The sequence below is a fragment of the Peribacillus sp. GL_122 genome, assembly GCF_057835005.1.
The window spans coordinates 3,809,705-3,925,047 of record NZ_CM174415.1 but is presented as its reverse complement, the minus strand read 5'-3'; the positions used below and the strand labels follow the sequence as shown (position 1 = coordinate 3,925,047).

General features: G+C 41.3%; 122 protein-coding genes, 2 riboswitches and 1 other annotated feature (1 of these 125 cut by a window edge). Of the genes, 100 read left to right on the top strand and 22 right to left on the bottom strand.

Features of this window, described 5'->3' with window-relative positions; translation table 11 throughout:
* The 6 genes from dnaK to deoC all read left to right on the top strand — a co-directional run.
* Window positions 1-1,076: the 3' portion of a molecular chaperone DnaK gene (dnaK, locus tag AC3ISB_RS18990; protein WP_098369764.1), read on the top strand. It extends 757 nt beyond the left edge of the window; the window shows 1,076 of its 1,833 coding nt (coding positions 758-1,833); its start codon lies beyond the left edge, outside the window; the stop codon is at window positions 1,074-1,076.
* Between the two features lie 306 nt (window positions 1,077-1,382).
* On the top strand, window positions 1,383-2,498 hold the full coding sequence (gene dnaJ / locus AC3ISB_RS18985) for a molecular chaperone DnaJ (RefSeq protein ID WP_339200319.1): 1,116 nt from the start codon (window positions 1,383-1,385) through the stop codon (window positions 2,496-2,498).
* A gap of 36 nt (window positions 2,499-2,534) precedes the next feature.
* The gene (prmA, locus tag AC3ISB_RS18980; RefSeq protein ID WP_489273826.1) at window positions 2,535-3,476 is read left to right on the top strand and encodes a 50S ribosomal protein L11 methyltransferase; all 942 of its coding nucleotides are present in this window, start codon (window positions 2,535-2,537) and stop codon (window positions 3,474-3,476) included.
* Between the two features lie 138 nt (window positions 3,477-3,614).
* Entirely contained in the window at window positions 3,615-4,367 is a 753-nt protein-coding gene (locus AC3ISB_RS18975; RefSeq protein ID WP_098369767.1) for a 16S rRNA (uracil(1498)-N(3))-methyltransferase, read from the top strand.
* Between the two features lie 6 nt (window positions 4,368-4,373).
* On the top strand, window positions 4,374-5,711 hold the full coding sequence (gene mtaB, locus AC3ISB_RS18970) for a tRNA (N(6)-L-threonylcarbamoyladenosine(37)-C(2))-methylthiotransferase MtaB (RefSeq protein WP_098369768.1): 1,338 nt from the start codon (window positions 4,374-4,376) through the stop codon (window positions 5,709-5,711).
* Window positions 5,712-5,869: 158 nt separating this feature from the next.
* On the top strand, window positions 5,870-6,541 hold the full coding sequence (gene deoC, locus AC3ISB_RS18965) for a deoxyribose-phosphate aldolase (RefSeq protein WP_063233000.1): 672 nt from the start codon (window positions 5,870-5,872) through the stop codon (window positions 6,539-6,541).
* A gap of 613 nt (window positions 6,542-7,154) precedes the next feature.
* On the opposite strand, the gene AC3ISB_RS18960 is transcribed toward deoC, so the two are convergent.
* Entirely contained in the window at window positions 7,155-8,087 is a 933-nt protein-coding gene (locus AC3ISB_RS18960) for a Na/Pi symporter (RefSeq protein ID WP_489273825.1), read from the bottom strand.
* Window positions 8,088-8,323: 236 nt separating this feature from the next.
* Between AC3ISB_RS18960 and rpsU the strand changes: the two genes are divergently transcribed.
* From rpsU to AC3ISB_RS18830, 26 genes are all read left to right on the top strand, one after another.
* Window positions 8,324-8,497, top strand: a complete 174-nt coding sequence (gene rpsU, locus AC3ISB_RS18955; protein WP_028391853.1) for a 30S ribosomal protein S21 — start codon at window positions 8,324-8,326, stop codon at window positions 8,495-8,497.
* A 14-nt stretch (window positions 8,498-8,511) separates the two neighbouring features.
* Window positions 8,512-8,955 (top strand): GatB/YqeY domain-containing protein, encoded by a 444-nt coding sequence (locus AC3ISB_RS18950; protein ID WP_144526679.1) that lies wholly within the window; start codon window positions 8,512-8,514, stop codon window positions 8,953-8,955.
* 305 nt (window positions 8,956-9,260) lie between these two features.
* The gene (locus AC3ISB_RS18945; RefSeq protein ID WP_452450826.1) at window positions 9,261-10,580 is read left to right on the top strand and encodes an NfeD family protein; all 1,320 of its coding nucleotides are present in this window, start codon (window positions 9,261-9,263) and stop codon (window positions 10,578-10,580) included.
* A gap of 50 nt (window positions 10,581-10,630) precedes the next feature.
* The gene (gene floA, locus AC3ISB_RS18940; RefSeq protein ID WP_375781440.1) at window positions 10,631-11,623 is read left to right on the top strand and encodes a flotillin-like protein FloA; all 993 of its coding nucleotides are present in this window, start codon (window positions 10,631-10,633) and stop codon (window positions 11,621-11,623) included.
* 22 nt (window positions 11,624-11,645) lie between these two features.
* Window positions 11,646-12,155, top strand: a complete 510-nt coding sequence (locus AC3ISB_RS18935) for a hypothetical protein (protein WP_480338630.1) — start codon at window positions 11,646-11,648, stop codon at window positions 12,153-12,155.
* A gap of 128 nt (window positions 12,156-12,283) precedes the next feature.
* Window positions 12,284-12,568: a sporulation protein YqfC gene (gene yqfC, locus AC3ISB_RS18930; RefSeq protein WP_098369773.1), complete on the top strand. Its 285-nt coding sequence runs from the start codon at window positions 12,284-12,286 to the stop codon at window positions 12,566-12,568.
* A gap of 15 nt (window positions 12,569-12,583) precedes the next feature.
* Window positions 12,584-13,771 carry a sporulation protein YqfD gene (gene yqfD / locus AC3ISB_RS18925; RefSeq protein ID WP_098369774.1) on the top strand — a complete coding sequence of 396 codons (1,188 nt, stop codon included), beginning with the start codon at window positions 12,584-12,586 and terminating at the stop codon, window positions 13,769-13,771.
* Window positions 13,772-13,774: 3 nt separating this feature from the next.
* A complete protein-coding gene (locus AC3ISB_RS18920) occupies window positions 13,775-14,737 on the top strand; it encodes a PhoH family protein (protein WP_098369775.1) in 963 nt (320 codons plus the stop codon).
* 179 nt (window positions 14,738-14,916) lie between these two features.
* Window positions 14,917-17,091, top strand: coding sequence for an HD family phosphohydrolase (locus AC3ISB_RS18915; protein WP_141994197.1), 2,175 nt, complete (start codon window positions 14,917-14,919; stop codon window positions 17,089-17,091).
* Entirely contained in the window at window positions 17,088-17,564 is a 477-nt protein-coding gene (ybeY, locus tag AC3ISB_RS18910; protein WP_076365237.1) for an rRNA maturation RNase YbeY, read from the top strand. The genes AC3ISB_RS18915 and ybeY overlap by 4 nt, the downstream gene beginning before the upstream one ends.
* Window positions 17,542-17,919, top strand: a complete 378-nt coding sequence (locus AC3ISB_RS18905) for a diacylglycerol kinase family protein (protein WP_063233011.1) — start codon at window positions 17,542-17,544, stop codon at window positions 17,917-17,919. The genes ybeY and AC3ISB_RS18905 overlap by 23 nt, the downstream gene beginning before the upstream one ends.
* A gap of 39 nt (window positions 17,920-17,958) precedes the next feature.
* Entirely contained in the window at window positions 17,959-18,357 is a 399-nt protein-coding gene (locus tag AC3ISB_RS18900) for a cytidine deaminase (RefSeq protein WP_076365241.1), read from the top strand.
* Window positions 18,350-19,279 carry a GTPase Era gene (era, locus tag AC3ISB_RS18895; RefSeq protein WP_034308493.1) on the top strand — a complete coding sequence of 310 codons (930 nt, stop codon included), beginning with the start codon at window positions 18,350-18,352 and terminating at the stop codon, window positions 19,277-19,279. Before AC3ISB_RS18900 ends, era begins: the two co-directional genes overlap by 8 nt.
* 99 nt (window positions 19,280-19,378) lie before the next feature.
* Window positions 19,379-19,522, top strand: a complete 144-nt coding sequence (locus AC3ISB_RS18890; protein WP_098369777.1) for a YqzL family protein — start codon at window positions 19,379-19,381, stop codon at window positions 19,520-19,522.
* Between the two features lie 33 nt (window positions 19,523-19,555).
* Window positions 19,556-20,308 (top strand): DNA repair protein RecO, encoded by a 753-nt coding sequence (gene recO / locus AC3ISB_RS18885; protein ID WP_098369778.1) that lies wholly within the window; start codon window positions 19,556-19,558, stop codon window positions 20,306-20,308.
* A 58-nt stretch (window positions 20,309-20,366) separates the two neighbouring features.
* Window positions 20,367-20,543 (top strand) — a binding site (T-box leader).
* Between the two features lie 99 nt (window positions 20,544-20,642).
* Window positions 20,643-21,539, top strand: a complete 897-nt coding sequence (glyQ, locus tag AC3ISB_RS18880) for a glycine--tRNA ligase subunit alpha (protein ID WP_034308488.1) — start codon at window positions 20,643-20,645, stop codon at window positions 21,537-21,539.
* Window positions 21,526-23,595, top strand: coding sequence for a glycine--tRNA ligase subunit beta (gene glyS / locus AC3ISB_RS18875; RefSeq protein WP_141994198.1), 2,070 nt, complete (start codon window positions 21,526-21,528; stop codon window positions 23,593-23,595). The genes glyQ and glyS overlap by 14 nt, the downstream gene beginning before the upstream one ends.
* Window positions 23,596-23,757: 162 nt before the next feature.
* Window positions 23,758-24,396, top strand: coding sequence for a transcriptional regulator CcpN (gene ccpN / locus AC3ISB_RS18870; protein ID WP_034308483.1), 639 nt, complete (start codon window positions 23,758-23,760; stop codon window positions 24,394-24,396).
* 16 nt (window positions 24,397-24,412) lie between these two features.
* Window positions 24,413-25,234, top strand: coding sequence for a pyruvate, water dikinase regulatory protein (locus AC3ISB_RS18865; RefSeq protein ID WP_370662553.1), 822 nt, complete (start codon window positions 24,413-24,415; stop codon window positions 25,232-25,234).
* 513 nt (window positions 25,235-25,747) lie between these two features.
* Window positions 25,748-26,203: a YaiI/YqxD family protein gene (locus AC3ISB_RS18860; protein WP_076366289.1), complete on the top strand. Its 456-nt coding sequence runs from the start codon at window positions 25,748-25,750 to the stop codon at window positions 26,201-26,203.
* 51 nt (window positions 26,204-26,254) lie between these two features.
* Entirely contained in the window at window positions 26,255-28,060 is a 1,806-nt protein-coding gene (gene dnaG, locus AC3ISB_RS18855; protein ID WP_098370092.1) for a DNA primase, read from the top strand.
* A gap of 35 nt (window positions 28,061-28,095) precedes the next feature.
* Complete coding sequence (rpoD, locus tag AC3ISB_RS18850) at window positions 28,096-29,229, top strand: RNA polymerase sigma factor RpoD (RefSeq protein ID WP_034308477.1); 1,134 nt, start codon at window positions 28,096-28,098, stop codon at window positions 29,227-29,229.
* A 208-nt stretch (window positions 29,230-29,437) separates the two neighbouring features.
* Entirely contained in the window at window positions 29,438-29,968 is a 531-nt protein-coding gene (locus AC3ISB_RS18845; RefSeq protein WP_339200304.1) for a hypothetical protein, read from the top strand.
* 221 nt (window positions 29,969-30,189) lie between these two features.
* Window positions 30,190-30,558, top strand: coding sequence for a cytochrome c550 (gene cccA / locus AC3ISB_RS18840; RefSeq protein ID WP_141994479.1), 369 nt, complete (start codon window positions 30,190-30,192; stop codon window positions 30,556-30,558).
* 213 nt (window positions 30,559-30,771) lie between these two features.
* A complete protein-coding gene (locus AC3ISB_RS18835; RefSeq protein ID WP_230302618.1) occupies window positions 30,772-31,479 on the top strand; it encodes a tRNA (adenine(22)-N(1))-methyltransferase in 708 nt (235 codons plus the stop codon).
* On the top strand, window positions 31,476-32,594 hold the full coding sequence (locus AC3ISB_RS18830) for a Nif3-like dinuclear metal center hexameric protein (RefSeq protein WP_489273824.1): 1,119 nt from the start codon (window positions 31,476-31,478) through the stop codon (window positions 32,592-32,594). The genes AC3ISB_RS18835 and AC3ISB_RS18830 overlap by 4 nt, the downstream gene beginning before the upstream one ends.
* Window positions 32,595-32,641: 47 nt before the next feature.
* On the opposite strand, the gene AC3ISB_RS18825 is transcribed toward AC3ISB_RS18830, so the two are convergent.
* Both AC3ISB_RS18825 and vrrA read right to left on the bottom strand, forming a co-directional pair.
* Entirely contained in the window at window positions 32,642-33,586 is a 945-nt protein-coding gene (locus tag AC3ISB_RS18825) for a 4-hydroxy-3-methylbut-2-enyl diphosphate reductase (RefSeq protein ID WP_489273823.1), read from the bottom strand.
* Window positions 33,587-33,712: 126 nt separating this feature from the next.
* Window positions 33,713-34,399, bottom strand: coding sequence for a VrrA/YqfQ family protein (vrrA, locus tag AC3ISB_RS18820; protein WP_098369784.1), 687 nt, complete (start codon window positions 34,397-34,399; stop codon window positions 33,713-33,715).
* Window positions 34,400-34,920: 521 nt separating this feature from the next.
* On the opposite strand from vrrA, the gene AC3ISB_RS18815 reads away from it, so the two are divergent.
* Together AC3ISB_RS18815 and AC3ISB_RS18810 are read left to right on the top strand one after the other, a co-directional pair.
* Window positions 34,921-36,234: a DEAD/DEAH box helicase gene (locus AC3ISB_RS18815; protein WP_489273822.1), complete on the top strand. Its 1,314-nt coding sequence runs from the start codon at window positions 34,921-34,923 to the stop codon at window positions 36,232-36,234.
* A 12-nt stretch (window positions 36,235-36,246) separates the two neighbouring features.
* A complete protein-coding gene (locus AC3ISB_RS18810) occupies window positions 36,247-37,143 on the top strand; it encodes a deoxyribonuclease IV (RefSeq protein ID WP_098369786.1) in 897 nt (298 codons plus the stop codon).
* Window positions 37,144-37,251: 108 nt separating this feature from the next.
* Here AC3ISB_RS18810 and AC3ISB_RS18805 read toward each other — a convergent pair whose 3' ends face one another.
* Window positions 37,252-37,512 carry a DUF2624 family protein gene (locus AC3ISB_RS18805; protein WP_098369787.1) on the bottom strand — a complete coding sequence of 87 codons (261 nt, stop codon included), beginning with the start codon at window positions 37,510-37,512 and terminating at the stop codon, window positions 37,252-37,254.
* Between the two features lie 215 nt (window positions 37,513-37,727).
* Between AC3ISB_RS18805 and AC3ISB_RS18800 the strand changes: the two genes are divergently transcribed.
* From AC3ISB_RS18800 to AC3ISB_RS18790, 3 genes are read left to right on the top strand one after another with little or no spacing between them, the layout of a single operon-like run.
* Window positions 37,728-38,492, top strand: coding sequence for a metal ABC transporter ATP-binding protein (locus AC3ISB_RS18800; protein WP_489273821.1), 765 nt, complete (start codon window positions 37,728-37,730; stop codon window positions 38,490-38,492).
* Between the two features lie 21 nt (window positions 38,493-38,513).
* On the top strand, window positions 38,514-39,347 hold the full coding sequence (locus tag AC3ISB_RS18795; RefSeq protein WP_283897425.1) for a metal ABC transporter permease: 834 nt from the start codon (window positions 38,514-38,516) through the stop codon (window positions 39,345-39,347).
* Window positions 39,348-39,362: 15 nt separating this feature from the next.
* On the top strand, window positions 39,363-39,788 hold the full coding sequence (locus AC3ISB_RS18790; protein ID WP_141994476.1) for a Fur family transcriptional regulator: 426 nt from the start codon (window positions 39,363-39,365) through the stop codon (window positions 39,786-39,788).
* Window positions 39,789-39,824: 36 nt separating this feature from the next.
* Here AC3ISB_RS18790 and AC3ISB_RS18785 read toward each other — a convergent pair whose 3' ends face one another.
* A complete protein-coding gene (locus AC3ISB_RS18785) occupies window positions 39,825-40,409 on the bottom strand; it encodes a 5' nucleotidase, NT5C type (RefSeq protein WP_141994475.1) in 585 nt (194 codons plus the stop codon).
* A gap of 167 nt (window positions 40,410-40,576) precedes the next feature.
* Between AC3ISB_RS18785 and AC3ISB_RS18780 the strand changes: the two genes are divergently transcribed.
* On the top strand, window positions 40,577-41,047 hold the full coding sequence (locus tag AC3ISB_RS18780) for a DUF4190 domain-containing protein (protein WP_286178800.1): 471 nt from the start codon (window positions 40,577-40,579) through the stop codon (window positions 41,045-41,047).
* 89 nt (window positions 41,048-41,136) lie between these two features.
* Here AC3ISB_RS18780 and ispG read toward each other — a convergent pair whose 3' ends face one another.
* From ispG to AC3ISB_RS18760, 4 genes are all read right to left on the bottom strand, one after another.
* Window positions 41,137-42,249: a flavodoxin-dependent (E)-4-hydroxy-3-methylbut-2-enyl-diphosphate synthase gene (gene ispG, locus AC3ISB_RS18775; protein WP_185150796.1), complete on the bottom strand. Its 1,113-nt coding sequence runs from the start codon at window positions 42,247-42,249 to the stop codon at window positions 41,137-41,139.
* Window positions 42,250-42,461: 212 nt separating this feature from the next.
* Window positions 42,462-42,794 carry a hypothetical protein gene (locus AC3ISB_RS18770; RefSeq protein WP_489273820.1) on the bottom strand — a complete coding sequence of 111 codons (333 nt, stop codon included), beginning with the start codon at window positions 42,792-42,794 and terminating at the stop codon, window positions 42,462-42,464.
* Between the two features lie 112 nt (window positions 42,795-42,906).
* Complete coding sequence (locus AC3ISB_RS18765; protein WP_260397970.1) at window positions 42,907-43,041, bottom strand: anti-repressor SinI family protein; 135 nt, start codon at window positions 43,039-43,041, stop codon at window positions 42,907-42,909.
* 399 nt (window positions 43,042-43,440) lie between these two features.
* Window positions 43,441-44,208 (bottom strand): DUF1189 domain-containing protein, encoded by a 768-nt coding sequence (locus AC3ISB_RS18760; RefSeq protein ID WP_489273819.1) that lies wholly within the window; start codon window positions 44,206-44,208, stop codon window positions 43,441-43,443.
* Between the two features lie 162 nt (window positions 44,209-44,370).
* On the opposite strand from AC3ISB_RS18760, the gene AC3ISB_RS18755 reads away from it, so the two are divergent.
* Together AC3ISB_RS18755 and sodA are read left to right on the top strand one after the other, a co-directional pair.
* Window positions 44,371-44,856: a DUF456 domain-containing protein gene (locus tag AC3ISB_RS18755; protein ID WP_098369794.1), complete on the top strand. Its 486-nt coding sequence runs from the start codon at window positions 44,371-44,373 to the stop codon at window positions 44,854-44,856.
* A 143-nt stretch (window positions 44,857-44,999) separates the two neighbouring features.
* Complete coding sequence (gene sodA / locus AC3ISB_RS18750) at window positions 45,000-45,608, top strand: superoxide dismutase SodA (protein WP_489273818.1); 609 nt, start codon at window positions 45,000-45,002, stop codon at window positions 45,606-45,608.
* Window positions 45,609-45,671: 63 nt separating this feature from the next.
* Here the strand turns inward: sodA and AC3ISB_RS18745 are convergent, their stop codons facing one another.
* The gene (locus tag AC3ISB_RS18745) at window positions 45,672-45,794 is read right to left on the bottom strand and encodes a hypothetical protein (protein ID WP_480338636.1); all 123 of its coding nucleotides are present in this window, start codon (window positions 45,792-45,794) and stop codon (window positions 45,672-45,674) included.
* A gap of 1,486 nt (window positions 45,795-47,280) precedes the next feature.
* On the opposite strand from AC3ISB_RS18745, the gene AC3ISB_RS18740 reads away from it, so the two are divergent.
* The 7 genes from AC3ISB_RS18740 to phoU all read left to right on the top strand — a co-directional run bounded on the left by AC3ISB_RS18740 (window position 47,281) and on the right by phoU (window position 55,593).
* Window positions 47,281-48,501 (top strand): MFS transporter, encoded by a 1,221-nt coding sequence (locus tag AC3ISB_RS18740; protein WP_141993819.1) that lies wholly within the window; start codon window positions 47,281-47,283, stop codon window positions 48,499-48,501.
* A 193-nt stretch (window positions 48,502-48,694) separates the two neighbouring features.
* Window positions 48,695-50,869, top strand: a complete 2,175-nt coding sequence (locus tag AC3ISB_RS18735) for a peptidoglycan D,D-transpeptidase FtsI family protein (protein WP_489273817.1) — start codon at window positions 48,695-48,697, stop codon at window positions 50,867-50,869.
* A 334-nt stretch (window positions 50,870-51,203) separates the two neighbouring features.
* Window positions 51,204-52,169 (top strand): PstS family phosphate ABC transporter substrate-binding protein, encoded by a 966-nt coding sequence (locus AC3ISB_RS18730; protein WP_098369797.1) that lies wholly within the window; start codon window positions 51,204-51,206, stop codon window positions 52,167-52,169.
* An 84-nt stretch (window positions 52,170-52,253) separates the two neighbouring features.
* Entirely contained in the window at window positions 52,254-53,195 is a 942-nt protein-coding gene (gene pstC / locus AC3ISB_RS18725; RefSeq protein ID WP_098369798.1) for a phosphate ABC transporter permease subunit PstC, read from the top strand.
* Window positions 53,196-53,198: 3 nt separating this feature from the next.
* Complete coding sequence (gene pstA, locus AC3ISB_RS18720; protein ID WP_144549844.1) at window positions 53,199-54,077, top strand: phosphate ABC transporter permease PstA; 879 nt, start codon at window positions 53,199-53,201, stop codon at window positions 54,075-54,077.
* A 22-nt stretch (window positions 54,078-54,099) separates the two neighbouring features.
* Window positions 54,100-54,921: a phosphate ABC transporter ATP-binding protein PstB gene (gene pstB / locus AC3ISB_RS18715; protein ID WP_141993875.1), complete on the top strand. Its 822-nt coding sequence runs from the start codon at window positions 54,100-54,102 to the stop codon at window positions 54,919-54,921.
* 18 nt (window positions 54,922-54,939) lie between these two features.
* Window positions 54,940-55,593: a phosphate signaling complex protein PhoU gene (gene phoU, locus AC3ISB_RS18710; RefSeq protein ID WP_480338638.1), complete on the top strand. Its 654-nt coding sequence runs from the start codon at window positions 54,940-54,942 to the stop codon at window positions 55,591-55,593.
* A 68-nt stretch (window positions 55,594-55,661) separates the two neighbouring features.
* Here phoU and AC3ISB_RS18705 read toward each other — a convergent pair whose 3' ends face one another.
* Both AC3ISB_RS18705 and AC3ISB_RS18700 read right to left on the bottom strand, forming a co-directional pair.
* On the bottom strand, window positions 55,662-56,060 hold the full coding sequence (locus tag AC3ISB_RS18705) for a hypothetical protein (RefSeq protein ID WP_489273816.1): 399 nt from the start codon (window positions 56,058-56,060) through the stop codon (window positions 55,662-55,664).
* A gap of 2 nt (window positions 56,061-56,062) precedes the next feature.
* Window positions 56,063-56,443 carry a hypothetical protein gene (locus tag AC3ISB_RS18700; RefSeq protein WP_480338640.1) on the bottom strand — a complete coding sequence of 127 codons (381 nt, stop codon included), beginning with the start codon at window positions 56,441-56,443 and terminating at the stop codon, window positions 56,063-56,065.
* Window positions 56,444-56,859: 416 nt separating this feature from the next.
* Between AC3ISB_RS18700 and AC3ISB_RS18695 the strand changes: the two genes are divergently transcribed.
* From AC3ISB_RS18695 to AC3ISB_RS18675, 5 genes are all read left to right on the top strand, one after another.
* On the top strand, window positions 56,860-57,468 hold the full coding sequence (locus AC3ISB_RS18695; protein WP_142323937.1) for a hypothetical protein: 609 nt from the start codon (window positions 56,860-56,862) through the stop codon (window positions 57,466-57,468).
* A gap of 117 nt (window positions 57,469-57,585) precedes the next feature.
* A complete protein-coding gene (gene rpmG, locus AC3ISB_RS18690; RefSeq protein WP_028391797.1) occupies window positions 57,586-57,735 on the top strand; it encodes a 50S ribosomal protein L33 in 150 nt (49 codons plus the stop codon).
* 177 nt (window positions 57,736-57,912) lie between these two features.
* Window positions 57,913-58,485 carry a 5-formyltetrahydrofolate cyclo-ligase gene (locus AC3ISB_RS18685; RefSeq protein ID WP_489273815.1) on the top strand — a complete coding sequence of 191 codons (573 nt, stop codon included), beginning with the start codon at window positions 57,913-57,915 and terminating at the stop codon, window positions 58,483-58,485.
* A 76-nt stretch (window positions 58,486-58,561) separates the two neighbouring features.
* Window positions 58,562-58,750 (top strand): hypothetical protein, encoded by a 189-nt coding sequence (locus tag AC3ISB_RS18680; RefSeq protein ID WP_098369806.1) that lies wholly within the window; start codon window positions 58,562-58,564, stop codon window positions 58,748-58,750.
* 177 nt (window positions 58,751-58,927) lie between these two features.
* Entirely contained in the window at window positions 58,928-60,466 is a 1,539-nt protein-coding gene (locus tag AC3ISB_RS18675; protein ID WP_480338642.1) for a rhomboid family intramembrane serine protease, read from the top strand.
* On the opposite strand, the gene AC3ISB_RS18670 is transcribed toward AC3ISB_RS18675, so the two are convergent.
* Window positions 60,461-61,318, bottom strand: a complete 858-nt coding sequence (locus AC3ISB_RS18670) for a hypothetical protein (RefSeq protein WP_141993827.1) — start codon at window positions 61,316-61,318, stop codon at window positions 60,461-60,463. The two genes, AC3ISB_RS18675 and AC3ISB_RS18670, sit on opposite strands and share 6 nt — an antisense overlap.
* A gap of 191 nt (window positions 61,319-61,509) precedes the next feature.
* Here AC3ISB_RS18670 and AC3ISB_RS18665 point away from each other — a divergent pair, with 191 nt between their 5' ends.
* The 5 genes from AC3ISB_RS18665 (at window position 61,510) to AC3ISB_RS18645 (ending at window position 67,394) form a co-directional block, all read left to right on the top strand.
* Entirely contained in the window at window positions 61,510-61,719 is a 210-nt protein-coding gene (locus AC3ISB_RS18665; RefSeq protein WP_076365307.1) for a YqgQ family protein, read from the top strand.
* A gap of 14 nt (window positions 61,720-61,733) precedes the next feature.
* The gene (locus AC3ISB_RS18660; RefSeq protein ID WP_480338643.1) at window positions 61,734-62,705 is read left to right on the top strand and encodes an ROK family glucokinase; all 972 of its coding nucleotides are present in this window, start codon (window positions 61,734-61,736) and stop codon (window positions 62,703-62,705) included.
* 181 nt (window positions 62,706-62,886) lie between these two features.
* Window positions 62,887-64,740 carry an LTA synthase family protein gene (locus AC3ISB_RS18655; protein WP_489273814.1) on the top strand — a complete coding sequence of 618 codons (1,854 nt, stop codon included), beginning with the start codon at window positions 62,887-62,889 and terminating at the stop codon, window positions 64,738-64,740.
* Window positions 64,741-64,882: 142 nt separating this feature from the next.
* The gene (locus tag AC3ISB_RS18650) at window positions 64,883-66,049 is read left to right on the top strand and encodes a M14 family metallopeptidase (protein WP_141993831.1); all 1,167 of its coding nucleotides are present in this window, start codon (window positions 64,883-64,885) and stop codon (window positions 66,047-66,049) included.
* 172 nt (window positions 66,050-66,221) lie between these two features.
* Complete coding sequence (locus AC3ISB_RS18645) at window positions 66,222-67,394, top strand: YqgU-like beta propeller domain-containing protein (protein ID WP_141993832.1); 1,173 nt, start codon at window positions 66,222-66,224, stop codon at window positions 67,392-67,394.
* 41 nt (window positions 67,395-67,435) lie between these two features.
* Here the strand turns inward: AC3ISB_RS18645 and AC3ISB_RS18640 are convergent, their stop codons facing one another.
* Complete coding sequence (locus AC3ISB_RS18640; protein WP_034308396.1) at window positions 67,436-67,609, bottom strand: DUF2759 domain-containing protein; 174 nt, start codon at window positions 67,607-67,609, stop codon at window positions 67,436-67,438.
* A gap of 233 nt (window positions 67,610-67,842) precedes the next feature.
* Here AC3ISB_RS18640 and AC3ISB_RS18635 point away from each other — a divergent pair, with 233 nt between their 5' ends.
* Together AC3ISB_RS18635 and AC3ISB_RS18630 are read left to right on the top strand one after the other, a co-directional pair.
* On the top strand, window positions 67,843-68,469 hold the full coding sequence (locus tag AC3ISB_RS18635) for an MBL fold metallo-hydrolase (protein ID WP_098369813.1): 627 nt from the start codon (window positions 67,843-67,845) through the stop codon (window positions 68,467-68,469).
* A 397-nt stretch (window positions 68,470-68,866) separates the two neighbouring features.
* Window positions 68,867-69,967: a class I SAM-dependent methyltransferase gene (locus AC3ISB_RS18630; RefSeq protein ID WP_489273813.1), complete on the top strand. Its 1,101-nt coding sequence runs from the start codon at window positions 68,867-68,869 to the stop codon at window positions 69,965-69,967.
* 52 nt (window positions 69,968-70,019) lie between these two features.
* Here AC3ISB_RS18630 and AC3ISB_RS18625 read toward each other — a convergent pair whose 3' ends face one another.
* Both AC3ISB_RS18625 and AC3ISB_RS18620 read right to left on the bottom strand, forming a co-directional pair.
* On the bottom strand, window positions 70,020-70,262 hold the full coding sequence (locus tag AC3ISB_RS18625; RefSeq protein ID WP_076365317.1) for a DUF2626 domain-containing protein: 243 nt from the start codon (window positions 70,260-70,262) through the stop codon (window positions 70,020-70,022).
* Window positions 70,263-70,347: 85 nt separating this feature from the next.
* The gene (locus AC3ISB_RS18620) at window positions 70,348-71,049 is read right to left on the bottom strand and encodes a helix-turn-helix transcriptional regulator (protein ID WP_480338647.1); all 702 of its coding nucleotides are present in this window, start codon (window positions 71,047-71,049) and stop codon (window positions 70,348-70,350) included.
* A 212-nt stretch (window positions 71,050-71,261) separates the two neighbouring features.
* Between AC3ISB_RS18620 and AC3ISB_RS18615 the strand changes: the two genes are divergently transcribed.
* From AC3ISB_RS18615 to AC3ISB_RS18575, 9 genes are all read left to right on the top strand, one after another.
* Complete coding sequence (locus AC3ISB_RS18615) at window positions 71,262-71,642, top strand: Spx/MgsR family RNA polymerase-binding regulatory protein (protein ID WP_098369816.1); 381 nt, start codon at window positions 71,262-71,264, stop codon at window positions 71,640-71,642.
* Between the two features lie 104 nt (window positions 71,643-71,746).
* Window positions 71,747-72,823 (top strand): competence type IV pilus ATPase ComGA, encoded by a 1,077-nt coding sequence (comGA, locus tag AC3ISB_RS18610; protein ID WP_098370095.1) that lies wholly within the window; start codon window positions 71,747-71,749, stop codon window positions 72,821-72,823.
* The gene (comGB, locus tag AC3ISB_RS18605) at window positions 72,807-73,841 is read left to right on the top strand and encodes a competence type IV pilus assembly protein ComGB (protein ID WP_181762270.1); all 1,035 of its coding nucleotides are present in this window, start codon (window positions 72,807-72,809) and stop codon (window positions 73,839-73,841) included. Before comGA ends, comGB begins: the two co-directional genes overlap by 17 nt.
* 77 nt (window positions 73,842-73,918) lie before the next feature.
* Complete coding sequence (gene comGC / locus AC3ISB_RS18600) at window positions 73,919-74,230, top strand: competence type IV pilus major pilin ComGC (protein WP_063233178.1); 312 nt, start codon at window positions 73,919-73,921, stop codon at window positions 74,228-74,230.
* Between the two features lie 7 nt (window positions 74,231-74,237).
* Window positions 74,238-74,681: a competence type IV pilus minor pilin ComGD gene (gene comGD, locus AC3ISB_RS18595; protein WP_489273812.1), complete on the top strand. Its 444-nt coding sequence runs from the start codon at window positions 74,238-74,240 to the stop codon at window positions 74,679-74,681.
* Window positions 74,668-75,006: a hypothetical protein gene (locus AC3ISB_RS18590; protein WP_489273811.1), complete on the top strand. Its 339-nt coding sequence runs from the start codon at window positions 74,668-74,670 to the stop codon at window positions 75,004-75,006. Before comGD ends, AC3ISB_RS18590 begins: the two co-directional genes overlap by 14 nt.
* The gene (gene comGF, locus AC3ISB_RS18585; RefSeq protein WP_098369820.1) at window positions 74,954-75,433 is read left to right on the top strand and encodes a competence type IV pilus minor pilin ComGF; all 480 of its coding nucleotides are present in this window, start codon (window positions 74,954-74,956) and stop codon (window positions 75,431-75,433) included. The genes AC3ISB_RS18590 and comGF overlap by 53 nt, the downstream gene beginning before the upstream one ends.
* On the top strand, window positions 75,426-75,812 hold the full coding sequence (gene comGG / locus AC3ISB_RS18580) for a competence type IV pilus minor pilin ComGG (protein ID WP_179890981.1): 387 nt from the start codon (window positions 75,426-75,428) through the stop codon (window positions 75,810-75,812). The genes comGF and comGG overlap by 8 nt, the downstream gene beginning before the upstream one ends.
* Window positions 75,813-75,929: 117 nt before the next feature.
* Window positions 75,930-76,115, top strand: coding sequence for a YqzE family protein (locus AC3ISB_RS18575; protein WP_063233067.1), 186 nt, complete (start codon window positions 75,930-75,932; stop codon window positions 76,113-76,115).
* 46 nt (window positions 76,116-76,161) lie between these two features.
* On the opposite strand, the gene AC3ISB_RS18570 is transcribed toward AC3ISB_RS18575, so the two are convergent.
* Window positions 76,162-76,962, bottom strand: coding sequence for a YqhG family protein (locus tag AC3ISB_RS18570; protein WP_141993838.1), 801 nt, complete (start codon window positions 76,960-76,962; stop codon window positions 76,162-76,164).
* A complete protein-coding gene (locus tag AC3ISB_RS18565; RefSeq protein ID WP_144526705.1) occupies window positions 76,940-78,628 on the bottom strand; it encodes a DEAD/DEAH box helicase in 1,689 nt (562 codons plus the stop codon). The genes AC3ISB_RS18570 and AC3ISB_RS18565 overlap by 23 nt, the downstream gene beginning before the upstream one ends.
* Before the next feature lie 375 nt (window positions 78,629-79,003).
* Window positions 79,004-79,091, top strand: a riboswitch (glycine riboswitch).
* Window positions 79,092-79,094: 3 nt separating this feature from the next.
* Window positions 79,095-79,178, top strand: a riboswitch (glycine riboswitch).
* A 138-nt stretch (window positions 79,179-79,316) separates the two neighbouring features.
* On the opposite strand from AC3ISB_RS18565, the gene gcvT reads away from it, so the two are divergent.
* The 3 genes from gcvT to gcvPB are packed head-to-tail and all read left to right on the top strand — an operon-like array spanning window position 79,317 to window position 83,237.
* Complete coding sequence (gene gcvT / locus AC3ISB_RS18560) at window positions 79,317-80,423, top strand: glycine cleavage system aminomethyltransferase GcvT (protein WP_098370096.1); 1,107 nt, start codon at window positions 79,317-79,319, stop codon at window positions 80,421-80,423.
* A 17-nt stretch (window positions 80,424-80,440) separates the two neighbouring features.
* On the top strand, window positions 80,441-81,787 hold the full coding sequence (gene gcvPA / locus AC3ISB_RS18555) for an aminomethyl-transferring glycine dehydrogenase subunit GcvPA (RefSeq protein WP_489273810.1): 1,347 nt from the start codon (window positions 80,441-80,443) through the stop codon (window positions 81,785-81,787).
* Window positions 81,780-83,237 (top strand): aminomethyl-transferring glycine dehydrogenase subunit GcvPB, encoded by a 1,458-nt coding sequence (gcvPB, locus tag AC3ISB_RS18550; RefSeq protein ID WP_098369825.1) that lies wholly within the window; start codon window positions 81,780-81,782, stop codon window positions 83,235-83,237. The genes gcvPA and gcvPB overlap by 8 nt, the downstream gene beginning before the upstream one ends.
* 161 nt (window positions 83,238-83,398) lie before the next feature.
* On the opposite strand, the gene AC3ISB_RS18545 is transcribed toward gcvPB, so the two are convergent.
* Window positions 83,399-83,782, bottom strand: coding sequence for a rhodanese-like domain-containing protein (locus tag AC3ISB_RS18545; RefSeq protein ID WP_076365383.1), 384 nt, complete (start codon window positions 83,780-83,782; stop codon window positions 83,399-83,401).
* Between the two features lie 203 nt (window positions 83,783-83,985).
* Between AC3ISB_RS18545 and AC3ISB_RS18540 the strand changes: the two genes are divergently transcribed.
* Both AC3ISB_RS18540 and AC3ISB_RS18535 read left to right on the top strand, forming a co-directional pair.
* Entirely contained in the window at window positions 83,986-84,822 is an 837-nt protein-coding gene (locus tag AC3ISB_RS18540; protein WP_098369826.1) for a lipoate--protein ligase family protein, read from the top strand.
* A gap of 392 nt (window positions 84,823-85,214) precedes the next feature.
* Window positions 85,215-87,785 (top strand): vitamin B12-dependent ribonucleotide reductase, encoded by a 2,571-nt coding sequence (locus AC3ISB_RS18535; RefSeq protein ID WP_489273809.1) that lies wholly within the window; start codon window positions 85,215-85,217, stop codon window positions 87,783-87,785.
* A 142-nt stretch (window positions 87,786-87,927) separates the two neighbouring features.
* Here AC3ISB_RS18535 and AC3ISB_RS18530 read toward each other — a convergent pair whose 3' ends face one another.
* Entirely contained in the window at window positions 87,928-88,113 is a 186-nt protein-coding gene (locus tag AC3ISB_RS18530) for a hypothetical protein (RefSeq protein WP_098369828.1), read from the bottom strand.
* Between the two features lie 137 nt (window positions 88,114-88,250).
* Between AC3ISB_RS18530 and splB the strand changes: the two genes are divergently transcribed.
* Both splB and AC3ISB_RS18520 read left to right on the top strand, forming a co-directional pair.
* On the top strand, window positions 88,251-89,276 hold the full coding sequence (gene splB, locus AC3ISB_RS18525; protein ID WP_141993844.1) for a spore photoproduct lyase: 1,026 nt from the start codon (window positions 88,251-88,253) through the stop codon (window positions 89,274-89,276).
* An 85-nt stretch (window positions 89,277-89,361) separates the two neighbouring features.
* Window positions 89,362-90,243: a patatin-like phospholipase family protein gene (locus AC3ISB_RS18520; RefSeq protein ID WP_098369830.1), complete on the top strand. Its 882-nt coding sequence runs from the start codon at window positions 89,362-89,364 to the stop codon at window positions 90,241-90,243.
* A 23-nt stretch (window positions 90,244-90,266) separates the two neighbouring features.
* Here AC3ISB_RS18520 and AC3ISB_RS18515 read toward each other — a convergent pair whose 3' ends face one another.
* Window positions 90,267-90,641, bottom strand: coding sequence for an SA1362 family protein (locus tag AC3ISB_RS18515; protein ID WP_081395494.1), 375 nt, complete (start codon window positions 90,639-90,641; stop codon window positions 90,267-90,269).
* Window positions 90,642-90,779: 138 nt separating this feature from the next.
* Window positions 90,780-91,733: a DUF1385 domain-containing protein gene (locus AC3ISB_RS18510; RefSeq protein WP_098369831.1), complete on the bottom strand. Its 954-nt coding sequence runs from the start codon at window positions 91,731-91,733 to the stop codon at window positions 90,780-90,782.
* 334 nt (window positions 91,734-92,067) lie between these two features.
* Between AC3ISB_RS18510 and AC3ISB_RS18505 the strand changes: the two genes are divergently transcribed.
* The 25 genes from AC3ISB_RS18505 (at window position 92,068) to spoIVB (ending at window position 115,031) form a co-directional block, all read left to right on the top strand.
* Window positions 92,068-92,580, top strand: coding sequence for a YqhR family membrane protein (locus tag AC3ISB_RS18505; RefSeq protein ID WP_480338651.1), 513 nt, complete (start codon window positions 92,068-92,070; stop codon window positions 92,578-92,580).
* A gap of 94 nt (window positions 92,581-92,674) precedes the next feature.
* Complete coding sequence (gene aroQ / locus AC3ISB_RS18500) at window positions 92,675-93,121, top strand: type II 3-dehydroquinate dehydratase (protein WP_480338652.1); 447 nt, start codon at window positions 92,675-92,677, stop codon at window positions 93,119-93,121.
* Window positions 93,122-94,183, top strand: coding sequence for a M24 family metallopeptidase (locus AC3ISB_RS18495; RefSeq protein ID WP_098369833.1), 1,062 nt, complete (start codon window positions 93,122-93,124; stop codon window positions 94,181-94,183).
* A gap of 26 nt (window positions 94,184-94,209) precedes the next feature.
* Window positions 94,210-94,767, top strand: a complete 558-nt coding sequence (gene efp / locus AC3ISB_RS18490; protein WP_034308328.1) for an elongation factor P — start codon at window positions 94,210-94,212, stop codon at window positions 94,765-94,767.
* A 768-nt stretch (window positions 94,768-95,535) separates the two neighbouring features.
* Window positions 95,536-96,468, top strand: a complete 933-nt coding sequence (gene spoIIIAA, locus AC3ISB_RS18485; RefSeq protein WP_141993849.1) for a stage III sporulation protein AA — start codon at window positions 95,536-95,538, stop codon at window positions 96,466-96,468.
* Window positions 96,461-96,976 (top strand): stage III sporulation protein SpoIIIAB, encoded by a 516-nt coding sequence (gene spoIIIAB / locus AC3ISB_RS18480; protein ID WP_098369835.1) that lies wholly within the window; start codon window positions 96,461-96,463, stop codon window positions 96,974-96,976. The genes spoIIIAA and spoIIIAB overlap by 8 nt, the downstream gene beginning before the upstream one ends.
* A gap of 21 nt (window positions 96,977-96,997) precedes the next feature.
* Entirely contained in the window at window positions 96,998-97,201 is a 204-nt protein-coding gene (gene spoIIIAC, locus AC3ISB_RS18475) for a stage III sporulation protein AC (protein WP_034308319.1), read from the top strand.
* 14 nt (window positions 97,202-97,215) lie between these two features.
* Window positions 97,216-97,605 (top strand): stage III sporulation protein AD, encoded by a 390-nt coding sequence (gene spoIIIAD, locus AC3ISB_RS18470; protein WP_094246647.1) that lies wholly within the window; start codon window positions 97,216-97,218, stop codon window positions 97,603-97,605.
* A gap of 33 nt (window positions 97,606-97,638) precedes the next feature.
* A complete protein-coding gene (gene spoIIIAE, locus AC3ISB_RS18465) occupies window positions 97,639-98,847 on the top strand; it encodes a stage III sporulation protein AE (protein ID WP_098369836.1) in 1,209 nt (402 codons plus the stop codon).
* A gap of 16 nt (window positions 98,848-98,863) precedes the next feature.
* On the top strand, window positions 98,864-99,472 hold the full coding sequence (spoIIIAF, locus tag AC3ISB_RS18460; RefSeq protein ID WP_098369837.1) for a stage III sporulation protein AF: 609 nt from the start codon (window positions 98,864-98,866) through the stop codon (window positions 99,470-99,472).
* Between the two features lie 7 nt (window positions 99,473-99,479).
* A complete protein-coding gene (gene spoIIIAG, locus AC3ISB_RS18455) occupies window positions 99,480-100,151 on the top strand; it encodes a stage III sporulation protein AG (protein ID WP_063233088.1) in 672 nt (223 codons plus the stop codon).
* A 14-nt stretch (window positions 100,152-100,165) separates the two neighbouring features.
* Complete coding sequence (locus AC3ISB_RS18450; protein WP_098369838.1) at window positions 100,166-100,753, top strand: SpoIIIAH-like family protein; 588 nt, start codon at window positions 100,166-100,168, stop codon at window positions 100,751-100,753.
* A 621-nt stretch (window positions 100,754-101,374) separates the two neighbouring features.
* Window positions 101,375-101,866: an acetyl-CoA carboxylase biotin carboxyl carrier protein gene (accB, locus tag AC3ISB_RS18445; RefSeq protein WP_430096941.1), complete on the top strand. Its 492-nt coding sequence runs from the start codon at window positions 101,375-101,377 to the stop codon at window positions 101,864-101,866.
* A 14-nt stretch (window positions 101,867-101,880) separates the two neighbouring features.
* A complete protein-coding gene (gene accC / locus AC3ISB_RS18440) occupies window positions 101,881-103,233 on the top strand; it encodes an acetyl-CoA carboxylase biotin carboxylase subunit (protein ID WP_141993851.1) in 1,353 nt (450 codons plus the stop codon).
* A gap of 37 nt (window positions 103,234-103,270) precedes the next feature.
* Window positions 103,271-103,675, top strand: a complete 405-nt coding sequence (locus tag AC3ISB_RS18435; protein ID WP_222620245.1) for an Asp23/Gls24 family envelope stress response protein — start codon at window positions 103,271-103,273, stop codon at window positions 103,673-103,675.
* 449 nt (window positions 103,676-104,124) lie between these two features.
* On the top strand, window positions 104,125-104,517 hold the full coding sequence (nusB, locus tag AC3ISB_RS18430; protein ID WP_098369841.1) for a transcription antitermination factor NusB: 393 nt from the start codon (window positions 104,125-104,127) through the stop codon (window positions 104,515-104,517).
* 69 nt (window positions 104,518-104,586) lie between these two features.
* A complete protein-coding gene (folD, locus tag AC3ISB_RS18425) occupies window positions 104,587-105,462 on the top strand; it encodes a bifunctional methylenetetrahydrofolate dehydrogenase/methenyltetrahydrofolate cyclohydrolase FolD (protein WP_141993852.1) in 876 nt (291 codons plus the stop codon).
* Window positions 105,463-105,610: 148 nt separating this feature from the next.
* Window positions 105,611-106,963, top strand: a complete 1,353-nt coding sequence (gene xseA, locus AC3ISB_RS18420) for an exodeoxyribonuclease VII large subunit (RefSeq protein WP_480338654.1) — start codon at window positions 105,611-105,613, stop codon at window positions 106,961-106,963.
* A complete protein-coding gene (locus AC3ISB_RS18415) occupies window positions 106,960-107,193 on the top strand; it encodes an exodeoxyribonuclease VII small subunit (RefSeq protein WP_034308286.1) in 234 nt (77 codons plus the stop codon). The genes xseA and AC3ISB_RS18415 overlap by 4 nt, the downstream gene beginning before the upstream one ends.
* A 1-nt stretch (window position 107,194) precedes the next feature.
* The gene (locus AC3ISB_RS18410; protein ID WP_489273808.1) at window positions 107,195-108,088 is read left to right on the top strand and encodes a polyprenyl synthetase family protein; all 894 of its coding nucleotides are present in this window, start codon (window positions 107,195-107,197) and stop codon (window positions 108,086-108,088) included.
* A gap of 249 nt (window positions 108,089-108,337) precedes the next feature.
* On the top strand, window positions 108,338-110,230 hold the full coding sequence (dxs, locus tag AC3ISB_RS18405; protein ID WP_098369845.1) for a 1-deoxy-D-xylulose-5-phosphate synthase: 1,893 nt from the start codon (window positions 108,338-108,340) through the stop codon (window positions 110,228-110,230).
* A gap of 4 nt (window positions 110,231-110,234) precedes the next feature.
* Window positions 110,235-111,062: a TlyA family RNA methyltransferase gene (locus AC3ISB_RS18400; protein ID WP_141993854.1), complete on the top strand. Its 828-nt coding sequence runs from the start codon at window positions 110,235-110,237 to the stop codon at window positions 111,060-111,062.
* Window positions 111,063-111,389: 327 nt separating this feature from the next.
* Entirely contained in the window at window positions 111,390-111,839 is a 450-nt protein-coding gene (ahrC, locus tag AC3ISB_RS18395; RefSeq protein ID WP_034308279.1) for a transcriptional regulator AhrC/ArgR, read from the top strand.
* Between the two features lie 22 nt (window positions 111,840-111,861).
* A complete protein-coding gene (gene recN / locus AC3ISB_RS18390; RefSeq protein WP_098369847.1) occupies window positions 111,862-113,577 on the top strand; it encodes a DNA repair protein RecN in 1,716 nt (571 codons plus the stop codon).
* Window positions 113,578-113,738: 161 nt separating this feature from the next.
* The gene (gene spoIVB, locus AC3ISB_RS18385; RefSeq protein WP_076365437.1) at window positions 113,739-115,031 is read left to right on the top strand and encodes a SpoIVB peptidase; all 1,293 of its coding nucleotides are present in this window, start codon (window positions 113,739-113,741) and stop codon (window positions 115,029-115,031) included.
* The last annotated feature ends 312 nt before the right edge of the window (window positions 115,032-115,343 follow it).

Below are 115,343 nucleotides of genomic sequence, written 5' to 3'. Positions count from 1 at the left end.
TACCGTTCATCACTGCAGGAGAAGCTGGCCCGCTTCACTTAGATGTAACGATGACTAGAGCTAAATTCGATGAGCTTTCTACAGGACTTGTAGAACGTACTATGGGACCAACTCGTCAAGCGTTGAAAGATGCTGGTCTTTCAGCATCTGAAATCGACAAAGTAATCCTTGTTGGTGGATCTACACGTATTCCCGCGGTTGTTGAAGCGATCAAAAAGGAAATCGGTCAAGAACCAAGCAAAGGTGTAAACCCTGATGAAGTAGTGGCTATGGGTGCTGCAATTCAAGGTGGCGTATTGACAGGGGATGTTAAAGACGTTGTCCTTCTTGATGTAACACCACTTTCACTTGGAATTGAAACGATGGGCGGAGTATTCACGAAACTAATTGACCGTAATACTACGATTCCGACAAGTAAATCACAAGTATTCTCGACAGCAGCTGATAATCAAACGGCAGTTGATATCCATGTCCTTCAAGGTGAGCGTCCAATGTCAGCGGATAACAAAACTCTTGGTCGTTTCCAATTGAGTGACATTCCACCGGCACCGCGTGGAGTTCCACAAGTTGAAGTGACATTCGATATCGATAAAAACGGTATCGTGAACGTACGTGCGAAAGATCTTGGTACGAACAAAGAACAAGCGATCACCATCAAATCATCTTCAGGACTTTCTGATGAAGAGATCGAACGCATGGTACGTGAAGCGGAAGAAAATGCCGATAGCGATAAACAACGTAAAGAAGAAGTCGAACTTCGTAACGAAGCTGATCAATTAGTTTTCCAAACGGAAAAAACGCTTAAAGATCTAGAAGGTAAAGTGGATGAAGCGGAAGTAACAAAAGCGAATGAAGCGAAGGATGAACTGAAAGCTGCAATCGAGAAAAATGAGCTTGAAGAAATCCGCGTGAAAAAAGATGCGCTTAACGAAATCGTTCAAGCTTTGACTATGAAGCTTTATGAAGAAGCGGCAAAAGCTCAGCAAGCTGGCGAAGCTGGTGCTGGCGAGTCAGCTAAAGACGATAATGTGGTTGATGCTGAATACACGGAAGTTAACGAAGAAGAGAAAAAATAAATAGTGGCCCAATCGGGACACTGATATATTGGGCAGTATTTCTGCCTGCCATTGTAAAAAAGTCAAAGTCAGGTTATCTTGACTTTGGCTTTTTTTACAGTGAATGGAATCATTGTCGGAAAGTGTTACAATCACAATCACTGGTGGGGAATCGTTGGATTTTAAAGGGAAATGTGTGCAAATTGGCGCTGGCAATACCATTTGCAAAAATGTGTTAAAGCCGTTTGTACTTTTCTAGTTGATTATTATCTTCGTTCAGTGATAATATTACCTTTATGTGAATCGAATCGGGAGTGGATTTTAGATATGAGTAAACGCGATTATTATGAGGTGTTAGGCCTTTCGAAGAGTGCTTCGAAGGATGAAATCAAAAAAGCGTATCGAAAGCTCTCCAAACAATATCACCCTGATATTAATAAAGCGGACGATGCTGCGGATAAATTCAAGGAAATCAAGGAAGCTTACGAAGTATTGAGTGACGAACAGAAAAAGGCCCATTATGACCAATTCGGACACACAGATCCAAATCAAGGCTTTGGCGGTCAGGACTTTGGCGGTTTCGGCGGTTTTGAAGATATTTTCAGTAGCTTTTTTGGTGGCGGCGGACGCAGGAGAGATCCTAATGCACCGCGTCAAGGGGCGGATTTACAGTATACGATGACGCTATCTTTTGAAGAGGCTGCATTCGGAAAAGATACTGAGATCGAAATTCCGCGTGAAGAGAATTGTGATACTTGTAAAGGATCCGGTGCCAAACCAGGTACAAAAGTGGAAAACTGTTCACATTGCCATGGAACCGGTCAATTGAATGTTGAACAAAACACAGCGTTCGGAAGGATTGTGAACCGGAGAGCATGTCACCATTGTCAAGGAACAGGAAAAATCATTCCTAATAAATGTTCAACATGCGGCGGTGACGGAAAAGTCCAAAAACGTAAAAAGATCCAAGTCAAGGTGCCAGCAGGAATTGATGATGGCCAGCAGTTGCGTGTAACCGGCCAAGGAGAGCCAGGAATCAATGGCGGTCCGGCAGGAGACCTATATGTAGTCTTCCATGTGCGCAGCCATGAATTCTTTGAGCGGGATGGCGATGATATTTATTGTGAAATGCCGGTTACTTTTGCCCAGGCAGCATTAGGGGATGAAATAGAAGTTCCGACGCTTCATGGAAAAGTGAAACTGAAGATTCCTGCAGGTACACAAACAAGCACTCGTTTCCGTTTAAAAGGCAAAGGGGTTCCGAATGTCAGAGGATATGGCCAAGGAGATCAGCATGTGGTCGTATTAGTTGTCACGCCTAAGAAATTAACGGAAAAACAAAAGGACCTGCTTCGTGAGTTCAGTGATATCAGCGGACAAGGTGTAGATGAACATGATGATGGCTTTTTCTCAAAAGTAAAGCGTGCTTTTAAAGATAGGTGAATAAAAGTAAAAGAACAAATTGGGAGTTGGTAGATTATGAAGTGGTCTGAATTTGCAATCCAAACAACGAATGAAGCGGTTGAACCTGTTTCGAATATTCTTCATGAGGCAGGTGCGAGTGGTGTTGTCATTGAGGATCCTCTAGAATTAGTCAAGGAACGAGAAAATGTTTTTGGCGAGATCTACCACTTAAACCCAGATGATTATCCGGATGAAGGTGTAGTCATTAAAGCTTATCTGCCTGTTAACAGTTTCCTTGGCGATACCATTGATGCTATTAAGGAATCAATCAATAATCTCCTTCTTTTCGATATAGACCTTGGGAAAAATGTTGTTTCAATTAGTGAAGTGAATGAAGAAGAGTGGGCGACGGCTTGGAAAAAGTATTATAACCCTGTCAAGATATCAGAACGTTTTACCATCGTGCCAACATGGGAAGACTACACTCCAGTAAGCAGTGACGAATTGATCATTGAACTTGATCCAGGCATGGCCTTCGGAACGGGTACACACCCGACGACGGTCATGTGCATCCAAGCGCTGGAGCGTACAGTACAGCCTGGGGATTTAGTGGTTGATGTAGGAACTGGTTCTGGTGTTCTGAGTATTGCAGCTGCATTATTGGACTCAAAACGGATTCAGTCCCTTGATTTGGATGAAGTGGCAGTACAGTCAGCCAAACAAAATGTGGAACTGAATAACGTGCAGGATAAAGTGTCAGTTTCACAAGGCAATTTACTGGATGGTGTGAATGAACAAGCGGATATCGTCGTCGCAAATATTCTTGCCGAAGTGATCATGCGTTTTACGGATGATGTAGCGAAAGTGGTTAAACCTGGCGGATATTTCATCGCTTCCGGAATCATTCAAACTAAGAAACAAGATGTGAAGGAAGCGATTATAGCATCTGGATTCACCGTTGAGGAAACGATCTTGATGGAAGATTGGGTGGCAATAATCGCGAAAAGAAATGATTAATTGAAAAAGTTACTCTGATTATCGGGTTTTTTGATAGTCAGAGTACCTTTTTTTAGCTTGAATCTTTGCACGGCTTGCATTCTGGATTCCTGACTGTTAGCCTGTGAGTTTTTTAGACTAGACGAAGTGGGTGGCAGTGTGCAGCGGTATTTTCTTAACGAAGTAGACATCAATGGAAACACGGTGAAGATATCAGGCGATGATTTTCACCATATCGCCAGGGTGATGAGAATGGGACCAGGGGAACGGATCATCACGGTGAAAGGTAATGGCATGACAGCTATCGCGGAAATTTCGGAAATTACTGATGATGCTGTTATAGGGACAGTTACCGAATGGAAGAATGAAGAAAAGGAACTTCCTGTAAAGGTTGTGATAGCGAGCGGTCTGCCTAAAGGGGATAAGTTGGAATATATCGTTCAAAAGGGTACTGAACTGGGTGCCGTTGAATTTATCCCTTTTATTGCTGCTCGTTCGGTGGTAAAATGGGACCACAAAAAGGTAGGTAAGAAATTGGAGAGACTCCAGAAGATTTCAAAAGAGGCGGCTGAGCAATCCCACCGCACGGTTATCCCTGCCATCAAGGAACCGATGACTGCAGATCAGCTAGCTGGGTATGCTTCCGGTTTCGATCATAAATTAATCGCTTTTGAAGAAGAGGCAAAACGGGGGGAAACTTCTGTACTCGCTTCTGTCTTGAAAGATATTACCGCTGGGCAATCCATCCTATTCGTATTTGGGCCTGAAGGTGGTTTAGCAGATAAGGAAATTGAAAAACTGACTGATGCCGGTTTTATGGCTTGCGGTCTTGGACCAAGAATATTAAGAACTGAAACAGCACCTTTATATGCACTTTCCGCTGTTTCTTATCATGTAGAACTTTTGAGGTGATGAAAAATGGCAACGGTCGCTTTCCATACATTAGGCTGTAAAGTGAATCATTATGAAACAGAGGCTATATGGCAATTATTCAAAACTGGGGGATATGATCGTGTTGAGTTTGAAAATGCATCAGATGTATATGTCATCAACACATGCACGGTGACAAACACTGGCGATAAGAAAAGCCGTCAGGTCATCCGTCGTGCCATTCGTAAGAACCCGAATGCCGTCATAGCGGTAACGGGATGTTATGCACAGACGTCGCCGGCAGAAATCATGGCCATACCAGGTGTGGATATTGTTGTAGGAACACAAGACAGGGTTAAACTCCTTGATTACATTGAGCAATTCAAGGTGGAACGTGAACCAATCAATGCCGTAGGAAATATCATGAAAAACCGTGTCTACGAAGAGTTGGATGTACCTGCTTTTACAGACCGTACACGCGCTTCACTTAAGATTCAGGAAGGTTGCAATAATTTCTGCACTTTCTGCATCATCCCTTGGGCTCGTGGCTTGATGCGTTCCCGCGATCCAAAAGAAGTCATTCACCAAGCTGAACAGCTTGTCGAGGCAGGCTATAAAGAGCTAGTCCTCACCGGAATTCATACTGGCGGCTACGGAGATGATTTAAAAGACTATAATTTGGCGATGCTGCTGCGGGACTTGGAAAAAGTCGATGGGTTGAAGCGTATCCGTATTTCATCCATTGAAGCCAGCCAAATTACAGATGAAATCATTGAAGTGCTGACGAATTCGAAAAAAGTGGTACGTCATTTGCATATACCAATCCAATCGGGTTCCGATACAGTTCTAAAACGGATGAGACGTAAATATACGATGGATTTCTTCGGTGATCGAATCGAAAAGTTGAAAATTGCACTTCCGGGTCTTGCTGTTACCTCTGATGTCATCGTAGGTTTCCCAGGTGAAACCGAAGAAGAATTCATGGAGACATATAACTTTATAGAAAAATATAAATTCTCCGAACTTCATGTTTTCCCATATTCAAAACGGACAGGGACTCCGGCTGCCCGTATGGAAGATCAAGTGGATGAAGATATCAAAAATGAACGCGTCCACCGCCTTATCGCGTTGTCGGATCAGCTGGCAAAAGAGTATGCCTCCCGATTCGAGGGGGAAGTTCTGGAAGTCATTCCTGAAACGAAGTTGGAAAATGGCCTTTATGAGGGCTACTCCGATAATTACATGAAAATCGTCTTTCCGGCTTCGGATGAAATGGTCGGTGAAATCGTCAAAGTGAAGATCACAAAGTCTGGCTATCCATTTAGTGAAGGTCAGTTCGTGACGGTAGTGAAGGATTTTCCGTTGCAACAAGCATCCAATATCTAAGACAGCGGTTAATCGCTGTCTTTTTTTTTATCCTCTTTTTAATGTGTTTTCTTGGCACTTTCGGGTAAAGACTATATATATCGTCAAAGTGGATAAACTATGGTATCATGAGAGGTACGTACAACTAGTTATAGATTGTTTTTGAGGAGGATTTATTAATGTCACAAAATGTAGCAGGTTTAATTGACCACACGTTATTAAAAGCAGATGCAACCAAAGAGCAAATAAAGGTATTATGCGAAGAAGCGAGAGAGTATAACTTTGCTTCCGTATGCGTAAACCCGACTTGGGTGAAATATGCAAGCGAACTTTTGGAAGGTTCAGAAGTGAAAGTTTGTACGGTCATCGGCTTCCCTCTAGGTGCAACCACACCGGAAACCAAAGCTTTTGAAACGAAGGACGCCATCTCCAATGGCGCTCACGAAGTCGATATGGTGATCAATATCGGCGCATTGAAGGACAAGGATGATGAGTTGGTAGAGCGGGATATTCGTGCTGTGGTAGCGGCATCCACTGGTAAGGCTCTTTCAAAGGTGATCATTGAAACTTCTTTATTGACTGATGAAGAAAAAGTCCGTGCATGTGAATTGGCCGTAAAAGCAGGAACGGATTATGTGAAAACATCAACTGGTTTTTCGACCGGCGGAGCGACTGTTGAAGATATCACGCTTATGAGAAAAACGGTTGGCCCGGATATCGGTGTCAAAGCTTCAGGCGGAGTCCGCAATACGAGCGATGCCCAGAAAGTGATTGAAGCTGGTGCAACAAGAATTGGAGCGAGTGCAGGTGTCTCCATCGTAAAGGGCTTAACGGCTGATTCCGATTATTGATTTTAAAAAGGGACCGTATAATAACTCCCTGAAATAAAAAAGGCGGAGAAAAATATTTTATTTTTCTCCGCCTTTTTTTTATTACTTCCATAAAAAAATCGGTTTGTAATTCAACTGGTGATATCCAATGTGTTTGTGCATTGCGCCTATTTCTTCCATGAACAAAGAGGACCCGTATCATTTTTGGACTTGTACTTGTCATTTTTGGAACCCATAAATTCAAAAAAAAGCTTATTGTGGATTTAATAAATATTAGGGGGAATCAACAGTGAGTAAACTTGCTTATATTAAATGCATGAACATGGGGAGGGAAATGAAAAAAGGTTTTTAATTTTTTCATTTATCATTAACACTACTTTAGATGAGTGGTGAAATTTTGGGTATATGACACTTCAATAACCATTTTATTTATAGGTTTGATTATTTTGATATTAGCTCCTGTTATATCGAGTGGTTTGAGCTTATTGAATCATAAAACTAATTATAAAAAGATTAGCTAAAAAACCTCCCAGTAATCATTTATCCTTTTATATCTGGTGCAGCTACATATGATGTCCAATCTTCACACGAAGCTGCCCTGAAAGAAAGTCACTAATGACTTTTGGACAGCTCCTTATTTTTTAAAGTTTGGCCGATGCACCAAAAGAATGAGGTTGGAGAATTGCCGTGCGAATGGCAAGACGGCAAAAGAAGTCAAGATATTGAAAATGACACTGGCATGGGCCAGCTGTGTCCCCTTGTTTTCGGTGAAAAAGGCAGCAGTTCTTTCCAGGATGTCCACAAAAGGCAGGAATGCGGCAACCCCTATGACGTTTAGCCAAATATGTGAATAAGCTGTGAAGGCAGCTTGTCTACCGGAACCGATGCTGGCCATGTATCCGGTGATGCATGTGCCTATATTCGATCCGAGCATGATGATGATTGCGGAAGAGACGGATAACTCCCCATTCAGCAAAAAGCTCATGGCTATCCCAATGGTTGCCGAACTGGAGTGAATGAGTGCCGTCAATAATATCCCGGCTAATAGGGCATAGCTCATGTGGCCCTCTATGTAATGGATGAGCGTTTGTATGGATGGATAGGCTGCAATCGGTGTCGAAAGCGTTTTGAAACCACTCATCGCCGCGAAGATGGCCGAGATTCCGATCAGTGACATCCCTATGCTTCTCGGTAATGCTTTTGGCATGAAGCAAAGGAAAGCGCCGCTTACGACACCGGGAATGATCCAACGATCCAGAGAGAAGGTCATGAACTCTGCTGTAAAGGTGGATCCGATATTCGTTCCAAGAATAATCCCGATCGTTTGCGGGAACGTTAAGCTTCCTGCGGAAACGAGGCCGACCGTCATGACCATTACCGCCGAGCTGCTCTGCAGGATCCCGGTAAAGATGGTTCCGGCCATGAAGCCTTTCCATGGCTTATCCGTAACCTTTGAGAGAAAAGTTTTTAATGCTGCACCTGACATATTGAACAGTCCGATTCGTAAAACCGACATACCTGCCAAAAATATCATAATGAATAAAAGGAATAAAAATAGCTCATGCATGACTGTCACCTCATAGTAAGCTTATGGCCCAATGACGGGAGACATGCTATAAATTGGATTTTCATGCAGGTTGAATCATCGTTTCGTGAAAAATTATGATAATAACATGATGATATTCAAAATAAGTTTGATTTTATTGGTTGACCTGCTAAAGATGATATATTATAATTGTTTAGTACATGTATAACATGTTGACAACTTGAGTTAGTGTGTTGTTTTCGGAGGGAGGGAAAGAGATGTCTAAAACCGTCGTTCGTAAAAACGAATCGCTTGAAGATGCTCTTCGTCGTTTCAAACGTACTGTATCTAAAGCAGGATCGCTTCAGGAAGCTAGGAAGCGTGAATTTTATGAAAAACCAAGCGTAAAACGTAAGAAAAAGTCTGAAGCTGCAAGAAAACGTAAATTCTAAGAGAGGGTGGAAAGATGAGTCTTCTCGAGCGTTTAAATAATGATATGAAACAAGCGATGAAGAACAAGGAAAAGGACAAACTATCTGTTATTCGGATGCTGAAAGCTTCTATTCAAAACGAAGCCATGAAGCAGAGACAAGATTTAACAGATGATGAAGAATTGACAGTGCTCTCTCGCGAATTAAAACAACGCAAAGACTCCCTCCAGGAGTTTGAAAACGCAGGTCGTTCAGATCTCGTGGATAAAGTCCGCACCGAACTAGTATACGTAGAGGCATATATGCCTGAGCAACTTTCAGAAGAAGACATTTCTAAAATCGTTAAACAAACGATTGAAGAAGTCAATGCAACATCCAAAGCAGATATGGGCCGAGTTATGGGAGCTTTAATGCCTAAAGTTAAAGGTAAAGCGGATGGTTCTCTAGTAAACAAATTAGTACAACAACATCTATCTTAAACTCTAAACTTAAAACTCGAAACCTAACCGCAGGCAAATTGCCTGTGGTTTTTGTGTATTTCATGATTTTTATGCGTATATTATTCAAACGAAGCCCAAGATAATAGGGGCACTTTTAATTTTATTAGCTTTTTTTGAAACCTTTTTCATATACATACGTAATAACTTAAGAACAGAGTAAAGGGTTGCTTCATTTGCTCCTTATTCGAATTTTAGTTGTGTGCTGAATTTACTGGTAGGTTTTCCTCCTGAATACTGGAGGCACTTACCGCGTTTAATACGGGAAAGGGGGCGTTCCGTTGAAAATTTGGCGTTATTTATCTGTACTCTTATTTGGATTGCTGTTCACCATGTCTTCTTTTGGGGGATCGACGGTATCTGCAAACGAGAAGATCGTTTACCATGTACCAATTGAAGAAACGGTGGAAAAGGGACTCTCGGCCTTTTTGGAACGCGCGCTGACCACTGCTGAAGCAGCTGATGCAGATCTTGTCGTTTTCGAGGTGAATACCCCTGGAGGTGCTGTGGATGCAGCGGGGGAAATTGCAAAGTTACTGTCGGATTCACCAATCAAGACAGTTGCCTACGTCAATAACAGGGCTTTATCTGCAGGGGCATACATTTCTCTAAGCGCAGATGAGATTTATATGGTTCCGAGTGCCACCATGGGTTCTGCGGCTGTGATTGATTCAACAGGGAACGCTGCAGGTAAGAAAGCGCAATCTTATTGGTTAGCTGCCATGAAGACTGCTGCAGAACAAAATGGACGTGATCCCATTTACGCCCAGGCGATGGCGGATGTTGACATCGATCTACCCGAATATGGAGCGGAAAAAGGGAAGTTGCTGACATTTACAGCAGAACAGGCAAAAAAGGCTGGGTATAGTGAAGGCACCGTCTCTGGGAAAGCGGAGCTGTATAGTATACTTGGAGTTGAGGATGCTGATATTCGGTCAATCGAAGAAAGCTTTCCTGAGAAGCTTGCCCGCTTTTTGACCAACCCGATCGTCGTTCCCATTTTGTTAACGATAGCGGGAATCGGGATTGTGATGGAATTGTTTTCACCCGGTTTTGGAATTCCGGGGGTCATTGGAATCACCAGTCTTGTCTTATTCTTCTATGGTCATCTTGTCGCCGGTATCACCGGATACGAATCGTTAGCGATGTTCATCATCGGGGTCATTCTCGTACTAATTGAATTTTTTATCCCAGGGGGGATTATCGGGCTGCTCGGATTTACCGCGATAGTGGGGAGTTTATTCCTCGCAACAGGTGATCCGGTCCATATGACGATATCCTTGCTAATTGCGGTTACCGTATCCATTTTGGTATTCATCCTACTTGTAAAGGTGTTTGGAAAACAGATGAAATTTTTCAGGAAAATGATATTAACCGATGCAACAAAAACGGAACAAGGATATGTGAGCAATCCGAATCGTTTGGATTTATTAGGTGTAGAAGGGAAGGCCCTTACAGACTTGAGGCCTTCAGGAACAGCTTTGGTCAAAGAAGAAAGAGTGGATGTCGTGACCGAAGGAAGCTTTATTTCCAAAGGTTCGTCAATCATCATCGTTAAAGTTGAAGGATCAAGGGTAGTCGTCCGGGAAATTCCGGATTCAAATTAAAATTAAAAGATACAGGAAGGATGAATCATTAAGTGATAACTTCAGGAACGATATTTATTGTACTGGCAGTGATTGCTGCCATCATCGTGTTGGCAGTGTTTTTCACATTCGTACCAGTAATGCTATGGATTTCCGCTTTAGCGGCAGGAGTCAAAATCAGTATATTTACATTAGTTGGGATGAGGCTTCGCCGCGTTATACCAAGCAGGGTCGTCAATCCTCTTATCAAGGCCCATAAGGCTGGAATCAATGTTTCAACGAATCAATTGGAGAGCCATTACCTTGCAGGCGGTAATGTCGATCGAGTTGTGAATGCATTAATTGCTGCAGAACGCGCCAATATCACATTACCTTTCGAACGGGGTGCAGCTATTGACCTTGCCGGTCGTGATGTATTGCAGGCTGTTCAAATGAGCGTTAACCCGAAAGTGATTGAAACTCCGTTCATCTCTGGTGTGGCGATGAATGGTATTGAAGTGAAAGCTAAGGCAAGGATCACGGTCCGTGCCAACATTGAACGTCTAGTCGGTGGTGCCGGTGAAGAGACGATCATTGCCCGTGTAGGGGAAGGGATCGTATCGACGATCGGTGCTTCGAAAATGCACACGGATGTCCTGGAACATCCCGATTTGATTTCACGAACGGTTCTATCAAAAGGGTTGGATTCAGGAACGGCATTCGAAATTCTTTCCATTGATATCGCTGAAGTGGATATCGGTAAAAATATCGGGGCCATATTACAGACGGACCAAGCCGAAGCCGATAAGAAAATAGCCCAGGCAAAGGCCGAAGAACGCCGTGCAATGGCTGTTGCGCTTGAACAGGAAATGGTTGCCCGTGTTCAGGAAATGAGAGCGAAGGTTGTTCAATCCGAAGCGGAAGTTCCGTTGGCCATGGCCGATGCACTGAAAAGCGGAAACCTTGGAGTGATGGATTATATGAATATCCAAAATATCACGGCCGATACGGATATGCGCGGTTCCATCAGTAAAATATCCGAAAATCCAAAAGATAACAACAATAACCATAATAATAATAATTAGGTCAGGGAAGGGAGGTCTTTAAATGGGAGATTTTATTGATTTCTTTCTCAAGAACCCATTCCTTATCATTGTCTTGATCGGTATTTTAACGTCCATGTTAGGAAAGAAAAAGCAGCCTCAGCAATTTGATGATCCTAACACGCCTCCGAAAAAGAAATGGCAGGAGGTCATGCGGGAGCTTCAAGGTGAAATGCAGCAAGGGAATCCGCAGCAAAGGCCTGCCCCTGCTCCTGCTCCTGTAAGGAAAGTCGAACAGCAGGCAGCTCAGGCTGTTGAAGTGATCGATGAGACGACGAACGATGCGAACAAAAGGATTGCGGAGCTTAGAAGGCTTCAGCAGAAGTACGATCAGGAGCGTTTATATCAAAAAGCGAAGGCGGATCAACTTACATCAACGATTTCTGATAATAAAAGTCCGGTCTATCGCCAAGGGCCGTCTTTTGGTAAAAAACAGCTGATTGATGGCATCATCATGTCAGAAGTGCTGGGACCGCCAAGGGCGAAGAGAAGTCTTCAGAGGTCCAGAAGGTGATTCGGAGCCCCGGGCTTTTTTAAGCCCGTCATTAAATGAGCATGAAAAAATAGACTCTCATTCACTTATAATTTTGTGCTAGAACCCTCTTTCATTTCATACATTGAGATGAAAGGGGGTTCTTTTTTATGGCACGCAATTGGGGAAAAAGAGTGAAACAGCTTATGACCAAAACAATGGACCTTCCGCAAGATGTCATGATGGACCTGCCGCGAATTACAATGATCGGACAATTACATATTTATATTGAAAACCATCGTGGCTTATTGGCTTTTACAGACAGCGAAGTGCGATTGATGCTTAAAAATGGGCAGTTGCTGATAAAGGGAAATGCCTTTGTCATAAAGACGATTTTGCCGGAAGAAATCATGCTCGAAGGCAAAATCGATAAGGTCTATTTTATCAATGAATGATCCCGGGAGGTCTCCATGAAAAACCAATGGACAAACTATTATACAGGCTATGTAAAGGTGAAGGCTTATGGCAAAGGTGCAGAACGGCTGATTAATATGCTGACGAGAAGGGGGCTTCATATCTGGGATGTGAAGCGTGTCGGAAGTGAAGCCCTGATTTTCCATATGGATATCAGGGATATCCCCAAACTCCGTCAGGTCATGCGTAAGAGCGATTGTAAAGTAAAGTTCATGCAGGGAAAGGGTTTCCCTTTCCTAATAAAGAGAGTCATGAAAAACAGCGGGTTTTTAGCGGGGATGATCGCTTTCCTGCTTTGTATATTTGTACTTTCCAATATGGTTTGGGGCATCGAGGTTCAAGATGCCAAACCCGCAACCGAGCATGCCATCCGGAAAGAATTGGACAAGATGGGCGTGAAGATTGGGAAAGTGCAATTCTTTGTGGATGATGTGGATACGATTCAGCGTAAGCTGTCGGACCGGATTGGTGCATTGACATGGGTAGGGGTAGAGCTAAAGGGAACGACATACCATTTTCGGGTTGTAGAAAAACGGCAACCTAAAGAGGTCGAGGAAACATCTCCGCAAAATTTGGTAGCTTCCAAAAAGGCGATCATCACTGATATGTTCGTTGAAAAGGGACAATCTATTGTTAATGTGAATGATTATGTAGGAAAAGGACAGCTTCTTGTTTCGGGATTGATTGGAAAAGAGGATAAACAGGAAATTGTATCCGCACAGGGAGTAATAAAAGGGAAAACGTGGTATAAAGCGAAAGTGGAAGTTCCGTTAAAAACCAAGTTTTCTGTTTTTAACGGAGATGAAACGAGCAGGCACTTTTTGAAAATGGGGGGCTTTTCCCTTCCGGTATGGGGTTTCAAGGATCCGGGATATGAAAAACAGGAAAAAGAAACGACAGTGAGGCCATTTCACTTTCTTCAATGGGAACTTCCCATTTCCTATAAACAAGTGACCTTGAGGAGCAAGGAAGATATTGTACGAAGTTATACGGAGAAAGAAGCGGTGAAGGAAGGCAGGAAAATGGCTAAAGCAGAATTGAAAAAGCATTTAGAAGAGGAAGATGAAATCGTCGAGGAAAAAATTTTGCACGAAAGCATGGACAATGGTAAAGTTAAATTATCTATACATTACCAAGTTATTGAAGATATAGCGATTGGACAGCCAATCATTCAAGGAGACTAACGAATGGCAGATGATGTGAAAGTAATTAAGCTCGAAATAGAATCACCCAATGAAGCGATCGCATTATTGGGCAATGGGGATTCAAATGTAAAAGTGCTCGAAGAGGAGCTTGGCATTTCCGTCATAACCCGAGGTGAAGCGGTGAGTGTTGCCGGGGATATCGAGCGGGTAACGATGGGGGAGGAAATCCTCAAGGCATTATTGACAGTGGTCAGAAAAGGAATTGCAATCAGTTCCAGGGATGTGCTTTATGCAATTGAATTGGCAAGAAAAGGCACATTGGAGTATTTCGGTGAATTATATGATGAGGAAATCGCTAAAACGGCTAAGGGGAAATCCATTAAAGTCAAAACGATCGGGCAAAGATACTATATCCAGGCTATAAAGAAACAGGATCTTGTATTTGGAATTGGGCCTGCCGGAACCGGGAAGACCTACCTTGCTGTAGTGATGGCCATCAATGCATTGAAAAATGGACATGTTAAACGGATCATCCTGACACGGCCTGCCGTCGAAGCAGGGGAAAGCCTTGGTTTTCTGCCTGGTGATCTGAAGGAAAAGGTAGATCCTTATCTACGACCGCTGTATGACGCTCTCCATGACCTTCTAGGGATGGAACAGACGCTAAGGATGATAGAGCGCGGAACGATCGAAATAGCTCCTCTGGCTTATATGAGGGGCCGTACGCTTGAAGATGCCTTTGTCATATTGGATGAAGCCCAGAATACGACGGAAGCCCAAATGAAGATGTTCTTGACCCGGCTTGGTTTCGGATCGAAAATGGTCATTACGGGAGATCGGACCCAGATTGACCTTCCGAAAGGTATGAAGTCAGGTCTGATCCGGGTAGAAGAGATCTTGAAGAATGTTAAAGGCCTTTCCTTTGTTTATTTTGAACAAAGTGATGTAGTAAGACATCCGCTTGTCGCCAAAATCATTACTGCTTACGAGCAGGCGAAGTCATAAGAAAAAATCCGCCATTTCAATCGGCGGATTTTTCGTGATGTGTCTAAATGACAAACTTTATGGGGAAAAAGTGGATAAGAAGCTTCATTTATCAATACGAAGGTGAAAATTCACATAAAAACTGTTATGATTTTACATATCTAGAATAATAAACATCATTTTTTTTAGGAGGACCTTCCTTGAATCGTATCCAGAAATTTTTCACTCAAATAAAAGGGCTGTTGGTCCATCGCTTTTTTCAAGTGCTTTTGTTCATCATACTTGGTTTGTTTGCGTATGGGTTAATGTTCTCCAATGTTAAGCCGGAAAGGGTTCAGGTAGAGCTTTTTAAGCCTGCGGAACAAACAATACGTTCAACCAAGACTGTGGAAGATACCTATAAGACGGAACAGGAAAAAGAAGAGATTTCAAAACAGGTGGCGGATGTTTATTCTTTAAAAAAGGAATATGCCAAAAATAAAGTCGATCTGATTTCATCCATTTTCGATTCAGCAATAGAGGTGAATAAAGAAACGGACCCCGATGGAGATCATAAAGAAGATGAGGAAAAAGATGATAAAAAAGAGCCCGTAAAGACGGATGCTCAAAAAGTTTCCATATTAAAAGAAAAATTGACCGATGAAGTGAATAAAAATATCGAGGAATCCGTTTTCCTGGCATTAGTGCAGGCGGATGAAGATGAGTTGAAAATAGCGAAGGATTCAACCATTACTGCCGTGAATAATGTGATGGGCTCCCGAATCGCTGCAAGTGACGTCGAAAATGCCAAGAAGAAGGTTGTAGAGGAATTGGGTTATATGAGCATTAGTGGCGATATGAAAAAAGCCTCCACTTCCCTTGCACGTACGGCAATCATTCAGAATGTATTTTTCGATAAGGACAAAACCGAAGAACAGCGAAGGAAAGCGGTTGAAAGCGTGGAGCCAATCAGGATCCTTCAAGGTCAAATCATCGTTGAAGAAAATCAATTAGTGGACAGGGATGTATATAGGCAGCTTGAACTGGCAGGCTTCTTAAATACGGAGTCTACCATTTACCCGTATATCGGCCTGCTGTTATTCATATTCCTGACTTTTGCCGCTTTTTATTACTATTTCTACTATTCCATTTCCAAAAAGGATAACAAGTACAATCAGTTATTGATCTTCAGTCTTGTCTTTATCCTTTCAATGGCTACCATGAAAACGGTCAGCATTCTGGCAGACCTGAAAAACTCGAACCTGGAATACATTTTTCCGGGTGCCATGGCGGCGATGCTCATCAAGATATTATTGAATGATAAGTTAGCGGTGGCAATGATCATATTGCTAGGTTCGTATGGTACGATTATATTTAATGGCGATACACCTGGAAATCTGGATTTCTCGATGGGGCTTTATATCATTTTCGGGGGATTGACGGCAATCATCATTCTATCTAGGCCAAATTTCAAATCAAAGGTGCTGGTAGCGGGGCTGCTATTGTCTTTAATCAATATGGCATTTGTTTTTTCGCTCATCTTTATTATGGACAGCCATTATACTAGAATGGAGTACTTATATTATGCTGCTGCTGCCATAGGTTCTGGAGTGGGTTCAGCCGTTTTGACAATGGGCCTGTTACCGTTTTTCGAGGCTGGTTTCGGGATCTTATCATCAATTAAGCTTATCGAACTCGCGAATCCCAATCATCCGTTATTGCGGAGGATCTTGATTGAGGCACCGGGGACATATCATCATAGTGTAATGGTTGCCAATTTGGCGGAATCCGCTTGTGAAGCCATCGGGTCGAATGGATTGCTGGCAAGGGTCGGCAGCTATTATCATGATATAGGTAAAACGAAGCGGCCGCACTTCTTCATCGAAAATCAGATGAATGAAGAGAACCCGCATGATCGGCTGCAGCCGGAAACGAGCAGGGATATCATTATTGCCCATGCCGTAGATGGCGGGGAGATGCTGCGCAGTCACAAATTCCCGAAAGAGATTGTGGATATTGCAGAGCAGCATCACGGTACGACTTTATTGAAGTTTTTCTACCATAAGGCAAAAAAACAGGATGAGACCACCCTCGAAGCGGCCTACCGATATCCCGGTCCGAGGGCGATAATGAAGGAAGTAGCCGTCATCGGCATAGCCGATAGTGTTGAAGCTGCAGTGAGATCGATGAAGCACCCAACTCCAGATAAGATTGAAGAGCTGGTAAGTTTCATCATTCAGGACAGGATTTCTGATGGTCAATTTGATGAATGTGACATTACTATGAGAGAATTGAGTATCGTGAAGCATTCCTTATGTGAATCGCTGAATGGTATCTTCCACTCCAGGATTGAATATCCGGAGCCGGATAAATTAGGACAGAAGGTGAAAGAATGATTTTAGCTATCGATTTAATGGATGAAACGAATGAAGTAACGGAGGAAGCTCAGCGGCTTGTTGAAAGCATTCTGCAATTTGCGGCAAGAAAAGAAAACATTGAAAAAGACACCGAGCTGTCAGTTACATTTGTAGACAATGATAGGATTCGGGAAATCAATAAAGAATATCGACATAAAGATTCAGCTACAGATGTCATTTCCTTTGCACTTGAAGAAATGGGAGAAGATGAAGTGGAAATTGTCGGTGCGGAAATGCCCCGCATGTTAGGGGATATCATCATTTCCATTGAACGTACGAAAGAACAGGCTGAAGAATATGGCCATTCATTTGACCGGGAACTTGGATTTTTAGCACTGCATGGTTTTCTGCATTTATTAGGATTCGACCATATGAATGAAGAAGATGAAAAAGTGATGTTCACTAAACAAAAGGAGATCTTGGAAGAATATGGACTTTCAAGAGAAGGATAAAAAAAGGTATCCTTTATTAAAAAGTTTCTCTTTTGCCTGTCAGGGAATTTTGGAGGCTGTTCGGACTGAACGCAATATCAAGATACATTTCGCGTTAACGGCAATCGTCGTATTCTTTGGCTGGTACTTCTCATTGAATGGGATGGAGTGGCTTTTCATTTTAGCGGCCATAGCCGGTACGATTACGTTGGAGCTCGTTAATTCAGCGATTGAAAGGGTAGTGGACCTGGTAACGGATCAAATCCATCCGCTAGCCAAGCAGGCAAAAGATATTGCAGCCGGAGCTGTATTCATATATGCTATATTTTCTATAATAGTTGGATTGATTATCTTTTTGCCTAAGTTTGGCCTGTAGGTTGCCGAAATGGTACTCAATTTGAAAGGAAGATGTGAATTGAATACAAAAGAATTGATTGAGGAAGCTAAAAAAGCAAGGGATAAAGCATATGTGCCTTACTCCAAATTTAAGGTGGGGGCAGCCCTTTTAACCGCTGATGGAAAGGTCTATCATGGTTGTAATATAGAAAATGCTGCATATAGCATGTGTAACTGCGCCGAAAGGACAGCTTTATTCAGTGCTTATGCCCATAACGATAAAAAATTCACTAAACTTGCAGTCGTGGCAGATACCGATGGTCCCGTTTCCCCATGCGGGGCATGCAGGCAGGTTATTTCGGAACTGTGTGAAAAGGATATGCCGGTCGTTTTGACCAACTTACATGGGGATATAAAAGAACTAACAGTACAGGAATTGCTTCCAGGAGCTTTTTCACCGGAGGATTTAAATGGATAAACTATTTGATGATACACAAGTAAAAGGTTACAAATCAGGTTTCATTTCGATTATTGGACGACCTAATGTTGGAAAGAGTACATTTCTGAATCGGGTCATCGGTCAAAAGATCGCCATTATGAGCGATAAACCGCAAACTACAAGAAATAAAGTCCAGGGTGTACTTACGCAAAACGATTCACAAATGATTTTCATCGATACACCCGGCATTCATAAACCAAAGCATAAGCTTGGTGACTTCATGATGAAAGTGGCAACGAATACATTGAAGGAAGTCGATTTGATTCTCTTCATGATCAATGCGACTGAAGGGTACGGACGCGGTGACGAGTTTATCATCGAAAAACTTCAATCCGTAAAAACGCCTGTTTTCCTGGTTGTAAACAAAATCGATGCAATGCATCCTGATGATTTACTTCCGATCATTGAAAAATACCAACAGCTTTACCCTTTTGCGGCGGTCGTTCCGATTTCTGCGCTTGAAGGAAATAATGTTGATACACTGCTTGAACAAATCAAGGAACATCTGCCAGAAGGTCCTCAGTTTTATCCAGCTGACCAAGTGACCGACCACCCGGAACGTTTTATCATTTCCGAATTGGTCCGTGAGAAGGTACTGCACCTGACACGTGAAGAAATTCCGCATTCAGTGGCTGTTGTCATCGATTCAATTAAAAAAATGGACAACAGTGACACCATTAATGTCATGGCGACGATCGTTGTCGAACGTGATTCACAAAAAGGGATTGTCATCGGAAAGCAAGGGAAAATGCTTAAAGAAGTCGGTAGCCGTGCCAGAGTGGATATCGAAAACTTATTGGGCTCGAAAGTTTTCTTGGAACTATGGGTGAAGGTACAGAAGGATTGGCGGAACAAAGCAAGCCAGCTCCGCGATTATGGCTTCAATGAGAGTGAGTATTAATTAACAAAATTTACGCGTCATGAAAGTTCGGAAAACGGTCAAGCTAACCATATGGTCGGATATTCATATTGCTAGTTAAAAATGAAAGGTGGGCTTTATATGTTGGATTTTACCTGGGAGTTATTTACTGAAACAGGTAATGTGGACACCTATTTGCTGTTTAAGGAGATAGAAGTCGAGAGACAGGAAAGACACTTGGTATTGAATGATGAGCTAGCAGAATTTGATTTTCCTGTTTCATAGGTTAGTCTTGGCGAGCATGGGTGGTGTCTTGGTATGCTCCAAAAATGTGAGGGCATTGTCATAAGGCGAACTGCATATGGAGAAAATAACAAAATCATTACTATATATACCCGTGAGTTGGGAAAAATTGGCGTTATGGCTAGAGGAGCCAGTAAACCTAACAGCAGGCTTTCTGCCGTCACACAGCTTTTTTGCTCCGGGTATTTTCTTGTAACCACATCAACCGGACTCGGTAGTCTTCAGCAAGGCGAAATGGTCGATTCACTCCGTTTCATAAGGGAGGATCTTTTTGCCACTGCTTATGCTTCATATATTGTTGAATTGCTTGATAAAAGCGTCGAGGATAAGAAACCGAATCCATATTTGTATGAATTGCTTTCGCAAACATTGCATTACATAAACGAGGAATATGACGCAGAGGTTTTGAAATTCATTTTTGAAATGAAGATGCTGCCCGTCAATGGGATTAACCCAGTGCTGAATCAGTGTGCTGTATGTGGTGAAACGGAAGGGGAATTCTCCTTCTCGCTTCGGGAAGCGGGCTTTATCTGTCACCGCTGTCTGGGGAAAGACCCTTATCATTATAAAATTTCACCTTCAGCCGTCAAATTGCTTCGAATCTTTTATTATTTCGATTTATCAAGGCTCGGAAACATTTCCGTTAAGCCTGAAACGAAAAAAGAACTTCGGAAGATCATCGATGCATATTATGAGGAATATTCCGGTCTGCATTTGAAATCAAAAAAGTTCCTGAAACAGATTGATACGATGAAAGATATGTTTTAGGATCTGACCTATTGACATTCCATGCTAGTTTGTATAAAATTCTAATCATCAAAATAAGAAGATTGCGTTGATGGAAAAGAGTATCTGTCATTCTCCATAAAAAGCGAACCCGGGACGGTGGAAGCCGGGATATGGATTTACAGGGAAGGGCGTTTCCGGAGCATGTAGCTTTGAAAAGAGGCCGTTTTATAAACGGCAATTAGGGTGGAACCGCGGGTATACTCTCGTCCCTATGCATTTCGCATAGGGACGGGAGTTTTTTGTTTGCCAAAATGTAATGGTTTCCGATCCTTAATTTTAAAAAGAGCCGTTTTAAATAACCTGGAGGTGTACGATGAATATTCAAAATATGATTTTAACGTTACAAAAGCATTGGTCTGAACAAGGCTGCATATTGATGAATGCTTATGATGTAGAGAAAGGGGCAGGAACGATGAGCCCATACACGTTCCTGAGAGCCATTGGACCGGAGCCTTGGAGCGTTGCTTACGTAGAGCCTTCCCGCCGTCCTGCTGACGGCCGTTATGGAGAGAACCCTAATCGACTGTATCAGCATCATCAGTTCCAAGTGATCATGAAGCCGTCACCTGACAATATCCAAGAGTTATATTTGGATTCATTGCGTGCTTTAGGGATAAATCCGCTTGAGCATGATATTCGCTTTGTGGAGGACAACTGGGAAAATCCATCACTAGGGTGTGCTGGTCTAGGTTGGGAAGTATGGCTTGATGGAATGGAAATCACTCAATTTACATATTTCCAACAAGTGGGCGGCCTTGAGTGTAAGCCGGTTTCCGTGGAAATTACGTACGGGATCGAACGTCTCGCCTCTTACATTCAAGATAAGGAAAACGTATTTGACCTAGAATGGACAGATGGATTCACAGTTCGGGATATATTTGGTCAGCCGGAATACGAACATTCGAAATATACGTTCGAAACCTCCGACCTTGATATGCTGTTTCAGCTTTTCACGATGTATGAAAAGGAAGCGCATCGCCAAATGGAAGAAGGACTTGTGCATCCTGCATATGACTATGTTTTGAAATGTTCACATACATTTAACCTTTTGGATGCCAAAGGTGCCATCTCGGTGACGGAAAGAACGGGTTATATTGCCCGGTGCCGTAACTTAGCGCGTAAGGTTGCCAAAACCTTCTATGAAGAGCGGGAAAAATTAGGCTTCCCGATCCTGAAAGTGAAAGGGGAGAATACAAATGAGCAAGCGTGATTTGTTATTGGAGATTGGATTGGAAGAGCTGCCTGCCCGTTTTGTGACAGCATCAATGAAACAGTTGTCAGATAAAGTACAGCAATGGCTAACGGAAAAAGCGATTGAATTCGGAACGGTTGAAGCTTTTTCAACACCAAGACGTTTAGCCGTATTGGTGAAAGACGTGGAAGAATCCCAAAAGGATATCGAAGAAGAAGCAAAAGGTCCGGCCAAGAAAATCGCTTTGGACAGTGAAGGCAACTGGTCTAAAGCCGCATTGGGATTCGTCAGGGGTCAAGGCATGACTTCAGAGGACATTTATTTTAAAGAACTCAAGGGTGTGGAATACGCCCATGTGAATAAATTCATAAAAGGACAGCAGACTGCTCAGCTTTTATCTGAGCTGAAGGAAATCATCAGCGGCATGACGTTCCCGAAAAATATGCGCTGGGCCAATCAGGAGCTCCGCTTCGTCCGTCCGATTAAATGGCTGATTGCCTTATTCGGCAATGAGACAGTTCCATTTAGCATTGCTGACGTGGAAACGGGCCGTGAAACAAAAGGACACCGTTTCTTGGGCGATAGCGCAATCATCGAGCAGCCGGAACGGTATGAAGATACGCTAAAAGAACAATTTGTAATGGCGGATCCAGATAAACGCCGACAAGTTATATTGGATCAGATTAAAGAGCTTGAGCAGGAGAAAGGCTGGATCATCCCGGTCGATGAAGATCTGCTTGAAGAAGTCAATAATTTGGTAGAGTATCCAACGGTGTTATTTGGACATTTTGAAGAAGAATTCCTTGAGCTTCCTGCTGAGGTACTTATCACATCAATGAAGGAACACCAACGTTATTTCCCTGTTAAAGATAAGGACGGGAAACTGCTTGCTTACTTTGTAACCGTGCGTAACGGCGATGACCGCCATTTGGATAAGGTTTCTAAAGGTAATGAAAAAGTATTGCGTGCCCGCTTATCGGATGCAGCATTCTTCTATCAAGAAGATCAGAAAAAAGAGATTTCAGATGCTTTGAAAAAGCTTGACAGCATCGTTTATCATGAAGAAATTGGTACATTAGCCGAGAAAACTGCCCGGGTAACAGCAGTGACCGGTGCCCTTGCGGATGCTTTGAATTTAAAAGCGGAAAAAGAAATGGCGCTTCGTACAGCGGCAATTGCCAAGTTCGATTTGGTGAGTCATATGGTTTATGAATTCCCTGAATTGCAAGGGTATATGGGTGAAAAATATGCTCTCTTAAAAGGGGAAGCCAAAGAAGTGGCCGCGGCTATCAATGAACATTATATGCCAAGACATGCGGATGACAATGTACCGCCTTCAGTCATTGGAGCAGTTGTGAGTTTAGCTGAAAAAATTGATACTTTGTCTTCATTCTTCGCAATTGGTGTCATTCCGACAGGTTCCCAGGATCCTTACGCATTAAGAAGGCAGGCGAGCGGGGTCGTCCAAATCTTAGCTGAGAAGAAATGGAATATTTCTTTAGAGGAGCTTATTGTATTAGGCCTTAAAGGACTGGAATCAAAAGGCATCTTAAAACGTGATCTTGAAGAAGTTAAAGCGGATATGTTCACATTCTTTAAAGCCCGTGTCAAACACCTGCTTCAAGAACAGCAAATCCGTTACGATTTGATTGATGCAGTTCTGTTCAATGAGATCGGCTATATCCACTCTATCGTGGAACGTGCACATGTCTTGAATGCGAAAAAAGACGAAGCTGGCTTTAAAGAAAGCCTGGAAGCTTTAAGTCGGGTCATGAACATTGCCGTGAAATGTGACAATAAGGTGACAGTCGACCCTAGTGCCTTTGAAAATGATCAAGAAAATGCGTTATATGTAAAATATCAAAAAGTGGCAATGCGTTATATGGAATCCAAAGAAGAGAATGAACGGTTTGAACAGCTTGTTTCTCTTCAAACGGAAATAGAGTCATATTTCGAGAATACAATGGTCATGGCAGAGGATGAAGCAATCCGTAATAACCGTTTATCCTTAATGAAGGAAATCAGTGATTTGGTTGCAGGTTTTGCTGCCATGAATAAGATCATCCTTACATGATCGAAAGGATGTATGGAAATCGGAAACACTTTAAATAAGGGTTTCCGATTTCTTAAAAAGATAAATGGTCAATAAATAGGACAAAAATGCCCTAATTAAATAATTTAGTATATAATTATTAAATGAATAACTTTTGTTACTTTACTCTGCGAAAGCAGTGGGGTGGTGATTATAATCCAATTGAATAAGCGTCAGGAACAAATTTTACAAATCGTAAAAGAAAACGGACCGATTACTGGAGAACATATTGCGGATAGATTGAACCTTACCAGGGCGACACTTCGTCCAGATCTAGCGATTTTAACGATGGCAGGTTTTCTTGATGCCAGGCCCCGAGTGGGGTATTTCTATACAGGCAGGTCAGGGACACAGCTTTTGACAGATAGCCTCAACCATCTTTATGTACGAGACTACCAATCGATACCTGTCGTTGTTGACGAGGGCATTTCCGTATATGATGCAATAGTCATGATGTTTTTAGAAGATGTCGGAACAATGTTCGTCGTCGATAAGCATGCATTGCTTGTTGGTGTCTTATCAAGGAAAGACTTGTTGCGTGCTAGTATTGGGAAACAAGAGCTTAACTCCATTCCAGTCAATATCATCATGACTAGGATGCCCAATATTACAATGTGTTCAAAAGAAGACCTTTTGATTGATGTTGCCAAAAAATTGATTGATAAACAAATCGACTCATTACCGGTCGTCAAAGACACAGAAAAAGGCTATGAAGTAATTGGAAGGATTACAAAAACCAATATTACGAAAGCATTCGTAGCTTTGGCTGATGAAGGCTATTAGGGGGCTTGCAAAAGGAATGACGGAGAATATGAACGGTTCTATTATATATGTTGTATCGGATTCAGTAGGGGAAACAGCGGAATTGGTTACAAAAGCCGCTGCAAGCCAGTTCTCGGGATCTGCTTTTTCCATAAAGAGAATTCCGTATATTGAAGATGAACAAAATGTGGATGAAGTGATATCACTGGCTAAGTTGGATGGGGCGATCATTGCTTATACTCTTGTCAAGCCAGCCATTAGGGCGTATATGAAAGCACAGGTCGAGAAAGAAAACCTGTCTGCTTATGACATTTTAGGGCCGCTCATGGACATCCTTCAGGAAAGGGCGCCAAAAGGGCCGCTTAATGAACCTGGTCTGGTGAGAAAGCTGGATGATGACTATTTCAAACGTGTGGAAGCCATTGAATTTGCTGTAAAATATGATGATGGACGTGACCCTCGGGGCATTTTACGTGCAGATATCGTCCTTGTGGGTGTTTCACGCACTTCCAAAACGCCATTATCACAGTATTTAGCCCACAAACGCTATAAAGTGGCAAACGTACCTTTAGTGCCTGAAGTGGAACCTCCAGAAGAGCTGTTCCTGGTACCTCCTGAAAAATGCATTGGTTTAAAGATCAGTCCGGAAAAGCTGAACCATATTCGTAAAGAACGATTAAAGTCACTTGGGCTCAATGATCATGCCATTTACGCAAATGTGGAGCGCATAAAAGAAGAATTGACATACTTTGATACAATCATATCAAGGTTGAACTGTCCTATCATTGATGTAACCAATAAAGCTGTTGAAGAAACAGCCAATTTGATAATCAATATCCTTCAAAACAAAAACCGTTGATCCTTATAATTAAGGCAAATCAAAATGTGAGCTAGACACTCTATGTGTCAGCTCACATTTTAATGCCAAGGTCGAATAAGGGAATAACAAGAATAAGTTCAAAATAATTACATAAAATACATCTTGGTTTCCAAGTGTGAATCCGTGATTTGCATGAAAAAACATTCGGAATTTAAATGTTGGCATCTTCTAATCAAATAGACTATAATAAAAAATTGTGAGAAAAAAGTAATCTTAAGGTTTAGACTTAATTAATAAGGAATAAACTAAAGGTTAATGAGATGTCAAGGTTTTTATCATAAAAATAATTCGACATGTTCCGTATAATTCAGGAAGGGCTGGTCTTTTTCAAGGCAAAAGAGGTGCTTTCACTTAAATAAGCAGGTATTCTTTGAAGAATGATGTGCGCTCATTTTAGAGGGAACCCTCTGAATCAATGCTAAAAATTCACCATATCTTCATAAAGTTTAGGGGAGAAAAAGGATTATGCAGAAAGATGTAGAATTAGAAGGTATGAATAATAAACCTACGATACACGTCGATGCCGATGCATGTCCGGTGAAAGACGAAATCCTTCATTGTGCAAGTTTGCACGATGTTGAAGTCTGTTTTGTTGCATCATATAAAAATATGATGAATAACCCTGAAGGTAAATGGGTTTATGTCGATGCAGACAAAGAAGCGGCAGATCTTTATATAGTAAACTCAGTAAAAAAGGGTGATATTGTCGTTACTGCAGATATTGGTTTGGCTGGAACCCTGCTTCCTAAAAACGTTTATGTCCTTTCACCAAGGGGAAAAGAATACACAGACGAGAATATTTTCATGCTCTTGGATATGCGTTATCAGTCGGCGAAACTCCGCAGGCAGGGTAAGCATACGAAAGGGCCGAAAGCATTCACAAAGGAAGATCGGGCATGTTTTACAAATAAACTTATGAAAACATTGTCGAATTTTGCAGGGAATTAGGAACCAGTATCGAATTAGAAACTATCACCAATATTGCAAGGTGGAAAAATGATAAATGGCCGTATAGAAGATGAGAAAATTAATCAAATTCGTGAAGCTGTTGACATTGTTGATTTAATTGGGGAGTATGTCCAGCTGAAGAAGCAGGGGCGCAATTACTTTGGCCTATGTCCTTTTCATGGTGAAAACTCGCCCTCGTTTTCCGTTTCAACGGAAAAACAAATCTTTCACTGTTTTGGTTGCGGGGCAGGCGGAAATATTTTTACCTTCTTGATGGATATTGAAGGCTACAGCTTTGTGGAATCTGCAAAAGTTTTAGCTGAAAAAGGAAATGTTCCTTTGGATGTTGAAATCAATAAGGACTCCAAGCGATCTAACATGCCGGCAGGCTCTCAGCAAATGGTTGAAGCTCATGACCTGCTGAGGAAGTTTTATCATCATCTCCTCGTTAATACGAAAGAGGGGCAGGATGCTCTCGAATATTTACTTAAACGCGGGTTTACTGAAGAGACGATAGAAAAGTTCCAAATTGGCTACTCTTTGGATTCATGGGACTTCGTGTCCAAGTTCCTTTTAAAACGCGGGTTTCCAGCGGAATACATGGAGCAGGCAGGGCTTATTATTTACAGGGAAAAAGACGAGTCATATTTTGACCGTTTCAGAAATAGAGTCATGTTTCCAATTATGGATCATCAAGGAAATACGATTGCGTTTTCAGGAAGAGCGATGGGGGACGATGAGCCCAAATATTTGAATAGTCCTGAAACGCCAATCTTTAATAAAAGTAAAACTTTATATAATTTCCATCATGCAAGACCACACATACGAAAGAAAGAACAAGCAGTCATTTTTGAAGGCTTTGCCGATTGCATTTCAGCAGTTGGCGCAGGTGTGGAGAATGCGGTCGCTACAATGGGTACTGCCCTGACGGACCAGCATATCCAGCTTTTAAAAAGAAATACTGACCAGATACTTATTTGCTACGATTCGGACTCTGCGGGATTGAACGCTGCCAATCGTGCAGTTAATATGCTACAGGACCATGAGTTTTCCGTGAAAGTCGCTCTCATGCCTGATAACTTGGACCCCGATGACTACATAAAGGAATTCGGTGAAAAAAGCTTTGTTTCTGAAGTAATAGGGGCCAGTTTAACCTACATGGCATTCAAAATGCATTATTTGCGTCGAGGGAAAAATGTAAATAATGAAGGAGATCGAATTCAATATATCGAAGAAGTCCTTAAAGAAATTTCGCGATTGCCCAATGCAGTGGAGAGGGATCATTATCTCCGGCAGCTATCCTCTGAATTTTCCCTTTCATTGGATGCGCTGGAACAGCAGCAGCGTCAGGTGTTCTTTACGGAACGCAAGAAGGGGACACTGCCGCAGCCAGCGGCTCCAAAGAAAATGGCCCTGCAATATGAGCATAAGTTAAAGCCTGCTCACCATAATGCTGAAATGAAGTTGATTGCCCATATGCTAAAAAGCAGGGATATGACTTTCAAAATTCAGCAGTTGCTTGGGCAAACGGTCTTTCATGTAGATGAACATCAGGCAATCATCACCTATTTATATGCGTTCTATGAAGATGGACACGAACCGGATACAAGCTTTTTCCTTACTTATTTACCGGATCCAAACTTGAGAAGGATCGTTTCGGAAATAGAAATGATGTCAGTGAATGAGGAAGTTACCGATAAAGAACTGACCGATTGTATAAATCAAGTGTTGAAATATGAAAAGTTGTTAAAGATAAAAGAAAAACAAGTTGAAGAAAAAGATGCAGTTAGACGAAGTGATTATGTCACTGCTGCACAAATTGCCATGGAAATCATTAAATTGCGTAAAATGTTGTAGTCGTTTAGGTGTAAGTCCTGGAAGGAGGGGAACTAATGGCTGAAAAACCAGCACGTTCCAAACAAGTTGATAATGAATTTAGCCTTGAACAGGTGAAAGAAAAATTACTAGAGCTAGGTAAAAAACGGGGCTCTTTGACTTTAGAAAAAATTGCTGAAATGATTGGCGGTTTTGAGTTGGATTCCGATCAAATGGATGAGTTCTATGAGGTGTTAGCAGAAAACGGCGTCGAAATACTCACTGATGGTGAGGAAGACGAAGATGAAGACGATCCAGATGAGAAGAAACTTGCAAAAGAAGAAGAGTTTGACTTAAATGATTTAAGTGTTCCTCCTGGCGTTAAAATTAATGACCCAGTACGCATGTATTTAAAGGAAATTGGTCGGGTCGACCTTTTATCGGCAGAAGAGGAAATATCTCTGGCGACGAGAATTGAAGATGGAGATGAAGAAGCGAAACGCCGTTTGGCAGAAGCTAACCTTCGTCTTGTTGTCAGTATCGCCAAGCGCTATGTCGGACGCGGAATGCTTTTCCTTGATTTGATTCAGGAAGGTAATATGGGACTTATCAAAGCAGTGGAAAAATTTGATTACCGCAAGGGATTCAAATTCAGTACGTATGCAACATGGTGGATTCGCCAAGCGATAACCCGTGCCATTGCCGACCAAGCAAGAACGATCCGGATACCGGTGCATATGGTGGAAACCATCAATAAATTGATCCGTGTCCAAAGACAGCTTCTTCAGGATTTAGGACGTGAACCTTCTCCGGAAGAAATTGCGGAGGATATGGACTTAACTCCTGAAAAAGTTCGTGAAATCTTGAAAATAGCTCAGGAGCCTGTTTCATTGGAAACGCCAATAGGTGAAGAAGACGATTCCCATTTAGGTGATTTCATTGAAGATCAGGATGCGACTTCCCCATCGGAACATGCAGCATATGAACTTTTGAAAGAACAGCTTGAAGACGTATTGGATACTCTTACTGACCGTGAAGAGAACGTCTTGAGACTCCGCTTTGGACTTGATGATGGCCGCACCCGCACACTTGAAGAGGTAGGTAAAGTGTTTGGGGTCACCCGCGAGCGTATCCGTCAAATCGAAGCGAAGGCGCTACGTAAACTGAGACATCCAAGCCGCAGCAAACGCTTGAAAGATTTCCTGGAGTAGAATATATATGCCCTTAACAGAGCCCTCTTGAATGCCCAGCGTTCGGGAGCGGCTCTTTTTTTCAATTTTGATGTAAAAATATCCTTGTAAGAACAATACTTATCCATGTTTACTTATAATGGAAATTGAATTTACAACAGAAACAATTTTACATAGCTAAAAAGCTAAGCTGCTAAAAAGAAATGATCATCATGAGGATGTGAAATTCATGGATGAGATGAGAAAGAAAATCATCATTAAAGAAATAAACTCCTGGAAGGAAAGTCGTATGCTTCCAGAGCAATATTGTAATTACCTGCTTGCGTTATACTGTCAAGGCGAACTGCCGCCATCTAAATCGAATAAAACCGAGAGCAAAAAAAACGACATCTTTTCCGGGGTGTTGCTTGGGGCTCTTTTTGCATTTATTGTATTTTTGAATTATTTTACTGAAATACCCATAAGAATGCAAATGCTTATGACAACAATTTCAATACTTGTTTTTTGGCTGGCGGTCCGCCGCTTTAACGGCAGGAAAATCATTTTTCAAATGTCGTTGATGGGAATGGCCCTATCATTGCTTTTATTAACTGTCAGTTTTGCAGAATTCATGGCGCCCGGCAAAGTGGGTATCCTTTATATTTTCTTGTTCATTAATTGCGGACTCTGGATACTAATGGGCGATAAACTGAAGCTGCTCCATTTTTCCATAGCGGGAGGCCTGGGAGCACTGGTCACTCTTTACTTTTTATTAATATAACCAGCGGTTTTAAATAATGATTTTAGGGTATTATGAACATATGTAAGAAAAAGTAAAATGTTTGGAAATATACATAAGTTTTTGACAATTTTAAGAAATTATATAATATCTTCTATTTTTGGGCTTTTACTTGAAACTCTTTTCAAGTAAAATAATATATAGCTGTTTGTATATAATATTAATTATGGTAAGTTTAGGTTCTACATAGGGGAGGAAATACTATGAATCGCAATCCAGTAATGCCTTTTATTATTATCATGGTTTTTGGTATTGGACTTATGTTTTTACTTTCGTTTAAAGGTTTGGGTGATGCCAAAGATCTTGCTAAGGAGAAAGAGGGCGGCGAAAAGACAGAAGAAACAGAAAATGCCTCAGCATCACCTGAGGACATTTATAAGCAAAACTGTATCTCTTGTCATGGTGACGCCTATCAAGGAGGTGTCGGGCCTGCTCTAAAAGGAGTTGGCGATCGTCTGTCGGTGGACGAGGTTAAAAACGTGATCACTAATGGACGAGGTGCAATGCCACCAGGTTTAGTCGAAGAACAGAACATTGACGCCATGGCCGAATATATTCATGGACTGAAATAAGTCATGAAACTGACTCAAGAAATCGTTGGAAAGCGAACTCTTTGAGTCAGTTTTTCATTTTTCGGAAAAGGAAGATTCCAGATGGAAGGTTTCTTTTGCCCTGATAGAAAGGGCCCTATTTCTCCTTTCTTCAATTTTTCGATTGAACTTGGTATAATCGAATGGGAAACTAATTATAGTAAGACATTATTTGAATTAAGAGAGTTGATAAATATGAATCATGAAAAACTATCGATGAGATTAGAACGTGTTGCCATACATATACCAAAGGGAAGCATCCTTGCAGATATAGGTTCAGACCATGCTTACTTGCCGTGCTATGCGGTGACTAACGGCTTGTGTGACAGCGCTATAGCAGGTGAGGTTGTAGAAGGTCCCTATCAGTCAGCACGCAAGCAAGTGGCAATGACGGGGCTTGGGGACAAGATAGAGGTCCGTAAAGGAGACGGTCTTGAAGTATTGAATCCTGATGAAGCGACATGCATTACGATTGCAGGCATGGGCGGGACTTTAATATCAAGTATATTGGAAAGCGGAAAAGGGAAACTCGGCAAGGCAGAAAGGCTCATCCTTCAGCCTAATGTCGGTGCAGCGAATGTTCGCAGCTGGCTAATCGAAAACGGCTGGGAACTTAGTGGAGAGGAAATCCTTGAGGAAGATGGGAAAATCTATGAGATCTTAATTGCCAAAAAAGGAGACCCGCTCCGCCCTTATGGGGTAAACAAGCAAGCCGGCCTTACTTTCGGTCCATACTTAAGAGAGCAATTCAGTGACATTTTCATAAAAAAATGGCAGCTTGAGAAAAAACATTTGGAAAGAATCATCGAACAATTGGATGAAAGCGGAAGAAGCGGACTGGAAACGAAGCGCAATGAATTAAAATCTCAAATTTCAGTAATTGAGGAGGTGCTTAAAGGGTGAAGACAGTGAATGGCCACGAAATCATTGAAACGTTTGAACAATTCTCCCCAAAGCATTATGCAATGGAGGGAGATCCAATCGGGCTGCATGTCGGGCAGCTCAATAAGCAGGTTACTAAAGTGCTGATTGCCCTTGATGTGCTGGAAGAGGTTGTAGACGAAGCGATAGAACATGGCGTGGAATTGATCATCGCCCACCATCCGCTTATATACCGACCATTGAAAAGGATCGATACAAACGCAGCTGGAGGCCGCATCATCGAAAAGCTGATCAAACATGATATCGCTGTTTATGCTGCACATACCAATTTGGATGTTGCTAAGGGCGGAGTGAATGATTTACTTGCCGAAGCGCTACAATTGCAGGACACAGAGGTATTGATTCCAACTTACGAGACACCTCTAAAGAAATTGGTCGTATATGTTCCAAAGACCGACGAACAAAAGGTGAGGGAAGCCCTAGGTAAGGCAGGGGCCGGAGCGATCGGGAACTACAGCAATTGTTCGTTTTCGGGGGAAGGTACCGGACGCTTCTTGCCAGGTGAAGGCAGTGAACCGGTAATTGGCTCTAAAGGAAAGCTTGAAGAAGTAGCTGAAATGCGGGTTGAAACGATATATCCGGAAAATATCGAGAAGAAAGTGCTAGCTGCGATGATTAAAGCCCATCCATATGAAGAAGTTGCTCACGATATATATAAACTGGAGAATAAAGGGGAATCTCTTGGCTTAGGAAAGATTGGTGTACTTGCTGAAGAAATGACACTTGAACAATTTTCCGAACATGTGAAGCGGACTCTTGATGTTGAAAAGGTGCGTGTCGTTGGAGATTTGCAAAGTCCGATAAAAAAAGTGGCCGTTTTGGGCGGAGACGGCAATAAATACTTTACGACAGCGAAATTCAAGGGAGCTGATGTTTACGTTACAGGTGATATGTATTACCATACAGCCCATGACGCGATGATGATTGGATTGAATATCGTGGATCCGGGCCACAATGTTGAAAAGGTGATGAAAAAAGGTGTAGCACGAATCCTTGAAAAAATGTGCCGCGAAAAGAACTACGATGTGGAATTCATTCCATCCCGGCTGAATACCGACCCTTTCCGCTTTATTTAAATAACACGAAAAAGGCAGCCTTAGTGGCTGCCTTTGTTTTTGTGCAATCATTTCTTCACTTTAATCTTAGGTAAAATCTTATGCAATGGCGTTTTCTTTTCGGTATTCCAAGTCGATTCATCATTTTCTTCGTATTGCTCTAGAAATGCGATAACTTCCTTCGTGATCGGAGTTGGTGTAGAAGCTCCCGAAGTGACGGCAACCGTTTTTGCATCCTTTAACCATTCAAGGTTCAACTCGGAAATGTCAGCGATTCGATAAGCTCTCGTGCCGGCAATCTCTTGGGATACTTGTGCAAGACGGTTTGAATTATTACTCTTGGGATCTCCGACAACGATTAAAACATCAGCTTCGCCAGCTTGCTCGGCAACCGCTTCTTGGCGAACCTGTGTCGCTAAACAAATTTCTTTATGGACTTCGGCATGCGGGAACTTTTCCTTGACCTTATCCATGATATCCAAAACATCCCATTGGCTCATCGTTGTTTGATTGGTGACAATGATCTTATCACTATTCAAAGTCAAGGCTTCCACATCTTCATCTTTTTGAACCAGGTGAACGACATCAGGAGCAACTCCGACAGCACCCTCTGGTTCCGGATGGCCTTTTTTGCCTATATAAATGATTTGATAGCCTTCCGCTTGTTTTTCCCGAATTAAGTCATGTGTTGCGGTAACATCGGGACATGTTGCATCGAGCGTCACAAGACCTTTTTTCTCAGCAATCTTCCTAATCTCAGGTGAAACGCCGTGAGCAGTAAAGATGACGGTTCCGCTGTCCACCTGTTCGATGATATCGTTGCGGTTGCTTCCGTCCAACGTGATGATGCCTTCTTCTTCGAACGCATCCGTCACATGTTTGTTATGCACGATCATTCCTAAAATGTAAATGGGACGTGGCAGGGTTTTATCTAAAGCCGCATTACGGGCGATGACCATGGCATCGACAACGCCATAACAATAGCCGCGCGGGGAAATTTTAATCACTTTCATCTATGTGTCCTCCTTCAAGGCAAGAAACTCTCACTTTTTATACCTTTCTATTATATAAGACCATAGATGATATTACAAAACATCATATTTATATAAAATCAGTTATTGGAAAATTTTTTGCAGGCATTATATATAAAGCTTGGGACCGGATCTTTTTTCCCTTTTCGTTTCGGTACGAACTTGGGCGATGGGGCTAGCTTCTTTAGCTTTATCTTTTTTCTTGGAATCCGTTTTTACCTCACTGTTTTTTTGTTCCTCAACCTTTGGACCGCTTTCAACGGAAGCTCCCTCGTCCTCGGTCCCACCGGCTGATGATATGCTCTTGAAAACTTTCCACATCGAAGGCAGATTTTTAACAACTGGCCCGTATTGTTCCACCATAGGCGTGAATTGTTCCGCCGCCTGCAACACTTTTTGCGTGTTGGAAAGCATATTATTAAGCGAATCGGGGTTTTTTAATGTTTCTAAAATACCGCCTCCGCTGCTTCTTGAAGAACTTTTGTTAGTGGAAGCGGCTGGCGCAAACAAATTGGGAGAAGCTCCTTTTTGTTTCGACTTACCGAGTATTTTTGACAATAACCCTTCTTTCTTTGCTGGCGGCATTTCCTGCCGCTGCGGTTGGGTGAAAGGGCCTCGGAAACCTTGGGGTCCCTGTGGCATCTGCGGTCTGTTTTGGACCATCGGCCGCTGCATCTGCTGATAAGGATGGGGAATTTGCCGTGACTGTCCGAATGGAGCAGGGTGCTGCTGCATCCTTCGACCATTGGGTGGCTGAAAACCGGGTCCGGGTTGACGATTTCTATTTGGGAACATAGGTTTCACCTCCTCAGTTTTTATATGCGGTGTAATCTTCTATATAAATTATGCAACTCGGCAAAAAAGGTTTGAGGAAAGAGTGACTGGGCAGTTGTGAAGTAACCGGAAAGAAGGTAAGATGGTAACGGTAGTCTTTTAGCTCCATGTCTGCGGGGGATACGCTATGACCAGGACAGGGGCTTTTCGTTTGCAAGAGTCCATTTTAAGAGAACTAACCTCAGCGCATGCGCTTTTGTGATTTAATTAAATGGGTCACAGGGAAAAAAGTAGATGGCCTGACCTATGGGACAATCCCTATTTTCTTCACGAGCAACCCAAGGCGCTTGCGCTTTTTGTGTAATCCAGCTTCAGCGCCTAGCTCGATGTGAAAAAGAGGATAGCCCTCACAAGGCAAAAAGCGCCTTATGGGACAATCCCTATTTTCTTCACGAGCAACCCAAGGCGCTTGCGCTTTTTGTGTAAAATTTATTATAATAACAGGACATGTCTAATGACTGACAGGATAAAGGAGTTTTTTGATGAAACAAAATCAATTTGAACGATTTAATTTGAAAAGCTACATTCTAGATGCGGTTCGCACTTTAGGGTTCGATAAGCCGACGGAAATTCAAGAGCGCGTGCTTCCGTCGCTTTTAAAGGGAAGTAGCTTAATTGGCCAGTCGCAGACAGGTACAGGAAAGACACATTCCTATTTGCTGCCAATCATGAACAGGCTTGATGCTGGTAAAAATGAGGTTCAAGCGATTATTTCCGCACCAACCCGTGAGTTAGCGAACCAAATCTACAAAGAAGCTTTGAAAATTGCTGACCATTTCCCTGAGGATGAGCAGATTCAAGTCCGTTGTTTCATCGGTGGCACTGATAAACAGCGAATGATAGATAAATTGAAGACACAGCCACAATTGGTAATTGGTACGCCGGGCCGGATCAAGGACTTGGTTGAAGCTCAGGCATTACAGGTGTATACAGCTAAAATGCTTGTAGTCGATGAAGCGGACCTTATGCTAGACATGGGATTCATTGAAGATGTCGATTTATTTGCATCACGTATGGCTGAAAAAATTCAAATGCTTGTCTTTTCGGCAACCATCCCAGAAAAGTTGAAGCCGTTTTTGAATAAATACATGGAGAATCCAAAGTATGTTCAAGTGAATCCCAAGCAGGCGACAGCTTCGAAAATTGAACATGTTCTTATACCGCTTCGTCACCGTAACAAAGAGCAGTTACTTCATGATATCATCGTTCGTTATAATCCATATTTGGCGATTGTTTTCACGAACACAAAGAAAATGGCGGATCATGTGGCTAATTCCTTGAGCGAAAAAGGATTGAATGTCGGTCGTATTCATGGGGATTTAACGCCTCGTGAGCGTAAAAAAATGATGAAGCAAATCAATGATTTGGAATATCAATTCATCGTTGCGACAGATCTGGCTTCCCGTGGAATCGATATTGAAGGTGTAAGTCATATCATTAACTATGAATTGCCTTCAGATTTGGATTTTTATATCCATAGGACGGGTAGGACGGCTCGTGCAGGATATTCAGGCATTGCCACTACCATTTATGATACTTCTGATGAAGATTCATTGAACCGCCTTGAAAAAATGGGCATTCAGTTCCATGATGCCGATATCCAAAACGGTGATTGGGTTGATATTGACGAACGTAATAAACGGAAAAACCGTAAAAAACAAAAATCTGATATTGATGTTAAAGCGAGCAGGCACGTCAAGAAGCCAACTAAAGTCAAGCCAGGATACAAGAAGAAAATTCAACGTGATGTGGAAAACTTTAAAAAACGCGAACGTCGTATACAGAGAAAGAAATAGGGGAGAAATCAGATGCTGAAGATTGGATCGCATGTTTCAATGAGCGGGAAAGGTATGCTTCTTGCTGCGAGTCAAGAAGCGGCTTCGTATGGCTCCAACACATTCATGATCTATACAGGGGCCCCTCAAAACACAAGACGTAAAAAAATCGAGGATTTAAATATCGAAGCCGGAAGACTGCATATGGAGGAGAATGGAATCAGCGATATCGTAGTCCATGCTCCGTATATCATTAATATAGGAAATACCACGAATCCAGCCACATATGAGCTTGGAGTCAACTTTTTACGCAGCGAAATCGATCGGACCGAAGCGATTGGCGCAAGGCAAATCGTACTTCATCCAGGTGCGCATGTTGGTGCAGGCAGTGAACTGGGAATCAAGAGAATCATCGAAGGTTTGAATGAAGTGCTGACTGCCGACGATAAAGTTCAGATTGCCCTTGAAACGATGGCGGGTAAAGGTTCTGAATGTGGCAGGTCTTTCGAGGAGCTGGCGATGATCATTGATGGTGTAACCCATAATGAAAAATTATCGGTATGCTTCGATACTTGCCATACTCACGATGCCGGATATAATATCATCGAGGATTTTGATGGCGTACTGAATGAATTTGATAAACTGGTCGGTGTTGACCGTATCAAGGTTCTTCATATAAACGATAGCAAAAACGAACGCGGCACCCGTAAGGACCGCCATGAAAACATTGGATTTGGTCATATTGGTTTTAAGGCGTTGAATGATATTGTGCACCATCCTCAATTAAGCAATGTTCCGAAAATCCTGGAAACACCTTATGTAGGGGAAGACAAAAAAGACAAAAAGGCACCTTATAAATTCGAAATTGATATGTTCAAGAATAATCAATTTGAAGAAGATGTATTGGAAAAGATCAGATTCCAACAATAATCATAATAGAAAAGGACGATTCATTGAAATAAAGATGAATCGTCCTTTCATTTTGCATTTGGAGTAAATATGCTCAAATAAAGACTGTCAGCAACAGGCTTAAGATCTTTAAAAAGTGGAAGTAAGGTTGTTGAAGAGGGATTCTATCTCCCTGGCTGTGCTTGCTCCGGCAACTTTTGCAATTTGACCAAGTACATTCTGTCTTTGACGTATATCAAAAATGTTAATATTTTTACCGGCTAGAAGTGCAGTGATATCCTGTGCCTGTTTTTGAGTGAGTGAAACCTTATGCTGTTTAGCAAGGGAAAGCAGTTCATCGGGGCGTATATTGTTGATTTTATGATTGACCATCATTTCAAATAATTTCAAACGATCTCCTCCTTTGTTAAAACATATGAAGGAGGAAGAAGTATTTGAACATGAAACTTCGTTTTGGTTACGGTAAATTGGTTCAGATGACTTTTTTTTGGTGATTCGGGGCGTTTCGGCACTTGTTAAGAAGACCGGATTCTTTACATCTGGACTTCTTTGATTTATACTAACGATTGTTAATCGTAATGATTCTTAAAAAAAAGGTGATCTCTTTGGATAATGTAGTAAACCCCATAGTTAAATTTGAAGATATATCTTACAAATATACAAAAGATCTAGTGCTGGAACATGTTTCACTTGAAATTCCTAGAGGGGCCTTCTTAGCTATCGTCGGGCCGAATGGATCCGGTAAGTCAACGCTTTTGAAGTTGCTGCTTGGTCTGTTCAAGCTTCAAAAGGGCAAAATTGAAATATTCGGGGAAGACATACGACGCTTTAAAGATTGGCAAAAGGTCGGGTTCGTTTCCCAAAAGGCGAATTCCTTCAACTCAGGATTCCCTGCCACTGTTTTTGAAGTGGTTCAGAGCGGTTTGACCAAAAAAATTGGCTTGTTTAAGTTTGCAGGCAAAGAGGATAAGCAAAAGGTGAAGAAGGCTCTGGAATCCGTGGATATGCTTGAATATCAGAACCGTAATATCGGGGAATTGTCCGGAGGCCAACAGCAAAGGGTATTCATTGCCCGTTCACTGGTCAGCGAACCGGAATTGATGATATTGGATGAACCCACGGTTGGCGTTGATTCAAAAAACGTCCATCAATTTTATGAAATGCTTGAGATGTTGAATAAAAAAATAGGAATAACCCTGATTTTAGTAACCCATGATGTTGGTACTGTGACCGATAAAGTCACACATGTCGCCTGTTTGAATAAAAAGCTTCATTTTCATGGGGATGCCCGTGAATATAATGAATTGGATGAAGGTGAGCTCTCGTCCATTTATGGACATGGGGTCCAATTTTTAAATCATAATCATTAATATGTTTTGGAGGATAGCCCAATGATATCGGGGATATTGCAATTTGAATTTTTGCAGAACGCATTCTTGACCGGAATCATCATCGGAGCGATTGCGCCATTAGTGGGCGTTTTTGTCGTGGTAAGGCGGATGTCGATGATTTCCGATGCGCTCAGTCATGTAGCGCTTGCTGGTATAGCGTTTAGTTTATTGCTGCAGAAGAGCTTTCTATCTTTAGCAGGATTGAATCCACTTTATATTGGAATGGCGTTTTCTGTAGGTGGTTCATTATTCATTGAAAAATTAAGAGGGGTGTACAAGCATTACCAAGAGCTTGCAATCCCGATCATAATGTCCGGCGGCATGGGTCTTAGTGTCATTTTCATATCCATTGCAGATGGTTTCAATACCGATTTATATAGTTATTTATTCGGCAGTGTCAGTGCCGTCAGCCGGGCGGACCTGTATGTCATTTTGGCAGTGGGGCTAGTCGTAGCCTTGATGCTTACCTTATTGTATAAAGAATTATTTCTGTTATCTTTTGATGAAGAGCATGCCAAAGCGTCTGGAATACCTTATAAGGCGATTCATTTTATTTTTATTGTCATGGTCGCATTGGTCATTGCGGCTTCCATGAAAATCATTGGCATATTACTTGTTTCTTCGCTCATGACGCTCCCGGTAGCAGCTAGCCTCCGCTTTGCGAAGGGCTTTAAGCAGATGATTGGTTATTCGGTATTATTCGGTGAAGTTTCTGTCATTGGCGGATTATTCTTATCATACAACCTTGACCTCGCTCCTGGTGGGACCATTGTAATTATAGCTGTACTAATTCTCATCTTGTCAATTTTGTTTGATAAGTGGAAAAATCGATAGATGGGGTGATGTATTTTGAACGTAACTACTGCCATGCAACTTTTAAAAGATAAAGGTTTTAAGCATACAGGAAAGAGGGAAGAAATGCTTCAGCTTTTCTCTTCCAGTGATAAATATTTAACGGCCAAAGATGTATTGGAGAATATGAAAAAGGATTATCCAGGTTTAAGCTTTGATACGATTTACAGGAACCTTTCCTTATTTGTCGAGCTTGGCATCTTTGAAGCAACCGAGTTGGAAGGGGAAAAGCGTTTTCGTTTTACATGCGGTCATTCTTCCCACCATCACCACTTCATCTGTTTGAATTGTGGAAAAACGAAAGAAATCGAACTGTGCCCGATGCAGGAACTTCAGGAAAGCTTGAAGGACTACGATGTTTCGGGGCATAAATTTGAAATTTACGGACGCTGTCCCGCATGTAGCGTATCTTTGGAAGCATAAAAACCATTGACCTCCAGTCAATGGTTTTTTCTTGTCTCATTTTATAGTCGTCACTTTCCCTGACATCCAATTATTCACCCAGGCTGAGGCTTCTTGCCAATTGTTGACCCGAATCACCCTTTCAGGCACGGGATCTTGATTGTAGGGGGTATTAAATAAAATCACGGGTATTTTACACTCTTCCGAAATCGCCACTGCGTTATCGTGCTTGTCCTCTAAAAAGAGATCGACTTCGAATTTTTTGGCTGCAGCAATCTTATCGTGAGAACCTACAAGTTCTATATGATCATATAGGACTTGATTAGTCGAAAACCAATCCTTCGTTACATCCAATAGGCGGGTGCTCCTGGCACTGATGAAATAAAGGTTGGCTTGTTCTGTCCATTTTTCCAAAACATCTTTCGCACCCTCAGCCAATAATGATTCGGAATATATGAGTGGCTCGGTCTCAATGAACCATTTAGTGAAATCCTCTTTTGGAACATTCACGAAAGGGAATAAGTCATATTCTGTAATGTCTTCATAAGCTAAATTCAGCTGAAAAGCTTTATTTAAAAAGGGGACCATGGAATCAGGTCTTGTGACAGTCCCGTCTATATCGATGCCAAAACGTTTTTTCATGATGAATCTCTCCTCATTTTCAATACTTGTAATAGTGTAACATATCCCCTCATAGCTTTGGTAAAAACCCATATTTATTTCCAAGACATGAAACCATTTTCACGGTGGTTCCTGCAATTTTTACATACACTATAAATGCTTCACAAACGAAAGTGAGGGATGCGCGAATGGAAAAAGATCAATACTCCAGTATTGACGATGAAATGCAATTGGCGAAAGAGGGAAGTGAACCATCCGTTGTGGATGATCAGCATCATGAACGGTATTATAATGAAGATACACCTGAAGATGACAGACGATATGAGAGTCGTGGGACCATAACCAATATGGATAACCGGTATCAGGAAGAAACGTCTGCCGAGATTTCAGCACCACCTCAGCGAATCAGGTCATATAGAAATGATGAACCTGTAGAGGATAATGTTTCGGGGGATGTGGCATCAAGAGGAAAAGTGATTGGTGTCATATCATTGATCATCTCCATTTTATCGTTATTCATGATGCCTTTCATTTTAGGGATTGTAGGTATCATTGTAGGAATAGTGGCCAGAAGCCGGGGATCGAACCTGGGTACATGGGCCATCGGCATAGGTGCAGTCTCCATCATCGTTGCCATATTCATCCTGCCGTTCTTTTAGCATCATTAAACCCTTTGATGTCATTATGCATCAAAGGGTTTTTCAAACAAAAAAAATCCCGATAATGAAAATTCGGGATTTTTTTTGTTTTATTTATTTAGTGTAGCTGCAGCAGCAGCTTCGGCTCTTTGTTTTTCATAGTACTCTTCAGCGATTTTGTCAATTTCCTTTTTCAGTTCCTCGACCATCGTCTCTTCAGGCACTTTACGTACGATTTGACCTTTTCTAAACAATAAACCTTCACCACGTGCCCCGGCAATGCCGATATCAGCCTCACGGGCTTCTCCAGGGCCGTTTACCGCACAACCAAGCACTGATACCTTTATTGGTGCTTTAACCGTCTGGATGTACTCTTCAACTTCATTGGCGATGGAAATCAAATCAATCTCGATTCGACCGCAAGTAGGGCAGGAAATTAAAGTGGCCATGTTAGAAGCAAGGCCAAATACTTTTAGAAGCTCCCTTGCCACCTTCACCTCTTCGACAGGGTCGGCACTTAAGGAAACACGCATCGTGCTCCCGATTCCTTGACTTAGGATGGCACCTAATCCGGCAGCGCTTTTTACGGTCCCGGAGAACAGTGTTCCTGATTCCGTGATCCCAAGATGTAAAGGATAATCGAATGCTTTTGAAGCTTTTTCATATGCTTCGATGGCTAAATTGACATCGGAAGCCTTCATGGAAACGATAATGTCATGAAAATCGAGGTCTTCCAGGATCTTGATATGGTGTAAAGCACTTTCCACCATTCCATCAGCCGTCGGGAAGCCATATTTCTCGATGATTTTCTTCTCGAGAGAACCAGCATTTACCCCTATGCGGATTGGGATTCCTTTAGCCTTTGCAGCTTTCACGACTGCTTCAACCTTTTCACGGCGTCCGATGTTACCAGGATTTATCCTGATTTTATCCGCTCCGCCTTCAATGGCCTTCAGTGCAAGTTTGTAATCGAAATGGATATCGACTACAAGAGGGATGTTTATCCGTTTTTTTATCTCAGAGATTGCATCAGCTGCCCTTTCATCCGGACAGGCGACACGTACTATTTGACATCCCGCTTCTTCAAGACGAAGGATTTCTGCAACCGTTGCTTCAACATCATGTGTTTTTGTCGTTGTCATGCTTTGTACGATAACTTCATTATTGCCGCCAATCGTTAAGTTTCCGACTTTAATTGGCCGCGTCTTGGTGCGATGTATGATTTCACTCAAGTGGAATTCTCTCCTTTAGGAAAAAATCAGTTTTGATTTTTAATTTGCTTCTCTGAAATATTGTATCAATGTACATACCGCTTGACAAGGAAATAGGACGCATAATCTTTTTTCAATATGAGATATTTCCTATTTCAGGATATACCTGGTGCTTGGAAAACCCCTTTAATGGTACTTGTGAAGGCGCAGAACCCTTTTGACAGTTATTTATAAACGGGTATCTTATATGTTTTGCCAATCTGCATATTTTCGGGCTTCAATCCTTCATTCAAACTTTGAAAGTCAGCGATGATCGTTTCGATTGGCTGATTGGATCCGTCTTTTTCCGTTTCAACAATGGAGAGTAAGGTATCCCCAGGTTTCATGGTGATTTCTTTATAAGCGGCAGATGGTGTGGATGCAGGCTGGCTGGCCGGCACGGCCGGTTCGCCTGTAGAGGCCGGTGGATGGGAAGCCGGCAGGGTACCCGTAGTCAAATCAAAATAAATAATAAATAAAGTGAAACAGAATAAGATAAAAAGCAGTAGCCGTTTCAATTTTCCATCCTCCCAAGCTTGTCTTTAATTCATCATACTTGGAGGGGACAAAAAATATGCCTAAAAATGGGCAATTTTTCAAATGGAATGTGAGAGTGACCAATCAAATTTTCTATTTCGGTTGAGTAACATCCTTATTATTTGAATGTGTGCTAAGAAAGGAGCGAATTTCCTTTAGGGTCAGACCGCTCGTTTTTGCCTCCATTATAAGTAACAACCACTGTACATCAATATGACTCTCCTTCACGTCTATCACCCCTTAAATACTATTTCAACCATAAGTATAGGAATAACTTGGTGAGTATTTTGTCGAATTAAGTAGATATAAAAAATGATTACTGTAGTCATATGCGGGAAAGGCATGGATTACTCGATTTTATCCAAAAGCAAAAAGATCCGAACCAGGCGGGTCGGATCTTGGTTTGTAGACTAATGAGTTCTATCAAAATTTACAAGATGATTGGAAAGGGTGTGCGCGGGACTCCTGCTTAGAAAAGCGCGTCTAAGGGAGAACCCGCAGGCGCAAAGAGGACCGCCCGCGGAAAGTCAGTGCCCTACGTTCCAATTTTACAAACTCATAAAAGACTGTAGGCAAACTCGATTCTCATCGAGTTTGCCTACAGTCTGAGTTCGAAACTTTTTAATGTCAATTTCCGATCTTATTGGCTGATGTTTCTTTAATGGATAAATATAACATCATCAATGTCACAAACCAGCTAATGATGGAAGCGAATGGTACCTTTGCTTGAAAAGCATCCATGATGGTGAAGAATATGGTGGCAAGCGTTATGCTGTATGCACCGATTCTCCAAAGATGCCGATAGGAAAGAGGACGGCCAAGAGCATTTTTGAAAAAAAGACCGAAAGCGGCAAGGATTGTCACTTTAATGAAGATTCCGCTAGCAGTAAACAGGTATAATATAAGTAGAAGCAATGGAAGGATGATCGGCAGCACAGATTCAACTGAATCAAGCCAAGTGGATATTTCCTGATTATCTCCCTCCAGAACTGAATATGGAGAGGATTGCACGTTGCCTCCGGATACGAAAACCAGATCAGACTTTAAAAGCGCGACAGCCTCATCAGCTTTTGCAGCTACTTCTTCCGGGGTCAAGGCTCCCGTGCCATCTACAAAAATTTGATATCCGTTTTTATTCAGGCTAAATGGCTCATCTTTTTCAGTCGTCAACGTGCCATTTTTGATTTCAAATGGCGGTAAGTCTTCGGATACTGTTTCGTGCATGGCATCTATTCCGTCAGCTACCATTGTACCGAAATAAAAAGCTGAAGGGAGAAAGGCGATGAGACTTATAAAGAAAACGAATAAAATCGTTTTCCCGATACCTTGGTTTTGAAAGGAAGCGATATCTTTTGGAGAATATAAGCTTACCCACAGTTGTTTGAATATGTTCATGTTTTCAGCACCTAACTATATAAGATTCCTAACCAATTTTAACTATATGGGAAAAATAAAACAACCTGTATTCCGCTTCATTGGTTTCAACCATCAGTAATGAGGTAATTATGGAGAGATAAAGTCAAATTATAAATGAAATGAGAAAGGGGCGTTTTAGTTATGGATACACTATTTTGGATAATAATTACCCTCATGTTCATAATGGGATTTGTCGGTCTGATTTTTCCAATCATCCCAAGTGTTTTGTTCATTTTCGGCGGAATATTGTTATATGGACTATTTTATTCTTTTGAACCATTTGGCTGGTTTTTCTGGACGGTCCAAATTTTATTCGTCATCCTTTTATTCGCAGCTGATTATATTGCGAACATGGTCGGGGTCAAAAAGTATGGAGGCACGAAAGCGGGAATTTGGGGCAGTACGATTGGGCTTCTGGTCGGGCCATTCGTGATTCCGTTCGTCGGAATACTAATAGGTCCATTCATCGGGGCATTCCTGGCTGAGATAATAGTACATAAAAAAGACCCGGTTACTGCTTCAAAGATCGGCCTTGGTTCCGTTGTAGGCTTTATAAGCAGCGTAATCACAAAAGGGATCATTCAACTTTTGATGATTGGATATTTTATATTCGTGGTATTCTCATAGGAAATAAAATCGAAAAATGAAAAATTGAGGCATAAGGTTTGAAACGGTTACAAAAATTTGATACTCTATTGCTAGCGAGCTTTAGGTATCTTTCGAGAACTGAAGCCCTCAAAAAAACAGCTTACATAGGGAGGAATTTTATTATGGCTTTTGAACTTCCACAATTACCGTATGCATATGATGCATTAGAACCACACATCGACAAAGAAACAATGAACATTCACCACACTAAACATCACAACACATATGTGACAAACCTGAACAATGCGCTAGAAGGCAACCAAGAACTTCTAAGCAAAAGCGTTGAAGAAATCGTCGCTAACCTTGACGCAGTACCTGAAGCTGTTCGTACAGCTGTACGCAACAATGGTGGCGGACATGCTAACCACACTTTATTCTGGGAAATCCTTTCACCTAACGGCGGCGGACAACCAACTGGTGAATTAGCGGATGCTATCACTTCAAAATTCGGAAGCTTTGACAGCTTTAAAGAAGAGTTCGCTAAAGCGGCTACTACTCGTTTTGGATCTGGCTGGGCTTGGCTTGCAGTCAACAATGGCGAGTTGGAAGTAACAAGCACATCGAACCAAGACAATCCATTATCAGAAGGTAAAACACCGCTTCTTGGATTGGACGTTTGGGAACATGCTTACTACTTAAACTACCAAAACCGCCGTCCTGAATACATCAATTCTTTCTGGAATGTTGTAAACTGGGATGAAGTTGCAAAACGTTACAGTGCTGCAAAATAATTTGTAATTAAAAAAGACAGGATTCCTTTTGTGAAAAGGAATCCTGTCTTTTTTTTGTTTCTTTTATCCGAACGGGAACATTAAAGAAAAACAATATAAAGGCAACTCGTATTGCTGTTTCGCCAAAAGAAGTGAAAGAAACTCACGAGTAAAAGCATCGAATTCACGAGTAACGCACAAATTCATGAGTAAACACTCCAATTCCTGAGTGAAATCTCGAAACTCACGAGTAAAAGCATTGAATTCACGAGTAACGCACAACTTTACGAGTAAACACTCCAATTCCTGAGTGAAATCTCGAAACTCACGAGTAAAAGCCCAAAATTCACGAGTAAAAGCTCAAAACTCACGAGTAAAAGGCCGAAATTCACGAGTAAAAGCTCAAAACTCACGAGTAAAAGGCCGAAATTCACGAGTAAAAGCTCAAAACTCACGAGTAAAAGCATCGAATTCACGAGTAACGCACAAATTCATGAGTAAACACTCCAATTCCTGAGTGAAATCTCGAAACTCACGAGTAAAAGCTCAAAACTCACGAGTAAAAGCATCGAATTCACGAGTAACGCACAAATTCATGAGTAAACACTCCAATTCCTGAGTGAAATCTCGAAACTCACGAGTAAAATCTCAAAACTCACGAGTAAAAGCTCAAAACTCACGAGTAAAAGCATCGAATTCACGAGTAACGCACAACTTTACGAGTAAACACTCCAATTCCTGAGTGAAATCTCGAAACTCACGAGTAAAACCCTAAAACTTACGAGTAAAAGGCCGAAATTCACGAGTAAAAGCTCAAAACTCACGAGTAAAAGCATCGAATTCACGAGTAACACACAACCTTACGAGTAAACACTCCAATTCCTGAGTGAAATCTCGAAACTCACGAGTAAAACCCTAAAACTTACGAGTAAAATCTTCAAACTCACGAGTAAAAGGCCGAAATTCACGAGTAAACACTCCAAATTCATTAACATCCCCTTCGTCTTCGCCAGTCGAAGAGTTTTCTTTACACTGTTTTTATTGTCCAAGTTCAAAAGGAAACCAGTATAAGTGCAACTACTTCTCTGTCTCCGCCTTCGTCTTCGCCAATCGAGAGTTTTCTTTACACTGTTTTTATTGTTCAAGTTCAAAAGGAAACCAGTGTAAGTGCAACTACTTCTCTGTCTCCGCCTTCGTCTTCGCCAATCGAAGAGTTTTCTTTACACTGTTTTTATTGTCCAAGTTCAAAAGGAAAACAGTATAAGTGCAACTACTTCTCTGTCTCCGCCTTCGTCTTCGCCAATCGAAGAGTTTTCTTTACACTGTTTTTATTGTCCAAGTTCAAAAGGAAAACAGTGTAAGTGCAACTACTTCTCTGTCTCCGCCATCCTGGCTCGCCAATCGAAGAGTTTTCTTTACACTGTTCTTGATTTAAAAGGAAAGGCTTTTAAAGAAAACAGTGTAAGTGCAACTACTTCTCTGTCTTCGCCATCCTGGCTCGCCAATCGAAGAGTTTTCTTTACACTGTTCTTGATTTAAAAGGAAAGGCTTTTAAAGAAACCAGTGTAAGTGCAACTACTTCTCTGTCTTCGCCATCTTGGCTCGCCAATCGAAGAGTTTTCTTTACCTTTTTTTACATAAATTCTTTTGTTTTTTCAAACACTAGAGTGGAATTTAAAGGAGAGTTAAAACAATGAGTATTTTAGAGAGATGGTTGGGTGAAGCGGGAGGGAAGAAGGATCTGCACCTCCTTTTGTTTATTGGCGGGCTGTACAGCCTAAGTATTGCTTTATCCAATACATTCGTTAATGTGTACTTGTGGAAACAATCCGGTCAAATTGTTGATATTGCCGTATATAATCTAACCGTGGTGCTTTTTCAACCGCTTACTTTTGTCTTTGCTGGCAGGCTGGCGAAAAAGGTTGATCGAATCATTGTTTTGCGTCTGGGTGTTATCTTTTTGGCCCTATTTTATTTATCAGTCTTATTGGTCGGCACACGGGCTACGGATTTCCTTTGGTTGCTTGGAGGCCTGTTAGGAATCGGTTATGGGTTTTATTGGCTTGCCTATAATGTATTGACTTTTGAGATTACTGAACCGGAAACAAGGGATTTCTTCAATGGTTTTTTAGGGATTTTATCATCACTTGGGGGAATGGTCGGTCCGATTCTTTCAGGGTTCATCATTTCGAGGCTAGAAAAATTCACGGGTTATTCCATTGTATTCGGATTGTCTTTGCTTTTGTTTTCCGTTGCGGTGTTTCTTAGCTTTTCGTTAAAAAGACGTCCAGCGCATGGCAGGTACTGTTTCCTTCGGATATTGCAGGAGCGGAAAAATAATCGGAATTGGCTCTTGATCACTCGTGCTCACTTTTTTCAAGGAATACGAGAGGGCACATTCATGTTCATCATTTCGATTACCGTTTTCATTCAGACGGATAGTGAACTTGCCTTAGGGAGCTACGGTCTGTTAAATTCGGCCATATCATTCGTTGCGTATTTTTTTGCTTCACGGTATATAAAACAGCCGATGCGAAAAAAAGCAATTCTTATTGGAGGAATCCTGTTGTATGCAGGGGTCTTATTGATCGCATTTGATATCACATTCGGGAAGCTTCTTGTTTATGGGGCAATTGTCGCTACCGCTTATCCTATTCTTTTGGTCCCTTATATATCATTGACTTATGACATTATAGGCCGCGCTTGGAAAGCAGCGGAAATGAGGATTGAATATATCGTTGTCAGGGAACTGTTCGTTCATATTGGAAGGATTGTATCCATATCAGGATTCATACTTTCCGTCATGTTATTCGACCTAAAGCAATTACTGCCGATTTATCTGTTAATCGTAGGTGCAGGGCATACCGTGATATATTGGTTTGTACGGAAAATCGATATCATTGACCAAGATTGAAAAGAGGCCATAGAGGCCTCTTTTCAATATACATGACTTACGGTTTTAGGATTTATGAGCCGTAAGTCACTTTTTATGTAAAGTTCGTTAGATGTTTAATATTTCTAGAACACTAAGGTAGAAAAAAATATAAATGTTCTATAGAATAGTATAGGACCTATTATGACTATGTAAAAAGGATGTGTGGCTTAGTGTGAATAAAAAGAAAAAGAAAAAGACGCATGTGCCTTTCAGATTGAATATTCTTTTCTTTTTAGTGTTTGTTTTGTTTTCCGCTTTAATTTTACGCTTGGGTGTTGTACAGATTGTTTATGGTGATGATTACCGGCGTGAGATTGAAAGAACAGAGGAAGTGACCGTGAATAATTCGGTGCCCCGTGGGAAAATGTATGACCGGAATTTAAAATTGATGGTCGATAACCAACCACTGGATGCAATTACATATACACGAAAGCAAGGTACGAAACAAACAGAAATGGTGGAAACGGCTGAGAAACTCGCGAAGTTGATCGAAAAGGAAACAAACAAAGTGACTGAGCGCGATAAAAAGGATTTTTGGATTTTGAAAAATCCAGAGCTGGCCGAGAAAAAGATTACGGATAAAGAACGGAAAAAAGTGGAAGAGGGCGAGATGGAAGAAAGTGATTTGTATAAGCTTCAGCTTGATCGGATAACTTTAGATGAAATGAAGCTTTCGGAAAAAGATCTGGAAGTCCTTGCCATCTATAGGGAATTTGCAAGCGGATATGCCCTTACCCCGCAAATTGTGAAAAACAAGAAAGTAACAAAAGAAGAATTCGCCAAGGTGAGTGAAAACCTTGATTCGCTCCCAGGGGTCGATATATCAACAGATTGGGATCGTTTTTATACATATAATAAAACACTCAAGTCTGTATTAGGTAAAGTTTCCTCATCTGAAGAAGGATTACCTAGTGAAAGCCTGAACTACTACCTTGCACGTGATTACAGCCGGAATGACCGAGTAGGAAAGAGTTATATTGAGGCGCAATATGAAGATATCCTCCAAGGGCAGAAAGCGAAAGTAAGGAATGTGACCGATAAATCAGGAAATGTTGTCGATTCCGAAGTGATTACTGAAGGTTCGCGAGGAAAAGATCTTATATTGACAGTTGATATGGATTTACAGCTTGCAACAGAGGAAATCATTGAAAAGCAATTGATTGCCAAGAAAAAAATGGGTAACACCAAATTCTTGGACAGGGCCTTTGTCGTCATGATGGATCCCGATACAGGGGAAGTATTAACGATGGCTGGGAAGAAATATGAGAAGGACCCAAAAACGGGGAAATCCTCGATTGAGGACTTCGCATTAGGAAATATCACGACTTCCTATACAATGGGATCTGCAGTCAAAGGGGCTACCGTTTTAACCGGTTATCAGCAAGGTGCGATCCAGCCGGGTACGTACTTTTATGATACGAAGCTGAAAATCAAAGGTACACCAGCAAAAGGTTCATATAGTGACTTCGGGAACATTAATGATTTGACCGCATTGAAAGTATCTTCGAACGTTTATATGTTCAGAACGGCAATAAATATTGCAGGTGCGCATTATGTGCCGAACGAACCGTTGAATATTAGTTCAAGCGCCTTTTCGACCATGCGAAATTCATTCGCCCAGTTTGGCTTGGGAGTCCGTACAGGGATTGATCTTCCGAATGAAATGAGCGGGTTCAAAGGTTCCGACGTATCTCCTGGTAAACTGCTTGACCTTGCTATCGGACAGTATGATACGTACACACCAATGCAGCTCGCGCAATATGTTTCATCCATCGCAAATGGCGGTAACCGCATGAAGCCGCATATGGTTAAGGAAATCCGCGATCCTGTTGATAATAATGAGGAATTGGGACCTGTTGCCGAAGACGTTTCACCGACTGTCCTTAATCGTCTTGATATGAAGGAAGAGTGGATTGAACGTGTTCAGAGCGGTTTCGATAAAGTTGCGATGGAACAAGGCGGAACGGCTTATAAGTATTTTGGGAATAAACCGTATACAGTGGCAGCTAAAACCGGGACGGCGGAAGCATTCTATGACGGCCCGAACCGGTTGGATTATAGCGAGCCCCAAGAAACGATGAACATCACGCTTGTTGGCTATGCCCCAGCCAAAAATCCGGAGGTCGCTTTTGCGGTCGTTGTACCGTGGGCATACCAAGGACATACAGGCCACAGCATGAGTAAAGAGATAGGTGAAGAAATTATGGATACTTATTTCGATCTGAAAAAAGAACGGGCTAAGAAGGATAAGGAAAATACCGAAACCTCGACTGATTTGAAAGTGGAGAATGGTAAAGACGTTCAAAAGGACCAGGCTGAAGTTAGGGAAAGTCAAGAAAATGAATAAAAAGTTATAAAACACGCTTCTGGGTTAAACCCGAAAGCGTGTTTTTTTGTCATAAAATAAAATTGCTCAGTGATGCTATCAGTATGCCTCGAGCTTTGCACTTTCCCCTTATGAAAGAGATTTATAATCACTTCAGTTGGAGTAATTTCCCGCACATGTAAACACCCCTTGGGCACAAAATAAGAGAGTGATTAAAAGACTTTGACTACCTTTACAATATAAACACAATTATTTACTGAACATTTACAATTGCTTTAAACGGAATTTACAGTCTAAACGTATGATGTGAGAGTAGGACAAAATATTCATATAAAATTCTTAGGGGGATATACAAATGAGACGTTTCAAATTTATGGCAATGACTGCAGTAATGGGTGGAGTAATCGCAGTGGCAGCTGGATGTGGATCTAATGATACTACAAACAGCGGTAAAGGAAATGAAACGGCTTCAGATCAACTCAAGGGCGAAGTGATTATGGATGGTTCATCGACTGTATTTCCAATCATGGAGGCAGTTGCTGAAGAATATATGGCGGAACAACCTGATGTTAAAGTATCTGTAGGATCATCGGGAACAGGTGGCGGATTTAAAAAATTCATCGCTGGTGAAACGGATCTAAGTAATGCGTCCCGACCAGTCAAAGACGAAGAAAGTGCGTTACTTGATGAAAAGGGAGTTAAGTATACAGAAATGAAGCTTGCGTTTGATGGTATTTCTATCGTTGTCAATAAAGATAATGAATTCATCGATAAAATGACAGTTGACGAACTAAAAAAGCTTTGGGTTGACAATGGATCAGTGAAGAAATGGTCTGATATACGTCCGGAATGGCCGAAGGAAGAAATTAAATTTTACTCTCCGGGAACTGATTCTGGCACATACGATTATTTCAACGAAGTTATTTTAGAGGAAAAACCAATGGTTGAAAATGCGACTCTTTCTGAAGATGATAACGTTCTTGTACAAGGGGTCGAAGGTGACAAAAATGCGATTGGTTTCTTCGGATTTGCTTACTATGCAGAAAATAAGGATAAATTAAAAGTTGTATCAATCGATAATGGTAAGGGTGCTGTTGAGCCTACCCATGAAACGATTAAAAGCGGAGAGTATGCACCACTGTCTCGTCCTCTGTACACATATGTATCCAATAAAAGTGTAGCTGAAAAGGAACAAGTGGCTGATTATACTCAATTCGTCATTGAAAATGCTGGAGAGCTTTCTGAAGAAGTAGGGTACGTTAGCTTACCGGAAGAAGAGTACAAGAAGGATCTTGAAAAATTGAACGAACTAAAAAAATAATCTGTTTAACAGGCTGCCCAATCTCTTCGTATAAATAGAGGGATTGGGTAGCCCCTTAATATGCTTGTCTGAAATGGAGGATACATGTTGGAACCGAAACAAACAGACACCTATTCCGTACAGCGATTGATTTTAGAAAAGAAAAGCAAAAAAAGATGGAATATAGAGAAAATCATTCCTAAGCTGTTGTTCCTTACAGCTGTGATTTCTGTATTTATAACCATTGGGATAATCCTTACGTTGATTTTTGAAACTTTTATATTTTTTGATAAAGTGTCCATCGTGGAGTTTTTAACAGGACAGAAATGGTTACCTTTTGCATCCACGCCTTCCTATGGGGTTATGCCACTTGTTGTTGGAACGTTGAAGGTAACGGTAATAGCGGCGTTAGTTGCAGTTCCGGTAGGTCTCGCAACGGCCATTTTCTTGAGTGAATATGCATCAGAGAAAACACGGAGAATCATTAAGCCGATTTTAGAAGTTTTAGCTGGAATCCCTACTATCGTTTACGGCTTCTTTGCCTTAACCTTTGTAACGCCAGTATTGCGGGATATTTTTCCTTCCCTTGACATGTTCAATGCCTTAAGTCCTGGGATTGTGGTAGGAATCATGATCATGCCAATGATTGCCTCTTTATCGGAAGATGCACTTGTCTCAGTACCGAAATCGATTCGTGAAGGTGCGTATGCTCTAGGTGCTACGAAGCTGGAAACGACGATTAAAGTGGTATTGCCAGCGGCCATGTCTGGTATCGTTGCTTCAATTGTCCTGGCTTTATCCAGAGCAATTGGAGAGACTATGATCGTAAGTGTCGCAGGTGGATCGACTCCAAGTATGAGTATGGACGTCACAAGTTCTATTCAAACGATGACTGCCTATATCGTACAGGTGAGTACTGGAGACGCAGGGTATGGGACAACGATTTACTACAGCATATATGCGGTTGGAATGACACTGTTCGTCTTTACGCTTATTATGAATTTATTGGCGCAGTTCATCTCCCGCAAGTTCAGGGAGGAATATTAAAACATGAAACTGATAAACAAAGATCATGTTGTAAAGAAAATGCCCACTCGGCTGGCGGTTAACTCGATATGTAAAGGCTTATTCTTCTTAGCAACCTTATTTGGTCTTCTGGTATTGGCCATCTTATTTTATCGGATATTGACTCAAGGAATTGGTCATTTGAATTTGGATTTCTTCCAGAATTTCGCTTCAAGAAGACCGGAAGAAGCTGGTGTAAAGGCAGCTCTTATCGGTTCTATATGGTTAATGGCCGTCGTTACCCCAATTTCCCTTCTTCTCGGTGTGGGAACGGCGATCTATTTAGAGGAATATGCACGAAAGAATTGGATCACTACTTTTATAAAGTTGAATATTTCCAATCTGGCAGGTGTTCCGTCAATTGTATTTGGATTACTCGGTTTGACGGTTTTCGTTAGGGCTCTAGCCTTGGATCGCTCCGTGTTGGCAGCAGGTTTGACGATGAGTCTACTCGTCTTGCCAGTCATCATTGTTGCAGCTCAGGAAGCCATACGTTCTGTACCGCGTGATATAAGAGAAGCTTCTTATGGAATGGGTGCAACAAAATGGCAGACGATTTTGAAAGTGGTTCTTCCAGCTGCGATACCTGGTATTTTGACAGGTGGAATACTCGCTTTATCCCGGGCGATTGGGGAAACGGCACCATTAGTGGTAGTTGGTATCCCGCTGTTCATCGCATTTTTACCGCAATCGGTCATGGATACATTTACGGTACTACCGATGCAAATCTATAACTGGACATCACGGCCACAGGAGGAATTCCAGCAGGTTGCGGCTGCAGGTATCATCGTTTTACTTGCTCTGTTAATTTTAATGAATTCGATAGCTGTCATAATCCGTAACAAATTCCAGAAAAGATACTGATTGGAGGAAGGAAAGAATGAATATGACATTAACGGGACCCGAAAAGGCTCCAACAGTTGGAATAGAAAATGCAGATTCTGTTTCCTTAAAGGAAACGGTGTATGAAACGTCAGATCTCAATTTATGGTACGGTGAAAACCATGCTTTAAAAAATATTAACCTAGATATGTATCAAAATGAAGTGACTGCCATTATCGGGCCATCTGGATGTGGGAAATCTACCTACATCAAAACGTTAAACCGGATGATTGAGCTTGTTCCAGATGTTAAAACGACTGGGCAGATTAAATATAGGAACCGTAATATTCTAGATCAGTCTTACAAAGTAGAAGATTTAAGGACACAGGTTGGTATGGTTTTCCAAAAGCCTAATCCCTTCCCAAAATCAATTTATGAAAATGTTATATACGGACCAAAAATTCACGGTATCAAAAATAAAAAGATTCTGGACCAAATCGTGGAAAAGAGTTTAAAAGGGGCAGCCATTTGGGATGAAGTGAAAGACCGTCTGCATGAAAATGCGTATGGCCTTTCTGGTGGACAACAACAGCGCCTTTGTATCGCTCGCTGTCTGGCGATTGAACCAGATGTCATTTTAATGGATGAACCGACTTCTGCCCTTGATCCGATATCCACTTTGAAAATAGAAGAATTAGTCCAGGAGCTAAAAAAAGATTTCAGTATAATCATCGTTACCCACAATATGCAGCAGGCAGCTCGTATCTCTGATAAAACGGCCTTCTTCTTAAATGGGGAAGTCATCGAGTATTCCGACACTAACACCATCTTTTCGAACCCGAATGATAAGAGAACAGAAGATTATATTACCGGACGTTTTGGCTAATGAAAAGGAGATGCGATAATGGTTGTTCGTGAAAATTTTGAGCTTCAATTAAAAGAATTGCAAGAGAAAATAGTGAAGTTGGCTAATTTAGCTTCAGGTGCGATATCGAAATCATATGCCGCACTGGAAAACAAGAATGTTGAAGAGGCTCTTGAAGTTATTGATGATGATACAATAGCTGATTTACTGGAAGAGGAAATTAATGACTTTGCGATTTTACTGATTGCTAAGCAGCAGCCGGTTGCGATTGATTTAAGGCGTATCATTGCTGCAATAAAAATTGCTTCGGATATTGAAAGGATGGCGGACTTTGGTGTGAATATCGCTAAATCAGCCATCCGAATCGGTGACCAGCCATTTATTCTGCCTTTAACACCATTAAAGCAGATGCATGATATTACATTAAAGATGATTCAACTTTCAATAGAAGCATTTGAGAAGGAAGATGTTGTTCTTTCAAGAGAAATCATTGAAATGGATGATGAGGTTGATCGCTTTTATGGAGATATGATTCGAAGTCTCCTTCGCCTTTCAGAAGAAAAAAACCTTCAGCAGGTTACACAGCTTTCCTTAATTGCTCGATATTTGGAAAGGACAGCGGACCATACAACGAATATCGCAGAGAATATTTACTTCCTGGTAAGAGGGAGATATATCAGCAGGAATGAATGAACCCATCCTAATTGAAAAAAGAGAGGCTTTTTCTCGGACATGGTCCATTTAAAAGTCTCTCTTATTCATTAATGGGTCAAAGTATTGGCCAATTGTCTATATGTCATATTATTCGTAACAACAAACTCGCCGATTTGTATTTTTTTTGAGAAATCATGGTCATTCATGTAAGCTTCAAATTCAGCAGCATCATCGATGACTTTTTCCTTCGAAAGGCTACCGGCAATTTCGGTTGTGGTCATATTCGTATTCACTTTAATTGTATAGGTGACGATGGAGGGATTTTTTTTTGAAGCCTGTTTCTCCATTGAATCCTTATCCGGTTCCATTGGTTGGACGGTCTTTTTAGCTTCCTCCGCAGTAGGAGTGGCGCCTTCGAATAATCCGGTGCCATAATAAAAGCCAGCAAAGATTGTTGTGGTAAAAATGATACCGGCGGAAAGACCTTGCAGTCTTGCTTTGTTCATTTTCATTCACCCCGCACTCTTTGCTGCTCGATCACTGAAATGGTTTGTTCTTTCGTTAACGAGGATTGACTAGCGATCTGGTCCAAAGAAAGACCTTGACTATATAAAGACAGAACCTGGCTTTTTAGAATTTCATGAATAGGTTCAATATCATTGGAATTGACAGTTGATTTATTCTTTACAGGGGGAACAGGGGCGTCCTGGATAACGAATTCCTCTTCAAGAATCTTCACCTTCATCTTTAATTGGTAGATATCCTGCATATACGTTAGTGTCATCTGTTCTAAATCTTCTTCTAATTTGGTAACTTTATCTTTACCGAAAAAGGAAATGATGAGAAGGACGATCGCTAATGAAAAAAGGAGGATGATAAGTGTTTCCATGTTTTCACCTCAAAAGATAAATTTCGACAATATACTTATATTTTACACATATTTTTAAAAAATTGGAGATTTTCATATTCAAAGTGGGCCGTATATTTCATTTATTGTCTGTTTTTTTTAAAATATTGTCGAAAAGCCTTATGACCGTCGTTGAAGAAAAAAAATTAGGTATTAAAATGGGAAAAAAACCTTTGGGAGATAACATACATAAAATTCGACAAAAAGTGTTTATTGTCCATCAGCCAATTCAGTGCTAACATAAAGATAGAATAAATCGAAAAAACAAAATATTTTGAATAGTTAAAAATTGGTCGGCCTATAAGAAAATGGTGTGCAGATTCTAAAGTGGATTGTTTCACTGTCAGCGCCTAACGATAAGTTATATAAGGATAAATAAAGGGGAAGGGATGATTATTATGAATTCGCTATTCGCGTATATGCCGCAGGACAACCAGGATATATTTCGTAAGGGACTAAAGGCTGGGCTATGGATGGATGAGAGTTTTGATTGGTATCCTGAGGAAGATATGATGAGTCATCCTAATGGAGAAATCCGGACACTTTCACAAACATATACCCAAGGGAAGGTGACCTTTTCGAAGTTCACGATTAGGAATACCTCATTCGAGACTAAGCGCCCTAAAGTGTTTTTTCACTATGAAAACGCTTTCGAAAGGCAGGCAGTAGCCTTTTACAGCCCGAATGAACGGGCGATCTTACATGTAGCCCCTCAATCGATTGCCTTATTGGGTGGATTGGTGAAAGGAAAAAGCATCTCTCAATATTGCATCCAAGGTAAGGGAAGCCTTTATCAAGAGGGATGCTTCAAATCATTGAAAGAAGGACTCCTGGCTTATTCACCGCTCGCCAAAGGGGAAGTTACCAGCGTGTTTACGTTAGAGACGGAAATCTTACCGAAAGAATGTGTGGAAGCTGTGGCTTGGGTCATTCATGCTGAAACGAAAGAAGAAGCGAAAGTTATAAATAATCAGCTCCTCCTGACGATGCAAAACGTAAACAATTAAGAATTCAAAAAAGTTAATGTTGGATTTCCAAAAAACATACTAGCAATTCGCATTGAATAATGATATTATAGAAAAGTCCTATGTGAAAATGTCAATATGTTTGGAGGGAAATACACAATGCGCGTGAATATTACATTAGCTTGCACTGAATGTGGAGACCGTAACTATATTTCTAAAAAAAATAAACGTAACAATCCAGACCGTCTTGAGCTTAAAAAATACTGCTCAAGAGAAAAACGCAGCACGACTCACCGTGAAACAAAGTAAGCAACAGGATTTTTCCTGTTGTTTTTTTTATTCATTTTTTTAATTCCTTCTTTCTCACTTTCCTTTAGTGAATATTTTCAGAAAGACTAATGATTCGGCGATTTCCGACACGGTATTTTCGGAAATGAACAAATATTATGAGATAATGATAGAAGTAGACTAAAGGAGTCGGAAGAGATGAGAGAAAACAAGAATAAGCTCCGTCAAGAAGTTAGGTCCCGTTTAATGGAGCTGACTAGAGAAGAACATGAAGAACTATCGAACAGAATCGCTGAAAACTTATTTTCGCTGGAGGAATGGAAAAAAGCTGAAACAATTGGCATCACCATCTCCATCCCGCCTGAAGTTCCAACGGTACGGATCATCGAACAAGCATGGAGTGAAGGAAAAGAAGTGGCTGTTCCAAAATGTGATCCTGAAAAAAAGACAATGGAATTCAAAAAAATTTCGTCCTTCAATCAGCTGGAGTCTGTTTATTACGGATTGCTAGAACCAGTGGCTGATACAGCCAAGGCTCGCAAAGAGGAATTGGATGCATTGATCGTACCCGGTCTTGCTTTTACCAAGGAAGGGTATCGCCTAGGCTTTGGAGGGGGCTATTATGACCGTTTCCTATCCTATTACCGGGGAGATACATTGGCCCTTACATACGAGCTTCAATTAATGGATGAACTCCCGATAGAGGTACATGATATAGCGGTCGGCAAACTAATTACCCCATCCAGGGTTATACGCACGTACGCCCATTAAGAAGAAGTTTATTAATTATCACTTTTAGCTCATAAAAATCCTGTCCTGTATCAAACTATTGATAGGAGGGATTGTTATGCTTCGATTAATTGTTCAAATCTTCTTGGTTGGTTTAGTTGTTTATGCAGGTTACCAAAACAGGTACCGCCTGATAAATGTTGCGCTGTCCAACGGCATACTGAGAAGATTTCTAGTGACTAAATCCTTGGATATGCCAATGTTCAGGGATAAAATGATGCAAAGCATGTTCACTCAGACCAAATGAGGATGCCGGCATCTTAAAAAGGAACCTGATCAGGGGTTCCTTTTTAATTTATAAGGATAGGGGAGAGTGGATTTTAAACAGTCTCCTTTTTTACTTTTTACATGATTTCGTCTATAGTTTTAATTAAAGAAACAGGAATTTTAGAAGCTTAAGTTTCATTGGAAAGTGGGGAAGGCATTGGGATTTAAAGAGGATTATTTGTTTTGGGAAACCATAAGGGAGTTGTCTGCCCATTATGATTATCGAATGATCACTGTCACGGAAAACCATCAGGAGATTTGGCTTGAGAGCGATAAGAATAAGGAGTTTCCAGTCATAAGACTCATTCGACATGATTTGGATTGGGCTAATTGGCTGAAACGCGATATCGACCGAACATTGCAGAATGGGGAAAGGATCAGAAGGAAATTATACAAGAAGCCCATAAACATATTAAGTATCTATGTTAGTAAATTCGCCCCGGTGGATGATCATGACTTTAGTTCACGGGTGGCTTCCTTTAAAAAAACGAATGTTAACACGTTTCTTTTAACGTGTGAAAACTTTCATGATTCGTTGCAAAACCTTGAACTTGTTTTGAAAAAGACACTCTCAATTCAAATTCTTGAAGAAAATGAAATAGATGAGGAAAAGGTCCTCGCAGTAAAGAAGGCCGCCATCTCGGAGTCAGTCAAAAAGGCTAAGGCAGAGCAGAAGGTTTTTCAAAATGCCAATAAGCCGTTCTTTACATATATATTAATGGCGATACAAATAGCTGTGTTCATCTTGATGGAGTTTAATGGGGGCAGCACCAATTCCAAAACTTTGATCGAGTTTGGAGCTAAATTTTCCCCTTATATCATACAAGGGGAATGGTGGCGGTTCTTTACACCGATGATCGTCCATATCGGGTTCATTCATTTACTGATGAATACATTTTCGTTGTATTTAATCGGTGCTGAAGTTGAAAGGATTTACGGTAATGCCAGGTTCCTTATCATCTATATATTCGCTGGTTTCGCTGGAACTCTAGGCAGCTTCATCATGACCCCGAATCTTTCCGCAGGAGCGAGTGGAGCCATTTTTGGCTGTTTTGGGGCACTTTTGTACTTTGGCATCGTCTATCCGAAATTATTCATGCGCTCGATGGGCTCATCGGTAATCGTATTGATCATCATTAACTTAATATATGGTTTCACCGTTTCGGGAATTGATAATGCAGGGCATATCGGAGGTTTGATCGGAGGGTTCTTGGCTGCTGGAGTGGTCCATCTGCCAAAATCTAAGAATATCTTTCGGCAGCTGGCTTTTCTGATAGGAACGGTAATACTGACCTATGCCCTGCTGCAATTTGGTTTTAATCATCAGGAAAGTGCAGCTATCGATGATAATACCATGGCCATGATGGCCCAAAAGTATATAGATGATGATGAAGAGGACAAAGCGGAAGAGATGCTATTCAATTATGTGGATGCAAACCCTGAAGCACCGCTATCGCTTTTTATGCTGGGAAATTTATCTTTTGATAAAAAGGACATATACAAAGCTAGGGATTATTATGAAAAAGCGATTGAAAGTAATCCAGATTTGCATGAAGCCCATTACAATCTTGCCTTAGTCTACATGAATCTCGAATCATTCAATCAAGCTAAGGAGCAAGCTGATAAGGCTATTGAGCTTGCCCCGGATAATAAGTCATACACTAAACTGCTGGCGGAAATTGAAAAGCAACTATAACTTTTGACGCAACATGATTGGGGTACCGTCTTTCAGGGTAAACAAGACAAGTATTTCACTTTGATTCTTTGCCATAAGCAATAGGGGGGTGGTGCTACCTTGTGGACTCACAGTGGTTCCATCCTCCTTTTTTATTCCCAACACATAATTTTTGTAAAGTCCTTCCCATAGTTTCCCCACAATTTCCTCCCGTTTGAATTGGGGGAAGGCAGCAAGCCATTGATTTTTCTTTGAGGGCAGATCTGTTAAAGAGATGATATTGTATTGTTCCAGATTAACCTGAAAAGCTTGACCAGCTTTCTCCAAACCATTTCGAACCGTTTGATCTGTCAAGCCGTCCAGCGTTTTTTTCCACTGAACCTGTTCTTCTGAAAGGGGACGGTGGAAAAATTGAAAAGCCGGTGTCGTTACTGTATAGAGTTTATCTTTACTGAGCTGCTGGGCACTGGTGAAAATTGTGTCACTCGGATGAACCTCGGCATAATGAAACGTTACCGCTTCATAACGCCCGCTCTCAGATTCTTTAGATTTCGCTTTTTGAGAGAGTTCTTGTTTATTTTGGCGCCAATTTTTTAAAGCTCCTGCCAATTTTCCATTTTTGTATAAAAGCGATACGTCCTGACGTAAGTAAGCAGGCTGGTCCAAAGAAGACTCCACCCTCCAAGTGATGGTATAGGTGGAATCCCCGGTACCCTTCGGTGTCAGATGGGTGGAGGCATGTTCAAAATGGAGCGAGGAATCGATGGGAAAAAAAATGATGGTTTCCTCTGTCTGTTTATGATTTGATAAATAAAGGATGACAAAAATGGTGGTTAAAACCAAAAAGACGGTATACTTCAATTGTACTTTCATTTTTCCCCTCCGTTTTCACGCGTGATGAATGCATTAAAAACATTAAGCTGTTAAATCAAATCGAAAGAGTCCACATTCTTGATATTTCATCATATGAATATAATTGGACATGTATGAGGGGAAATGGGCGCTTGTTACAAAGAGGCGGATTCGATATACTTTTCCTATAGAAAAGAGTAAAGAGGTTTACAATGAAAACATATTATGATCTTCAACAATACTTGAAAAGATTTGGTACATTTATCTATATTGGTGATCGCTTAGCCGAGCTTGAACTGATGGAAGCCGAAATAAGAGAAATCCACCGTATGCAGATGATGGATACGAAAGATTATCAAATGGCGATTCTTTTAATTAGGCAGCAATTGTCTCTTGAAAGGGAAAAACAGAAAAAAAATTGATAAAAAAGGTGAGAATGATGGAAAAGTGGCTGATGGGTGTGGATTTAGGCGGTACAACTACCAAACTGGCTCTGATCAATTTATACGGAGAGATTATTCATAAATGGGAAATCAGCACAGACATCTCCGAAAAGGGAAAATTCATTACGATTAACATAGCCAAAGCAATTGATGCGAAGCTCGTGGAACTTAATGAACCGAAGAGTAAGATAGTAGGGATAGGGATGGGTGCTCCCGGGCCTGTGAAATTTGTTAACGGTTCCATATATGAAGCCGTCAATCTAGGCTGGAAGGACTATCCTTTAAAAGATTTATTGGAGGTGGAGACATCTCTTCCGGCTGTGATCGATAATGATGCCAATATGGCAGCTTTGGGAGAAATGTGGAAAGGTGCCGGTAATGGCGCTAAAGACCTCGTTTGTGTAACTCTAGGAACGGGTGTAGGCGGCGGGATCATCCATAATGGGCAAATTGTCCATGGTACCAGTGGGGCTGCTGGTGAAATAGGGCATATAACGGTCGTAACGGACGGAGGCGCACCATGCAATTGCGGTAAGACTGGTTGTTTGGAAACGGTTGCTTCGGCAACGGGAATTGTCCGTATGGCTTTAGAGGCCTTGAATACCGCCGATGAACAGTCAATGCTTCAGCAGAAAGTCGAAGAGGGAAATGCGGTTACTTCCAAACTGTTATTCCAATGCGCTGCAGAAGGTGATCCTTTGTCCAAAGCTGTCGTAAATAAGGTAGGCAATTATTTGGGGCTGGCACTATCACATGTTGGGAATGTCATGAATCCAGATAAAATCGTCATTGGTGGGGGCGTTTCGCAAGCGGGAGACATTTTGCTTGATCCTGTCCGTTCTGCCTTCGGAAAGTATGCATTCAAACGGGTTAGTAAATCAACGAAAATCAGCCTGGCCACACTGGGCAATGATGCAGGGGTAATAGGTGCAGCCTGGCTCATTAAAAGCCAACTGAATACGTGATCCCTTGCTGCCCTGTGGCAAACAGGGTTATAAGAAAAAAAGATGGAATCTTCAAAAAATACCCCCCTTTTGAGGGGCGGGGGCAATCGTTCCTGCTTTTGCATAGGGGGAGAACCATGACCCATGATTGAGGCGCTCTGCATCATCGCTCCAGCGCTTTTTCGATGAGGAGGGACCAGGATTGAAAAGGGTCTTCAAAAAACAGGGATATTCATTGTTTTGGGTCGTATTGATTTCACTTTGGCTTAAAACATATATTGCTTATAAAACAAGTTTTGAGATAGATATTGATAATTGGATCCAGGAGTTCATACTATTCATCAATCCTGTCAGTTTCCTCTTACTTACTCTTGGCGTGAATATATTTTTAAAAGAAAATAAAAGGACAGCATACTTATTGATCATGAGTTTTTTCATCACCTTCGTCCTTTTTGCCAACCTTGTTTTTTTTCGCTTTTTCAATGACTTTTTAACCATTCCCGTTCTTTTTCAAACGAGCAATATGAACGACCTTGGAAGCAGTGTACATGAATTGATCAATCCGAGTGACCTTTTGTATTTTACCGATATTCTGGTCTTGATGCTTCTGCTGAAATACAAACCAAAAACATTCCATGAATGTCGATACAATCCCCAGGACCGTAAATTCTTTTTGTTAATGGCTTTGGGAGTGACATTTTTTAACTTAGCTTTAGCGGAAGCGGCGCGTCCTGAACTCCTGACAAGAACGTTTGACCGTGAAATCCTCGTTAAGAATATCGGTACGTACCATTATCACCTTTATGATGCAATATTACAGACGAAATCATCAGCTCAACGTGCCCTTGCGGATGGCAGTGAATTGTCGGAAATTGAAAATTACGTCCGTGCGAATCAAAAAGAGGTTAATGATGACCTTTATGGTCTGGCAAAAGGCAAAAATGTGATCCTAGTATCATTGGAATCCACTCAAAGCTTTGTCATCAATAAAACTGTCAACGGTGAAGAAATCACTCCTTTTCTGAACCAATTCATTAAAGAGAGCTATTATTTCAATAACCTTTATCACCAAACTGGCCAGGGGAAAACATCCGATTCAGAATTCATTATTGAGAATTCCCTCTATCCTTTAGGTAGGGGTGCAGTATTTTTCACTCATGCCCAAAATGAATACAAAGCCACCCCCGAAATCTTAACGGAAAAAGGTTACAATACGGCTTCCTTCCATGCCAATAATAAAAGCTTTTGGAATCGTGACATAATGTACGGTTCTCTTGGGTACCAACGGTTTTATGATAGTGATGAATACAAAGTCTCTGAAGGGAATTCCATCAATTGGGGTTTGAATGATAAATCGTTCTTCAAGCAATCAATCTCTCACTTGAAGCAGTTGCCTGAGCCTTTTTATGCCAAGTTCATAACGTTAACCAATCATTTTCCATTCACTTTGAATGAAGAAGACCGGACATTGGAACCATACGATTCGAATTCCAAAACATTGAATCAGTATTTTCCGACCGTACGTTATACAGACGAAGCCTTGGAACAATTTATCGGTGATTTGAAACGTGATGGATTATATGAGGATTCCATTATTGTGCTATATGGTGACCATTATGGAATTTCGGAAAATCACAACTCTGCCATGGGCCAGTTCCTTGGGAAGGAAATCACGCCTTTCGAATCCATCCAACTTCAGCGTGTCCCGCTCATCATACATGTCCCTGGGCAGGAGGGGAAAACGATTTCCACCGTTTCCGGCCAAATTGATGTAAGGCCGACTCTCCTTCATTTATTGGGGATTGAAAATGATGATTATATCGAATTCGGCAAAGATCTTTTTTCTGAAGAGAAATTAGAATTCACCGTTCTTCGCGATAGCAGTTTCATCACAAAGGATTATCTCTATACGATGGATACCTGTTATGATAAAAAAACCGGAGCGGCGACTGCAAAGGATTCATGTGAAAAGTATTTGGATAAGGCTAAGCAGGAGCTTGAGTACTCCGACAAAATCATTTATGGGGATTTGCTCCGATTTTATGAGCAACGTTGAAAAAGGAAACCTGGCGCAATCCAGGTTTTTTGTTTTTTCAGGAGAATCAGTAGCATTACAATTATGAAACACGTGAGACTTCCTGAACATCTTTCTGTTTTTCGCTTCATAAAGATAAAACAATGAAAGGGGCGGAGGCTGAATGAAAGTTGTGAGCAGAGGCGGGGATGATTTGGCATATTACAGTCAATTGTTTCAAATTCCTCGGGTTTTGATTGAGGATGCCAATCCTGCCATTACTGGCGGGGTTTTGCCAAATGGCATGGAAGTACAGATACCTGGGTACATTGTTCAGGAAGAGTCCCGGTTAGATATCGATTTTGCCGAAATCGCTTTACAATATCACCTGCCCATCGATGGGATAATATTATTGAATCAAGATGGACAAAAACCTTTTTCCGTACCCGTCCGGGTGATGAATCCCATGATTGTCACCGACAAGCCCTATGAATATCAATCACTTCTTGACGATCTTGATATTCTATCTTTTCATTACCCCTTTATTAAGGTTGAATCGATCGGGAGGAGTGTATTGGGAAAAGAACTACTTGAGGTAAGAATCGGTCAAGGTGAAAAGATCATACATTATAACGGTTCATTCCATGCTAATGAATGGATCACTACGGCTGTTTTGATGAAATGGCTGAACGATTTTCTGCTGGCGGTAACGAATGATCGTACACTATGTGGAATGGATTGTATGCCCTTCTATCGGGATATGACCATTTCGATGGTTCCAATGGTGAATCCGGATGGAGTCGATCTTGTCCTAAAGGGGGAGGAGGCGGCTGAGGGGAAGGTTGATGTTTTAAAAATAAATAATGGTAATCCTGCTTTTTATGCTTGGAAAGCCAATATCCGCGGTGTAGACCTGAATAATCAATATCCTGCCAATTGGGAGATTGAAAAGCGCAGAAAGATTCCAAAAGCCCCTGCTCCGAGGGATTTTCCAGGAGAGACCGCGCTATCAGAACCAGAAGCATTGGCCATGAAGGAGCTGGCAATAAGACGGAATTTTGAAAGAGTGCTTGCACTTCACACCCAGGGAAAAGAATTCTATTGGGGATATGAGGGCCATGAACCTGAACAGGCAGCGAATGTTGCGAAGGAGTTCGAGGAGCGCAGCGGATATCGGGCCGTACAATATGTTGACAGCCATGCCGGGTATAAAGATTGGTTCATTCAGGAATTTAAACGCGGCGGATTCACAATCGAACTGGGAAAGGGCATCAATCCGCTTCCGCTATCCCATTTGCCTGGTATATATGAAGATTCTGTCAAGATTTTGATGGCAGGCCTATATATGTGATGCATCCCCCTAAGGAATATACTTCCAAAAAAATATAAGATCATTATCCGCCACATTTTCTCTTTTTTACTTTATAATGAAAGAGAGTAAGGATTCGATTGGTCTGTCCTTACTCTCTTTCTAATGTCTCGCTCACATATGCCAGGCGTTTTAGTTTTGAAGTGGGAGGTGTGTGGAGATTAAAGTATCCAAAGCAGCACTTTGTATGCGGCTTTCCATTTGTAAGATGTTGTGTTTCGTCCCATTATTTATCTCCACTATCCTTCTTATCTCGGCTTGTGAGCCTTCCAAGGACCTTAGTAAACCCGTAAATGATACGGAAAAAGAACACTCCCAATCTAACCTGGAAACTTCAGTAAGCAATTTAAAGGTCCCGACTGCAGAAACGGAAAAAATCGAAGCCATTTTTGGATGGCTGGATTCAAAAACCATTTTATATTCTGTGAAGCGGGATGGTAATGAATTATCCCAGTTGATGGCATGGAATTTGGAAACGAATGATACTTCCGTTTTCTATCAGCCGGCTTTTGCGTTTTCTGAAGTATCGATCAGTCCGTCTGGTAAGCATATCTTGTTATCGTCCTTCACCTCTTCGGATAAAGCATCAATCACAATACTCGATAAAACGGGAAATCCATTGTATTCCGTGGCGATCCCAGCCTATGAATTAGCTTATGAGTGGAATTCATTTAAAGATGGCCAGTTGTTTGTATCGAGTTTTTATGAAGATTGGACATACAGCAGTTATGTATTGAATCCAGATGAACAAACTATGGAAACTCTGGACTTTCCGCAGCCCTTTGCTCAATGGGCAAGTGAAAATGAATTGATGTTTCTGGATTGGGACAAGGAAGAACCTGCTTTGACCGCTCCCCTAGAAAGAAAAGCGCTGAATGAGGATGGAGCGGACAGTCTTATGCTCGATGTCATTCACTTTAAAAAGATAAAACAAGCGCTGATGACAATTCAAGTGGAGACAGAAAAACAAGATCGGGGTACATATGCATTTTATGATTCTACAAACAAGCCGATCCACTCTTTTTCCGTGCCGCTATTGAAAAGCTTTTCAGATTGGGTGATTCCATCCTATGATTTCATTGAAAAAAATAAGGAATTCATAACGTTCATTCCTAATGAATCAAAAGATGCGGACCAATATGAGGGAAGGTTTACCTTAACTAAATTAAATTGGGAAAAAGGCACACAAGAAGAATTGATGAAGGACATGGAAAATGAACCATTAAGCTGTTCGCTTGATGGCAACTTCTGCTTATATGGATATCAATTTGAGAAAATCATTGATATGAAAACCCATCAAATACAAAGATTGTTCAAACAAACATGATGACCTAAAACAAAAGCTCGCCGGATGGCGAGCTTTTTTCTTCAATGGGCAACAGGAAAACCGCTGTTGATGACAGTCATGACAGTGAACCAGCCAAACACTACTGCACTGCCGGCTGCAAAAATGAATCCTAAGAAGTTTCTCTTTTTTAATGAGGTAAACACAGCTGCTACTCCTAATATAGCCACAAGTCCGAAAACAACCATTAATATCATGTCAAAACCCCCTTTTTACGTAATGAATAACTAATCCCTAATAATATACCCAGAGAATAAAGCAACTACCAAAAATATGTAGAAAAGATTGCATTTGTTAATATCTTAATATTTTTTCAATTATTTGTCGAGGTTTAATAGATGACACTTCTATGACTTGAGTAAACTGGATTAACATTAGCAGCTTAATTAGTGTAAGATGAAGATAGAAAATCATATTGGAGTTGATGGAAATGAAATGGAAACAAATTCCTCTAGGCCCGCTGCAAACGAATTGTTATGTAGTTTCCGATGGACAGGATTGCATCATTTTCGATCCGGGTGAAGAGCCACAGAAAATCATACAGTACATACAAACAAAAAATTTAAAGCCTTTGGCGATTTTATTGACACATGCACATTTTGACCATATCGGTGCTCTTGATGCTATTCGGGATCATTATGGGATACCTGCATATATTCATGAAAAAGAGGCCAAGTGGCTGCTTGATCCCGCGTTGAATGGTTCCCAAAACTGGTTCCCTGAAAATCCGATGCGAATGAAGCCTGCCGATCACATCCTGGCAAATGAGCAGGAGCTCACTATTGGAGGATTCACTTTCGAAGTATTCGAAACTCCCGGACACTCACCAGGGAGCGTTTCGTATTATGTGAAGGAAGAACGTCTCCTCTTTTCAGGGGACGTCTTGTTCCAAGGAAGCGTTGGCAGAACCGATTTAATAGGCGGAAGCGAGGCAGTGCTGTTAAATAGCATTGAAACGAAGCTGCTGACACTTTCTGATGATGCTATCGTTTTTCCTGGTCATGGGCCTGTCACGACCATTTTGGATGAAAAGAATACTAATCCCTTTTTGAGATAATGACTTTTGCAGGTGCCATATGGCACCTGTTTTATTTTTAGACTTTATAATGTAAAAATATTGAAATGGGTAATTTCCACAACTATACTGAATATAAAAAACGTTTTGACACTCACTTTTAAAAGGCTTAAAGAAATTTCCGGGGTCTTCCTTGTGTGGATGACTCTTCTGATTCAGCTCTGAAGTAAGATGCATATTTTAATATTTGCTGGAAGCATTCATTTTTTTATGGTGGCACTCTTAAGAACTTTGATATGAAAAATTGAACATTTTGTGAACCTTAAATTTGTTTTCGTGTATGATTGTCGATAAAAAAACTTATTTATGTGTTTTATTAAGAAAAAGGAAAGTTTAATTTTCAATATGATGGAAGATCATGGAGACGGAGGCTATTGTGTTGAAAAATCACTTGAAGGAATTGGTTGCAGGAAGCCCCCAAAAAAGAATTTCCTATCAGGACTATATGGATGCTGTTTTATATACGCCAAAAATAGGCTACTATGCACGCGCAAAAGAGAAAATTGGCTCAAGAGGGGATTTTTATACGTCTGGCAATGTTGGGGATGCATTTGGGAGATCACTGGCCAGGTGGTTCGTTTATTTGATAAAAAGGTGCGGAGTTTCACCAAGAATCATCGAGGTCGGCGCAGGGGACGGTAAGCTGGCTTATGACATCCTCGTTTTCATAAAAGAAATGGAACCGCAGATATGGGACTCTCTGACTTATATCCTTGTGGATGGCAGTCCATTTCATAGAAAGGTTCAGCAAGAACGTATAGGGATGTTCAAACAGGCTGTTTCTGCCGCCAGTTTAGAAAAATGGACGAATGTAAATGGAATCGTCTTTTCAAATGAACTTTTCGACGCGTTGCCTGTACATGTTATTGAAAAGTATAAGGGAGCCCTGGTAGAGGTATTCGTCACTGAAAAGGAAGGCGATTTGGTAGAAGTGAGGGAACCTTTGGACAACCCTGACATTCTATCTTACCTTACAGAACGAAATATCACCTTAAATGAAAAACAACGATATGAAGTTCCGCTAAAAATGGTCCGTGAATATGAGAAGATCGTTTCCTGTATCGAATCGGGTATTCTCCTTACGATTGATTATGGCTATACCGAAAGGGAATGGAAGGAGCCAGCACATCTTCAAGGGAGCTTGAGGGGCTATTATCAGCATCAAATGATTAAAGATGCGCTTATGTATCCTGGTGATATGGATTTGACGACACATATCCATTTTGACACATTAATCGAGATTGGAAAAAGGAAGGAACTTTCCAATCAGGGGCTATTCCTTCAAAATGAATTCTTGCTTAAAGCAGGGATACTAGAGGAATTGAAGGACCATCAAGGAACTGATCCATTCTCGAAAACGGCAAAGCGTAATCGTGCAATTCGGGGGCTAATTGTTCCAGGGGGATTTAGTGAACATTTCAAAGTGCTGCTTCAATCGAAGAATTTAGCAGAAGATGTGAGGATCTTTCCTGAATGGTGACAAGTAAAAACCCATGAATAAAAATTCATGGGTTATGTAATATTGCTTGTTCTTAATGCGCAGTACCCGGAGTCATCATAAATACGCTCCAGTAGGAAAATCCTGCAAAGAAAACGGTAAGATAGGCGCCGAAAACATAAATATACATGCGCTCAGATAATTTCAAATAACTTAAAAGTACAAAAAAGATCGTTTGTGCAAAGAAAAGCAAAGACGTTTGATGCATATGGCCAAGATAAAAGAAAATTGCCATAATTCCTGTCCAAAATCCACATACTCTGAACATGCGTTCCACCCGAATCCCTCCTTATGTCTAGACGTGTACATTCTAAATAATTATAAATGAAATTGTAAGGTAATGTAAAGGATGCCTTTTGTTTCTATGTGAGAACCGAAGCCTGGTATGAGCATGTTGCACAATTGGACATCATATTTTCTATTTCCACAATATTGACATTCTCAAACAAGGCTTCGAACATACCTTCTAAAAATGAATTGTGCATGGAGCAGATTGTTCTTGGCTCCACTTCAGCAACTTCCTTAAACGGGCAATTGAAGATACGGAAGTATATTTTATTTTCTTCTTCGCTTGCTTGTATTTCAGGAGATAACCCTGCGATCGTAGCCGCATTTTTAAGCATATTGACCTTTTCCCCAAAACCAAGTCGATCGATCGATGTCGAATTCAGGGCTAGTTGCTGATTGATCAATTCCTCCCCGAATACTTTTCCCGTTTCATAAAGTGCCTGTTTTCCTTGTTCCCCTAATGTCATCATCGTCTGGATGGCAATCCTTGAAAGCAGCTGATAGTTCCTATATGGAAAATGAAGTTGAATGACTTTATCAGATAATCGATAAAGTCTGCTGGGACGACCGCCTTTCCCCGTCTTTCGGGCATCCGAGGTCAACATATCGATATCCTCAAGTTTTGACAAATGCAGACGGGCAACATTTGGATGGATGTTAAAAGAATCGGCGATTTGCTGTACCGATACATCACCATGCTTGTTCACAATATGCTGATATATATAATATCTGGTGGGATCAGCTAACACGTTTGTTATTTTTAACGTTTGTTCCATTACACCCTCCTGTTTCCATAGTTTAACTATGTCCATTATAATGCAGGCTGAAAAAAATGGAATAAGAGAAAGGGCAAACTCCTTTTAGTTTAAAAAATGTTCACAAATAAAGCGGCTTAATAAGCAAAAATATATACAATAATTGTACAAATATTATACAATTATTATATAGATTATTAATGTATACAAAATGTGAACGGGGAGTGATTAGTATGGCACAGTTAACTTTCTTTTCGTATCCAAGTTGTACATCTTGCCGCAAAACAAAAAAATGGTTAAGGGCCAATCAAGTTTCCTTCGATGAGCGACATTTATTCAGAGAGACTCCAACTGTAGCAGAGTTAAAAAGAATTCTTGAATTGACATCTGAAGGGCTTGATGAAGTCTTAGCAACAAGAAGTGAAGCATACAAAGACTTACAAGTTAATATTGACGAAATGATGCTATCTGATGTAATCCAATTATTAACAAAAGAACCGAAGTTATTAAGAAGGCCCATTCTCATAGACGGGCAAAAACTGGTGATTGGTCATAATGTAGACGCATTAAGAAATTTGGTTTCCAAAAGGCTTGATTTGAAAATGAGCATGTGAGATGATTCTCGAAATTTCTTTCGGGAATTTTTTTTTTCTGAAGCAGGAATTTGTCGTGGATTGTCGAATCCATACAACAAGAATCATAGGAGGTGATGAATGAATTGATATCGATTGAAAAGACCGCAGAAAAAATACTGACCCGTGCTGTACAGGAATCGGCATCGGATATCCACATTTTTTTTCGCAAGGAGGGACCTCTCATCCAATTCAGGATAGACAATAAGCTTGTTCCAAAGGAAACATTATCATTCTTTGAAGCAGAGAGGCTGATCGCTCATTTGAAGTTCCTTGCCTCGATGGATATAGGGGAGAAAAGGAGGCCCCAGAGTGGTGCCATCACCATCAATTTGGCCAACCAGGTGGTCGGACTCCGCCTTTCCACTTTACCCACTGCCCATCTCGAAAGTTTGGTCATCCGCTTAATACCCCAACAGAATATCCTTCCTCTAGAACAGTTATCCTTATTTCCAAGCACCGTTCAAAAATTGATTGCTCTCCTGAAGCATTCCCATGGCATGCTCATATTTACCGGCCCGACTGGCAGTGGAAAAACCACGACACTATATTCCCTGCTTCACCATGCCCATGAGATGATCAATCGAAATATTATTACACTTGAAGATCCCATTGAAAATGTATCCGAAAAGGTATTGCAAGTCCAAATCAATGAAAAGGCGGGCGTTACGTATTCTGTCGGTCTAAAAGCTGTTCTGAGGCATGACCCTGACGTGATCATGGTTGGGGAAGTCAGAGATGCAGAAACCGCCAAAATCGCAGTGCGTGCCGCATTGACCGGTCATTTGATACTTACAACCATGCATACCAGGGACGCCCAGGGCGCCATCTCCAGGTTACTGGAATTTGGTGTCAGCCTGCTTGAGGTTGAACAGAGTTTGATTGGCGTGACAGCACAGCGGCTGGTTGAATTGCGATGTCTTCCATGTAAAGGGGACTGTGATTTAGCTTGCAAAATGACTGCCAGGAATAAAAGGGCAAGTGTATATGAATTGCTATATGGAAAAAGCCTGGCTGAGGTTCTCCGGATAATGGGAGATGAAAAAGGAAAGGCAACGGTCAGCTACCGCCAATTGAAGGATGAAATCGGAAAAGCGGTTGCGATGGGCTATGTGGATTCCGGGGAATATGAACGGCTGGTATACGATGAAACCAAAAAGTAAATGGAAGGTAAAAGAGCAGGCGGTCTTTATTTCGAAGCTAGGTGAATTATTGAATCATGGTTATCCTTTGGCGGACGCTTTACATTTTCTTGAGTTTCAGGAATCAAAGAAGAAAGCGGAAGACTTCACTCAGGCTAAAGCCGATTTAAGGAACGGTTACCCGTTGCACATGGTGCTGACCCATCTTGGTTTTCATCCGCAGCTTGTAAGTTATATATTTTATGGAGAACAATATGGCGACCTGGAACGGGCGTTGAAAGAAGGAGGGCGATATTGGAAGAAAAGAACCGAGGATATGGATAAAGTAAAAAAGTTAATGGTGTATCCCGTATTCTTAGTCTTTTTTGTAAGCATTGTTTTTTATATTCTTCAGAGTGTTCTCCTACCCAAATTCCAGACAATCTATTTCACGATGGATGTCGATCAGCACACACTCTTAAAATTAATGGCAGCCTCCACATTCATTCTTCCAGCACTCCCCTTCTTTTTACTCGGATTGCTCCTATTCTTGTATATACTCAAACGATTTTGGTTTAACGGATTGTGCCCATTAAGGCAGCGAAGGATTTTGATGAGAATTCCGATATTCGGGACCTTCATCAAATTATACGAAACTTATTTTTTTGCTAGCCAATTCAGTGGCTTACTTTCCGGAGGGCTATCGATAAACGATAGCATCAAATTATTCTCGATAAATCAACAGCAGCCTTTTTACCAAAAACTATGCAATATCATTAAGGATGATTTGATCGAGGGCAGATCACTTGAAATGATTTTTCGGGAGCTCCCATATTTTGATGGGAATTTACCGGTGGTCGCTGCAAATGGTCAAAAATACGGCAGACTTGATGCGGAGCTGCTTCATTACAGTCGTTTTTTACTGGAGAAAATTGAAGAGAGAATGAATGCAATCTTGAAAATCATTCAGCCTCTTATGTTCTCACTTATAGGTCTTTTGATTGTATCCATTTATTTGGCAGTTTTGCTGCCGATGTTCTCACTGCTCGAAGGTATATAGGATTTCATTTTTGTATTCCGGAGGTGAAAATGCTCGAAGGTCATCTGGTATTCAGATGGTTTCAGGAGCATGATGATATGTTGAAGAAAGTGATGAATGAACGTGGTTTTACATTAATTGAAATGCTTATTGTTTTATTGGTAATATCCATCCTATTGATTATAACGATCCCCAATATCACGAAGAACCAATCTACGATTCAGTCTAAAGGATGTGAAGCATTCGTGAAGATGGCCCAAGCGCAGGTACAGGCTTATGAGATCGACAATGCTAAACTGCCCGGAAGTATTGGTGAGTTGGAAAGTCAAGGCTATCTCAAACAGACATCTTGTCCTAATGGGGATGATATTAGTTTGGATAGTAAAGGAAAGATAACGGTCGTTGAGTAGGAGAGAAGTGAATATACGGCATTCCAATGGGGGGTATACACTATCTGAAACCCTCATTGTTCTCGTTATTTTTGTACTCCTGATTTCCGTCGGTCCTAATCTATATCCTAGCTTCACCAAAGGAATGGAAAATAGGCTATTCCTTTCTCAATTCCATGAAGATCTTTTCTATGCACAACAGTATGCCATCAGTCATGAGAGCTTGATTTACCTCCATATTGATAATACCAAAAAGGTTTATACCGTTTCGTCTTATAAGGAGGGGATCGTTTTAGAAAGAATCATTCCAGAGGATATACAGTTTTTAAGTGGCACTTTGGGGTTCAGCTTTCATTTTAATCAGTATGGAAATGCTTCAAAAGCCGGAACGATTATGATTGACACCTCAAAGGGAAAGTACAAGCTGATCCTCAATATCGGTAAAGGGAGGTTCAGGATTGAGAAATTGTAAAGGTTACGTCTACCTTGAGCTGATAGCCGCATTTGCCGTTTGTATATTCCTGGTCCTTGCCATTTTACCCATTCTTGAAGAGTTATTGATGGATCGGAAAGATATTGCCGTAAGGACAGAAGCCCACCATTTATTATATGAAAGATTGACGGCGTTCATGGATGGGGAGATACAAGCAGTTGGTCAGGAAATCATTTACAAAAAAAAATCCTATGAATTGGTTTGGAAGGACCATGGGGATTTCCCGGGGATGATTGAAGGGTGTGTACGTTATGAAGATGAATCGGGTAATCTGGAATCCATTTGTGATGCTGCGAAAAAATGATGGCTTTACGATGATCGAAATGCTTTTTTCTTTAATGATTTTAATGACTACGTCCCTTTTTGTTCTACAGCTTTTTTCTATCATTCACACCCAAATGGGGTCCGTTGATAAATTGCATCCTAAAGAGTGGGAGGTCTTTACCATGCAAATGAAGCAGGAGGTCCGGAGTTCCAAAGTTCAGGATGTAATGGGAAATAAATTATTTTTGCTTTCAGGTGAGCAATTATCATCGTTTGAACAATATGAAGATAAGGTCCGAAGACGAGTGAATGGAATGGGGCATGAGGTCATCTTGCAGAACATTTCGGAATTCCGGGTTGAAAAGGATGGCGGTGTCATTGTTATAAATATAACGGATAAAGCAGGAACTACTTTCAGTCGAAGATTTCACCCTTTCATAAGGAATGTTACGAAAGTCGATGAATAATCAAAAAGGAGTCGTTTTCCCGATGGTCATGATTGTAGCGAGTGTTTTCATCATGTTCACGATACTAATGATAGACCAGTTTATCATTGATAAAAAGTTTTATAAAGAAGTGGAAGAGTCGCTTGTGGCCGACCATCTTGTCCATCTAGCCATCATGGATGTGACGGCAGAGTGGGGCGAAGAAATCCCAAAAATCATCCAGGGGGAAATTTCATATCCCAATGGTGTGGTGCGGTATTCCTTGATGAAACAAGAAGGTCCTTACGTATATATCGAGTTTTCTTCCACGACTAAAAATGATCGCGAGGGCAGGGTCATCATTCAATACGATAAAGAAGCGGGGAAAGTGAAAGAATGGTTGGAAAAGCAAGCTGGCTAATGCGCATAATCAACACTCTTTTAAAACGGAACGCGACAGGTTCACGTGTTCAGGGAACAAGCGAAGGAATAAAAGGAGTGTAAAACGGGCATACTTTGCATAGGGTGATGATTTTATATGTCTACAAACGCTTATATTAAATATCTGACGCAGCAGCTTGTCGAGTATTTTAATCTGACGAAAAAAGAACGAAAAGAAAAGCGCCGTCACAGAAAAGAGGATAAAAATCATGGTATGTCCCATTGGTTTGGCATTGTCCCTTTTGCTTTGTCGATGTTCGTAAGGAAAAATATCAAAAAGTGAAACAGATGTCCCGAACTTAGGACATCTGTTTCTTTTCGTTCTTTAATTATCCCAACGCCCTATCTGAAAGGTAAAATAATCCTCCGTTGATGATGGATATTCTGATGTTGGGTTCATATTGAGCTTTTAGTGCTTCTTTCTCGGTATAATAACTCTCACTTTTTTCGTCCATATCTTTGTAAAAATGCTCCAATAAATTCAAATCATTCTGCCAGCGCAGCATTGCTTCTTCCGCCCAAGAATGGTCATCATCCTCGAAACTGGTCCTGATGTATGTATCCAGTCTTGCCAATCCACTCTTGGGCATGATCAAAGGTGAAAGCGTAAAGGAGTAATCCGGTATTTTTGGGGTAACCTTTATCGGTAAAACCCGATGGTGAAACTTTTCCATGATCTCACCTGAGATTAGATTCAGTCCTATCGACATGAAAGTATCTTTTTTACGGTCGCATTGATAGGATATTTTCACATTCAGAGTCAGCCAAGGAAACAAAGGATTATTTCCGCCGCCTTTTGATGGAGGAGTATCCTCAAAAAGTCTAGTATACCCTGCCAGCTTTTTGGTTGATTGAATAATCTGATGAAGGCGTGGGGAGCCAAAATGAATCATTTCTCCCTTTAAATCGGATGGAGCTTGTTCTGGATCGGTAATGAAAGTCATCTGTGCTGGGTTCGGAACGCCACCTGTTTTTTCTAGATAATGCCAGTAAAAGGGTCTGTTCATTAATTCTTTATCCATTTCAATCGTCAATTGGACTGTAAGGTGGGTTGGTGCATTATCCAGTATTTCACAATCGTTGGCCTTAAAAAAAGTTATTAAAAAATCATGAATTTCCCGTTGCTGCATGAACCTCACCTTCCTTCATTGATTGAGCGAATTGGATTAACGATGAAAAATTATCCATCTTGATCTTCATTTCGCCCTCTGTTTTGGACTCGCCGACCACATCAATTAAATATTCTTCAATGTTGTTAATATCCAGTTTGGTTAGAATATCATCCAATTCTCCAATTACTTTTTCAAATAAATTTATTTTTTCGTATAGTAACTTCAGAATATGTTCTTCTACTGTATTTTTCGTGGCAAAGTTATAAATCATCACATCTTCTTCCTGACCAAGGCGGTGAATCCGTCCAATTCTCTGTTCGAGCCTCATGGGGTTCCATGGCAGGTCAAAATTAATCAAGTGATGGCAAAACTGAAGGTTTATCCCTTCCCCGCCAGCTTCTGTTGCTATTAATACCTGTATATTCTTTTGGAATAATTCCCGCATCCAGTCTTTCTTTCCGCGCTTAAAACCGCCTCGGAAGGGAACCGAAGAAATTCCATTCTGCTGTAGGTACCATTGGAGATATAGCTGAGTCGCCCGGTATTCGGTAAAGATAATCACTTTGTCATCAATTTTCTTGATCAGTTCCAGTGCTTTTTCAGCCTTGGAGTTCTGAACTGTTTCATTCACTTTAGAAAATAAATCATCAAGCTTTGCCAAAAAGTCAGGGGAAGGCTGATCATATTTTTCTTTCATATTCTTTAATGTATAAAAGACCGCCTCTCTGCTGCTGCATGCTTCCCTTTGGAGAGTGAGAGCCGAAAAGGCGCTTCCTTTTGATCCATCCGAAATAGGCTTGAATTTGGAAACAGCATCGTACAATGCCTGTTCCGTTGGAGAAAATTCAATGGTGATGGTTTCCACATGCCGTTTTGTCCATTCAATGCCAGTATCGGCCCGCCGGTTTCGAATCATGACAGTATTGACCAGTTCCTTTAGGTGTTCATCTTCAATGATGTTCCGGCCTTTCCCTTTATACTTTTCCGAAAAGAGTGAGGCATTTCCCAAGTGGCCCGGTTTCAATAACGAAACGAGGTGAAAAATCTCCTCGACTTTATTTTGAATCGGAGTGGCTGTCAGGAGTAAACAAAATTTCTTTTTCAGATTTTGGACGAATTCATAGTTCTTCGTCTTATTGTTTTTAAGTTTATGAGCTTCATCAATAATGATGAAGTCATATTCCTGAGTAAAAATGATATCTCGATGTGGAGCGCGTTTCGCTGTATCAATGGATGAAATGACCACATCACAGGAGTCCCAAACATAACTTTTTCTCTGAACGACTGCCGGTATATGAAACTTGGTATTCAATTCAAAAGCCCATTGTGTGACAAGGGAGGCTGGAACAAGGATCAATACTTTTTTTACAAGGCCCCTAATCATATACTCTTTTAGGATCAAGCCTGCTTCAATTGTTTTTCCGAGCCCCACCTCATCAGCTAAAATGGCCTTTCCATTCATCTTTTCCACCACTTGCTTGGCTGCTTCCAATTGATGGGGAAGCGGGGTTAACTGCGGAAGGTGCTTGGGCGCCTGTAAACCTTCAAAATCAGGGATGATAAGATTTTCCTCCATTTGAACCGCCAACTTATAAAGCTCCCAATTTCCCCATGGACCGTCATTTTCCATTTTTTGCAGAAACTCGTCATTCCATTCAGAATTGAAGGATATATTGATTTTCATAGAAATAACTCCCTCTTAAATCATAATTTCCTTAATAAAAGGTCAAAACCCGAACATTTCGTATGTGAAGTAAGAAAAATATTTCTTTTCAAAAGATATTGCAGAGATAAGTTTCTTAGGGTAGGATATAAGTATATTTAGAAAATTCCAATTTCCAAACGCTACAAAGAATCTTTGTACATCGATTTTGCAGTTCGCGTTTTCTTAGTATGAGCTATAGGCTCCTAATTTATCCAAGATTACTGAAGGAGATCACTCAAACGGTTTCTGAAGTTTTAGGAGAATTGGCAGAGAATGCATTCCATGATGCTCAAAGGTTTTACCGATGCTTGGGGCTATTTCGCTTCCTTTCATTGGTAGACCATTCATATGCGGGTGAAGATAAGGGGAGAGACTACGGATGTAGCGCCGAAGGAGCAAACTTAGCAGTGAATCTCTCAGGCAAAAGAACTCTTATTGGACGCAACTCTGGAGAGCGCCGCCCGTTTTGGGACGGCCACCAAAGGGGAAAACCTATTACATAGGTAAACTTTCAGGTTTCAGGACAGAGAAAAAGCTCAAACGGGCTTTCTCTGTCCTTTTTTGTGCTTTTTTCACATCATGAATCAGGATATACCTGATGCGTAATGACAAGAAGCTTTTGATAATGAAGCCAATTAATTTAAAAAAATCTGAAGGGGGTCATTTTTTGACCAATTTAAAAAGAACACCACTATTTGAGGTTTATCGTGAATACGGAGGTAAAACGATTGATTTTGGCGGCTGGGAACTTCCTGTCCAATTTTCGGGTATAAAGGACGAACATGAAGCCGTACGTACAAAAGCGGGGTTATTCGATGTTTCCCATATGGGGGAAGTCGATGTTAAGGGTCCTGGGAGCCTTTCCTTTTTACAGAAGATGCTGACTAATGATATATCAAAGCTGCAACAGGGCGGTGCCCAATATACCGCCATGTGTTATGAAAACGGAGGAACGGTTGATGATCTTATCGTGTATAAAAGGGCTGAGGACGACTATCTGCTCGTGGTCAATGCAGCGAATACAGAAAAAGATTTCAATTGGCTGCAAGCTAATTTAACGGAAGATGTCCAAATTACGAATGTATCGAGTGACTATACACAGCTGGCACTTCAAGGACCATCTGCAGAAAAGATATTACAAAAACTATCGGGAAATACTGACTTAAGTGAAATTGGATTTTTCAAGTTCAAGGAAAATGTCCTGATCAACGGTATCTCCACGTTGGTATCCCGTACTGGATACACTGGTGAAGATGGGTTTGAGATATATAGCGACAGTGAAAATGGTCCTGCCCTTTGGAAGGCGATTATGGAAGCCGGAAAGGAAGAGGGGGTTCAGCCGATTGGTTTAGGTGCTCGTGATACCCTGCGTTTTGAAGCGAAACTGCCGCTGTATGGACAGGAGCTTTCAGCGGACATCACCCCGATGGAAGCTGGTATTGGTTTTGCAGTAAAAGTGGATAAGGAAGTGGATTTTTTCGGGAAAGCCGTTCTTGCTGAGCAAAAGGAGAAAGGAGCTCCCCGCAAGCTTGTGGGAATTGAAATGATTGACCGTGGCATTCCACGTCATGGGTATAAGGTCTACAGCGGTGATAAAGCCATTGGCGAGGTCACGACCGGTACCCAATCACCAACGTTGAAGAAAAACGTGGGATTGGTACTTATCGATAAGGAATTTTCGGTGCTGGATGCGGAAGTCGAAGTGGAAATCCGTTCCAAACGTTTGAAAGCCGTTATCATACAAACACCTTTTTATAAAAAACCACGTAAATAGAGAGGAATGGTCATTAGATGAAACATCGTTATTTACCCATGACAGAGCAAGATAAACAAGAAATGCTGGAAGCGATAGGGGTATCTACCGTTCAAGAACTTTTCAATGATATCCCTGAAAGCGTTCGTTTTCAAGGAGAATACGATATCAAGCCTGCTAAATCGGAACCTGCATTAATGAAAGAATTATCAAGGCTTGCTGCCAAGAATGCGGACCTTAAAACCTATGCTTCCTTCCTTGGTGCGGGTGTCTATGACCATTACGCACCGGTCATCGTCGATCATGTTTTATCCCGTTCTGAGTTTTATACGGCTTATACACCCTATCAGCCTGAAATTTCACAGGGCGAGCTTCAGGCGATCTTTGAATATCAAACGATGATATGTGAATTGACGGGCATGGATGTTGCTAACTCCTCCATGTATGACGGCGGGACGGCGCTAGCTGAAGCAGCCATGCTTGCTTCAGGCCAGACACGACGCAAGAAGATTCTCATTTCAGGAACCGTTCATCCTGAATCAAGAGAAGTTGTGAAGACATATGCGAAAGGGCAACGGGTGGAAGTGGTCGAAATTCCTTATAAAGACGGTGTGACGGACTTAGCTGCTTTAAGGGAATTGGCGAATGATGACATTGCAGGAGTGATCGTGCAATATCCGAACTTTTTTGGCCGCATCGAGCCATTGAAAGAAATGGAGGAAATCATTCATGGAGTCAAGTCCATGTTTATCGTTTCCAGTAACCCGCTTGCATTGGGAGCTTTGACATCCCCTGGTGCACTCGGTGCAGATATCGTAACGGGGGATGCCCAGCCATTCGGCATTCCAGCGGCATTTGGGGGACCTCATTGTGGATATTTTGCCGTTACTAATAAACTTGTTCGGAAAGTTCCGGGCCGACTCGTCGGTCAAACAGTGGATGAAAATGGAAAAAGGGGGTTTGTATTGACCCTTCAAGCTCGTGAACAGCACATTCGCCGTGACAAAGCCACATCCAACATTTGTTCCAATCAAGCTTTGAATGCCTTGGCAGCTTCTGTTGCAATGACCGCGCTTGGGAAAAAGGGTGTCAAAGAAATGGCCGTGCAAAATATTCAAAAAGCGCATTATGCGAAAAAAGCAATTATGGCAAAAGGGGTGGAAGTGATATTCGACGGTCCTTCGTTTAATGAATTTGTCATTAAACTGCCTGCTTCGTTTTCAGAAATCAATAAAAACCTTTTTGAAAAAGGGATGATCGGCGGCTTCGATTTAGGGACGGTTTATCCTGAGCTGAAAGACCATATGCTGGTCGCGGTAACTGAACTTAGAACAAAAGAAGAAATTGATGCACTTGCGCAGGAATTGGGGGATCAACATGAATAATCAAGATCAATCACTCATTTTTGAAATCAGTACTTCCGGTCGAATCGGATACAGTCTGCCAGAAATGGATGTTGCAACTATTCCGCTCGAAGAAATTCTTCCTGCCGACTACATCCGTGAAGAAGAGGCAGAGCTTCCTGAGGTGTCCGAACTGGATATCATGCGTCATTATACAGCACTTTCCAAACGGAATCATGGGGTGGATTCGGGTTTTTATCCGCTGGGTTCATGCACGATGAAATATAATCCGAAAATAAATGAAAATGTGGCACGCTTCAACGGTTTTGCCCATATCCATCCATATCAGGATCCGGCTACTGTTCAGGGAGCATTGGGACTATTATTTGATTTGCAGGAACACTTAACGGAAATCACCGGGATGGACCAAGTGACACTACAGCCTGCAGCGGGTGCTCACGGTGAATGGACTGGATTGATGATGATTCGCGCTTTTCACGAAGCGAATGGCGATACAGAACGGACTAAAGTGATTGTACCTGATTCTGCACACGGTACGAATCCTGCTTCTGCAACTGTTGCCGGACTTGAAACGATTACAGTGAAGTCGGATGAAAATGGGTTAGTCGACCTTGAGGATTTAAAGCGTGTTGTCGGACCGGATACGGCGGCCTTGATGCTGACGAACCCCAATACATTGGGATTATTTGAAGAAAACATTTTGGAAATGGCACAACTTGTCCATGACGCAGGCGGGAAGCTTTATTATGATGGAGCCAATCTGAATGCAGTCCTATCAAAAGCACGCCCGGGTGATATGGGCTTTGATGTGGTTCACTTAAATCTCCATAAAACATTCACAGGCCCGCATGGCGGCGGCGGCCCGGGTTCTGGTCCTGTAGGGGTGAAGTCGGACTTGATTCCTTACTTGCCTAAACCGCTTGTGGTCAAACAAGGTGAGCAATTCGTTCTTGATTATGATCGTCCGCAATCCATTGGCAGGGTAAAACCTTATTATGGTAATTTCGGGATAAACGTGAGGGCATATACGTACATTCGGTCAATGGGTCCTGATGGCCTTAAAGCCGTCACGGAGAATGCGGTCATCAATGCCAATTATATGATGCGTAGGTTAGAACCATTTTTTGACTTACCATATAATCGTCATTGTAAGCATGAATTCGTATTAAGCGGACGCCGTCAAAAGAAATTAGGGGTAAGGACTCTCGATATAGCCAAGAGATTGCTGGATTTCGGGTATCATCCTCCAACCATTTACTTCCCGTTGAACGTGGAAGAAGGAATGATGATAGAACCGACTGAAACCGAGTCAAAAGAAACGCTGGATGCGTTCATCGATGCGATGATCCAGATTGCCAAGGAAGCGGAAGAAACCCCGGAAATCGTTCAGGAAGCTCCGCATACAACCGTTATAAAGCGGCTTGATGAAACTCTTGCTGCAAGAAAACCTGTTCTGCGTTATCAAGCATAGACTGATAGCTTACACGAAAAAAATCCCTGCCTGCCGGCGGGGATTTTTCATGTTTATGTAAGAATTCATTAAAGTTCAACAGTTAACTTTCATTTTCCTAGAGCCCGCATGATGCACAAGAATGCTTTTTAATTTAAAAGAGCCCATGCGGTGATGGGGTCTTATTTCTTTGCTTTGATTTTCCCGGTCCACATCTTGAAACCGCCCTTTAGGTGAAAAAGTTCCCTGTAGCCCTTTTTGTATAGCATGGCTGCAGCTCTTCCGCTGATGATTTCGCTTTGAGCGTACAAATATACAGGCTTGTCCGGTCTAATTTCGACCAAGCGGGTTTTCATTTGAGTCATAGGGATGTTTCTTGCGCCTAAGATATGACCATTATCGAAATCATTCGGTTCCCGCACATCGATTAGCTGCACTTTTCTGTAGTTAGCGATAAATTCGTCCTGTGTTAATGTTTTAACGATTTTACGCTGGCGGTACCAATTAAAAAGTGAATACGCAATAACCACTCCCAAGATGATGAGCAGTGTATATAATATTTCCAAACATAAAAACTCCCTTCTACCTTAACGAATACAGACAATCTTTATTATATAATTGCTTTACCCAATAATCAAAAAGAATTTTCATCAAATTCTTCATAGACTTGATAGCACTTTCTTTTTTAGAGTGTTAAAGTCTGTTAAACTACTACATGTGAGTTTTTTGTGGGGGAATGAAAAACAGTCTATTGAAACGAGGGGTAAGGATGACTAAAGAAAAATGGGGTTTTATAGATTCGGGGTATTGTTCACCGGCTTTTAATATGGCGTTGGACGAAGCACTGTTAAACTGGCAAAGCAAAGCTGAAATTCCGCCAATCATACGCTTTTACGGCTGGGATCCAGCGACATTGTCGATTGGTTATTTTCAAAAGGCTGAAGCGGAAATTGATTTGGAAGAGGTCAAAAGGCAGGGCCTTGGTTTTGTTCGCAGGCCGACAGGAGGACGAGCGGTACTGCACGAGCATGAATTGACTTATAGCGTAATCGTTCCAGAATCCTATCCGGGAATGCCAACTACCGTTACTGAAGCATATCGTGTCATTTCTGAAGGAATATTAATGGGGTTCAGGAATCTGGGATTGGATGCTTATTTTGCCGTGCCTAGAACCGATCAGGAAAAAGCGGCTTTAAAAACGCCCAGGTCTTCCGTCTGCTTTGATGCTCCAAGCTGGTATGAACTGGTCGTCGAGGGCAGGAAGGTCGCTGGCAGCGCTCAAACCAGGCAAAAAGGCGTCATCCTTCAGCACGGTTCCATTTTGCTTGAACTTGATGATGATAAGCTCTTTAGCGTATTTAAATTCTCAAATGACAGGGTTAAAGAGAGAATGCAAAAAAATTTAAAAAATAAAGCTGTGGCCATAAATGACATTGCCGGAAGAAAGATTACCATACCTGAAGCGAAAGAAGCTTTTGAAAAAGGTTTTGCGGAAGGACTTTCGATCGAGTTAGAGCCATACGTCCTAACTGAAAAGCAATTGCTGGAAGTGAAGGCCATTGCAGAAAGCAAATATGAAAGCGATGAATGGAATTTCATGAGATAGACGAAGTGGGATAATTAGAGTGATTAAATAAAAAAGTTTTTTCAGATTTTTTTGACCAAATAAGCTATCCCTTGCAGGGATAAGCCCTAAAAGGGATGGGGAAAAAGCAAGGTCCAAATTAATTGAAATCTGATGAAAAATTATTGTAAATCGACATTTTCCTCCCTTTTACTAACTATATTAATTGATTTATCGTTTGACAAAATTAAAAGTTATTCAAAACAAACACAATATATAGTAGTTGAAATATTTAATACGACACTATATGTTGATTTTTGAGTTTCGCTATGATAAATTTAGGGTACTTGTTAAGCGAAACGGACATGTAAGGCTACATAAGGATTTTTGCGGCAGCAAGAACGGATCTTGAAACATATAAAGGAGAGGGAATTATGTCGGTTGTAATAAAAGAAGCTTTAAAGGTTGATCTAGAAAGGTTGAATAAGGATATTTCTTTATTTCCCCAGGTTCACCCTGTAACTGCTGATATGAAAATGGCGCATAAGGGAGTGTCCCGTCTAGTCATGCTTGACCGCTATTCTTTTAAGGATACTGAAAAAATCACACTCTCGGCAGGCGATTTCGTAGTGTTGACGATTAAGGAAGATCCGAAATTCCCGGCAAGGGGTCTCGGTTACATCGTTGAAATTGATTGGGAAACCAAAAAAGCCAAGGTATTGGTGGATGAAGAATTCCGTGGCGTATTGGATAATCCGGAAGAAGTGGAGACGGGAATTGTAAACCGTCCGTTGGATATAATTGAAAAGCCGCTTGAAATATACTATGAACAAATTGCGAAACGTAATGCAACGGGCTTGGCATCAGTGGAAACCACGGAAGAAAAAAGAACGGAATGGTTCAATAAATTCTATGAAGAATTAAAGAACCTTAATTTTGTCCCGGCAGGACGAGTATTGTACGGTGCAGGTTCCAATACGGACGTTACTTATTTCAACTGCTATGTAATGCCATTCGTCCCGGATTCACGTGAAGGGATCTCAGAACATAGGAAACAAGTGATGGAAATCATGAGCCGCGGCGGAGGAGTGGGTACGAACGGATCGACACTGCGTCCAAGAAACACTCTGGCAAAAGGGGTGAATGGAAAATCCTCGGGATCAGTTTCATGGCTTGACGATATTGCGAAACTGACGCATCTTGTTGAACAGGGCGGTAGCAGACGCGGCGCGCAAATGATCATGCTTGCTGATTGGCATCCTGATATTGCGGAGTTCATCATTTCCAAAATGCAAAATCCAAGGATTCTGCGTTACCTAGTGGAAAACACTAAAGATGAAGCCATCAAGAAATATGCGACTGATAAATTGAAATTCACGCCGCACACGGAACAGGAAACGGCTATGTATCAAGGGATCATCAATTATAAGGAGATTCCTGGCCAAGGTGGATTTAGCGAGAAAATCATTAGGGATGCAGAAGAAAAGATCCGTACAGGTGGAACGTATAGTGTCCATAATTCGGATTTTCTGACTGGAGCCAATATCTCTATTTGCCTGACTAAGGAATTTATGGAAGCAGCGGAACAAGATGCGGAATACGAATTGCGTTTTCCTGATGTAGAGAGCTATAATACCGAGGAAATGGCCATTTACAATGAAGAATGGCATAATGTCGGTGATGTTCGTGAATGGGAGAAAATGGGTCACAAAGTCCGTGTTTACCGTAAAATCCGAGCTAAAGAGCTTTGGAACTTAATAAACATTTGTGCCACATATTCTGCTGAACCAGGTATTTTCTTTATCGATAATGCTAATGAAATGACGAATGCCAAAGCATACGGTCAGCAGGTCGTAGCCACGAACCCTTGTGGCGAACAGCCATTGGCCCCATATTCAGTTTGTAACCTTGCGGCAGTCAATCTGGCTGAAATGGCTGATAAAGATAGCAAAACGGTCAATTTCGAGAAACTTAAGCAGACCGTCGAAGTCGGTGTGCGTATGCAGGACAATGTCATTGACGCAACTCCTTATTTCTTGGATGAAAACAAAAAACAGGCACTGGGCGAGCGACGGGTTGGACTTGGTGTAATGGGTCTGCATGATCTGTTGATCTACTGTGAAACGGAATATGGCTCTGAAGAAGGAAATATCCTGGTTGACAAGGTGTTTGAAACGATTGCGACTACAGCTTACAGGGCTTCCGTGGAACTCGCAAAAGAAAAAGGCAGTTTCCCGTTCCTTATTGGGTCAACGGACAAAGAAACCAATGAGCTTAGAACACGTTTCACACAAACCGGATTTATGGAAAAAATGCCGGAAGATATCAGGGAAAGTGTTGCTGCACATGGCATCCGTAACTCTCATTTATTGACAGTGGCTCCTACAGGAAGTACAGGAACGATGGTTGGGGTATCAACAGGTCTTGAACCATATTTCTCCTTTACGTATTTCCGCAGCGGCCGTCTGGGTAAATTCATTGAAGTGAAGGCTGACATTGTACAGGAATACTTGGACCGTCATCCAGAAGCCGATTCAGAAGAGCTTCCAAAATGGTTCATTTCCGCTATGGAATTAGCTCCAGAAGCACATGCTGATGTTCAATGCATCATTCAGCGCTGGATTGACAGCTCGATCAGTAAGACAGTCAACGCTCCAAAAGGATATACTGTCGAACAAGTTGAAAAAGTATATGAACGTCTATACAAAGGCGGAGCAAAAGGCGGTACTGTATATGTGGATGGCAGCCGTGACAGTCAGGTCCTTACGCTTAAAGCGGAAGAAAACCAAATGGACGAGCAGCTTGAAATGGATGAATTGACAGATGTGGAAGTTAAGAAAAAAGTTGTATTGGTCGATACGATAAATGAACTGCGTTCGACGAATGTTACAATTGGATCGGAAGTGGGTAACACTTGCCCGGTCTGCCGTAAAGGTGAAGTCCAGGAAATGGGCGGATGCAATACTTGCACGAATTGCGGAGCGCAATTAAAATGCGGGCTATAAGCTGATGGATGGGAAGTCGTTAAGTATGCTGCAAAGCTATCTTAACGGCTTTTTTCATATATGTGGATGTGGGGCAGTAACAGTCTGTTCAGTTACAAAGAAGACCGAATCATCGTAAATTCGGTCTTCTTTTTGCGTTCAATCAACCATTTTCATTTTGCTGCCCTATTTCCTTTTCAGCTAGATATTGGTTGCCATCTTTCAATACCGAAAATTCATCGACCGAGTCTCCAGGTATATTCCTTGGATTTGGAAATTTATTATCTGTTTGGACGGTGATCGCTTGTTTCCCCGTTCCATTTGTCAAGAAGTCTCGTTTATTAACCATATCGCATCTCCTTTATTTTGAATTTCCAAGTAAAAACAATCATGAGGCTAACAGAATAAAGAAAAACTATCCTTATAATATAGATTGTGTAGTTCGATTGAAAATATGAACAAATCGATAAAAGAATGGAGATCGAAATGAAACCATTTATGCCACAGTTAGTATATATTGAGCCAAGGGCACTGGAATACCCGCTTGGCCGGGAGTTAAAAAAGAAATTCGAAGATTTGAACATTGAAATCCGTGAGACCACATCGCATAACCAAATTAGGGATCTTCCTGGAGAAAATGATCTGCAAAAATATCGTGTCGCAAAATCAACGCTTGTGGTAGGAATCAGAAAAACATTGAAATTCGATTCCTCAAAGCCATCTGCTGAATATGCCATACCTCTTGCTACAGGGTGTATGGGGCATTGTCACTATTGTTATTTACAGACCACACTCGGATCAAAACCATATATTAGGACATATGTGAATCTTGATGAGATTTTCGAAGCAGCCGAAAAATATATAAATGAGAGAAAGCCTGAAATTACCCGTTTTGAGGCAGCCTGTACATCGGATATCGTCGGAATTGACCATTTGACACATTCGTTAAAAAGGGCCATAGAATATTTTGGGAAAAGTGAATATGGGGTTCTAAGGTTCGTAACTAAATTTCATCATGTCGACCATCTATTGGATGCTGAACATAATGGAAAAACAAGATTTCGCTTCAGTATAAATTCACGTTATGTGATAAAGAATTTCGAGCCCGGCACTTCGAGCTTCGAAGAAAGGATGGAAGCGGCACGTAAAGTGGCAGGTGCCGGATATCCCCTCGGTTTTATCGTAGCTCCAATATATCGTCATGAAGCATGGAAGGAGGGCTACCATGAATTATTCGAACGGTTGAGTGAGGCTTTAAATGGGGTGGATATCCCTGACTTGACTTTCGAATTAATTCAGCATCGGTTTACAGGCCCAGCAAAAAAAGTGATTCAAAAAAACTACCCTAAAACAAAATTGGAACTGGACGAAACGAAGCGTAAATATAAATGGGGCCGATATGGAATTGGTAAATATGTTTATCAAAAAGAAGAAGCCGCAGAACTGGAAACGACCATTCGTGGGTATATAGCGGAATTCTTCCCTAAAGCGGAAATTCAGTATTTTACCTGAATCAAGGCAATTTTCTATTTAAAACTGTCATAAATCGCTCTAATCCTGCTTAGAAATGTAAAGACCGGATTAGGGGAGGGCAGCTATGATTATTGACGGCGTTTTTTCCGGAGGCGGGATTAAAGGCTATGGTTTAGTGGGAGCCCTGCAGGAATTGGAAGAACGGGGATTTGTATTCCATCGAACAGCCGGTACGAGTGCAGGATCCATAATTGCAGCTTTCGTAGCAGCTGGGTACACAGGTAAAGAAATGGAAAAGCTTTTTCTTGATATAGATTTAAGCGGCCTGCTGGACAAAAGGCGTGGTCTTTTGCCTATCCCGTTTGCCGAATGGCTCCTTTTATATTGGAAACTTGGCCTTTATAAAGGCAACGCACTGGAGACATGGGTCGCCGGTAAACTTGCCGAAAGGAATGTAGTCACCTTTAAGGATATTCGACCGAAATCCCTCCGAATCATAAGCTCTGACATTACAAATGGGAAATTGGTGGTACTGCCTGATGATTTACCGAACTATGGCATTGATCCGAGCACTTTTCCAGTGGCAAAGGCAGTAAGAATGAGTTGTAGCATTCCTTATTTTTTTGAGCCAGTCAAACTTGATGTCGGAAAAAGCAAGTTCCTTTTTGTTGATGGAGGTGTGTTAAGCAATTTTCCAATGTGGCTATTCAATTCAGATCATGTAAGAAAGGAAAGGCCGGTCATCGGCTTGCGGCTAAGTGTCGATGAGATATGGAAACCGCATAAGGTGGATAATGCGGTTGAATTGTTCTCCGCATTATTCAAAACGATGAAAGATGCCCATGATGCACGGTATATTTCCAAGAAACACGTCCATAATATTGTATTTATCCCGATGAAGGGAATTTCTGCAATGGATTTCAATCTGAATGATGAAAAAAAAGGTGAATTGATGAATCGGGGAAGGCAGTGCACGAAAGAATTCCTTAAAAAATGGACTTATTGATTATAAAAAGAAAAATCGGGCTCTTAAAAAGAAGCCCGATTTTTCTTTTTATTCTTTTTCCCTTCGATGACGGTTAAGTGACTATCCGTTTTCTTTCTCCATTTTATTTTCTTTGATGATTTTGCTGCAGAGAAGCTAGCCACATTATCTTTTTTCGAAGTTCGGTTTTTTAGCCTTTTTTTCGATTGGCGGGCAGCCTTTCGGAATGCTTGCTGCTCTTTCTTAACTGGTTTTCCCTTTGTTAATCCGGTATAAATCATATAAATAATCCCTGCGACAATGGCTATTATGAGAATGTTTCTAAAAAAGCCAATCGGGTCATTAAATAGTCGGCTCATTAGTCCGAGGACTCCGAGGGCGATGATTCCGTATATCATGAAAGATATGAAACGTTTCAACAAAGACACCTCCTTAAGAGCATCATAAGCATTTTTAGCTTATTTTAAACATTGTTAATGTAAAATATTTGAAAAAAAGTAAAAGGCATTCCCATAGTTAGTATATGATTTTCCATAATCAAAATGTGTATAGATGTTTTACACAATTACATCGGATTCTAAACTTTTTTCTGTCTCTTTTTCCATCCTTAACAGTTCATGAAAGGATGCTAATGCGACTTCGACTTGATCATCGGTGGGAGCCTTGGTCGTCAATAACTGAAGCCAAAGTCCAGGGTAACCAAGGTAGCGCAGAACAGGAATATCCTTTAATTTGTTCGTTGCCTGCAATACCTCGAAGGCAATGCCTAGCACGACGGGGATAAGCAAAATGCGATTGACGACACGAACCCATAATGGATCCGTTGGTACGAGAAGATAGATAAACATCCCTACAATGACAGTAAATAAAATAAAACTGCTGCCACAGCGATAATGAAGGCGGGAACTTGCCTGCACATTTGCCACAGTCAATTCTTTTCCGCTTTCGAAGCAATTGATCACCTTATGCTCAGCTCCGTGATATTGAAAGACCCGCTTGATTAATGGCGTCAAGGAAACTACATAAATATATACGAGCAGTAAGATCAGCTTGAACAAGCTTTCCACTAATACCTGAGCCGTATGGCCACTGAAAATGGGTTCTGTCAATTTTGCGAGGAAGACAGGAACCAAGGTGAAAAGCAATTTCCCAAATAGGAAGGAGATCACACCGATCACGGCAACACCTAGCCAAAGACTTAATTTAGAGGGTTCTTTCGTTTCTTGTTTCGTTTCGACCTGTTTTTCCCCGTCTTCTTCTTCATACTGTTCTGTGGAAAAGTTCAGATGTTTCGAGCCGGTGGCACTTGACTGGATCAATGATACGATCCCCCGTAGAAACGGTATTTTTTTCATAAGCTTTACAGCAGGCTTCGATTCACGCGGTAAATGATAATAAGCGATCGTTGAATCCTTGCGGCGTACCGCAGTGACTGTGTGATGTTTGCCCCCAAACATGACGCCTTCCACTACAGCCTGCCCTCCATAAACGGGTTTTTGAACCTCAGACATTTCTACACCAACCTAATAGTTATTCACGTAGCTCTCTCAAGGGTGCTAACATGTTTATTATCAAGCATCACAAGGGTTTAAAGGTGTTCCAATAAAATTGAATGGAAGCTTTAACCCTGCGATTACTTTATGAATGTTGAATCACAGGAAGATAGTATCCTGTGTACATTATAATCTTCAACAGAGGATGGGTATTTTCCTCTGAAAAAAGTAGATTATTTATGATTTAATCATACAGAATAAATCACAAAACCTCTAGTGATTCTCCTTCCTAAGAATAAAAAAAAATAGTTCTAATTAACAAAGGGCATACTACGTAGCGGAGGTGATTGATATGTCTTCTAATGAAAATGGACAAATTCAACAGGAATATCAAAGCATGTTAATCTACAATGTACTTGCTGTCGGTTTTGTTGGGGGGGCTTTAGCCAGTTTTATCGGAATCATTGCCCATTATTTTAATTTTATGGATTTTAGCCCAAAATTCATACTAACTTCATGGTCCAACATGACCTGGATCAATCATTGGCTCGGTACGGTAATGACCATAATTTTATTCGGAATTCTATCCGTGGGGATCGCTTTTATATACTATAGTCTTTTTAAAAGGATGAAGAGTATTTTTTCGGGTGTTCTTTTCGGAGTGGTTTGCTGGGCTTTGCTGGTATTTGTCCTAAAACCGATGTTCGTCGATTTGCCAACCTTTTCTAAGATGTCAGCAAATACGGTTATAACAAGTGTCTGCATTTTTATTATATACGGTCTTTTTATAGGGTTTTCTATATCATACGATCATCAGGAGTATATACGTCAAAAAAACAAAGTCGAGAAGCAATCGGAAAGCTGATTGTTTCTTGGTTGTAAAAAAGTAGTAAGACAATTTGTAATTATGATAGAATGTTCATGGAAAGCATTCTTTTAACATGAGCAGGTGTTTGATGATGACAAAAATTTTACTAATCAATGGTCCGAATTTAAATCGCTTGGGGAAGCGGGAACCTGCGCATTATGGATCCTTGACGCTTGCGGATGTGGAAGCGCAATTAATGCAGCAAGCTCAAGGGTTAAATGTGGAATTAACCTCTTTTCAGACTAACCATGAAGGAGCAATTATCGACAAGCTCCATTGGTCAGAGGATCATGGGATCGACGGGATTATCATTAATCCTGGAGCTTTTACTCATTATAGCTATGCGATTCGTGATGCAATAGCCGGAATTGATGTTCCAGTGGTGGAAGTGCATATTTCGAACATACATGCCCGTGAAAGCTTTCGGCATGAATCAGTGACCGCGGCGGTATCGGCGGGACAGATTGTCGGCTTGGGGATACACGGATATGAATTGGCGTTGCAGGCGATCACAAAGATTGCAAAGGGGAGAAATTAAATGAATAAACTAATGCGCTTAAGGGCCTCAATGGAAAAGGTGGGCATTGATGGTTTTTTGATCACCAGTACATATAACCGCCGATTCATGACCAACTTTACGGGAAGTGCAGGCGTTGTCCTTATTTCCCAAAAAGAAGCTAAATTCATCACTGATTTCCGATACGTGGAACAAGCGGGCAAGCAGGCACCGGATTATGAGATCGTTCAACACAAAGGAACCATCATCGAAGAAGTAGGCAAGCAGGCTAAAGCGATGAATATCGGCAAGCTGGGCTTTGAGCAAGAGCACCTGACTTATGCTACATATAAGGCATACGAAGCGGCCATTGATGGTCAACTTTCGCCGGTGTCGGGTGTTATTGAGAATTTACGCTTGATAAAGACTTCATCAGAGATTAAGATATTAAAGGAAGCGGCTGCTATTGCTGATGCTGCGTTTACACATATTCTGGATTTCCTGCGTCCAGGGATCTCGGAACTGGATGTATCCAATGAACTTGAATTCTTTATGAGGAAACAAGGGGCAACTTCTTCTTCCTTCGATATCATTGTAGCATCCGGCATAAGGTCCGCACTTCCGCATGGAGTGGCTACGGATAAAATCATCGAAAAAGGCGATTTTGTCACATTGGATTACGGGGCATACTATAACGGGTATGTGTCTGACATCACTCGGACATTAGCAGTTGGCAAGCCAAGTGAAGAACTTATTAATATTTATGACATTGTTTTGGAAGCTCAACTGCGAGGAATGGCTGGGATCAAACCTGGTATGACTGGCAGGGAAGCGGATGCACTAACTCGTAATCTAATTGAAGAAAAGGGATATGGGCAGTATTTTGGTCATTCGACCGGACATGGAATCGGTCTTGAAGTTCATGAAGGTCCAGCATTATCCTTAAGGTCTGATATCATTTTAGAACCAGGTATGGCTGTAACCGTTGAACCGGGCATTTACTTACCGGGTGTAGGCGGAGTGCGGATTGAAGATGATACAATCGTTACAATTGAAGGTAACGAAGCACTTACTCATTCAACCAAAGAGTTAATCATTCTGTAAACATGTACATGTAGGAGGACAAATTTATGATTTCTGTAAACGATTTTCGCACGGGTGTTACAATTGAAGTAGATAATGGAATTTGGCAGGTTATCGAGTTCCAACATGTTAAACCTGGTAAAGGTGCAGCTTTTGTACGTTCTAAACTTCGTAACCTTCGTACGGGTTCAATCCAAGAGAAAACATTCCGTGCTGGTGAAAAAGTCGCTAAAGCACATATCGAAAACCGCAAGATGCAGTACCTTTATGCAAGTGGAGATAGCCATGTATTCATGGATAACGAAACGTATGACCAAATCGAACTGCCTGCTTCAAGCATTGAACGTGAACTTAAATTCCTTAAGGAAAATATGGAAGTACATATCATGACTTTCCAAGCGGAAACACTTGGGGTCGAGCTTCCAAACACAGTGGAACTTGAAGTGGCGGAGACTGAGCCGGGAATTAAAGGAGATACATCTTCAGGCGGCACGAAATCAGCCGTACTTGAGACTGGCCTTTCGGTTCAAGTTCCATTCTTCATCAACCAAGGTGACAAATTATTGATCAACACTAATGAAGGTTCTTACGTATCACGTGCATAAATGAAAGGAGGCCGAGATTAATTTCTCGGCCTCAAATTGTAGACAAAAAGGTTTCGGAATGGTCTTATTCCGAAACCTTTTTGATTTTTTATTGGATTGGACTTCATGATGACGCAGATGATCTGCTTCTTCCATTTATTCTTGCCAAATATGGAGTGTCACCACTTTCTGAAGGTCCTTACTTTCTGTACACTGTGATAAAAATGAACGAGTCGCACAAATGGGTTAGGATGATTTGTACACACGATAGCCCTCTTTAATCTCCATTTTACAAGCTGGCACCATTTGGTCTAAAGTAATCATTTCAAGCTGATCTCGCTGAATAGAATCATGTTTTAAAAAGAATCCTTATCACCTCAAGTTTTTTCATCCGCCTATTTTAAAAAGACTGTAGGAAGGGGTCTATCTTAATGTTAAACCAAAGTTGATTGGGAACGGAAGGTACGAGACTCCTGCGGGAAAAGCGTGTCCAAGGGAGACCCCACAGGCGCAAAGGCGCCGAGGAGGCTCCCGGACCGCCCGCGGAAAGCGAGTGCCTGGAGTGGAAATCAACGTCCAAATTGTACAAGCCATAAAAAAACTTAGGCAAACTCGTTTTCTTCGAATTTGTCTACAGCCTGTAGACCGAGATTAATTTCTCGGTCTTTTTTTTGATCGCGGAAGATATAAAAAATCAATAATAGGTCTGTTTCTTTAATAGCCTGTCATCATTATGGGCTTGTCGGCATATATTTTATTGAAAGTGGTGTATACAGGAGGATTGTCAAAATGGAAACGATTCTTTCTTTTTTACCGAAAAAATTAAACGAGCAACTCCGGGGTATGACACCGATGATGATCGATAAGATGGAAGAGCTGCGAATTCGGGTTGGAAGGCCGCTTGAGGTCATTGTAGGAGGGGAACCATACTTCTTTTCCTATGAAGTGACCCATCTGGATGCAGATCAATTATTGAATCAAATAGGTCAATTTTCGTTATATACACTTGAGGAAGAATTAAAGCGAGGTTATATAACCATAGCGGGCGGACATCGGGTGGGGCTTGCTGGGAAGGTGATCCTTGAAAATGGGTCGGTCAAAGCGATCAGGGATATATCCTCATTCAATATTCGGGTTGCACGTGAAAAAATAGGTGCAGCTGAACCACTCACTTCATATTTATATGACGGGGAATGGCAGCATACTATGTTGATCGGTGCTCCGCAAACGGGAAAAACGACCATATTACGTGATATTGCAAGAATGATATCCAGTGGTAATGAAAAACGCGGCATTGCTCCTCAAAAGGTGGGGATAGTGGACGAGCGCTCGGAAATTGCCGGATGTGTTCATGGAGTGCCGCAACTCGAATTTGGAACAAGGGTTGATGTGCTCGATGGATGTCCTAAAGCGGAAGGGATGATGATGATGATCCGTTCAATGTCCCCGGATGTATTGATCGTGGATGAAATAGGTCGTGCAGAGGATACACAGGCTGTGCTGGAAGCGGTGAATGCAGGTATTAAACTCATGATAACCACACATGGCCATACACTGGGTGAGATTAAGAAGCGACCTTTTATCGCGGAAATATTAAAGCAAAACATCTTTGAACGTTTTATAGAATTACAGAGAAGTAAATCCGGTAAGAGGAGCTACAAAGTCCTTGATGCAGCGGGGGTTCCCATTTTCTTGGGGGAAGGTGTGAGCCCGCATGTTTAAGATAATAGGAGCAGCCATAATTATTATTGCAACGACATGGGCAGGTTTCGAAGCTGCGAAAAAATTAAGTATGAGGCCTCGTCAACTGAGACAGCTGAAAGTCGCCATGCAATCGCTTGAAGCTGAAATCATGTATGGTCATACACCTTTGAAAGAAGCAGCAAGGAAACTTTCTAAACAGATGGCCAAACCTTTATCCATCTTTTTCGATACATTTGCAAATCGACTCGAGTCAGGTGAGACCACCGTCAAAGAAGCATGGGATGATAGTTTGAAGAAAATATGGCAATCCCTTGCTTTACAACAGGGAGAATTCGAGATTCTTTCACAGTTTGGGGAGACGCTTGGAAAAAGCGATAAATATCATCAGCAAAAGCAAATCATGCTAACGATGGCACACTTGGAACGGGAAGAGAGCGATGCACTCGACCGCCAGGGAAAATATGAAAAAATGATGAAAAGTCTTGGATTTTTATCAGGGCTATTATTGATCATCTTGCTGATGTAGGAATATGTGGGGGGAATGAAAATGGGCATTGATGTGGACATCATATTTAAAATAGCGGGTGTTGGGCTAGTTGTGGCATTTCTTCACACGATACTCGATCAGGTTGGGAAGAAGGAATATGCCCAGTGGGTGACACTTTTCGGATTTATCTATATTTTATTCATGGTTGCTTCTGTTGTAGAGGATTTATTTCAAAAAATTAAATCTGTATTTCTATTTCAGTAAGGGAGGGATTCGCGATTGAAATCATAAAAATCGTGGCCATTGCCCTAGTTGCCACCTTTTTGGCACTGATCGTCAAAGAGCAAAAACCAAATTTCGCATTCCTGCTAGTCGTTTTTGTAGGATGCTCCATCTTTCTTTTTTTAGCTGACAAAATATACGAAATCATTTTAATGTTAGAAAAAATTGCAGTTAATGCGAATGTAAATACCGTGTATCTAGAGACCATCTTAAAAATAATCGGAATTGCCTATATTGCAGAATTCGCTTCTCAAATTACAAAAGATGCGGGGCAAGGTTCGCTCGCTTCCAAAATAGAATTGAGCGGAAAAATCTTGATTCTTGCCATGGCGATTCCGATTTTGACGGTCATTATCGAAACGATTTTACAGATGCTCCCTAGTTAATGGATTACTCCTACTAGTCAATGAGGTGAATGTATGAAGCAGCGGATGCCTTACTTATCCATTCTATTCGTTTTACTCTTTTTTTTGCATGCATCTATTGGACAAGCTGCCGAAAATCCAGAAAATGGTGAAATCGATCAAGAGCCGATCATGCAGTCCGAACTGGTACAAGCCCAAATAGAAAGGCTTGGTGTTGATGAACTCAAACAATATTGGGATGACATCGTTACGGAATACGGAGGATTCTTACCGGAAAGCCAGAAAGGGAGCTTCATGGATTTTGTAAGCGGCGATAAGAAATTTTCCTTTGAGCAATGGATAAAGGGAATGACAAAATTCATTTTTCATGAACTGCTCGTGAATGGAAAGCTGCTGGGATCACTCATTTTATTAACCGTTTTCAGCATGTTCCTCCAATCTTTGCAGAATGCGTTCGAGCAAAGCTCCGTAAGTAAGGTCGCTTATGCAATCGTTTATATGGTTCTGATCATTTTGGCACTTAACAGTTTTCATGTGGCGATGGAATATACAAAAGATACGATAGATTTGATGATTTCCTTTTTAATGGCGCTCATCCCTTTACTCTTGGCATTGATAGCTGCTTCAGGCGGACTTGTTTCGGCAGCATTCTTTCATCCGGTATTGATGTTTTTGATGAATACAAGCGGCATCTTGATCCAGTTTGTCGTCCTTCCATTATTATTCTTTGCAGCGATTTTAAGCATAGTCAGCACGCTGACCGAACATTACAAAGTGACTCAGATGGCACAACTTCTCCGTAATTTTGCCATCGGTATCCTTGGAGCATTCATGACCATATTCCTTGGTGTGATCTCCGTTCAGGGAGCATCCTCAGCTGTAGCTGACGGAGTGACCATCAGGACAGCCAAATTCGTGACAGGTAACTTTATACCGGTAATAGGGCGCATGTTTACCGATGCAACGGATACCGTCATCAGTGCCTCCGTCCTATTGAAAAATACAGTGGGCTTGTCAGGCGTCATCATTCTCTTGCTCATTACCACATTTCCCGCCATAAAAATCTTGATGATTTCTTTTGTATATAAATTGGCAGCGAGTCTTTTGCAGCCGCTGGGCGGAGGACCTGTTATAAAATGTCTTGACATTATAAGTAAAAGCATGATTTATATTTTCGCTGCATTGGCCATTGTCTCACTCATGTTTTTTTTAAGTGTCACGGTAATTATCGCCTCTGGAAACATTACCCTGATGGTTCGTTAGAAAGGAGGAGGGCTTGGTGAGTTTTTTAGCTGGCTGGGTATCCAACATCATCATATTTGTATTGCTGGCTACTGTGATTGATATGCTTCTTCCGAATTCAGCTTTACAGAAGTATGCAAAAATGGTCATCGGACTTTTACTGATTGCGATCATCATCACTCCTATATTGGGATTATTCAATATGGATTTCGACGATATTCTCACTGCGGCTACTAGTGAATTTGAGGATCAGGAAAAAAAAGATTTAGGAAATTTGACAGAAATGAAGAAAAAAGAAATACAAGCTACCCAGGGTGCATATATTTTAAAACAAATGGCTGTTGACTTACAGGCAGAAGTGGAAGAGGAGCTGATGGTGGATTATAACATGAAGATTAGTTCAATTGATGTAGGGGTCAAGAATGAGGAAGAACCGGGTGTTGATGATCTGCAGAACATAACCATCTCATTGGAAAAGGCAGAAGGGAAAGAAAACTCGGAGATAGAGGCAGTAGCGAAGGTTGATATCAATGCAGATAGCCCATCCACTTCGAATGATGCCAATCTGGATGCTGTCAAAAGGTTTCTGGCAACAAGTTGGTCTGTTGATGAAGAAATCATTGAAATCGCCGGGGAAAGGAAGTGACTGAGTATTGAACAAAGACAAAGGTCCATTATCCTGGCTGCAAAAACTATTAAATAAAGACCCTGACCAAAAAGAGCCTAAGGAAAAAAAACCTTCCCTGTATGTCTATGCTCTAATAGTTGTCCTTTTGGGAGCGGGAATCATGATGGCCGGGAATTTGTTAACCACCAACCAGACTGGACAAACACCTGAAGTGAAGACTGTATTCAATAATGATAAACAGCAGGATGATGAGGGGGATGTTGAAACATTCGGGCAGAAGAAATCAGAATTCAAGACAACAAAAGACTATGAAATATATCTTCAGAATGAAATGAAGGAAGCGCTTGAATCCATCGCAGGCGTCCAGGATGTAAAAGTCGTAATTTACGTCGATGCATCTGAGAAAAAAGTATATGAAAGAAACAAAGTCACCCAAAAACAAGTCACTGAAGAAACCGACCAGGAAGGCGGCAAAAGGACGGTCGAAGACACATCTGTTGATGAACAGCTAGTTTTGGTCAAGAGCGGTGAAAAAGAAGGACCGATCATTTCGGAAACGAAAAAACCTAGTGTACGAGGAGTTCTGGTTGTCGCTAAAGGGGCCGAAAACATTCAAATAAAGAAGTGGATCATCGAGGCTGTCACACGCTCACTTGATGTACCGAGTCACAGGGTTTCTGTCATGCCTAAAAAATAAGGGGGAAAATCTACATGTTATTAAAAAAACAAACCGTTTGGTTATTGACTATGCTAAGTCTGGTCGTTGTGCTTTCAGTCTATTATTTAACCGCTCCTGAAGAAAATGCCGCCGATATGACGGCAACAGAGCAACAGGAAGGAAATAAAACAGAAACTAAAACAGAGAACAAAGCAGATACAAAAGAGGAAAATAAAAGTGAAAAAGAAACGTCCAAAAATACAGAAGGTTCCTCTGTAACCATTGCATCTGGAGATGAGTTCGAATCGTTAAGGATGCAGATTGAAGATGAACGGGCGAAGCTGAATGAAGAATTGACTGCAAAGATGGGCAATACAGAACTATCAGCTGAAGAAAGAGACGAGGCTTATGCAAAAATCGAACAATTAAGTGAAACGAAAGTAAAAGAAAATATAATCGAAAACTTAATAGTTGCCATGGATTACAATGCCGCACTGGTCCGGGTGGACGGTACGGATGTAAAGGTGAGTGTCAAGGCTGATAAACAGACGAAAACAGAGGCCAATAACATTATCCGCCTCGTAAGGAAAGAAGTGAGCGATGCACAAAATGTTGTGGTCGATTTCCAACCGGAAAAGTAAACACACTTACAGAAAATAATGCTGATACAGAACAGTTCAACGTCATAAAATTTTGAAAGCCCCCTTAATAAAAAAAAGGAGGCTTTTTTTATTATGTTTTTTTAACTATCTTACAATCTGGAAACTTTAGAGGAAAAGTTTTTTTATGTCAATTGGCATAAGGAACTCAAATAAAAATGGTGATTACGACCATCCGAAATATTCTAGAAAAGTAATTAAACTGGATATTATTGCTGATTTTTTAGGGATTAAATGCGAAATTCAAGAGAAGGCGTTAAGGTTCCCCAGGTGAAAAAAATTCACAATATTATAATAAAGGTGTAAGATAGAAGTACGGATAATAAGTTACAACTAATCTATCATTGAATTTGTATAAGCTAATATTGTATGATGTTAGAAGCTGGTCATAAACTTTTCATTTCTCTTAGGGAAACAATATTTTGAGAAAGTGAAAAATCTGTTATAATACAGATGAGGTTTCTATTCAGTTTATTCGCATTCGCATAAAGAAAGCGGCTACTTTGTGCAGTATTGGACAAAGTAGGATAAGCTAAGGGTAAGGTTACATAAAATATTATTGCCTCACAAACTCATATTAAATTAGACAAGGGGTGCCACAAAATGAAAGTGCAAGAAATTCGTGAAATTATTAAGCTAGTCGATCAATCAAATATCAGTGAATTCGTTTTTGAAAATGAAGGAACGAAAATTAAATTGAAAAAAACTGAAACGGGTACAGTATTACAACCAGTAGCTGCTCCAGATGTTGTTCAAGCCAATGCAGCTGTAGAGGTCAAGCCCGCAGCGGTCCCTGCAGTGCCGAAAGCTGTTGAGCCTGCAAAACCTGCTGCTGCCGTCATCGAACAGGAAAATTTACATAAAATCACTTCTCCGATGGTAGGAACATTCTACCAATCTCCTGCACCGGATTCACCTGCATACGTAAAAACAGGCGATAAAGTAACGGGGGATTCCATTGTCTGCATCGTGGAAGCCATGAAACTTTTCAATGAAATCGAAGCTGAAGTAAGCGGTGAAATCGTTGAAGTCCTTGTAAAAGAAGGGCAACTTGTAGAATATGGTCAACCATTATTTTTAGTAAAGCCGGAATGAGGAGCTGTTTCTAAATGATTAAAAAGGTATTAATTGCCAATCGCGGGGAAATTGCTGTCCGTATCATCCGGGCATGCAAGGAATTAGGAATCGAGACTGTTGCAGTCTATTCAGAAGCAGATAAAGAAGCATTACATGTTCAAATTGCGGATGAAGCATATTGCATCGGTCCTAAATTATCAAAAGACAGTTATTTAAATACAACGAACATTATCAGCACAGCCAAGAAAACGGGATCTGATGCAATTCATCCAGGATATGGATTCCTTGCTGAAAATGCCGACTTTGCTGAGCTATGCCGTGAATGCAATATCATTTTCATCGGTCCTAGCCCCGAAGCGATCAATAAAATGGGAACAAAGGATGTAGCAAGGGAAACCATGCGCAAAGCTGGTGTACCGATCGTACCAGGTTCTAAAGGCATAATTAAAGATACGGATGAGGGTGTAGCCTTAGCTAATGAAATGGGCTATCCAGTCATCATCAAAGCTACTGCTGGCGGAGGCGGTAAAGGTATCCGTGTCGCAAGGACGGAAGAAGAACTCATTAAAGGCATTAACATCACGCAACAGGAAGCCGCGACGGCATTTGGGAATCCTGGCGTGTATATTGAAAAGTTCATCGAGGACTTCCGTCACGTTGAAATACAGGTCATGGCTGATAATCATGGCAACGCCATCCATTTAGGTGAGCGTGATTGTACGGTCCAACGACGTTTGCAAAAACTTGTTGAAGAAACCCCGTCACCAGCGTTGGATGGTGAAACACGTGCGGAAATGGGGCAGGCTGCAGTAACGGCTGCACTTGCCGTTAACTATTCAGGTGCCGGAACAGTAGAATTTATTTATGACTATGTGAATAGAAAATACTACTTTATGGAAATGAATACACGTATCCAGGTTGAACACCCAGTTACGGAAATGGTAACGGGCGTGGATTTGATTAAAGAACAGATCAAAGTTGCCTCAGGTAACAAACTTTCGCTTTCACAAGAAGATGTCACTTTTAACGGATGGTCTATCGAATGCCGGATAAATGCGGAAAATCCAGAAAAGAATTTCATGCCTTCCGCAGGTAAGATTCAAATGTATTTACCGCCAGGCGGCTACGGAGTTCGTGTGGATTCCGCGGCATACCCTGGGTACTCGATACCGCCGTATTACGATTCCATGATCGCTAAATTGATCGTCCATGCATCGACTAGAGAAGAGGCGATCGAGAAGATGAAACGCGCCTTAGGTGAGTTTGTCATTGAAGGGATCAGTACCACAATTCCTTTCCATATTAAGTTACTTCAACATGAACAATTTGTTTCCGGAGAATTTAATACCAAATTCCTTGAAATATATGATGTAATGAACTCATAATGTAAAGGAAGACAGGAGGTGCTTTTGAATGAGTGAAATGGAAGGCCAATTACTCGAAATGAATGATTATAATAGTGGGCTGGGCAAAGTGGAGATTGCGCCTGAGGTGATAGAGGTAATTGCGGGTATCGCTGCATCGGAAGTTGAAGGTGTTGCACATATGCGCGGGAATTTCGCTACGGGTGTTGTTGAAAAGCTTGGTAAAAAGAACCACGGTAAAGGTGTTAAAGTGGACTTAACGGGAGAATCCATCAAAGTCGAACTTTATTGTGTCATGAAGTTTGGTGTTTCAATTCCGAAAGTTGCTCAGGAAGTGCAAGATAACATTCGTGAAGCTTTGTTGAATATGACCGCTATCGACGCTGGCGAAGTGAACATTCATGTAGTGGGCATTGCGTTTGAAAACGCTAAACAAGAAGCGGATTACGAACAAGAAGTGTAAGTGGCTTCATTCGATTCACACCTGCAAAAACCCGGCAAAAAGCCGGGTTTTTGTTTTTTTGAATGTATACTCCATGATACCCCGAATTTTGAGCCTGCTTATAATATTAAATTTAAATGAACATAATAAGGCGGTGTCTGGAAGTTTCCCTTTAATTCAAGGGTGATTTCTGTTAGAGTGTAAAAGGTGAAATATGAGCATGAAAGCTAGGCATGAGCTTTTTGACACTTTCAAAAAGTATGGGACTGTGTTGGCCGTTTAATTGGAAAGTAATCTTGAGATGTTATCTTGATTCAAGATATTGAGTCTTTTGGCCTTGAATTTAGTGGGATTTAGCTTGATTTTTAAAAAATATAGCGAAAATCTTAATATTTTTGAAAAAATGTTATTTAATGTTCGTTTGTTCTAGCATTTTCATATATAATAGTAGATGTTAAAGGAGTAAGATTATGAAAAGAAGAGAAGCCCGTGAAAAATCCCTTCAAGCACTATATCAGATAGATATTGCCAACTCGAATGCAGAAGAAGCAATGGAAAGCGTACTGGATGGTGCCCCAACTGATGAATATTTCAGGAAATTAGTAATGGGGATAACGGAAAATCGAGAACAAATTGATGGAATGATCAGGGACAACTTAGAGAATTGGACGTTGGAAAGACTGGCGAACATTGATCGGAATTTACTGCGGATCGCGGTTTATGAAATGGTTCACAGTGAAGATGTTCCTGTAAGTGTTGCAATGAATGAAGCTATTGAAATTGCTAAGAAATTCGGTGATGATCAATCGAGCAGCTTTGTAAATGCCGTTTTATCCAAAGTAAAGGTGAAAAGCGGCAGCTAAAGTTGCAGCCTTGAACAAGGATCCTCACTGCAATTTCTTTAGCGAAATTAACTTGGGAGGAATAAACACATGTCAGCTCAAATCATTAATGGTAAAGAAATTGCGGAGTCAGTTAGGCAGGAAATCAGTAAGGAAGTTCAACAATTACGTGAAAAAAATATCGTTCCGGGTTTGGCAGTAATCCTGGTGGGTGACAATCAAGCATCACAAACTTATGTGCGCAATAAGCAAAAGGCCTGTGATGACTTGGGCATGCATTCCGTATTGATTAAAAAGCCTGCGGAACTCTCTCAGGAGGAATTAATTCAGAGCATTGCTGAATTAAACCAGGATGACAGCATTCATGGTATATTGGTGCAGCTGCCTTTGCCTGGACATATTCAGGAAAAAGCGATCATTGAAGCGATTTCGCCTGAAAAGGATGTTGATGGATTCCACCCGATTAATATTGGGCGGATGATGACGGGGCAAGATGCATTTTTACCTTGTACTCCATATGGCGTCATGGTAATGCTTGAGTATATCGACTATGACCTTGAAGGTAAGCATGTTGTCATCGTAGGGAGAAGTAATATCGTCGGAAAACCAGCCGGACAATTATTTTTAAATGCAAATGCAACCGTTACATACTGTCATTCACGGACAAAGGATCTTGCCTATTATACTAAGCAAGCCGATGTCGTTGTGGCAGCTGTCGGAAAGAGGGACACGATCACTAGTGACCATATTAAAGAAGGCGCAGTCGTCATTGACGTCGGAATGAACAGGAATGATGAAGGGAAGCTTTGCGGTGATGTGGCGTTTGATGAAGTGAAAAATAAGGCTTCATACATTACACCTGTTCCTAAAGGCGTTGGTCCAATGACGATTACGATGCTTATGAAGAATACGGTCAAATCTGCTCAAAAAGCACTTGAACAGAACGAGCAAGCATTAAAAAGCTGAAAAAAACGTTAAATTATTTTAAAGAAGCGGACCTCTTGTTTTATAATAACGGGAGACCGCTTTTTTCCATTCATGGATTGATCAAGTTTCTAGTGTAATCTATAGGCGGTTTTCTTTATATCCGATTTCCATCGGAAGGAGACATTATATGAGCAACCAACAATATTTGAGTGTGTCGGCTTTAACGAAGTACATCAAAAGGAAGTTCGATGCCGACCCCCATTTGCAAAATGTATACATAAAAGGTGAAATTTCGAATTTTAAACAACATACAAGCGGACATATGTATTTTACTTTAAAGGATGAGAAGGCCCGACTCCTCTCCGTTATGTTTGCCGCCAATAATAAAGGGATGAAATTCCTGCCCGAAAATGGTATGAAGGTACTTGTTAAGGGCGATATATCATTATATGAAGCAGGGGGACAGTATCAGCTTTATGTGAAAAGCATGGCCCCTGATGGTGTGGGGGATTTGTATCTTGCTTATGAACAGCTGAAGAAAAAGCTGGAGGCGGCAGGTTTGTTTTTGGCCGAACGCAAGAAGCCGATCCCGCAGTACCCTAAGTCTGTAGGTGTCATAACATCGCCGACCGGAGCTGCATTAAGAGATATCCTGATAACCATCAAGCGGAGATATCCAATCGCCAGGATCATCGTTTATCCAGCACTTGTACAAGGGAATAATGCAGCTAAATCGATTGCCAAGGCAATTTCCATGGCTAACGCAAGGGCGGAAAGCGATGTTCTCATTGTCGGAAGGGGCGGCGGGTCGATAGAGGAACTATGGGCGTTTAATGAGGAGATAGTGGCTGAATCGATTTATGATTCCGATATACCGGTAATTTCTGCTGTCGGTCACGAAACCGATTTTACAATTGCTGATTTTGTCGCCGATATGCGTGCTCCTACACCGACTGGTGCAGCAGAGTTAGCGGTTCCTCACTTGAATGAAATACTCGAACGCCTGATGAACCGCAAGAACCGATTGACCCGATCCATTCAAGAAGCGGTGAATTTTGAACGAACCCGTTTGACCAGGATGGAGAGGTCTTATGCCTTCCGTTATCCACATAAAATGTATGAACAGAAGCTTGAACAGCTAGACAAGACGATGGACAGGTTAGGTAGGACCAGCACGCGATATTTCATGAAAAAGAGAGATGAGCTGAATCAGCTGAACGATATTCTGAAAAAGCAGCATCCTGAACAAGCGGTAAAAAATGCGAAAGATGAATTACAGCAGCATGCAAAGGTTTTACGGAGGGCCATGGAGGCCATCTATCGGCAAAAATCACAGCAGTTCGTCCATATTACAGCCACTTTAACTGCCCTCAGTCCACTAAAAATCATGGAACGGGGCTATGGTTTGGTTTTTGCTGAGGATGAGACATTAGTGAAAAGTACACAGCAAGTATCCAAAGGGGATAAGATAGCGGTTTCGATAAAAGATGGAACACTTGAATGTGAAATTAAAGAAATAAAGGAGCGGATTGAACCATGACAAAAAAACAAGAAGCTACATTTGAAGAAGCGATGGAGAATCTCGAAAAAATTGTAGAGCAGTTGGAAGAAGGCGATGTACCCCTGGAAGAAGCCATCTCCATATATAAACAAGGAATGGATTTATCAAGGCTTTGCCATTCAAAGCTTAAGGCTGTTGAAGATCAGTTGACTCAAATTTTACGCGAAGATGGGGAACTTGAAAACTTCGCTGTACAGGAGGAAGAATGACATGGGTACGGCGTCCTTTGAAATGTTTTCTAAAGAATATAAGGCGGTTATAGAACGGGAAATCGTGGAATATGTAAATAAACTTAAAGCTCCGGCAGTGGTCAAAGAAGCCATGATCTATTCACTGGAGGCAGGAGGTAAACGGATTCGCCCGTTATTGGTCTTTGCGGTTCTGGAGGCCTTTGGAAAAAACTTGAGGATGGGTATTCCTGCAGCGGCTGCCATTGAAATGATTCATACATATTCTTTGATTCATGATGATCTTCCTGCGATGGATGATGATGATCTCCGCCGCGGAAAACCGACGAACCATAAAGTGTTCGGTGAAGCGGTAGCAATACTGGCAGGTGATGCGCTTCTTACATATAGCTTTCAATTGGTGACGGATATGATCGATCCCGAGGTGACGGCTGAAATGAAGCTGAACCTAGTAAGTGAAATTGCGAATTCTGCCGGAGCCGAAGGAATGGTTGGAGGTCAAGTTGCGGATATGGAAGGTGAAAATAAACAGTTGACCCTTCAGGAATTGGAGTATATACATGAACATAAAACAGGGAAGTTATTGACTGCAAGCATCCTTTCCGGTGCTATATTAGCCGGGGCGAATGAAGAACAGCAACTGCATTTACGTGACTTTGCATACCACCTGGGGCTTGCTTTTCAAATTCGCGATGATATTCTGGATATTGAAGGGGCAGTCGAGTTGATCGGCAAGCCGGTTGGCAGTGATGTGGGGAATCATAAAAGCACATATCCATCTTTACTTACGCTTCAAGGGGCAAAGGAAAAGTTGGAAAATCATATAGAACTTGCCCATGCCGCTTTAGGAAAAACAACCTTACAAACGGGTTTGTTGAATGAACTAACTGATTTAATAGCAAACCGTAATCATTGATTGTGGCTAAATTTGTTATCAATTGAGGTTTTATGGTATACTCATTGTGCAAAAATATGAGAAAATCAAAATGAATTTTTTTATTGAGATACGTGATAAAATAGGTATAATAAGCCGCCGAAATCACCTGGGTGTTGGCGGCTATTTTTTAACTTAAAACCAATTTTTCGGTCTAGTCATCCATAGTCCTCTTTAATGAGGCTTTGTTTATGCTTACAACCGAAAATTACAGAAAGTGAGTGGTCCTATTTGGATCTTCTATCTATAAAAGACCCTTCTTTTTTGAAGAAGATGAATAATGAAGAACTTGTCGAGTTAAGTGTGGAAGTACGTAAATTCCTTGTGGAAAAATTATCGGTGACCGGTGGGCATATTGGGCCCAATTTAGGTGTCGTCGAGTTGACTATAGCCTTGCATAAAGAATTCGACAGTCCGAATGATAAAATTTTATGGGATGTCGGACATCAATCCTATGTCCATAAAATCCTGACTGGCAGAGCAGGAGAGTTCGACACCTTAAAGAAATATAAAGGTCTTTGCGGTTTTCCTAAAATGATTGAAAGCCCCCATGATGTTTGGGAAACAGGTCACAGTTCGACTTCCCTTTCAGCTGCAATGGGAATGGCGGCTGCCCGTGATATCAAAGGTGAAAGCAGTTTTATTTTGCCTGTAATCGGGGACGGTGCACTAACAGGCGGAATGGCGCTTGAAGCGTTGAATCATATCGGTGATGAAAAAAAGGACATGATCGTTATCCTGAATGATAATGAAATGTCCATAGCCCCTAACGTAGGTGCTTTACACACGGTATTGGGAAGATTGCGGACAGCAGGTAAATATAACTGGGCAAAAGATGAATTGGAGCTGCTTTTGAAAAAAATTCCTGCAGTCGGTGGTAAACTTGCAGCTACAGCGGAACGCTTGAAGGATAGCATGAAGTACTTATTGGTTTCAGGAATCTTTTTCGAAGAGCTTGGTTTCACATACCTTGGACCAGTAGATGGTCATAATTATGAAGAATTGCTGGAGAATTTAAGATATGCCAAGAAAACGAAGGGACCTGTACTGCTGCATGTCATCACGAAAAAAGGCAAAGGATATTCACCTGCCGAATTGGATACAACAGGGAACTGGCATGGGACAGGCCCATATAAGATCGAGACTGGCGATTTCGTTAAATCCCCTAGTAAAGGTCCTGCTTGGAGCGCTCTTGTAAGCGATACTGTCAGCAGGCTAGCTCGTGACGATGAGCGGATTGTCGCGATTACACCTGCAATGCCTGTAGGATCGAAGTTGGTGGGCTTTTCTCAAGAGTTCCCAGAGCGTTTCTATGATGTAGGGATTGCCGAGCAGCATGCTGCAACTTTTGCTGCAGGATTGGCAACGCAAAAAATGAAACCTTTCCTGGCTATATATTCAACCTTCCTGCAAAGAGCTTATGACCAGGTCGTTCATGATATCTGCCGTCAAAATTTGAACGTATTCATAGGAATCGATCGTGCCGGATTGGTTGGTTCCGATGGTGAAACGCATCAAGGCGTTTTCGATATTGCTTTCTTGCGCCATGTTCCGAATATGGTGTTGATGATGCCTAAAGATGAAAACGAAGGTCAGCATATGGTCAATACAGCCTTAAACTATAATGATGGTCCGATTGCTATGCGTTTCCCTCGTGGGAATGGTTGGGGAGTTGTGATGGATACCGAATTAAAGCAGATTCCAATCGGTTCGTGGGAAGTTCTTAAAGAAGGAACGGATGCTGCCATCTTAACGTTCGGAACAACGATTCCCATGGCTCTTGAAGCGGCAGAATTGCTGGAGAAAGAGGATTATTCAGTTAAGGTGATCAATGCCCGGTTCATTAAGCCTTTGGATGAGAACATGCTAAGCAGTCTCCTTGGTGAAAAAATGCCAATCTTGACAATAGAAGAAGCGGTTCTTCAAGGTGGTTTTGGTAGCTCTGTACTTGAATATGCTCATGATCAAGGATTTTATGGGGCAATTATAGATCGAATGGGAATACCTGATTATTTCATTGAACATGGAAGTGTCGATGAGCTTCTTGAAGAAATCGGTTTAACGACTGAGACAGCCATCAAAAAGATTAAAATGATAACACCCAAAAAAGAAAAAAGGGCCTGACAATATGAAAGTGATGAAAGAAAGAGTAGATGTATTACTTGTAGAACAAGGCTTGGCCGATACACGTGAAAAAGCGAAGCGTATGGTTATGGCTGGCCTTGTCTACGCGAATGAAGAAAGGTACGAAAAACCGGGGGAAAAAGTGCCGGTCGATCTCGAATTTACGATCAAAGGAAAAGTCATGCCTTACGTTTCAAGAGGCGGTCTTAAACTTGAGAAGGCATTAAGGGAATTCGATTTGCAAGTGAATGGAAAAATACTGCTTGATATAGGATCATCAACTGGTGGGTTCACGGATTGTGCTTTGCAAAACGGCGCCATAATGTCTTATGCGCTTGATGTCGGTTATAATCAGCTTGCCTGGAAGCTTAGACAGGATGAGCGGGTAAAAGTAATGGAACGGACCAATTTCCGTTATGTTACACCCGCCGATCTCGATGGGGAGATGCCAAACTTTGCAAGCATTGATGTTTCTTTCATCTCGCTTACGTTAATTTTACCGGTGCTAAAGACCTTGCTCGTCCCGAATAGTGATGTCGTTGCCTTGGTTAAACCGCAATTCGAAGCTGGGAAGGATCAAGTGGGTAAAAAGGGGATTGTTCGTGATCCCAAAATCCATAAACAAGTGTTGGATAAGATCATTTCTTTTTCTTTAAAGGAAGGCTATGATATTAAGGATGCCTCCTTCTCACCGATTACCGGCGGTGATGGAAATATTGAATTCTTACTTCATTTACACTGGCAAGGGTCGAAGGAAGAAGGAGCAATATTGCTTTCGAAAACGGTTGATGACATCGTTGGAGATGCCCATGCCCAATTTAAAAAAGAATAGCTAGAACTTTGTATGGGCTCCTTTGGCTGAATGGTTGGCTAAAGGAGCTTTTTAACTATACATTGTGCGTCATGAACTTGGATCATTTATCGGTGGATACATAAAATAGGTAAGTACAAATAATAGACTTGTATTCATTTTTAGAGAAAAAGTTGTACAATTGCATAAAAATCCGATAACATTAATATTAGCCACTTTCTATAGCGGCCTATTTGCACTTACTGATGACCGAAGCAATCCCATAGTGGGACAGCCTGCTTAAGTAAGAAATGAAAGTGATACCATTACCATTAAATGAGCAACAGTTGAGAAGAGGTGCTTCTACTTATGAATAAAGGACAACGACATATAAAAATAAGGGACATTATAACGAATAATGATATCGAAACCCAGGATGAGTTAGTTGAAGAATTGAAATTAGCTGGATACAATGTAACTCAAGCTACTGTTTCTAGGGATATTAAAGAGCTTCACCTTGTAAAAGTTCCTTTAACGGATGGAAGGTATAAATACAGTCTGCCGGCCGACCAACGTTTCAATCCACTTCAAAAATTAAAGAGAATCCTTGTCGATGCATTTGTACGCATTGACTCAGCCAACAATTTACTGGTTATGAAGATGCTCCCAGGTAATGCCCAGGCAATCTGTGCATTGATTGATAATCTAAATTGGCAAGAAATACTCGGGACGATCGGCGGCGACGATACTTGTTTAATTATCTGCCGTTCTGAGGAAGATGCAAAGATCATTTCCGGCAAATTCTTGGACATGCTCTAAAAATGTTGTGAGGTGACCTAGTTTGTTAACAGAACTATCGATTAGGAATTTTGCGATCATAGACAGCCTGTCCGTTTCATTTGAGAAAGGCTTGACGGTCTTGACAGGAGAAACAGGGGCAGGGAAGTCAATCATAATAGATGCCGTTCATCTTTTGGTTGGGGGACGTGGTTCTGCAGAGTTCATTCGGCATGGTGAGTCGAAGGCTGAAATAGAAGGATTATTCCAAATTGAAGATGTAAAACACCCGGTCTTTGCCAAAGCGGAAGAGTTTGGCATCGATATGAATGATGGGATGGCGATACTTCGAAGGGATATCTCACTGAGCGGCAAAAGCGTTTGCAGGGTAAACGGAAAGCTTGTAACGATTTCCACCTTACGTGAGATAGGACGGACGTTGATAGATATCCATGGTCAGCATGAACATCAGGAATTAATGGACGAACGACTCCATCTTCCACTGCTCGATCAATTCGGCGGTGAAAAAATCGCATCTGCACTCACTGAATACCAAAAGCTATATAAACGTTATGAAACCGCTTCTAAACAATTGAATGGTTTGAGCCAAAATGAACAGCAAATGGTCCACCGCCTTGATTTGATCCAATTTCAATTCGATGAAATCCAAAAAGCTGATTTGAAATTACGCGAAGATGAAGAATTGATGGAAGAGCGGAAGAAAATTAATAATTTCGAAAAAATCCATGAAGCGCTGCAAACCAGTTATAATGCTTTAAATGGTGAGCAGCATGCAATTGATTGGCTTTCCGTAGCCATGAATAATTTGGAGGAAGCGGCAGGGCTTGATGAAGGTTTAAAGAACAGCTCTGAAACCGTTTCAAATAGCTACTTCCTGCTTGAGGAGGCCGTGTCTAACATCCGTGACCAATTAGACTCTTTGGATTATGATACAGAGCGAGTGGAATTCATTGAAAGTCGCCTTAATGAAATAAATCAATTAAAGCGTAAATACGGGCGGACCATCGAGGAAATCCTGGAGTATGGGGCCGCTATTGAAGAAGAAGTCGAAAAGCTGCAAAATAGGGAAACCCATATAGCGAAGCTTGAAAAGGAAATGAAATCCATCAAGGCAGATTTAATTGTCGAAGCAAAGAATCTGTCTGAACTTCGCCAGAAATTTGCTCAGCAGCTAACCAAAAAGATTCATCAGGAATTAAAAGATTTATACATGGAAAAAACAATTTTCGAACCACATTTCCTTCAAACGGCCTATACTTTCGATGAATTGTCAGATAGGGGCATCAATCAGTCAGGGCTGGATTCAATGGAATTTTATATTTCCACCAATCCAGGTGAACCATTAAAACCTCTTTCTAAAATCGCATCTGGTGGTGAACTGTCGAGGATCATGCTGGCATTGAAAAGCATATTCTCCAAGCACCAAGGTATAACGTCCATTATCTTTGATGAAGTGGACACAGGTGTGAGCGGACGGGTTGCGCAATCCATTGCCGAAAAGATCTATAAAGTGGCAACCGGATCACAAGTACTGTGCATATCCCATTTGCCACAGGTGGCAGCTATGGCGGATACACACCTTTTCATAGCGAAAAATGTAAGGGCCGGACGCACGAATACTTCGGTAAAGCCGTTAATTGAAACTGAAAAAATAAAAGAAATTGGCAGGATGATTTCAGGAGTAGAGATAACGGATTTGACGAAACAACATGCCAATGAATTAATCCAGCTTGCCAAAAGGCTGAAAATTACATCTTGATGGGCCGGTAAGAAGATTAATTAAACTAATCATAAGCATTCATTGTAAAGCTATCCAAAAACGGATAGCTTTTATTTTTTGCACCTGTTATAAATGACTGTCATGAGGGCTAAATTAAAGGTGTAGCCATTAAGTTTCAGAGAGCGAGGAGAGTGAATGGATTGAAATTTATATGGATAAACAGGATCATCGGTGGAATTCTCCTTGTTTCGCTATTAACATTAGGGTTATACCAGCCATCTCGTGAATATTTTTTAATTCCAAATCATCTTGTACTATTTGAAGGAAGTCAATATAGTATTTCCAAATCATTGCCTGTTTCTGCAAAAACTTCGGGATCCAGTGATGGAATTTCGCTTCATGATGAACAAGCTTCGATTACGCTTGGTGCTGAGAAGCCAGGTACGAATGAAGTGTTACTCGATGTAGCAGGCCTGCCTGCCAAAAAGGTCGACATCAGGGTGTTAAAAGACTTTAAAGTCATGCCTGGTGGCCAATCCATTGGAGTAAAGCTTAATACTCTTGGGGTGCTCGTAGTAGGTCATCATCTTATTGATACTGCGCAGGGGAAAAAATCACCGGGAGAAAAAGCGAAAATTGAAATCGGTGATATTATTACAGAAATCAATGGTCAGACGATAAAGAAGATGGGGGATGTAACCCCTTTTGTTCAGCAGGCAGGCGAAAAGGGTGAGGCGTTGAATCTTGTCATTAACCGTGATAATGAAGTGCTCCACAGTACCCTATTACCTCTAAAAGATAAGAATGAAGGAACTTACAAATTGGGTTTGTATATCCGTGATTCGGCAGCTGGTATCGGAACGATGACGTTTTATCACCCGGATTCAAAAAAATATGGGGCGTTGGGACATGTCATATCCGATATGGATACAAAAAAGCCGATTGTTGTTAAGGACGGACAGATTGTTCAATCGACGGTCACATCCATCGAAAAAGGAAGCAATGGTGATCCCGGAGAAAAATTGGCACGCTTTTCTTCTAATAAAGAAAAAATAGGAAATATCAATCGCAATAGTCCCTTTGGTATTTTTGGGAAATTAAATCAAGATTTTAAAAATGGAATTAACGACAAGCCACTCCCCATCACCCTTTCCCATGAGGTAAAGGAAGGACCAGCAAAAATCCTTACAGTGGTGGATGGTTCTGAAGTGGAGGAATTCGATGTCGAAATCGTCAGTTCCATACCACAGAAGTTTCCTGCAATTAAAGGAATGGTCTTAAAAGTGACGGATAAGGAATTGCTGCAAAAAACAGGTGGGATCGTTCAAGGTATGAGCGGCAGTCCTATCATACAAAATGGGAAATTAATCGGTGCAGTCACCCATGTATTCGTTAATGATCCTACAAGTGGGTATGGAGTCCATATCGAATGGATGTTAAACGAAGCCGGTATAAATATATACGACAAAAATAATTATGAAAAGGCAAGCTAAGAATCCGGGTATCCTTTTGGATGCCCCTTTTTAATGGAAAGTTATGGTTAGCATAGGTTTTGGGTAGGAATTAAATTTGATTTCTTCAAAAAATAGAGGTTTTTTTGTAACGATGTGATAAAATGATAACGATATGAAGATTTTTCGACAATCGCTTTATTCGAATAGCAAACGAAGTCGAAAACAAGAGATATCCGGAGAATAATATTGAATTCCTTATATTTTTTCAAAAATAAAAGGAATTTAGTTTCCATTGTCGAAAAGTTCAATTACAATAGAATTTAGTCATATAGAAAAAAAGACCAATTGTAG

What these genes read in the sequence shown, in the direction of transcription:
- AC3ISB_RS18535 (WP_489273809.1), top strand. Translation starts at nt 85,215, where the DNA reads ATGTCGGTTGTAATAAAAGAAGCTTTAAAGGTTGATCTAGAAAGGTTG.
- AC3ISB_RS18780 (WP_286178800.1), top strand. Translation starts at nt 40,577, where the DNA reads ATGGAAAAAGATCAATACTCCAGTATTGACGATGAAATGCAATTGGCG.
- glyQ (WP_034308488.1), top strand. Translation starts at nt 20,643, where the DNA reads ATGAATATTCAAAATATGATTTTAACGTTACAAAAGCATTGGTCTGAA.
- AC3ISB_RS18615 (WP_098369816.1), top strand. Translation starts at nt 71,262, where the DNA reads ATGGCACAGTTAACTTTCTTTTCGTATCCAAGTTGTACATCTTGCCGC.
- phoU (WP_480338638.1), top strand. Translation starts at nt 54,940, where the DNA reads ATGGTTGTTCGTGAAAATTTTGAGCTTCAATTAAAAGAATTGCAAGAG.
- efp (WP_034308328.1), top strand. Translation starts at nt 94,210, where the DNA reads ATGATTTCTGTAAACGATTTTCGCACGGGTGTTACAATTGAAGTAGAT.
- AC3ISB_RS18860 (WP_076366289.1), top strand. Translation starts at nt 25,748, where the DNA reads ATGAATAATAAACCTACGATACACGTCGATGCCGATGCATGTCCGGTG.
- deoC (WP_063233000.1), top strand. Translation starts at nt 5,870, where the DNA reads ATGTCACAAAATGTAGCAGGTTTAATTGACCACACGTTATTAAAAGCA.
- AC3ISB_RS18700 (WP_480338640.1), bottom strand. Translation starts at nt 56,443, where the DNA reads ATGGAAACACTTATCATCCTCCTTTTTTCATTAGCGATCGTCCTTCTC.
- gcvPB (WP_098369825.1), top strand. Translation starts at nt 81,780, where the DNA reads ATGAATAATCAAGATCAATCACTCATTTTTGAAATCAGTACTTCCGGT.
- AC3ISB_RS18845 (WP_339200304.1), top strand. Translation starts at nt 29,438, where the DNA reads ATGGATGAGATGAGAAAGAAAATCATCATTAAAGAAATAAACTCCTGG.
- cccA (WP_141994479.1), top strand. Translation starts at nt 30,190, where the DNA reads ATGAATCGCAATCCAGTAATGCCTTTTATTATTATCATGGTTTTTGGT.
- recO (WP_098369778.1), top strand. Translation starts at nt 19,556, where the DNA reads ATGCTCCAAAAATGTGAGGGCATTGTCATAAGGCGAACTGCATATGGA.
- pstB (WP_141993875.1), top strand. Translation starts at nt 54,100, where the DNA reads ATGACATTAACGGGACCCGAAAAGGCTCCAACAGTTGGAATAGAAAAT.
- AC3ISB_RS18640 (WP_034308396.1), bottom strand. Translation starts at nt 67,609, where the DNA reads ATGATATTAATGGTTGTTTTCGGACTTGTGGCTATATTAGGAGTAGCA.
- AC3ISB_RS18740 (WP_141993819.1), top strand. Translation starts at nt 47,281, where the DNA reads ATGAGTATTTTAGAGAGATGGTTGGGTGAAGCGGGAGGGAAGAAGGAT.
- nusB (WP_098369841.1), top strand. Translation starts at nt 104,125, where the DNA reads ATGAAAAGAAGAGAAGCCCGTGAAAAATCCCTTCAAGCACTATATCAG.
- splB (WP_141993844.1), top strand. Translation starts at nt 88,251, where the DNA reads ATGAAACCATTTATGCCACAGTTAGTATATATTGAGCCAAGGGCACTG.
- AC3ISB_RS18745 (WP_480338636.1), bottom strand. Translation starts at nt 45,794, where the DNA reads ATGAATTTGTGCGTTACTCGTGAATTCGATGCTTTTACTCGTGAGTTT.
- AC3ISB_RS18905 (WP_063233011.1), top strand. Translation starts at nt 17,542, where the DNA reads ATGGACTTTCAAGAGAAGGATAAAAAAAGGTATCCTTTATTAAAAAGT.
- AC3ISB_RS18635 (WP_098369813.1), top strand. Translation starts at nt 67,843, where the DNA reads ATGAAATGGAAACAAATTCCTCTAGGCCCGCTGCAAACGAATTGTTAT.
- folD (WP_141993852.1), top strand. Translation starts at nt 104,587, where the DNA reads ATGTCAGCTCAAATCATTAATGGTAAAGAAATTGCGGAGTCAGTTAGG.
- AC3ISB_RS18865 (WP_370662553.1), top strand. Translation starts at nt 24,413, where the DNA reads ATGACGGAGAATATGAACGGTTCTATTATATATGTTGTATCGGATTCA.
- AC3ISB_RS18890 (WP_098369777.1), top strand. Translation starts at nt 19,379, where the DNA reads ATGTTGGATTTTACCTGGGAGTTATTTACTGAAACAGGTAATGTGGAC.
- glyS (WP_141994198.1), top strand. Translation starts at nt 21,526, where the DNA reads ATGAGCAAGCGTGATTTGTTATTGGAGATTGGATTGGAAGAGCTGCCT.
- AC3ISB_RS18570 (WP_141993838.1), bottom strand. Translation starts at nt 76,962, where the DNA reads ATGCAGCAACGGGAAATTCATGATTTTTTAATAACTTTTTTTAAGGCC.
- pstA (WP_144549844.1), top strand. Translation starts at nt 53,199, where the DNA reads ATGAAACTGATAAACAAAGATCATGTTGTAAAGAAAATGCCCACTCGG.
- AC3ISB_RS18520 (WP_098369830.1), top strand. Translation starts at nt 89,362, where the DNA reads ATGATTATTGACGGCGTTTTTTCCGGAGGCGGGATTAAAGGCTATGGT.
- AC3ISB_RS18680 (WP_098369806.1), top strand. Translation starts at nt 58,562, where the DNA reads ATGCTTCGATTAATTGTTCAAATCTTCTTGGTTGGTTTAGTTGTTTAT.
- AC3ISB_RS18960 (WP_489273825.1), bottom strand. Translation starts at nt 8,087, where the DNA reads ATGCATGAGCTATTTTTATTCCTTTTATTCATTATGATATTTTTGGCA.
- yqfD (WP_098369774.1), top strand. Translation starts at nt 12,584, where the DNA reads ATGAAAAACCAATGGACAAACTATTATACAGGCTATGTAAAGGTGAAG.
- mtaB (WP_098369768.1), top strand. Translation starts at nt 4,374, where the DNA reads ATGGCAACGGTCGCTTTCCATACATTAGGCTGTAAAGTGAATCATTAT.
- AC3ISB_RS18410 (WP_489273808.1), top strand. Translation starts at nt 107,195, where the DNA reads ATGGGTACGGCGTCCTTTGAAATGTTTTCTAAAGAATATAAGGCGGTT.
- AC3ISB_RS18815 (WP_489273822.1), top strand. Translation starts at nt 34,921, where the DNA reads ATGAAACAAAATCAATTTGAACGATTTAATTTGAAAAGCTACATTCTA.
- vrrA (WP_098369784.1), bottom strand. Translation starts at nt 34,399, where the DNA reads ATGTTCCCAAATAGAAATCGTCAACCCGGACCCGGTTTTCAGCCACCC.
- AC3ISB_RS18660 (WP_480338643.1), top strand. Translation starts at nt 61,734, where the DNA reads ATGATGGAAAAGTGGCTGATGGGTGTGGATTTAGGCGGTACAACTACC.
- rpsU (WP_028391853.1), top strand. Translation starts at nt 8,324, where the DNA reads ATGTCTAAAACCGTCGTTCGTAAAAACGAATCGCTTGAAGATGCTCTT.
- AC3ISB_RS18795 (WP_283897425.1), top strand. Translation starts at nt 38,514, where the DNA reads ATGATATCGGGGATATTGCAATTTGAATTTTTGCAGAACGCATTCTTG.
- AC3ISB_RS18530 (WP_098369828.1), bottom strand. Translation starts at nt 88,113, where the DNA reads ATGGTTAATAAACGAGACTTCTTGACAAATGGAACGGGGAAACAAGCG.
- prmA (WP_489273826.1), top strand. Translation starts at nt 2,535, where the DNA reads ATGAAGTGGTCTGAATTTGCAATCCAAACAACGAATGAAGCGGTTGAA.
- AC3ISB_RS18760 (WP_489273819.1), bottom strand. Translation starts at nt 44,208, where the DNA reads ATGAACATATTCAAACAACTGTGGGTAAGCTTATATTCTCCAAAAGAT.
- AC3ISB_RS18510 (WP_098369831.1), bottom strand. Translation starts at nt 91,733, where the DNA reads ATGTCTGAGGTTCAAAAACCCGTTTATGGAGGGCAGGCTGTAGTGGAA.
- AC3ISB_RS18835 (WP_230302618.1), top strand. Translation starts at nt 30,772, where the DNA reads ATGAATCATGAAAAACTATCGATGAGATTAGAACGTGTTGCCATACAT.
- AC3ISB_RS18450 (WP_098369838.1), top strand. Translation starts at nt 100,166, where the DNA reads ATGTTATTAAAAAAACAAACCGTTTGGTTATTGACTATGCTAAGTCTG.
- rpmG (WP_028391797.1), top strand. Translation starts at nt 57,586, where the DNA reads ATGCGCGTGAATATTACATTAGCTTGCACTGAATGTGGAGACCGTAAC.
- spoIIIAE (WP_098369836.1), top strand. Translation starts at nt 97,639, where the DNA reads ATGAAGCAGCGGATGCCTTACTTATCCATTCTATTCGTTTTACTCTTT.
- rpoD (WP_034308477.1), top strand. Translation starts at nt 28,096, where the DNA reads ATGGCTGAAAAACCAGCACGTTCCAAACAAGTTGATAATGAATTTAGC.
- AC3ISB_RS18685 (WP_489273815.1), top strand. Translation starts at nt 57,913, where the DNA reads ATGAGAGAAAACAAGAATAAGCTCCGTCAAGAAGTTAGGTCCCGTTTA.
- AC3ISB_RS18665 (WP_076365307.1), top strand. Translation starts at nt 61,510, where the DNA reads ATGAAAACATATTATGATCTTCAACAATACTTGAAAAGATTTGGTACA.
- AC3ISB_RS18695 (WP_142323937.1), top strand. Translation starts at nt 56,860, where the DNA reads ATGAATTCGCTATTCGCGTATATGCCGCAGGACAACCAGGATATATTT.
- aroQ (WP_480338652.1), top strand. Translation starts at nt 92,675, where the DNA reads ATGACAAAAATTTTACTAATCAATGGTCCGAATTTAAATCGCTTGGGG.
- AC3ISB_RS18705 (WP_489273816.1), bottom strand. Translation starts at nt 56,060, where the DNA reads ATGAACAAAGCAAGACTGCAAGGTCTTTCCGCCGGTATCATTTTTACC.
- AC3ISB_RS18950 (WP_144526679.1), top strand. Translation starts at nt 8,512, where the DNA reads ATGAGTCTTCTCGAGCGTTTAAATAATGATATGAAACAAGCGATGAAG.
- AC3ISB_RS18920 (WP_098369775.1), top strand. Translation starts at nt 13,775, where the DNA reads ATGGCAGATGATGTGAAAGTAATTAAGCTCGAAATAGAATCACCCAAT.
- spoIIIAA (WP_141993849.1), top strand. Translation starts at nt 95,536, where the DNA reads ATGGAAACGATTCTTTCTTTTTTACCGAAAAAATTAAACGAGCAACTC.
- AC3ISB_RS18565 (WP_144526705.1), bottom strand. Translation starts at nt 78,628, where the DNA reads ATGAAAATCAATATATCCTTCAATTCTGAATGGAATGACGAGTTTCTG.
- AC3ISB_RS18755 (WP_098369794.1), top strand. Translation starts at nt 44,371, where the DNA reads ATGGATACACTATTTTGGATAATAATTACCCTCATGTTCATAATGGGA.
- comGG (WP_179890981.1), top strand. Translation starts at nt 75,426, where the DNA reads ATGAATAATCAAAAAGGAGTCGTTTTCCCGATGGTCATGATTGTAGCG.
- sodA (WP_489273818.1), top strand. Translation starts at nt 45,000, where the DNA reads ATGGCTTTTGAACTTCCACAATTACCGTATGCATATGATGCATTAGAA.
- AC3ISB_RS18540 (WP_098369826.1), top strand. Translation starts at nt 83,986, where the DNA reads ATGACTAAAGAAAAATGGGGTTTTATAGATTCGGGGTATTGTTCACCG.
- AC3ISB_RS18935 (WP_480338630.1), top strand. Translation starts at nt 11,646, where the DNA reads ATGGGAGATTTTATTGATTTCTTTCTCAAGAACCCATTCCTTATCATT.
- ahrC (WP_034308279.1), top strand. Translation starts at nt 111,390, where the DNA reads ATGAATAAAGGACAACGACATATAAAAATAAGGGACATTATAACGAAT.
- AC3ISB_RS18650 (WP_141993831.1), top strand. Translation starts at nt 64,883, where the DNA reads ATGAAAGTTGTGAGCAGAGGCGGGGATGATTTGGCATATTACAGTCAA.
- xseA (WP_480338654.1), top strand. Translation starts at nt 105,611, where the DNA reads ATGAGCAACCAACAATATTTGAGTGTGTCGGCTTTAACGAAGTACATC.
- gcvPA (WP_489273810.1), top strand. Translation starts at nt 80,441, where the DNA reads ATGAAACATCGTTATTTACCCATGACAGAGCAAGATAAACAAGAAATG.
- ybeY (WP_076365237.1), top strand. Translation starts at nt 17,088, where the DNA reads ATGATTTTAGCTATCGATTTAATGGATGAAACGAATGAAGTAACGGAG.
- comGB (WP_181762270.1), top strand. Translation starts at nt 72,807, where the DNA reads ATGAAACCAAAAAGTAAATGGAAGGTAAAAGAGCAGGCGGTCTTTATT.
- AC3ISB_RS18730 (WP_098369797.1), top strand. Translation starts at nt 51,204, where the DNA reads ATGAGACGTTTCAAATTTATGGCAATGACTGCAGTAATGGGTGGAGTA.
- era (WP_034308493.1), top strand. Translation starts at nt 18,350, where the DNA reads ATGGATAAACTATTTGATGATACACAAGTAAAAGGTTACAAATCAGGT.
- AC3ISB_RS18810 (WP_098369786.1), top strand. Translation starts at nt 36,247, where the DNA reads ATGCTGAAGATTGGATCGCATGTTTCAATGAGCGGGAAAGGTATGCTT.
- accB (WP_430096941.1), top strand. Translation starts at nt 101,375, where the DNA reads ATGAAAGTGCAAGAAATTCGTGAAATTATTAAGCTAGTCGATCAATCA.
- AC3ISB_RS18435 (WP_222620245.1), top strand. Translation starts at nt 103,271, where the DNA reads ATGGAAGGCCAATTACTCGAAATGAATGATTATAATAGTGGGCTGGGC.
- AC3ISB_RS18495 (WP_098369833.1), top strand. Translation starts at nt 93,122, where the DNA reads ATGAATAAACTAATGCGCTTAAGGGCCTCAATGGAAAAGGTGGGCATT.
- dnaJ (WP_339200319.1), top strand. Translation starts at nt 1,383, where the DNA reads ATGAGTAAACGCGATTATTATGAGGTGTTAGGCCTTTCGAAGAGTGCT.
- AC3ISB_RS18400 (WP_141993854.1), top strand. Translation starts at nt 110,235, where the DNA reads ATGAAAGTGATGAAAGAAAGAGTAGATGTATTACTTGTAGAACAAGGC.
- accC (WP_141993851.1), top strand. Translation starts at nt 101,881, where the DNA reads ATGATTAAAAAGGTATTAATTGCCAATCGCGGGGAAATTGCTGTCCGT.
- AC3ISB_RS18505 (WP_480338651.1), top strand. Translation starts at nt 92,068, where the DNA reads ATGTCTTCTAATGAAAATGGACAAATTCAACAGGAATATCAAAGCATG.
- AC3ISB_RS18575 (WP_063233067.1), top strand. Translation starts at nt 75,930, where the DNA reads ATGTCTACAAACGCTTATATTAAATATCTGACGCAGCAGCTTGTCGAG.
- AC3ISB_RS18415 (WP_034308286.1), top strand. Translation starts at nt 106,960, where the DNA reads ATGACAAAAAAACAAGAAGCTACATTTGAAGAAGCGATGGAGAATCTC.
- yqfC (WP_098369773.1), top strand. Translation starts at nt 12,284, where the DNA reads ATGGCACGCAATTGGGGAAAAAGAGTGAAACAGCTTATGACCAAAACA.
- pstC (WP_098369798.1), top strand. Translation starts at nt 52,254, where the DNA reads ATGTTGGAACCGAAACAAACAGACACCTATTCCGTACAGCGATTGATT.
- spoIIIAC (WP_034308319.1), top strand. Translation starts at nt 96,998, where the DNA reads ATGGGCATTGATGTGGACATCATATTTAAAATAGCGGGTGTTGGGCTA.
- AC3ISB_RS18670 (WP_141993827.1), bottom strand. Translation starts at nt 61,318, where the DNA reads ATGAAAGTACAATTGAAGTATACCGTCTTTTTGGTTTTAACCACCATT.
- comGF (WP_098369820.1), top strand. Translation starts at nt 74,954, where the DNA reads ATGAAGATGAATCGGGTAATCTGGAATCCATTTGTGATGCTGCGAAAA.
- AC3ISB_RS18825 (WP_489273823.1), bottom strand. Translation starts at nt 33,586, where the DNA reads ATGAAAGTGATTAAAATTTCCCCGCGCGGCTATTGTTATGGCGTTGTC.
- AC3ISB_RS18785 (WP_141994475.1), bottom strand. Translation starts at nt 40,409, where the DNA reads ATGAAAAAACGTTTTGGCATCGATATAGACGGGACTGTCACAAGACCT.
- comGC (WP_063233178.1), top strand. Translation starts at nt 73,919, where the DNA reads ATGTTGAAGAAAGTGATGAATGAACGTGGTTTTACATTAATTGAAATG.
- AC3ISB_RS18620 (WP_480338647.1), bottom strand. Translation starts at nt 71,049, where the DNA reads ATGGAACAAACGTTAAAAATAACAAACGTGTTAGCTGATCCCACCAGA.
- spoIIIAB (WP_098369835.1), top strand. Translation starts at nt 96,461, where the DNA reads ATGTTTAAGATAATAGGAGCAGCCATAATTATTATTGCAACGACATGG.